Origin of the sequence: uncultured Marivirga sp., assembly GCF_963974845.1 — a bacterium.
In the GTDB taxonomy this organism is placed as follows: Bacteria; Bacteroidota; Bacteroidia; order Cytophagales; family Cyclobacteriaceae; genus Marivirga; species Marivirga harenae.
Genome location: NZ_CAXBEQ010000003.1, coordinates 403,700 through 519,042, shown reverse-complemented (window position 1 = coordinate 519,042; position 115,343 = coordinate 403,700). Strand labels below are relative to the sequence as shown.

The window sequence follows — 115,343 nt, the reverse complement described above, 5'->3', positions numbered from 1 at the left end:
TATTAGGGAAGATTTGAATAAAAGAGCTACTCGAGCGATGGCAGTAATTGATCCTGTCAAATTGATCATAACTAATTATCCAGAAGGTAAAACAGAAATGCTTGAGGCTGAGAATAATCCGGAAATGGAAAATTCCGGTAGTCATCAAGTGCCATTCTCGAGAGAGCTATACATTGAAAAAGAGGATTTTAAAGAAGAAGCAGGAAATAAGTACTTCAGATTGACAATTGGCAAAGAAGTTCGATTGAAAAATGCTTATATCATAAAAGGGGAATCAGTGGTGAAAGATGCCCAAGGCAAAATCACTGAGATTCATTGCACTGCAGATCTAGAGTCCCGTTCTGGAAGTGGAACTGAAGCCAGTATGCGAAAGGTGAAAGGAACTTTGCACTGGGTATCAATGCAACATGCAATTAAAGCAGAAATACGAGAATATGATCGTTTGTTTTTGGATGAGGCTCCGGATAGCCATGGAGATAAAAGCTTTATGGAATATATCAATCCTGAGTCTTTGAAGATTACCAAGGAGGCTTTCTTAGAACCCTTTTTACAAAATGCCAAATTAGAGGATAAATTTCAATTTCAAAGAGTTGGCTATTTCACATTAGATCAAGATGCCACAGCTCAGCATTTAATTTTCAATAAAACGGTAGGTTTGAAAGATTCCTGGGCAAAAGCACAAACCAAAGAGCAGCCTCAAGCAATTGAACAGAAAGCAATTCAAGGACAAGGTCGAAGCCCTATCAATGAAATTCAAAAGATTAGTAAGAAATACACAAATCTTTCTGGGACTAAATTAGAAACTGCTAGAGCCAACATCGCTAAATTAGCAAAAGATGTAACTTATGATGAATTGGAACCACTATTTGGTACTGCTAAAAAGAAGGTTGGAACTAGAATTGGAGTTACAATTGCCTTAGGAGTTTTGTTAGAAAATGGCTTAGCAAGAAACGAAGCTATAGAAGCTTTTATTCAAGCAGGATTGGAAGATGACCATGAATTATTGGTAGAAGAGGCTAAGGCAGTTGACGGCCAAAGGCAGTAAGGCCATGAGCCAAACGCTCGCACCCAATGTCGTTAAGTTAGTGATTTCTCTATCCTTTGTCGCCCGCATTTGTATCTTCACAAATGCTTCGAAATATACTTATATATACATAGGTACCGACTACTTTATAGGGTTGTGGAGACACAACCAGAAGCGTTGAATTATATGGTTGTGGAGACACAACGATAAACGTTTATGAATCCAGCAAAGTAAAAGTCATTTTCTTTTGGAATTTTTATGGAATTTGACTTTCTAAAAAAGCTTAACTTACCGGCACTGCGCTCGCACCAGCACGGGGTTAACTACGAAGATGCACTAGGATTTTACGGAGGACGCAATGAAGCAAACCAATCTGACCTAAGGTATGACTTAGGTCAGACTATGGTCATACCAAAGTTTTCTATAAATCAACAGCCTGTAACAGATTTGCTCTATTCCTCAACCCAAGCAATTTTGACTATATCCTCAATATCCACTCTATAATTTCCTTGTCGGATGTGCCCATTGACCAATAAAGCAGGAGGTAATTTTGGTACCGTAATATTTTCGTAATGCTTCTCTGACGTTTCATTTACCTTATTACTAGATAAACGGACGTCCATAATAGTACCGGATTTCTGAATTACTTGAATTTTAGCCCCGATCGGAATGTTTTTAATGATATCTTCAACTTCTTCTAATTTCATAACCTTAAGTTTTCTTTAGTAACACGAAAAAAGATTAGGTTGTTTTCCGGAATAGAATCAAAGAGCAGGTCTGACCAGTTGGACTACTACGTATGTCAGACGATAGTCAGACCGGAAAGTCCAAAGAGTGAAAATTCTTCCCTAATTAAACAAGACCATTCAAATCTTTCACACCCAAATATCTCTCCACGGTGAATGCTTCAGCATAATCAACGCCAATAATCTGCCCGAAATCCATAGCCCTTGCTTCAATCATTTTCAAAAATCTTGGGTTAGAGATATAGGTCTCTGGCTCCTGGGAATCTGCTTTGTAAAATTGAGAATCGAATGCTTTGATGGCATTCATTTTTTTCTCCCAATGACTGCTAACATCTACCACAAAATCAGGCGTAATGGGTAGGCTCTGAATATAATGGTAAACTTTACTTGGTCTGTATGCTTTTTGAGGGACTCCATTTTCATCAGAGGTTTCAAATTTTTGCAGCCCTGCTAAAAAAACCGATTCAGAAATTAGTTCAGATGCTCTTCCATGATCTGGATGACGATCTGATATAGCATTTGCTAAAACAATATCAGGCTGATATTGCCTTATTTTTTTTACAATTTCAGTCTGATGTTTTAAATCATTTTTGAAGAAAGCATCTTTAAAACCTAAATTTTCACGAAGCTTCAGTCCTAAAATTTCTGCACTTTTCGCAGCCTCTTTCAATCTTTGCTGAGGAGTTCCTCTAGTCCCCATTTCACCTTCTGTGAGGTCAATCACACCAACATTTTCGCCCATGGACGTATGTTTGGCAATCGTTCCCGCACACGCTAATTCGATATCATCAGGATGAGCTGCAAAAGCTAATATGTTTAATTTGATCATAATTTAGTCGCAATAATAAACTTACAAATACAATTAGTGTACTTACATTTAAAAATTCATATAAAAAGGAGGGCAAAACCCTCCTTCAATACTTTAAGCTTTTTCGGCTACTTCTTGCTCTTCTAATTCATCTTCTTTCTCTGCCAAGAACCTTTCGGCATCCAAAGCGGCCATGCAACCAGTACCTGCAGCTGTTACAGCTTGTCTGTATACAAAATCTTGAGCATCCCCTGAAGCAAAAACTCCTTCTACTTTTGTTTTCGTGCTTCCTGATTTAGTCTCAATATAACCAGCCTCATTCAGATCAAGATACTCTTTAAATACTTCCGTATTGGGTTTATGTCCAATAGCTACGAAGAAGCCTGTTGCTTTAATCTCAGATTTCTCTCCAGTAATGTTATTTACTACCCTCACTCCTTCTACCTCATCCTTTCCTAAAACTTCTTCAGTCTCTGTATTCCAAAGCACTTCAATATTTTTAGCTTTCATTACACGCCTCTGCATGATTTGAGAAGCTCTCATTTCATCCCTTCTAACCAAGATGGTTACTTTATTACAAATATTTGATAAGTAAGTAGCTTCTTCAGCAGCTGTATCTCCAGCGCCAACAACAACTACATCTTGTCCTTTGTAAAAGAAACCATCACAAACAGCGCAGGCAGAAACGCCCATCCCATTCAGTCTTTGCTCTGACTCCAAACCTAACCACTTAGCAGAAGCACCGGTAGAGATTATAACCGCATTGGCTGTGATTTCATGTTTATCATCCACAATAGCTTTATGAGGATATCCGCTAAAATCTACTTTTGTTACCATACCAAATCGAACATCCGTTCCGAATCGTTCGGCCTGCTTTTGGAAGTCCACCATCATCTGCGGACCGTTAATTCCATCTGGATATCCAGGATAATTTTCCACGTCATTGGTGATAGTTAATTGACCACCAGGTTGTCCACCTTGGTACATCACTGGGTTGAGACCAGCTCTAGCTGCATAAATTGCGGCAGTATATCCAGCAGGCCCTGAACCTATTATTAATACATTTACTTTTTCTTCTGTCATAACGCTCAATAATTTCTTAAATACTGTTACGGTCTTCTGCTAAAACAGATGTGAATTTAATTAATTAAATAAAAAAAGGTCTTATTCAAGACCTTTTTATGTATCATTTGTTACGAAAATCTTATCCTAAGTAAGGCTTCAGAGCTTTACTTCTGGAAGTATGTCTAAGCCTTCTGATGGCTTTCTCTTTGATTTGTCGCACTCTTTCTCTCGTTAAGTTGAATTTCTCCCCTATTTCTTCAAGAGTCATCGAATGCTCACCATTCAATCCAAAGTAAAGCGTGATTACATCAGCTTCCCTTTGAGTTAAAGTAGATAAAGCTCTTTGCACCTCTCTTCTCAACGAATCATTCATTAATTCATCATCAGGAGATTCTTCACCATCGTTTTCCAATACGTCTAAAAGGCTATTTTCTTCACCTTGTACGAATGGCGCATCCATTGATACGTGACGGCCAGAAATTTTCATTGTATCAACTACTTCGTTTGAAGTAACCTCTAAAACTTCTGCTAGCTCATCCGGAGATGGCTCTCTTTCAAACTTTTGCTCCAAAGTAGAGAAGGTTTTAGATATCTTATTCAAAGACCCTACTCTGTTCAATGGAAGACGAACAATACGCGATTGCTCCGCCAATGCTTGCAATATGGATTGTCTGATCCACCATACTGCATAAGAAATGAATTTAAAACCACGTGTTTCGTCAAATCTTTGTGCTGCTTTGATCAAACCTAAGTTTCCTTCATTAATCAAGTCTCCTAAGGATAAACCTTGATTCTGATATTGTTTGGCCACAGACACTACGAAACGCAAATTGGCTTTTGTCAATTTTTCAAGTGCAAGTTGATCACCTTGTTTAATCCTAACGGCTAAATCTACTTCCTCGTCAGGAGTCAACAAATCTACTTTCCCTATTTCTTGTAAGTATTTATCGAGGGATTGACTCTCCCGATTGGTGATTTGCTTGCTAATCTTGAGCTGTCTCATTAATTATTATTAAGTTTAAATTTTAACGAACTCTTAACATAGAGAAGGAACCAAACAGTTCCTTCCTTATATCAAAAATGTAAATATTTCTCTAAAAATGAAATTATTTCTCTTCTTTTTCTGGCTTCGGTAATAAAACCTTTCTTGATAGTCTTAATTTACCAGTCTTTTTATCGATGTCGATCAATTTCACTTTCACTTCCTCTCCGATCTCTAAAATACCGTCCAGGTTTTCAATTTTCTCATGCTTTATTTCAGAAATATGAAGTAAACCATCTTTTCCAGGCATAATTTCAACGAATGCACCATAAGGTTGAATTGCTTTCACAATTCCATCATAGACCTCACCAATTTCCGGTTTAGCTACGATGCCTTTGATCCATTTCACTGCTTGATCCAAAGAATCTTTGTTTACAGCGAAAACATTAATTTTACCACCTTTTTCCGTTTCTTCAATTACTACAGTAGCACCAGTAGTCTTCTGAATTTCTTGAACTACTTTACCGCCAGGGCCAATTACAGCACCAATCATTTCTCTTTCGATTTCGATATTCACGACTCTAGGAGCATTTGGTTTGTAATCTTCTCTTGGAGCAGCAATAGTCTTCAGCATCTCATTTCTGATATGATCACGACCAGCTTTTGCCTGGTTTAAGGCTTCCATCATCAATTCTGAAGAAAGACCGTCCACTTTGATATCCATTTGACAAGCAGTAATACCTTTTTCAGTACCAGTTACTTTAAAGTCCATATCCCCGATATGATCTTCATCTCCTAAAATATCAGAAAGAATAGCGTATTTACCTGTCTCTGCATCGGAGATCAATCCCATTGCGATACCTGAAACTGGGGCCTTGATAGGTATTCCAGCATCCATTAATGCTAATGAACCAGCACAAACAGTAGCCATAGAAGATGATCCATTCGATTCCAAAATATCAGAAACAACACGGATTGTGTACGGCAATTCGTCTGGAGTAGGCAATATTTGCTTTAAAGCTCTTAAAGCAAGGTTACCGTGTCCTACTTCTCTTCTACCAGGACCTCTATTAGGTCTTGCTTCACCTGTTGAAAATGCAGGGAAGTTGTAATGTAATATAAATTTATTATAGCCAGAATGAACGGCACCATCCACCATTTGCTCATCAAGTTTGGTACCTAATGTAACTGTGGTTAATGATTGCGTTTCTCCTCTAGTGAATACAGCAGAACCGTGAGCAGATGGAAGGTAATCGATCTCACTCCAGATAGGTCTGATTTCGTCTAGCTTTCTGCCATCAAGTCTATTGCGAGTTTCTAAAGTTGCGTTTCTAACCGCTTTTTTCTGTGTAGCGCTTAAATAACTTTTTGCTACTGATAAGCTGATTTCGGTATCCTCAGGCAAAGAGTCAATATAACCATCTTTTATTTCCGAAAATAATCGAGCTCTTTCGGCTTTATCAGCAAGTCCTTTTGCTGCAATGTCAAAAAATTGTTGATAATATTTATCGTAGATTTCTTTTTCTAGTTCAGCATCCGGCTCTTCTTCGTGATTATATTCACGTTTTTCCGTTTTGCCGGCATCTTTTGCCAAGTCTAGTTGAGCTTGACATTGAAGCTTTATTGATTCATGAGCGAAATTGATAGCTTCTACCATCTCTTGCTCTGAAATTTCTTTTAATTCGCCTTCTACCATCATGATATTATCAATGGTGGCGGCCACGATCATATCAATATCAGATTCTTCTAACTGCTTTGAATTTGGGTTGATGATCATTTTACCATCTACTCTACCTACTCGCACTTCTGAAATAGGTCCAGCAAAAGGAATATCGGATGCAGTTAAGGCTGCAGATGCTGCTAAAGCCGCTAATGCATCTGGCAAATCGTTTTCCTCTAATGAAAATAGCTGGATCATCACTTGTGTCTCAGCATGGTAATCAGAAGGAAATAATGGACGTAAAGCTCTATCCACTAAACGCGAAGTCAACACCTCATAATCAGAAAGTTTTCCTTCTCGCTTTAAAAAACCACCAGGTATCTTACCAGATGAAGCAAATTTTTCTTGGTAATCTACTGACATTGGAAGGAAATCAACTCCTTCTCTAGCTTCTTTATTGGAAACAACTGTAGCTAATAAAATGGTGTTTCCCATTCTTACTTCTACAGATCCATCAGCTTGTTTAGCTAATTTACCTGTTTCTATGCTTATTTCCCTGCCATCAGGTAGGTTGAATGTTTTTTTAATCGCTTTTGGTATAGCCATAAATAATATTTTTTACTGTTTTCTCGTCTTGTTGTTAAATTTCCGCATTTGCTATACACGTCCTGTATAAGATGTGGTATTCGTAATGAGGTGATTATAATGGAAAAAGGGAACCAATATGATTCCCTTTTTATAAATGAAAAGTGATTTATTTTCTTAAACCAAGTTCAGCAATAATTGCTCTGTATCTCTCAATCTCGTTTTTGTAAAGATAATCCAACAATCTTCTTCTTTTACCTACTAATTTCAAAAGACCTGTTCTTGATGAGTGATCTTTCTTGTTAACTTTAAGGTGCTGGGTCAAATGACCAATTCGGTAAGTAAAAAGCGCGATTTGAGATTCAGCCGAACCCGTATCATTTTCTGCTTTTGACCGACCATGATTTTTGAACAGCTCTTTTTTCTTTTCTGTGTCTAAATACATAGTTAGCGTTTATTAAATTATTTTAAAACAGCCGCAAATATACGTATATTTTTTTATGAACAAAAAACCAATTTATTTTTCCTTTTTAAAAAGTCTGAAAAATTTATTAATCTTTACTGCATAATAGTCTGTCTCAAATAATCTGGAATCATTTCTTGCTTGTCTTAGAAAAAATAGACCAAAGGGAAGCAACATAAAATTAGAGGACCAAACTGCCCAGAAAGTGCTGATATCTCCTGCCCTTCCCAACTTAATTCCTGTAGTATTGATCACATAAGAAATAATAAAAAACACTATGGAAACAATTACGGGAAAGCCAAGCCCTCCCTTCTTAATAATAGCCCCAAGCGGAGCGCCAATTAAAAACATGACTATGCAAGCCACGGCATCAGAAAGTTTCTTGTTGGCCTCAATGTCATAAACATTACTCTCAAATTGCCGATTCTCAATTCTTTTATTTTCGCCTTTCAATCTGTTTTTTGCAAATCTGGGTTTATCTACTATATTATTATTGCCTCGGTTTCTACTTTCAAAAGCACTGTCTGCTCTCGCTATGAGGGTTGAATCATAAGTGGTAATTTTTTCAAGTTCAAGAGATTTTTTTTCTTGTTCAAATTTTATACCACTCTTCAACTTCTTTTCATTTAGATTCTTACCTGCACCTTTTACAGGAACCACATCTGAACTTGTTAATTGCTCATTTTCAAGAACAGTTGAATCCGAATTACTTGAGACCGTATCCTCTTTCATTTGTTCCCATATAGCAACTGTCTGAGGTTTTATATCATCGACATCTTGCATATGCATATTAAAAAATCTAGGAGTGTATCTGTATATAGTTCTCTTTGATTTGATGATATCGGTATTCATTGAATCCACATCATATCTCAACTCCCTTTCACTCTTCATCAAACGGTTAGATGAAAACAATTCTTTATCGGTTCTTTCCATTTCAAATGAAGCCAAGCTAAAAACCACTTTGTTATGCTGAAAAATATTACGTATATAATTGGAAGGTTCATTTGGTTTATCAGCATCTTCCTCCGTATAGCTTTTACCATCAAACAACTCCATTACGAGGTATTTATCACCTAAAATGGTATACATTAAAGCAGAATCGGCCAGAATTATTTCCGTATTCCCCTTTTTATCAGAATGATTGTAAATAATAAGATCTCCAAGCGACTTATCATCGTCATACTTTTTATTGGCCTTAATACTGTAGCCTGGGATTCCTCCATAAAATGCTCCCTCCTTAATGTCAATAGATGGTTTCTTTTGTTTGATATCATAAAGTAAACTATAGGCTTCCAAATTAGCTTTGGGCACAATAAAATTATTAGAATAATACACCAAAGCACTCAAACAAACAACAAATACGAAAAGCGGTCTAAGCACGCGGACCAAGGAAATGCCAGCACTTTTAATAGCGGTAAGCTCAAAATGCTCCCCCAGATTACCAAATGTCATCAGGGAAGAAAGTAACACCGCCAATGGAAAAGCAATCGGGGTCATATTAATACTGAAATAGGCAATCAATTCGGCAAAAACAGTAAAGCCTAAATCTTTTCCCACAAAGTCATCAAAGTACTTGAGCATATACTGAGTCAACAGTATGAAAACCACCACAAAAAAGGTGATTAGGAAGGGACCTATAAATGACCTCAGGATTAATTTATCTATTTTTCTCATTCAAAAAACTATGAATTGCAATGTTCAAACAATATCTATTTAAAATCGAATTGCAAAGAAACAAGAATTATGCTAAAGTTTACAAAAATAGAGGTATTGTAAAAATATTATTCTAATACACTCTTCAAAAACACCCAGCTACTGTCTCTGACACCCACCCAGTCATAAGAACGTAGATCAGAAGCGATCACATGATTAGCAGCTTTAGGAAAAGCTAGCGCCTTTTTCTGTTCCGAAGGGAGCTGTTCAAACATTGCCTTCATAGCTGGAACTGAAACCACATCATCTTGATTCTCCTCATCCTTGTAATAGTAAGCCATAAAAACTGGACACTCTACTGCCTGGAAAATTTCAGTTGTCATACTTTCGTGAATCATACTAAAAAGAGAAAAATATGAGTCTAAATGATAGTATTCAGACCAAAAAGCAGCAACGGAATCGGGTCTAATTTCACGGTTCACTTCTCCTCCCATCACCCATTTTGTTAATGTAGTACCCCATGGGCCTAAAACCAATTTTTCATCTGACGGATTTTTCAAGGAAATATAAGGGGAGTATAACACTAATGCTTCCACGGTTTCTGGAAACTTAGCAGCCAGCCAGATCGCTTGGGCCGCACCTGTAGATGTTCCTATTAATACCACCTTTTCGCCTAGAAGTCGACCAATCGATAAGGCCTCCATAGCTGACATCATATAAGATTCTGGAGTTATCCCTTTAAATGAGTTTTCTGAAGATAATCCGTGACCGATTTGGCGGGCTAAGAATAAATTGGCTTGTAAACTATCGGCTAAATTTCTATGTACGGGATTTCCTTCTTGATGACTTGCACCAAAACCATGAAGATATACTATAGAATATTCAGTCTGGCTTAATTTTTCGTCAAACCAAACCACCTGAGCTTGATTATCTGATTTTATGTTTTTATTCTTGACTTCCCTATCATTAATCCATCTTTCCAAAGTAATAATATCAGCGGGAATTTCAGGTAGGTCCTGAGCGAACTTTGGTCTCTCAAGTTTGGGACCTGCGAAATAAAGCACAACTACGGCTACAATCAGTAAAATCACTCCAATAATAATCCTTTTGAAAACTTTCATTCCTATGTTCTTACTTGTCTTTAAAATAATTTCCTAAAATAAATGCCCCACCGGCTAGGGCAACATCCTTTAATAAAGAGCTTGCTGCTAACTGATCTCCGTCCATAGCCAACGGTAAGTGCACGAATACTGCAAAAATTAGCAACATAATGGCAAGAAGATTAGACACCAATTGAATTTGTTTTTTGATTAGAATACTAATTCCTGCTGCAATTAAAGCTGCACCAGTTAAATAGACCCAAAATGTCTGTCCAGGAATAAAAGAGGGTACCACATTTTGAAACGACCTTGTGTTTACAAAATGAAATACCCCAAAAATTACCATTGGAATGGCAAAAAGAAATCTTCCAATATTTGCTATCAGGTTCATTTTAATAAAATTTGATTAAAACAACCCAATATATAAAATATTATCCTCTTATTTGATCTAATGCTTTATTAACTGCTGCTGCGTCTGCTTCAGACAAAACCATTTCTTCATTATGAAAACCTGAAAGTTCAGGTTCAATCTCCTGCAACAATTTCTGCCCAGTGGTAGTAATAACAACATCAACCTGTCTCCTGTCATACATGCAGGTAGAACGCTCAGCCCATCCCTTTTCAACTAATTTATCAACTAATCGAGAAGCATTGGACATCTTGTCAAGCATTCTTTCTTGGATAGACGAAACCGTAAGTGGATCTGGGAATTTTCCTCTTAAAATTCTTAAGACATTGTACTGGGGAGAGGTTAGTTTATGCTTTTTGAATATTTTGTGCTGTACCGAACCAATCCAATTAGCTGTATAAATCACATTCAAAATGGCCTTTTGTCTTTCATTTTCAAACTTCGACTGCTTAATTTCTTCTTCTAACTTCATTTCTATTCTTATTTTAATTCAATCTGCATTAACAAAAAATTACTTTACTATGTATTGTCAATACATTAAACACGAATGTATACTTTTTGTTTACATGTTTGCACATTTAATCGACCAAGTGCACATATTTTTTGATAAACGGATATATAAATTAAGGATTTAGCCTCGGAGCTAATAAGTTAGCTAGTAATCTGTAAGCTCCTGGCACTCCTGCAGGAAGCTCTCTGAAAAAACTTAAGCCTGTGTACACAAATTTTCCTTTTCCATGATCCGCTATTAATAAAGCACCTTTTTTGGGGGTTTCATTTGGATCATTCCCAATTAAAAGTGGCGTATAAGCTTTATCCCAATCATCTGGAAAATAAAGACCTCTTTCTTGTACCCATCCAGTAAAATCCTGCTCTGTAATTTTATTGGGATAATTTAAAGCAGCATGATCAGGATCAAGGAAACTCATCGGGGACTCTTCAACTGTAATTCTGTCTCTTGAAAGATTCAAGGGATAAGGCCAAAAATCAGTATCTGGTAAACTATAAGTAGTATTGTATTGCACCATATAAACTCCCCCTGCATCCATATATTCATTCATTTTCTTATAATGGATTTGTAGCGCCTCGTTAACATTATAAGCTCTAATTCCTGCTATTACAGCATCATACTGTTTTAATTCATCAATTGAAATATTCTCTATATCAATAATTTCAACTTTGTAGCCCATAGCCTCTAAAGCCTCGTCAACAGCATCTCCTGCTCCTTCTATATAGCCGATTTTTTTTCCTTTGATTTCCACATCGGCTAAAACCAACTGCTGTTGAGCTTTCCTTAAAATTACTTGGTTCGGAATATGGTCGTATTGTATTTCCTGAACTTTGTAGGCTGAGAATAAATCATCACCCATCCTGACAGAAGCATTTAAATCAAACTTCCCGTATTCTTGACTGGATTCTACAGTAAATCTAAATTCCTGTGTACTACTCTTGGGTAGATCTTTAAATTCCAATTTATTTTCAGATTCCAATAATTTCCAGCCCTGAGGTAAATCTAATTCAAGTTTGGCTGAAAGCTTATCTTTTAAAGCCTTCACTTTCACCGTCAATTCCTTTTGTTGGCCATTGGAGGTGAAAATAGAAACCTCTTCACCAAATTCTACTGAGACTGGAGGCACTATATACAATGGCTGTATGATTTCGCCATTAATTCGATCCGAAGTTTTATATTTTAAAGGACTTTTAAAACTAAAATCATTGCCGTTAATTTTGAGCCTTATCTCTACTTCAATGGCCGCAGGATTCTCTGCTTGTCCAATTAACTTTTGATTGTCAACTTCATACAATCCATTTGCAGACGGCTTATCTAGCCAATAGGGGTTTGAATAAGAGAATGTCTCTGGAATATTTATTACAAACTTCTCTAGCATTACTTGGTTATTCTTCAATGCCCCTGAAATAGATAGATTCTCCTCTAAATCTTTAATAGCTGCAGCTACAAGATTAATTTCGGCATCTGACCGATTCACCAACTCTAAATTCACACTAATTTCATCACCTGGTGCTGCATAAGGATTGTCATGATAGAGCAAGTGATAGAGTCCAGCACAATCAAGAATCAGCTTTTCAATAGCTCTCAATTTGTCATTTCTGACCGCTGATTCCTCTAGTTTTTCAATTAAATCTTTTATTACGAATAGTTGATCTATGGATTTTCCAGGTGCTGTAGGTTGAAAATCGTTAACCAATTTGTCAACAGCTTTTTGAATAGACTTCCCATTTTTAAAGTTAGTCCATGAGTGATCGATGCCAGCAAATAGCGCTTTGTCATTCGCGGGTCCACTCCAATATTCAAAATACTCTATTTCATCTCCCCTATTGCCGGCAGTCCCAAAAGCTTGAGATTTATGCCTGCTTCTGCTAAGCGCTGCCATTTCAGTATAAGAAATGCCCAACAACGGAGCATAACCCCCAGCATTATCAGTGACGTATTTTGATTTATCGAAGTCTCCACTTCTACTAAAAAACCATGAAGAAGTATTCCAATAGATTTTCTTGGGTTGCCAGGTGTTAGTCAGCTTCAACTGCTCAGGAAAAGCATTTTTATCACCAGCCAATTTGAATGCCTCATGGGCTAAAATTGCTGAAGCGGTATGGTGACCATGTGTGATTCCAGGGGTCTTATTAAAACGAGTCACTATAACATCCGGCTGAAAATTACGAATTGTCCAAACCACATCAGATAACACTTCTTCTTTCCCCCATTTATTAAAAGTCTCATCCGGATTCTTCGAATACCCAAAATCGTTGGCTCTAGTAAAAAATTGCTCTCCACCATCAATATTTCTAGCTGCCAATAGTTCCTGAGTACGAATTAAACCGAGCCCTTCTCTTAATTCAGGACCTATTACATTTTGTCCTCCATCCCCTCTAGTGAGAGAAAGATAAGCTGCTTCAAATTTTTTACCATTTTCTACATAGGCAATAAATCGGGTATTCTCATCATCTGGATGAGCCGCCACGTACAAAACTCTTGTGGTATATTGCAACTTTTGCATTTGATGCAATATTTCTGAAGAGGGTGCAGGTTCTTTTAATTGCGCTTTTGAAGTAGCTAAAAAACAAGTAAGAAGGAAAATTGATAAAATAAATTTCATGTGTATATCATTGTTTTTTAACTGTCACACGGAATTCGCGACAAATATTCATCAGGGGGTTAGTATAAATTCACCCTCGATTATTTGTGCTCATTTCATTGAATTAATTTTTAATGCGATTTAAAGAAAATACAGTCGAAGACCAAATCATTATAGTTTAACGGCTTTTTTCTGATTTGAATGCCGCCAAAACGATAGCAAGTAAAGGAAGCAACCAAACCAAGTCATTCATTAACAAATGAAACATGAATTTCTTGGTAAACGCTGATTCCATGATTAATAGATAGACCGCGATACCTCCCATTAATTTTGCCAGAAAGGAAAGTAATATGAACCATTTGAATTTCAGCGGCTTTAAAAACCCCATAAAAAGCATCACTGCGACTACTAAAATGCCAATTGCCTGATATGAAACCCATTGATTTTCAGTTTGTGCTCCATCAGTCATCCATTTAATATAACTATTAGGACTCCAGAAAAGAAACACTGACCACGCAACATTATATACCGAGGCTATTAGCAAAACTCCTCGCATCCAGGCTTGTATCATATTCTTATATTGTTAATTTGATTCAAAATTAATATTTCACTTTATCAATCCCTATATTCTTATTTCTTAATGTAAATTTAATCCAACTTAATTCATCTAAAGCAGTAATAAGAAAGAGCTAACCTATCATTGTTAAAATAGTTAAAGTGAAATGTTAAAAATACAAGCTATAAAATTACCTATCATCACATTTTCAAATATTCTCCTGTTTTTACTCTTTTTCTCCTTCGGTTGCAAAGTGACCAAATCAAAAGACATCAATTATATGGAGGAAGGTTTCAATCAAAATTTTCCTGAAAAGCAATTAAATATCTTCTCTCCCAAGAAGGCCGCAGAAGCAAAAGCTGTTTTCATTTTTGTTCATGGCGGTAGCTGGAATTCTGGTAAAAAGGATTTGTACGATTTTTTTGGGAAGAGATTAGCGCGTAAAGGAATTGTAGCCGTAAACATCGATTATCCATTGAGTCCAGAATATATAATTTCGGATATGACTATGGCAGTTGCAAAATCTGTAAAATGGGTAAAGGAAAATATAGAGGACTACGGTGGAGACCCTAATCAAATCTATATTTCTGGTCATTCTGCAGGTGGACATTTGGCAGCGCTCATCAGCGTGAAAGATGAATATTTTCAAGAATTAGCAATAGAAAACCCTATAAAAGGCGCCATCTTAATTGATGCAGCAGGCTTAGATATGTATAACTTCTTAAAGAAGAAGAATTATCCCGCAGGCACCTCATATTTAAAAACTTTCACCAACGATTCTGAAATCTGGAAGCATTACTCTCCTATTTACTATATAGATGAAAATGACCCGCGTCTGCTGATTATGATGGGAGAAAAAACGTTACCGGGTATCATCTCCAGTACTGATCGATTCTTGACTGAATATAGAAAGATAGAACCGAATCCTAATTATCACTTACAATCAGGGAAAAAGCATGTACCCATGATATTGCAATTTTTCAATAGAAATAATGAAGCCTATGATTGGATTGATTCTTTTATCTCAGAAAACCAAAAATAAAGGTGAAATCCAATATTTGACAAACCCAAGAGTCTTTCATTAGTTAAAACTTATATAGTTTTGTGATCATTCTATTTCTCTAAAATAATTTTTATGGAAGATATTAACATACTCTTAGAAACTGCCTCATCCTATTGCCAGAAAGGTGATTTTAAACAGGGGATTCATTTGTATTCTCAATACATTACCCAAAACAATCAAAACCCTATGGCTTATTATCAAAGAGGGAAAGCTTATTTTAAAATAAAGGATTATCAGGCGGCCCAATCAGATATGAGCAAAGCCATAAAACTCAAACCATACAGTGCTGAGCTTTATGCCGAGAGAGGTCTGATTTATTATATGGCTAAGCAGCAGGAAACTGCCATGAATGATTTTAATACTGCTGTGGAAATGGAACCAGAAAACCCTTTCAGATATGCTAGTAGAGCTTTCATAAAAGATCATTTGAATGACTTAGAAGGTGCCAAAAAAGACTATCAAAAAGCATTGGATTTAGATCCCGAAGATGCTATTTCCCATAACAATCTTGGATTAGTATTAGGAAAAATGGGCAATCATAAAAAAGCAGAAATGCATTACGAAGATGCTGAAAAACTTGACCCAAAAAATTTCGGAATGAGCAAGTCTAAGGAGAAAAAAGCCGATGTCACTCCTCAGCCAAAACCAGAACCTGCACCATTGCCTAGCATTAAGTCAGATCAAAAAGAAAAAACAAAACCTAATTTTGGAAATACAGTGAAGGCCCTATTAACGTCCTCAGAGGAGAGAAAAGAGTTTTGGGATTTTGTGAAAGGGAAAGTGTTTGGTGGTTAGAAGTTGGAAAGCAAAAGGTGGATGATGGATGTTGGATATGGGGTGAGATCTTGAAATTTCAGGTTCTAGGATCTATACTCTAGATTCTAGACTCTAGAATCTAGATCCTAGCTAGTCAATCGTTAACACTACCTTACCCATGGTTTTTCCTGACTGAAATAGTTTTAAAGCTTCATGCATTTGCTCAAACTTGAATCGATGGCCGATAAAGGGTGCTTCCATATCGAGTGCTTCCAGTTCTTTCAGAATCTGTTGCATTAACTCCTTCTTCTCATACAACCAGATCAAATTGAAACCTAGAATCCCCTTATTAGTCTCAATCATTTTCTGCGGATCTATTTTGGGCCTTGTAAGATATAACCAAGCCAATCGTGGCCAATTGGGTGAGTTACTAGTACCTCCGTAGCGTGCTGAACCATAATTCACTACCCTTCCCTGCGGTGCCAGCATTTCATAACCAATCTCAAAAATCTTCCCTCCTATACATTCCATAATTAAATCTAGTTCTCTGCCGCGTAAGGCTTCCTCCAAATCCTTTTTAAAGTGTTTCGAACGGACTATATATTTTTGATAGCCCTCCTTTTTCAAAAGATCAATTTTTGATGCAGAACCAATACTACCAATAGTAAAAGCACCTATTTTTTGTGCCATCCTATTTGCTAGTAAACCAACTCCGCCAGCTGCAGAATGAATTAACACTGTACCCCCCTTTTGCAAATTTCCCAAATAAAACAATCCGTAGTAAGCGGTTAGTGCCTGGACCAAAAAAGAAGCACCTTCCTCGTAAGACCAACTTGCCGGTATTTTATTGACGTAAGCACTGTCAATATTAATATGAGAAGTATAAGCACCGAAACGCGTAACGCCCATTACACGATCTCCAACTTCAAAGTCTTTTACTTCTGAACCTTTGGCAATAATCTCGCCTGCATATTCTAAGCCTGGAATAAAAGATCCTTCCGGAGTCGCACTGTATAAGCCTAGAATGGCAAAAACATCAGCAAAATTCAGTCCCACAGCCTTTACCTTGACCTGTACTTCATCTGCTTCTGGACTAGCCAATTCTTCTTCAACTAGTTTTAGTCTATTAAAAGACCCTGCTTTATGTGTTCTGTAGGATATTCTCTGGGGCATTGGAGAGTAATTTTAAACAAAAATACGGAATGAAGATGATTATTGAATGATGAAATCAGGGAATTTTGCGCTAAAAAAAGAGAAATCATTATAATTGGTCAGACCTTAAAATAGGGGAATACCACAGAGATAAATTAACTTAGATCCGAATTAATAATCCAGAATTACTATATATTACTTAACGAGCCAACGACCAAACTTCTTTCTTACCACAATAGAGTCAAAAGAAAACAATAGAGTTTTAGTTACAGCTAAAAACAAAAAGGTGTTATGCTCAAAGCTAATTTTTCAATTCTAAAATTCGTGATCCGTAATTAATCAAATATTGCTATTAATTCCTTGCTAAGCCTTTTATATTTGCAGGCATTATACAATCATCAGACTTTCAATATTCAATAATATGCAGAAGAACTTTATAGAAGAACTACAATGGAGAGGCATGATCCACGATATGATGCCAGGGGTTGAAAAACAACTGGCTGAAGAAATGAGCAGTGCTTATGTGGGAATTGACCCGACTGCTGACTCCCTTCACATCGGTCATCTAGTGGGTGTTATGATGTTAAAGCATTTTCAAGATGCAGGACACAGGCCCATCGTATTGTTAGGCGGAGCAACGGGTATGATTGGTGACCCTTCCGGAAAATCAAAAGAACGCAACCTTTTGGATGAGCCTACTTTACGCCATAACGAAGCTTCTATAAAAGCGCAAATTCAAAACTTCTTAGATTTTGATGCTAAAGGAGAAAATAGTGCGCAGCTAGTCAATAACTACGACTGGATGAAGGATTTTAGCTTCCTGGGCTTTATCCGAGATGTTGGAAAGCATATTACGGTCAATTATATGATGGCTAAAGACTCCGTTAAGACACGATTGTCATCAGAATCAAGTGAAGGCATGAGTTTCACAGAATTTACTTATCAATTAGTGCAAGGATATGATTTCTTGCATTTATTTCGAGAGAAAAACTGTAAGCTACAGATGGGTGGTTCAGATCAGTGGGGAAATATTACCACGGGAACTGAAATGATCAGAAAAATAGATCAGGGAGAAGCCTTTGCGGTGACTTGTCCTTTGATAAAGAAAGCTGATGGTACCAAATTTGGAAAAACGGAAAGCGGAAACATCTGGCTTGACCCGAAGAAAACATCCCCTTACAAATTCTACCAATTTTGGTTGAATGCTTCTGATGAAGACATGAGTAATTTCATCAGGATTTTTAGCACTAAAGGAAAAGAAGAAATTGAAGCATTGGAAAAAGAACATAATGAAGCGCTTCATCTTAGAGTGCTGCAAAAGGCTTTAGCAGAAGAATTAACCATTAGAGTTCATTCACAAGAAGCTTTGGATATGGCCTTAAAAGCTTCCTCTATCCTATTTGGTAAATCAACTACTGAAGAATTACAGAGCATCGATGAGGATACACTTTTGAGTGTGTTTGAAGGAGTGCCACAAGTAACAGTTAATAAATCAGACTTAGACAATACCGAAAACATCACGGATTTCCTTTCAGAATTGACTCAGGAGGTGATTTTCCCATCAAAAGGAGAAGCCAGAAAAATGATTAAAGGTGGTGGAGTTAGCATCAATAAAGAAAAGGTAATGGATGCTAATGCTGCTGTTGAACTCAGCTTGCTACAAGGGAAGTATATATTAGTGCAAAGAGGTAAGAAAAATTATTATTTGGTGACAGTGGCCTCTTAAATCCCAGCCCCCTAAATCCCCCAAAGGGGGACTTTGGTGTAGTGTCTCTATCTGAAATTTAAAACGGGCCGGTCTGACTGTCATCTGAACTAAGTGGTACTTTGGTCCGAGGAACTCCATTTGGTCAGTACAGAAGGTGAGACCGGATTTAATGAAATACTTACTTGTAACTAGTTTTTTTTCCAAAGTTGTCTAAAGGCTCATAAACTCAAACAAATGTTGGTTTACTTTATGAACATCATATTTCTCCACGGCCAAGCGGTAGCTCTCCTCTCCTTTTTGTTCAATTAAAGCAGGATTATCGATAAAGGATATCATGGCTTTGACCAAGGCATCTGCATCTTTCACTGGAATCAAATAGCCATTTTTATCTCCATCAATCGTTTCCCTGCATCCTGGATTATCAGTGGTGATAATGGGTTTCCCCATGGCCAAAGATTCTAATATCGTGCGCGGAGTACCTTCTCTGTAATAAGACGGTAGGACAAACACTGAGCATTGGGACAAATACTTACGGACGTCAGACTGAAAGCCTAAATATTCTATAATGCTCCTTTCATGCAACTCATTTAATTCATTTTCTTCTAATGAATCGGGATTGCCTTCATCTGTCATACCGATGAGTTGAAAAATAACTTCAGGATAATCTTTCTTGATAATTTTTGCTGCCGCTAAGTATTCATTTACTCCCTTAGCCCCTATCAAGCGGGCTATTAATAGAAATTTAATAGGACTAACTTGTGGAGCAGCTTTGGGGTAATGTTTTAAATCTACTCCCGAACCCGAAGTGATAGTTTGAGCAGTATGTAACCTAAGTAAACTATGCTGTTTAAAAAACTGCTGATCGTCAGGATTTTGAAAAGCGATAAAAGGCAGCTTGGAAAAGGCTTTTTTATAAAGCCTGAAAATAACCGAGCGGACTAACTTTCTTTTAAAAGTATCGGCTTCCATGCCTACATAACCCAGACCGGTAATCCAGGCCAATACTTTGGCATTTTTAAGGTTTTTGGCAGCCCAACTACCGTATATATTGGGTTTTATAGTGTAAGTAATGACCACCTCCGGCTCCAGCTCTTGAAAAAGTCTTTGAAGAAATTGAAGGGTTTTGTAATCTTGGAGGGGATTGAAGCCTGTTCTACCTAAAGGAACTTGAATAAATTCTACATCCAGTTCAGCTAAGATTTTTTCGGTGGTTTCATCATTGCCTGGGGCTAAAGCAATAACTTTATAGCCTTTATCTTGAAGGGCAGTTAATAAGGGTTTTCTGAAATTGATTACGGAAGGTAGGTAGCTACCGAAGACAATGGCGGTGGGTTTTTGCATGTTGTAAAATTAACCGCAAAGACGGAAAGACGCAAAGAAAATTAACCACAACTTGTCCCGACATAAGTGGGTACGATTCATAGGGAATAGATCAGCTAAAGCTGACTATTTATGTGAACCACAAAAGGGATAAAAGAAAAGAAAACTGTTGAAGCTAAAGCTGAACTGGGTTAACCACAGAGTTGCACTGACATTTACGAGGAGATCACGAATCTAAGCCAACTTGTCCCAAATTCATCGGGAAGGCTTTTAAATTTTCTCGCTAAGACGCTAAGTTTACGCAAAGAAATTTATCAGCTAAAGCTAATTATCTAACTACAACATTTAACCCTTATAAGGGTACGAGAGGTAATGGAAGAAAACAATAGGATTTCAGCTAAAACTTAAGGGAAATATTCATTACTAACTGCAGTCGATATTTCTATTCAGTTGTTCCTAATTATTTTTGTCGGGTTTTGTCTAGTGTCAAAAACATCAACTACCTCAATTCTTTTTTGATTGACATTTAACCAATAAATGATTTTGTGATGTTTGCATAGGATATACCTGAATTCTTGATCACGATCTATCAGTAGCTCTTCAATTTGTCCAAGTTCAGGTAAATCCTTTAGAACGGCAGGTGCTTTATAAATAACATTGACAACCCTTTTTGCAACTGCTTTACCAGCAATTTTATTATAGTAATCATAAACATTTTCTAATTGATTAATTGCAAAACCAGTCCAAATTAACTTTAATCCCATTTATCAATGATAGATTTTAAATCTTTATCTTCAACAAAATCTCCATTTTTAGAATCTTCCATTGATTTGTCAATTCTTTCATTAAAGGATTTTAAACTCATCGGTTTTAAATCTTCCTCAACTGATTCTGCTTTTCGTTTCTTCAAAAGCTTCTCCAAACTGTTAATAACATCTTCATTTTGCAACTTCAAAAATTCCTGGACAAATGTGATTTTTCGAGCTTCTAAGTTCATAATATTTAGGTTTACCAATATTTAAACAAATCTACAAAATTTTAAATTCATGCAAAGCTGAAGTTCTTTTAAACCTATACTTATTCAGAGCAATGACAGAAAAGAGAGAGGAAAGGAAGTGGTTTCAGCTAAAGCTAAAAGAACTTTAACCGCAAAGGAGCCTACCTGTCCGGCACCATAAGTCGGGAGCAGTTGAGATGCAAACTTTACGCAAAGAAAATTAACCACAACTTGTCCCGACATAAGTGGGTACGATTCATAGGGAATAGATCAGCTAAAGCTGACTATTTATGTGAACCACAAAAGGGATAAAAGAAAACAAAAGTGTTGAAGCTAAAGCTGAAAGAAGATCCACGCTAAGTTACGAACCTGCCTGGCGGGAGACAGGGACACTAAGTTTTACGCAAAGAATATTACAAAGAATTACCAAACCAAATTAACAATTATCCAATTATTAATTATTAATTATTAATTTGGGCCTCTTTGCGCCTTAGCGTCTCAGCGGTTAGTTTTTCAACAGCTTGCTTTCTTTTTCTCCACATAAACTGCTGATAGGCTCTTTTGACTTTATCATCATAAGCAAAAGCCATAAGGAACAGGAAAGGAAAAATAATGGAGCGATGTCGGGCGATAAGGCCAATATTATTTTCAAAAAGGCCTACAGTAACCACATAAATAAACACAAAAGCTAGCACAAAGGTCGATAACCTATGACTTAAACTATCTTTTACAAATCGCATAAACGATTTTCTCTTTATAATTAACAACAATAAAACCGCATTGATTTCTATTGCAGCTGCGGCCGTCAGTACATTTCTTATTTCCCACAAAAACGGACGTGCCAATACATCTACTATCCCTTGAGGAATAGACCCAATACCACCAGCTTTTTCGTCTAATACTCCTGTACCGTACTCATTATTTCTTAAAGTTCCACTTTGCAGTTCTGTTAATTCTTGATTTGAAAACTCTTCTACTCCCCATTGATCGGATAAATAATTGGCTAATAAAATAATGACTACGATACCGGCTGTAATTTTAAAAATACGAATCAACCAATTGTCCTTTATATTTAAAATAAAAAATGAACTTAAGGCTAAAACCGCCACATAAGCTGTGGGTGGTCGGAAAGCATATAAAATAGCGAGACCAACAATTATATAAATATAGTTCAAACGTTTATTGTGAATCCCCATGCAAACTACTCCCATACCTAAAAACATAAAGGCATCCTTCCCAATAGTAGAAGTCCAAAACCATAGAGCGGGGAAAAGCAACACCCAAAATAAGAGGTTAGCTTGATCGAGGAAGAAATAGTTCTTTCGAAATGCTTTAAATAAAAGCACCAATCCGGCAAAACAAACGGCACTGAAAAGCAGATATATCCCAAACTCATTATCGAAAGTAAAAATCATAAAGAATGCTGCAGGGTAGGCTACAAAATTGGTATAAAACAATTGACCATTTCGCCACATACTTTCTACATAAAAAGGAGAAAAATCAAAAGCTCTAAAATATTCCGCAAAATTGGCTGCCCAGTTATCATAAATCCAGGCATCTACACCGCCCCCACTGAAAAAACGAGCATAGACTATATAGCCTACAGTTCCCAGAATTCGAAAAAAAACACCCCAGTTGTACCTCCTATTTAACTGTGGCTGATTCTTAATATAAGAGGATTTTAGCCATTGCGCTAAACCAATCAACAGCAATATGGCTATTATGGCGCCCATTAAATCAATGCTGATTCATAAAAGTCAATGGTTTCTTTGGTCATACGCTCTAAATTATAATAATTTTTAAGCTCTTGATGTGCCTCTAAACCCACTTTTTGTGCCTCTTCAGGATGATTTACAATATAGGCCATCTTATCAGCTAAAGCTTGAGTATCATAAGGCGCTACCAAATATCCGGTCTCTCCATCCTTCATCAACTCATTTCCGGCTGGTACATCCCAACTTACAACAGGTTTTTTACAATTAAAAGCTTCCAAAAAAACCACTCCAAAACCCTCTGAAATAGACGGGACAGCGACAACATCAGAATTGTACATCCACTTAGTGATCTCTTTACTATAACCAGCAAAATGTACTTGCTCATTTATGCCCAAGTCCTGTACTAGCTTTTTTAAAGACCCCTCTTCTTTACCTGAACCCGCAATGACCAATCCAGTATCAGGGTATTCATCTTTCATTTTGGCTAAACTTTCTAATAAGTAACGATGCCCTTTAAAACTCACAAGTCGACCAGCGATAATTATTTGCTTTTGGAAAACATTAAAGGCGGGATCTTCAAAATCAGTCGTAATTTCAGGTAAATCAAAACCATAATGGATCAAGTCCATCTTTTCTGCCGTAGTGGCTTTAGTAGCTATAAAAAAATTCCGCAATCCATGAGAGATCGTATAAGAACGGTCACAAAGTCTTTCGGACAATTTTACCAATAAGAAATAGGGTGTAAGCCCTTGCTTCTTCGGGTTAAAGCCATACTTAGCGGTAAAATCGTTATCATAACCATGCTTGGTACTGACCCAGGGACAGCTAATTCCTCTCAAGAAGAGTTTTATTAAGCTCAAATGTAAATCTGCATGAATAAGGTGAGAATGCACTAAATCGTATTCTTTCTCCTCTATTAGACGTTTAATAACCTTCAGAGCACTTAGCTTAGGGTACTTCCCAATATTTATTTGATGCGTTTTTACACCCATACTGTTGAGCCGATCAATAAAATCACCATTAATACCACCTTGATAATTTGTATACAGTCGTAAAAATTCAATCTCAATTCCTTTGTCAATCAAAGCTGGAATAAGGTTCAACTGAAAATTTTCGGCTCCAAAAATTCCGCCTTCTTTTTGTATAAAGAGTATCTTCATTCAATTCTGTTAAATTTATTTTTATATTTTAATAGAGGCTTTTCCATGAAATGATAACTAAGTGAAGAAACCATAATTGTTAATGCCAAAACTGATAAATGAAATAAAACTTGATTGATGAACACATTCGAAAATAGACGGCCATCCGGATAAAAAAAGTTTATTAAAATGTATATTGGTATTAGATGATACATGTAAAGACCATAACTTATTTTACCTAAATATTTAAATGGCTTTGCTTCCAAAAACCCTTTAGAGGATGAATTTATGATTGTGAACAAAATTAAATTAACAAATAATAAAGGGTATATTATGGTTTCCAAATTAAGCGGTAATTCAATTTCAAAAATTAAAAAAAATATTAAGATCACGATTCCAAATGCCATCAACTTCTTTTTATTTGCAACCCAATTCTTATAAAAAAGTAAGGCAGCAAGACCTCCAAGAGCCATGTTTTCGAATCTAGCTCTCACAAAAAAATTTTTTAGTGTTGATAAGAATTCATAATCTAGAAATTTGGGAGAAATTTTAATTATTGGGAGTGCTAAATAAATTATAATTAAAATTACAAACCTATACCTTTTGGATAAAATAAAATAAAAAATTACAGGCCAGAACAAATAAAATTGCTCTTCTACTCCGATCGACCAGGATTGGAAACCTACAGGATTAGAAACTGTGGAGACATTCGGTAAAAAAAATAAGTAATACAAAAAAGCGGAAGAAAAATTATTGTCAGAAATTTCTTGAGGCCAAAAATTAAAAAAGTCCCAGCTATAAGGAAATACAAAAAAACCAATGAAAAGCATTAAGTAGTAGACCGGCCAGATTCTTAATAATCTCCTAAGGTAAAACTTGCGAACGTTTAATCTCCCGGTTTTATTCTCCTCTTCTAAGATTAAATAGGTAATAAGAAATCCACTCAAAACGAAAAAGAAGGTAACTGCAATTTCACCCAAATGAAAAATAAAAGGGCCTTCCTCAAAAAAATTTTTCAGAGAATTAAAATTTTTAATTAACTCTGTATGACCAATGATTACCAAAATGGCAGCTAAACCACGATAAGCATCTAAACCATAAAAATATACTCCCTTTTTACTCATTCCTTAAAATCTCAAATAAACTTTTTGAATTGTTATAGTTTTTGTACTGCCTCATCGCTGAATATCTAGCCTTAGTACCGAAGTCTTCCGTTTTTGATTCTATATTAGCCATATGCCTAACTTTGAGTTCTAAATCCTCTGTTTTGTTCTCAAATAAAATCCCCCCAGTTTCTTCTGAAATCACATTATTAATTCCCTCTACATCAGAAGCTAAAATAGGTAATCCGCACGCCTGAGCTTCCATAATGGAATAACAGATGGTTTCTCCTTCTGAAGCATGAATATAAGCATCTAAAGATTGATAAAAAGAAAGCAATTGATTTCGGGTTAATAAGCCCGTGAATTCAATTTGATCATCTAAATTTAATTTATTCACCAAGTCTTTTATTTCGTTTGTTTTAGGACCAGTACCCGCAATTTTCAATTTAACTTTTATCCCTATATCCCTAAGCTTTGCAAGAGCTTCTATTACTAAATCGTGTCTCTTGCCTTGAATAAGCCTAGCTGTAATACCCAAAGTAAAAACATCATTTCTTATCTTTTCATTTGGAGGCTTAAAGTAATTAATATCGACCGTTTTAGGAATAATGTGCGAGTTTTTACCAAACTTTAAAAAAGGAAAAATACTTTTGATTTGCTCAAAATGTCCTTTATAAAAATAAATCATTTTGTGCGTAAACAAATGATTGAGTAAAGTGAAAATTTTTTCAATTGTGGTTTTATAGGCTAAGTTAGTATGGTCGAAAGCTATTAATTTCCATTTCTTAAATAGACCTAATAAAGTCAATAGACTTAAACTAAAGGTATGTAAAAGCAAATATTGTATTTGATGCTTTTTCTGAAAAGCCATTACGGTTTTCAAAGCTCTAAAATCAATTTTTGATCGTTTTTGCAGATATTGGTATTGAATTTTGTTATCAATACAAAACTCTTCTAACTCTTTGTTCAAGACCTCTATTCCATAAAAAAAAGCAAAATGTTCAAATTGCTTTTCTTGATCACTCTTGACAAAGTTCATGAAATAAGTTCCCAATCCACCATGTCCTGAGTAGAGTATATGTAAGATTTTCATTGGTATTTTAGAATTTAAAAATCTCCTAACTATTTAAATTTCGAATTAGCTTTTCTTCAAAATATTCATTCTCAAAATAGCCATTCTGTTTCAAAAAAGACGAGGTTTCTGAAGAGGATGGATTAGGAGGAAGTGTATTTAAATTTTCTAAACCTTTCATATCATTAATAATTTGAACATTTGAATATTTCGACATATTTTTATACCAAGAAATATCAAAGATCTTATATAACAAAGTAGGTTTAAATGCAATGCAACATAATAATAAACTAGAATAAAAGCCAGAACAAATTTTAGCTCCTTTGATTAAGGACGCTAAACTACCGACTTCCTTTAACCAAATAATATTATTATCTATTGGTAGATTCTGATTAGCAAAGCTCCCTGGGTGTAATTTCACATAAAGCTTGCAGTTATGCTGAGCTGCCTTTTTTGATAAAGCTAAATAAATATCATGATGTTCTTTGTGTGAGATAAAATCCTCTCCTAAATCACCACCTGATAGCGGTTGATCTATATGAAGCCAATAATCTGAATCCAGACTCTGATTTGCTAACTTTTCATACTCCGTTACGATTTTCTCAAGCTCTGGAAAACCCACAATATGTATCTTATTTTCAATATCTCCATCTAATTCAATGTTAAGCTGCGCATTTTCTTTACTAAAACAAAGGTATTTGTCAGGGATTCTTATTTTGTCTTTAATTAAATATGCTGCTGTGCGTTCACCATATTTTTTAGCTACAAATAAATAAAGAAATATTTTTGGATTAAAAAATCTGGATCCTAAGGAATTTCTGAAAAAAGAAAGGGTACTGAAACCAGCATTTGCTTTGAGTTCACTTAATTTCTCAATTCTATTTTTATCTATTTTCTTAAGATTACCCTCTAGAATTTTATAATCTTTAAAACTGGCTAAAACTCCATGTTGTAAATAATAGACAGGAATTTTGGATTTTTTTGCAGCATAGATCAAAGCAATTGATAATGGAGATTTGTTATCCATTATTATAATAACATCAGGATTAATAGCACATAGAATTCCCTGAGCATTAAAATATTCAGACCAATAATGATAATGATGGTTAACTAAATGAGCATTTTGGTCTTCGGCTTTAGAAATATAACGAAGCCAATGAATCTCATTAGACGGAAATAGTGGCTTCAATAATTCTAGCCATTGATTTCTATCATAATTAAAATTAAGTAAAATCCTCATCCAGTAATTTTTCTGCTATTAACCAATCCAATAAATCGTCTATATCATGTGAAGATTTTTGACTCATTTCAAATTTCAATATCTTATCGAACTGATGGATTTGACTTTTCTTTAAGGAATTAACATTTATCACATAAACAGCTCCATTATATTCCCATACCTTAGGGATATCTTGTCTCCGAGTAAAATCCCCTTGTTTAGACTTCCTTAAAAATCCTTCTTCATTTTCTTCAAACAACACATAATATGGATTTGATTTGGTTTCCTTAACAGAGACTACCATATCCAACGTATTATCGAACAATCCCAGAGCATCTTGAATTTGTTTGGTTGTACGAAAAGGCGATGTTGGTTGCAATAAAATTAGCGTATCAGGATCATAACCATTTTCTTGCGAATAATTAATTGCATGTAGTAATACATCTTGCGAACCGGCTTCATCTGTAGCTAATTCGGGAGGCCTCAAAAATGGAACTTTTAGACCTGTCTCTTCCACAATTTTTTTAATCTCATCATCATCTGTACTCACGATAATGTGTTTATCATCAAAGAGCTCTCTGGCAGCTTCAATGGTATAATAAATCAAAGGCTTTCCTCCTAGCTCCTTAATATTTTTACGTGGCACTCCTTTTGAGCCACCTCTTGCCGGTATAACTACTAAAGGCTTCATTAAAACTTGATATGTTTAAAATCTTCCTGTGCTTTCTTAAAATCTTCGTGCTTTCCAATATCTAACCAATAGCCTCTTAAAGGGTAAGATTTCACTTTTCTTTCTTGTTTAATCAATTCTGCCATTAAATCTGTCGCATTATAAAATTCATTCTCAGGGATCAAATTCAATAATTCTTTTTTAACCAGATAAATACCACCGTTTGAATAGTATGTGTAAGTAGGCTTTTCCTTAAAAGATTTAACCCTTTCCTCTTGTGTTTCTAAAACAGCATAAGGAATTAAGACTTCGTACGGTATAGTAACTACACTTAAATCTGCTTCTGATTGAAGAAAATCCTGATAAAAATCCTCATAATCAAGATTTGTTAAGATATCAGAATTGGTAATTAAAACTGTGTCATGTTGCAAGTTTTCTATAGATCGAACAGCCCCTACAGTTCCCAAAGGTTTATCTTCTGTAACATAATTAATTTGAACTCCTTTACTTTCCCCATTTTTAAAGTAATTCTGCAACTGTTCACCTAGATAATTTATAGAAAGCCAAAAGTCATCTATTCCATAGCTAATCAATCGATCTATATTATGCTCAATGATGGGTTTTTCCGCTACTTTTAATAAAGGTTTAGGCGTATTGTCTGTCAAAGGCTTTAACCTTGTACCTCTTCCTCCTGCCATAATAATTGCATCAATTGGTAAGTAGGATTTTAAAAATCGAAAATTGATTACATTTATAACTTGGTGAGTATCATTTAAAACAGGAATAACTTTTAAATTGGCTTTCCTAAACTTATCTAAATCCTCAACCTTATAATTTGATTTAATAATGTACTTGGGATTGGGCTGAATAAAATCAACAACTTTTTGATTAATTGACATATCCTTTAATAAACCCCTTCTTACATCTCCATCTGTAAGTGACCCCACTAATTTCTGATCCTCATCTACCACAAATAAAATGGCATCCGCTGCTAGTAGATCAAGCTTTGCCAAAGCCTCTTTTACCGTGCAATTTTGTTTTATTAAATGTTTTTTAAAGGTCATAACTTTTCAATTATTTGCGCAATTTTTTCAGAAGCATTACCTTTAAAATAAATATTCTCACCTTTAAATTGATTATCTCCTATTTGTTCTACTACTTTTAATATTGCTTCTGCCTTAAAATCAGTATGTATTACATTCTCTCCTGCTACTCTCCCTTTCTGCCTATCACCAATATTAATTACGAATTTATTAAAGCTTGCCGCTTCTATGATACCACTTGAGGTATTACCCAGCAAAAATTTGGCGTATTTCATAGCTGTAAAATAGGATTGTGTTCCAAAATTTTCAATTAAGGTTACCTTCTCAGGGAACTTTTGCTTTAACAGTTTATATTTGGCTCTGTATAATGACCCCAAAGTGTCAGCATTGGGCATGGTTATGACTAATTGATTATCAAGAGCTAGAAATAATAGACATTTCAACAGTTCATCAGAATATAACTGATTTTTATCAGCAGAAACAGTCTCCGGGTGAACAGTGATCAGAATAAAAGGAATTGATGCATCTATGTTCCATTTTTTCTGAAAATCTATTTTATTTAAAAGTTTAACATTCTTTAAATTATCTAAACTTAAAGCACCCACTACATGGCTATGAGATGAAGCCCCAGTTAATGACTCTACTCTCTTCTTATAATCAATAAGGGAGACAAGATGAATTTTTGATGCTAAGGTAATGCTGTGCCTATAAATATTATCAATGGCCCCCGTTGTTGTTTCTCCTCCATGGATATGAGCAAACTCGACATTAAACGGGATACCGGCTGCCACTGCAGCGGCCATTTCAAATCGGTCGCCCAACACAAAAACAAGATCAAAATCATTTGAATGATTAGACCAAAAATCTGCAAATTTCTGCGCTGTTAGGGCATAGGAATTTGAAATATCGCCTTTTGTATCACCCAAAACAAGGCTGCTAATAGTATAATTTACCTCAAATCCATCTTCGATGATACCTTCAATTGAATACCCATGAAATTTGGATAAATGAGTGCCAAAGGCAAGAATTTGAAGGTCAATTTCCTTTGAATCTTTTAACTGTTTTAAAAGTGGAAGATAAATTCCATAATCCGCTCTTGAACTAGTAAGTACTAAAATTCTCTTCATTCTAAATATTCCCATTTTAATTTAGAATCCGCACTTAATGATGTTATTAACTTTTTACCTAAAACATCATCTACTTGCATTGGTGAAATTCCATCTCCAGGGCGCTTCATTATTAAGTGTTCTTTTTTTAAAATTAACCCACCATCGGCATCATCACGAATATGAATGGATTTTCTTGCAATTACCTTATTTGGAGTCTCACTTTTGCTTGGCTCCTTAATTCCTGTTCCTGACATGGCCAATTCAATATTTCTTATGGATTGTATCATATGTTTTAGTTCTTCAGGCTCCAAAGAAGCTTTATGATCCGGCCCCGGCATCTCCCTGTCCAAAGTAAAATGTTTTTCAATTAGAGTAGCTCCTAAAGCAACTGCCGCAATTGGCACTTCGATACCTAAGGTATGATCAGAATACCCTATATCAACGCCTAATTCTTTCCTGATGTGTAACATGGCTTTCAAATTCACATCAGACATAGGTGTGGGATACTCTGTGTTGCAATGCAAAACCTTTAATTTCGATTTATCCAACCCAGCTTCAATTAGGACTTTTACTGCATCATTAATTTCCTGAATATCCGCCATTCCAGTTGATAAAACTACTGGTTTGTTTTTACTGGCGATGTGCTGCAAATAAGGTTTGTTGGTAATCTCACCTGAGGGTATTTTATATAAGGATATTAAATCATTCAAAAAATCAATACTAGGTTCATCAAAAGCAGTTGACAAGAACTCAATACCCAATTCGTTTGAATATTGAATTAATTCAGAATACCAAAATTCTGGCATTTCAAGGCGTTTAAGCATAGCATACTGTTTATTATCCTCATCTCCCATGTTTTCGGACTGATAAACAGCCTTCAACGCTTCCTTACTAACAATATTATTTGCTTTGAAAGTTTGAAACTTAACAAAATCAGCACCTGCCTCAGCAGCAACTCTTATCAATTCTTTTGCTTTTTCAAAGTCCCCATTATGATTTACTCCTGCCTCTGCTATAATTACAACTTTGTTCATATTACTTTATTCTTTTTGCAGGGTTACCTACCCATGTTTGATTGTTAGGAATATCATTAATAACGACAGCTCCAGCACCAATTACACTGTTACTACCAATAGTAACCCCGTTAATTATTATGGCTCCTGCACCTATAAAAGTCATTGCTCCAACCTTTACACCTCCAGCCAATATAGCCCCTGGGGCAACATGTACGTAATCAGAAATAATACATGCATGCTCTATTGTAGCACCTGTATTAATAATAACTCCCTCTCCTATTTTTGTGCAACTATTGATGATAGCATTAGTTCCAATTAAAGTAGAGTACCCAATACTTGTAGTCGATGAAATATTTGAAGTAGAATCCGCAATAACCGTTTCCTTCCAGTTATTTCGCTTTATTAACTTAGTTAATTTTGATCTAATTAAGTTATCACCAACAGCAGGAAAAACAAATTTGTTTTGAAGCGCATTTCCCTCCGTGTATTCATTTTCCTTGCCTAAATACTTAATGTTATAAGGATTTTTCAAGGCTTCTTTAAATTCAAAATACGCAATAGGTATTAATCCCATAGATTTGGCTATGTCGATTACAACATATGAATGGCCGGAATAACCCATTAATATTAAATCTTTATCCTCTGACACTACTTGGAATATTCACTAACCTATCAGCTAAAAACTTACTATTCTCTAAATCATCATGCATACAATGAGCAAACATGGGCAATTCATTCATTAATATCCACGCTGGGCGGGTCATTATCTTATGCTCATTGGTAGCAGTTAAAAAAGCATCTCGCTCTTCTTTATCTTTACAAATAATTGTATTGAGCCAATAGTTACTTCGGCTGTTAGCTGGTTCTTCTACAAACAGCATATCAGAAGAAGCAAAATACTCTTTGTATAAATTTGCCGTCTCTCTTTTGTTCTCAATAATTTTTTCAAGCTGCTCCATTTGGGCACAAGCCAAAGCTGCATTTAAATTAGGGCACCTATAATTATAGCCTATATGATCATGATTAAAATCCCATTTATGCGGTACTTTAGCCTGTGTTGTTAGATGCTTGCCTTTTTTACCTAATGACTCATCGTTGGTTATAATCATACCCCCTCCACCACAAGTAATTGTTTTGTTCCCATTAAAACTGAAAACACCCAGTTTGCCAAAGGTGCCGGTATGTTGCTCCTTATAAAAAGTACCTATAGATTCAGCCGAATCTTCCACCACAGGAATATTATATTCAGCACATAGTTCACAAATTAGATCAATCTCCAAAGGAAATCCAAAAGTATGCATAGGAACACAGGCCCCGATCTTGCGGCCTGTCTGTTTATGAATGGGTACATTGTCTACTAACTTTACATTTTTTAAAAATGCTTTGAGCGCCTCTACAGATAATCCCATTCTTCGCTTATCTACATCAAGAAAAACAGGTTCAGCTCCTATATAACTTATGGCATTGCATGTTGCCACAAAAGATAATCCTTGCGTAATAACCAAGTCATCTCTCTCCACACATGCTAATATTAATGCCATATGAAGAGCAGAAGTACCGTTGACAATAGCAATGGCAAATTTTGCTCCAGTATAATCTTTCACCATCTCTTCGAACTTATCGACATAAGCACCTACCGAGGAAACAAATGTGGAGTCTATAGTATCAGACACATATTTCTTCTCATTCCCTTGAAAAACAGGGGCGTGCAGAGGAATAAATTCCTCTGTACTATACATTTCCCTTACAAACTTTATAAAATGATCGTATTTCATTTAATACTCAATTTCATAGTTTCCGTACTTACTTTTATTTTCTAAGGAATCTTTATATATACCCACTTTTAAAGCATCAGTTAATTCTTTAATGCCATCTTCTACCAAAAAGCGAGGTTCAAAATCAAGCACTTCTTTTACTTTATTAAAAGATACTTTATAATTTCTTGGGTCACTTCCCTTCTCTCCAAATTTAATTTTAGCATTGGGAATATGTTTCTGAATGGTATCCACAATCATTTTTTTTGTAAAGTTATTTACATCACCCCCCGCATTGAAGACCTCAAAATTCACTTTTTCATTAGAAGCAGAAATAACTAAATCTATTAAGCGAGCGAAGTCCCTTACATGGCAGTAAGGTCGCCAGGTATGCTCATCAAAGACTAAGAGTTCTTCACCAAAAAATAGGTCTCTTACAAATTCGCTCACACTTAAATCAAACCTCATACGTGGCGATAAACCAAAAGCAGTTGCAAACCTTAAAACCACTCCTGTATAATTTGCTTTACCTTTTTTACCAAGTAGGTGTTTCTCTGCTCCTACCTTTGCTTTGGCATATAATGAAAGTGGGTTCAATTCGAAGTTTTCATCTGCCAACTCGTCTTCTTTAATTAAACCATAATTAGAGCAGGTCGAAATGAAGATCAACTTATTGATGGGTTGATTATCAAAAAAGTTGATACAAGTTTTTATACCTTCATCGTTTATCTTCTCTGAGGCTTCAGGATACTTTTTAGTAATAGGGTCGCCTACTAAGCCTCCCAAGATTACCACATCATCTACGCCCTGCGATACTTTCTCCAAATCTGCTGTTTTTGCAAAATCCCCATAAGTGAAAGAATAATCAGGATCTCCTAAATAGGCTTGAATAGAATTTTGATTATCATAAACAAAATTATCCAAAACTCTTACTTTATAACCTAATTTCAGAAAATGTGATGTAATCACAGTTCCAACATAACCTGCTCCACCTATTAATAATACTGTTTTTTTCATTGTTTTACTTTAAAATTTACACCAAAAATCAAGATATTTTTGCGCTATAACCACATGACCGTGGTACTTCTCCACATACGTTCTACCACGTATACTTAAATCTTCTAAATTATTTCTATTATCTAATAATTTCAACACTTCTTGTTTAATTTGTTTTTTATCAGGTCTTATATTAATTACAGGACTACTTTCAATCCCCAAGGCTTCTAGTGCTTCAGGTTCAGCACCACTCATAACAATTTTGCCAGACCCTAATGCGTACAAGGCATTCATTCCATAAGAATAACTATTCACCTGATCAACAACTACATGAGTTTTTTGCAATAAAGTCATATACTCCTGAAATGGCATTCTCTTATTTAATACAAACTCAATATCGTTCGGGTATTTTTTTTTTAGGTCACTAAAAGCTTCTTCAATATACTTTGTGCCTTTGAAGCCATAGCTATTTAAGCTATGAAAAAAAGTGAGTTTTTTAGCAGGTTTCAAAGGTTCATATTTTACCTTGTCAAGGTTGATTGCTAAGGGTATTGTCTTTGTCTTATTTTTATACATTTCCATATAAGCTATCTCATAATCATACATTACTGGAATAATACCGTCCACTTGATCTGCAACAAATTTATTAAAATTAAATGCTTTTTCTGACTGTTTGAAATCAAGGTATGGTGTCCAATCATACTTCTTCATATCATTATAAGGTGTATAGGCAAAATGTTGCTCCACATTTTTCCAATACATTGCATCCATAGCTGCAGAAACCAAAAAAGTCTTTCTATTTCCCCTAAAAAGCTTCTCATAAAAATATTTACGAGGAAAGTAATTAATATAAAAAGGATAAGGATCAATAAATTGAACAATATCGAAACCAGTGATTTTGGATAGTAACCGAAAAGGAAAAAATCTATCGTTCACATATCTAAGAACGTTACTTGATTTCGGCTTGATGTTTAAATCAAAAGGGAAATTTTTCCAGCCTGCATCACCGGACGCAATCATTACGTCATGACCTAATTCGTTTAAACCATCTTTTAAGTTTACACCGTATCCACTATAATCACCTAAAAGTAAAATCCTCATTAATTATAATATTAATATTTTTGCTTACTAACAATCGCAGTGACGGACTTCTTTTATTTTTTTTACTTTTTGATCTTAAAATATCAAACTATATCTTTTAATCAAACTACATGTATTATTAAATAAAATTTAGAATCGCTTCATTTCTTAAACTTATAAATCAGCGTTTTTAGTTCTTTTAATTCCTCCATCTTTAGTAAGTAACTTAAAATACCATAAACCATAAAGGCTACCGTGCAACCTAGCGCAATTTGCACATAATAATTATCAAAAACTTGAATAACCATAAATGTCGGTATCGCCATCACTATAGTCATGAAAAAAATGGGTAGCATATCTTTCAATTGTTCAATAGCTCCATACCCAAAATATTTGCCCGGAAGGTAGGCATTAATAAAAAAGGCTATAGTGGCAACTACTACATGTCCTATTACTACTGCTTTCACCCCTAATGGAATGGTAATGACTAAAGCTATAATAATAAGAGGCGCTTTACTTAAGTCGACTTTTAAAAATAGATCTGACCTGCCCACAGCATTCAAAATATTCATATTAATGCCGCTTATAGGATAAAACAATCTTGCAAATGCCATCCATTGTAAAAGCGGTATAACTGTAGCCCATTTTTTTGTTAACAGCAGCATTACAATAGGTTCCGCTAAAATAGCAAGTAAAACCATTACCGGAAACACAAAAAAAGAAGTCATCCTGATAAGTTTCCTATAAATCGAGACCATTCTTTCTTTATCATCCTGCAAGCCTGCAAGGATGGGGAAGGTAACTTGTTTAAGTATATTAGCAATAGTTCCGGAGGTCATGTCAGCAAAATTTTTGGTTCGGGTATAATATCCCAATTCAGCTGCAGGATAAGATTTACCTATACTGATATTATAAATATTATGGAAAGCCTGTGCATAAAGACCCGCCAATAATAGTTTGGAGCCATATCCAAACAATCTTTTGAAAGAATCTTTTGAAAATGTCAAAGAAGGTGTCCATTTACTCATATACCACAGAGTAATTGTACTGGCCAATGCCCCAAGTAGTGTTTGTATAACCAGAGACCAAACTCCAAAACCATAGAAAGCTACTATCAAACCAACTCCACCTCCAACGAAAACCCCTACAATTTGTACAATGGCCAATGACTTAAAATCAATAGCTATGGTCAATTTACTTCTTTGGACTATGGCAACTGCATTTATAATTAAATTCAATCCAAGAACTCTTGTCAAAGGTACAAGAGTCGGTTGATTAAAGAAGCTGGCTATAAGAGGAGCTGAAATAAATAATAAAAGATAAAAGGCTGCGCTTATTACCAGGTTAAATACAAAAACGGTAGAGAAATCAACATCAGTTCTTTGCTGCTTTTGTATTAAGCCAGAGTTCATCCCACTATCGATAAAAGTGGAGGAAATCGCAATAAATATGGAAAGCATCCCTATTAAGCCAAAATCAGATGGCAATAACAGTCTGGCTAAGACAATGCCAATTCCAAACTGCATAAATTGAGTAGCAAATTTATTTACAGCGCTCCAAAGTACTCCTCTTGTGGCTGTAGCTTTTAAAGACTCACCCAATTAATTATCGATTGAAAGTAAAGCCACATGTTTTAGCAGAGGATGTATGACATAATATTCCTGATCCTCCTCATCCTGTGCTGGGTGATGAATTTCTTTTGCTTTGTTAAGTTGACTCAAAGCTTTCTTCATGCTGTCAGCTCGTAATGCATTGTCAATGTAATTATCTATATCAACAAGATGGGTTGGTTGAGGATAATTAATTCTGTTCACATAACCCCCCTTATCAATTTCGGCTGACATGAAAAATGTAGTAACACTTAAGGGTTTGTTTTTTAATAAACTATAGTATAAGGTAGTGCTACCTCTTTCTTCAGGAAGCCAGCCCGGATGGGCGTGTAAATAATCAATTTCTAAGTCAAAATGTGCAGGACTTAGAATTTGACCTCCATATCCAGCATAAACTACATAGTCGGGCTTTACATCTTTAATTTTGTTAAGTATAAATGGTGCATTTACATTATACTCTTCAACCGAATCATAATCTAACTTTAAAGCTGAAAGTTTCTCTACTAATGATTCTGAAAGATTAGGAGTGATTACATTTAAATGATTCAAATAAGAAGAGGAAGCCTCATCAATTTGTATTTGGTTATTTTTCTCAAAACTTTCCTTATTATAGTAATATAAGCACGAAAGCTCTACAAAATCCAATTTGCTCAATACATCAACATAAGATTTAGCTCTGTTCGTATTACCACATAACAATAAAATTTTCATCTCAGGACTCGTTTTGATAATTCATGCTGAACGATTTAGAACTCATATAAGGCCTTAATAATGATACTGTTTTTGTGCCTTTTCAAGATTGAAAGTAGTTTTTACTGGTGAGCCTGGTTTGTCTAGCTTTTCAAATACAGCAAATAATTTATCAATATCTTGAGGAAAGAATGCTTTTACCATTTTAAATTTAACAAGCTTAAAATATTTACTAGCAATTTCAAACTTTAAATCCAAATCTTTGTCATCACCATATATATTATGACTTTCAAAAAACAAAATCCCTCCATTATTGAGAACATTAAATATTTTACTGATATATGATTCAAATCCAATATTCAAATTTCCATCTATGGTAAAGTGATTGGATAATGAAAACACAATATCGTATTTATTTTCAAATTCAAATTTAGTGAAATCTCCCTCAATAAAATTGACATTAGATATATTTAAGAATTTGGCTGTTGCTTCTCCCATTTTTACTAAATAAGGATTTAATTCAATACCTTCAACCTCTTTGGAATATTCGGCAAGATAACAAGCCAACCAACCAGCATTACTACCAATATCAAGAACAGTTTTATCTTTAGATAGGTAATTGGCGATATCGTAGTTTTCCATTCTAGGCTCTGTTGGTTTTATACCATGAATGCCTATTCGTTTATAGCCCTGATAGTAATATCCTTCACAATACACAAAAGAATTCCAACTTTGTAATTGAGCTACTTTTAATTCATCTAATTGTTCATGTAATTTTTTAAGTGAACTGTCATTAGCTACACTTTTCCGATCCTTTTCTTCCAATTTATATTTAAGATCCAAATAGGTTTGTTTTTTCTTGCCTGAGATATTTCTCAGCTTTCTGTATAATGCAACAAGAGGTTTAATCTTTTTTAATTCTTTTCTAATTCTATTCATATTTCAATAATTGTCTGTAATAAATTTTTAAATATATTATCCGAAAAGTGGATTGGTGTTAATAGCTCAGTTTGTATAGCCACATAACAACAAAATTTCAATCTAATGAACGCTTGGTTAATTCATCCCTAACAATTTCATACTCAGCACTTACAGATAATTTACATAATTTCATTTCATTTTGATTCAACCTCTCTTTATTTGAAATGATTATATCATTTATCTTTAATAGTGCATTCAAATACTGATATCTATTTAGTTCAATGAAAAGTTGAGCCATCAGTTGACCAAATTTAGCATACAATGAAAAGTCCATGAAATTATTTCTATTGGAAGGCCTCATCAATTCATTATAATCTGAATATATCTTCTTGGTTACTTCAAATCTCTTCACCCACAAATTGATCTTATTTAAATATGATTTAAAATTCACTTCTTCTTCAAGCAAAAAATCCAATAAATCATTAGTGGGAGTAAATTCCTTATTAAAAATCTCTTTCTTCCGAGGCTCATCATTTTCTGTATTTATTTGACCTTCGGTCAGGAACTCTTTTCTACTTATTGCCCATTCATCCAAAAAGGCTTTTCCCTTATACTGGGAATATGAATAATTGATTTTATCAGAGGGTGAACCCTTGTCAAGGTATTTATATTTATCGCCAATCATGTTTCCAATTTGGGTTCTTTTTTAACTCCGTTTCGTAAGCCATCAGATCCTCCATGGAATCGGCTTCACACCACTTACCCTGAATAAAAACAGTTTCTACTGATTGATTTGTTTTCAGTACTAAATTTAACATAGAAGTCATATCCAGTGAATCACTTTTATCTTGAGGCAATTCATGAAAGATATCCTTTAGCAGATGCCACCCTTTTTTACTCAACTTTATTAAGCCCATGAATTGGGCTTCAATATCATCAAAGCTCTCAGTTTTCTTACCGATTTCAATTAGCTCGCCATTTTTAGTTTTAAAAGTTTCAGCGTCATCAAGTGGTTTTTCAAATCTTAAACTCCATAAATCCAGCCAGTCCTTATCAGCGGTAATCACAAGATCACCTGAAGCCTCTTTAAGTTTTTCAATATGATCGGAATGGTAAACAATATCTGAATATGATATAATGGTATCACCATCAAAATCAGGAGCACAAAATAAGGAATATACCATATTAGTTTCACTCCATCTATTATTATTGAATTCATTAAAATCCCCAGTAATCATTTCCGGCTTATAACCTTTTACTATATTGATTTCAGAAAGCCCTGCCGTTCTGATAGCATCGAGTTGCCATGATAATAATGTTCTATTATTTAATACAGTTAAGCATTTTGGTTTATCCGAAGTAGCTTGCCCCATTCTAGAACCTCTTCCAGCTGCCAATATTATTACTCTTGTTTTACTCATGTTCGTTTAATAAAAAGTTACTGATCAATTTTGTTTCCCAATCTGGTGCCGTTAAATTTCTCTCAGGATGCCACATCAGGCCTAAAATATTATCTCCTGTAACCCCTTCTATCCCTTGGCCATTAGGAGCTTCACAAAGTATGTTAAGTGCTTTTGCTAAATCTGGTTTATAAATAACATTATTATGATAGGAATTAACCATTTTTTCATGATCTCTAAAAATCACTTTATGAGAAGTGGCCACATGCTCTTTTGATTCACTCTTGCTCAATTGAGAGATTTCACCACCTAGCCATTTATTTACTAATTGCATTCCTCGACATATCCCTAATACAGGTAATTTATTTTGCCTGGCATATTGAAATACGTTATATTCAGTTTCATCTCTTTTGCTAAAAACTCCATAATCATCACCACCTGTGAGAATAATCCTGTTAACCCTCCATTTTTGCATATAAGGAATAATATCCTTTTCCAAATTGGGTAAATACAGCCATTTCGCTTCTGGAAAGTTATTTTGCAGGTAGAGCCCCCAATCACATGCGATAGTATCCCGTAATTCATCATATCCAGCGGCATTAGTCATTCGCATACTGATTCCTATTACTATCTCTTTCATTATTCTTTTATTTGGCAGCAAAGGGAACCAATTTTTCCTTTTCTGTATCAAGAATACAAGCTCCAGCTTTTATGATCCTTTCAAAGGGTTGCTCTCCACAACCTATAGCAGCAGGTATTCCAAGTTCTGCACACCTTATCGCCATATGTGAATTAACCCCGCCATATTTTGTAATCAGTCCGGAAATCTCTCTTGAAAAAATCCAGTCATAACCTGGATCAGCTCCCTCTATACATATTATTTTATTCTTAAGATTGGGGATTTGTTCATCGTAAGGATTTAAGAAAATGATTCCCCCATCCACTACTTTATTTCCAACAAAATTTGCCTGATTTCTTTGCATTGGAACCACATTAACGTCTCTTGAACTCCGAATTAAGTAGTTTAATTTAAAGGAAGTTGCTACAGCATAATTCTCACGTGCTTTAATCACTTTTTGTCGAAAAAAGGATTTTTTCTCACTATTTAATGGGGAAAATGATGACTCTTGAATGTCATGTAATGTAAGCATACTCAAATCGTCTAAATCGAAACCAATTAGCTTGCCCCATTTCTTAATTAATTCCAAAATTTCTGATAAATGTCGAGTAAATATAAATTTCGCATATTCTCTTCCCGCCACCGCCTTAGCAAAATATTGAAAGAGGGCATCAACGGAAATATCCTTAAATTTATGTTCCGTCAATAAATTTTCGAATCCTAATTTTTCTTCCGGAGAAAGTTCAAAGTGATGATCAGCTACCGGTTTTTCAGGATTACCTTCAAATAAATTAGATCGATCTCTATAACTTGGTGATAAAATATCATAAGAACTAGGACGTAAATGTCCATATTTCTGTAAAAACTCTGTTTTAGGCAATTGACTTTTACAAACTTTATAAAAATCACTGCTCATTTCTCCTGCGATGGTCCTTATGCTTTTTCGAAATTCACTGACGCGCTCTTTGGTAATAACTCCCTTTTTTATAGCAGATCTCAATAACACCTCTGTTATAAAACCATGTCTTGCTGTAATTGAAAAAGGGATGGTACCGTAAGTTTTACATTCTTCTACCAATGTATTTATTCGATCTACGACTTCAAGTGGCTCATTAAACATTTGATGTTCAAAAAGTTGAAGCGATTTTAAATATTCAATATCGTTTAATGCTATATCCAATGAATTATTAGCAGATGGTCGGATTGCATCAACAGTTAATTCCTTCAAGCTATCTTGATAATGAGTAAATTCTTTTTCCGAAAGCAACTTCGGATAACGATTTTCAAAAGTCTCAGAAAAAGTAAAATCATAGGCTGTAAAAACCACTTCAAACTCTATCTTATCGTGTAAATGAGGATCATTTTCTAGTCGCACTAAATACGCATCAGTCAACTTCTTCGCAATTTCTCCTTCTAGTTTAGCTGGTAAAAAAGAATTCAAACTGTTTCTTACATCAATATATGCTCTACCGTATAAGGAAACCATTAGTTCTATTGGGGGTAGATCTCGGTACCCCATTTTAGTCCTTGCAATTCTCCATACATCATTCGTTATCAATGTTCTGTAAAGAGAAAGTGCCATGGGATGTGGAATTACACCAATCATTTCTGCTGGATTCCAGTCAGGCATTATACCAAATAATGTTTTGAAACCAAATAAACCACTTCTTGGCCTCATTAACGAATCTATATACTCCCTTAAAAAACTAATTCTTTCTGATACCAGTTGATTAGCAGAATGATTCCATTTACCACTAGTAGTTATTTGTCTCACCTGAAGCAAGTGAACATGGTTATCTCCATCTACTGCAAATTCTATATCTAGTGGGATATTGTCAAAATAATCCTCTAGCGACCTAACCAATCTTAAAACTTCCAGCAATTGATTAGAATCAAAATCAGATTCTTTAACACCATTGTAAAGATATACAGTTTTATTAATGCTATTACCGCTTGTAACTGTGTCAGTCTTACCGGTTACATCATCATAATTGATAACATAGTAAGGCGAACCATCTTTCAAGGATTTGGTCATTACAACACCACTCATTACAACTCCCTCAACCATTGGTTGCACAAGCACTTGATTATCAATATTTTCATCAAAGGAATAAATAACCTCAGTGATATTCTTGATCAAAGATTCGGATGAAGAAATATCAACATTTAATTCGCTATGAAAAGCTCCAGCCATAGAATCTGAGACTGAATCTTCAGCCATGGCACTACTTCTTACTGCTAATAAAGTAACCCCTTCAAATTTCTCTTTTATTTCATTTAGGATTACATCTTGCTCTGTTTTCCAAGATTTGACAGTAAAAAAATATACTGCAGGCACAGGAAACCCTTCATTTAAAAGTTCAATTAATGTTTCAGCCTTTGTACCTTTCAATTTTTTCATACTACTCCCTTAAATTGCTTTTCTAATTCTTCGTAAATATTAATTGTTGCCAGTTTCCCATTTGAAGGCTTAAGGGTCTTTTCAACAAAAAGATCTCTTTCACTTTTTCTATTATCATTCCCTTTAAGTATCACGTCTTGGATAAATTCAGTTATCTCTGATTCTGAGGAAGAATGATAATGTAAATCATACAATTTTTGCCCAAAGCTATTTATTCGGTCTCTTATATCATCACTGCGTTTTAAAAATAGCACAGGGTGTCCAGTACACATATATTCAGCCATGAACGAAGCTGAATCATGTATTAATGCATTTGATTCAATAAATAAATCTACGTAATCAGACTCTTCTAATTGAGTGTTAGGATTTATTGCCCAATAATTATAATACTCATCCGTCCTTTCTTTACCCCAATCTGACCTTTGGTATAATGCATTTTTTAAAATGGGATGTGGTTTGAAGGCAATCTGAATATGTCTGTTTTGCTCGGCAAATTTTTGAAAATAATCATAATAGTCCAAAAATGTAGAATACATAAGGCTTCCTTCCTTGTCGGCAATTGAATGATGGGGAGCCCAAATAATCTTTTTCGCAGGGTACTCTACTGAACTATTTTTTTTCCACACTGCTTTGGGCACATACTCTTTATCGAAAAAGCTATCTAAAGCAGGATATCCCGTAACTTTTGCATTGCCGTAATCAAAATCTTGAAATGATTTGTAAATGCTCAAATGTTCATCCGTTTCCAAAAAGTACTTCCAAAGTAGGGAATGAAATCTTTGACCATAGTGCATGCGAGTAAGACCGATCACTACAAAGGCATAGGGGACATAACAAGTAATATAATCTCGGAAATTATGAATATAATATTCGGCTTTAGTTAAATTATGTGGATTAGTAAAAAAGATTATGTCCGGTTTAACCTCTTTCTTAATATCAATCCATTTCGCTACTTCATCATGGTATGAGTTCACAACGTTATAGCCTTTATTTTTGAAATGATTGTAAATATCATCCATCTCAGAAATCATATAATTAAATTCCAATTGTGTATACGGACAAACCACGATTTGAGGAAGGAATCTACTATCATTTTCTAAGAGTTTATATAGTCTATCATACTTCCACACCGCTTTATGAATCAAGATAAAAATTACTTTTATTTGTTCTTTATCTTTTAACCTCTCAATTCTTTTCTTTTGTTTGTTCCTAATTTTTGTAAGAAGTAGCCTAAATCTCAGTTTCTTAAGAAATAATAAAAGGTCACTAGGTAAAAAGAATGAAAGAGTTTTTTTTAACGAATCAGTCATTAAAAAATGTTTTTACTTTCTTCGTAATATAGTCAATCTCAGAATCCCGAAGTCCAGGCCACAGAGGCAAACTTAAACATGTATCAGCTAAGTTTTCTGCAATAGGAAAATCTCCTTTTTTGTAGCCAAGAAATTGGTAACATTCTTGCAAATGCGGAGGAACAGGATAATGGATTAAAGTTCCTATACCTGCATCATTCAAATGCTTTTGTAATGCTTCTCGTTTATTGGTTCTAATTACATACAAATGATATACATGTGTAGCTTCTTCTATAGTTTTTGGTAAAATTAAATCTCCTATTCCTTTAAGCTTTTCTGAATACCATTTTGCAATTTGCTGCCTCTGTTTTGTCCAGTTATTTAATTGTTTGAGTTTAATAGATAAGAAAGCTGCCTGTAATTCATCCATTCGCATATTATGGCCTATGAACTGATGATGGTATTTTACTTTACTTCCATAATTTCGTAATGAGCTTATTTTATCTGCCAGAGATGCATCATTTGTGGTAACTGCCCCCGCGTCACCTAATGCTCCTAAGTTTTTACCCGGATAGAAACTGGTTCCATTTGCATGCCCCCAAGAACCTGTTAATTTACCTTTAAAACTAGCTCCATGTGCTTGGGCATTGTCTTCTATTACATAAAGATCTTTTTCTTTGGCTAATTCCATAATTGCTTCCATCTCACATGCCTGCCCATAAAGATGCACAGGCATAATGGCCTTTGTTCTATTGGTAATAACAGACCTTATTCCCTTAGCATTTATATTATAACTGTTAATATCAGGTTCAGCAAAAACAGGTTTTGCACCCAAATAGCTAACAGCTAAAGCAGTTGCAATGTATGTGTTAGAAGGTAAAATTACTTCATCATGAGGCTGTAGATTTAAAGCTTTAAGCGATAGGAAAAGTGCATCTAAACCATTGCTTACTCCTATAGCATGCTCTACATTATTAAAAGAAGCATATTCTTTTTCAAACTGCTTTATTTCCTCACCCATTAAAAACCAGTTACGATCATAAATCCGAGTAAAAGCACTTTGCATTTCATCTCTTAAAGCCTCATGCATTGGAGCAAGATTTAAAAACGGTATATTCATATTTTACTTATTTGCCCGTTATTAATTTCCCATTTTTGACCTTTATTATCCAAAAAATGATTTGCACTTTTCACCATTGGAGTTCCATCAAGATTCATACAACCGACACATTTAGCTGGACTTCCTTTCATTAATGCTCTCTCAGGAACATCCTTAGTAACTAAAGCACCAGCTGCTATTAAAGAATGAGCCCCTATTACCAATCCACCTAAAATGGTGGCATTTGCCCCAATAGATGCATTCCTCTTTATAATTAGATGTTGCATTTGGTAATTTGTATTTTTCGATTTTGGAAACTTATCATTTGTAAATGTGGCATTAGGCCCTATCATCACGTCATCTTCTATAGTCATACCATCCCATATAAATACGCCAGGCTTTATGGTTACCCTGTTTCCTATTTTTACCAAGGATTCAATCAAAGTATAACAATTGATATTGCAATCTTCACCTATTGTGGCACCTTCCAATATTATACTATACTGCCAAATCTTAGTGTTTTTACCTATATGCTTGCTTTTTACATCTGAAAGTGGGTGAATCATTTAGATTTATATTTTACAAATTCATTATAATCTCTAATATAGTCAGTTTCTGAATATTCATGTGAAGCCAAAACCAAACAAACTGACCCACTTGAGAAATTGATTAGTTCTCTCCAAAGTCCTGGAGGCATCAAGACAGCTTCATACGGTCTGTTTAAATGAAAAGACTTTATCTCTTCACCATCATCAATTTTTAATTCGAAGCTGCCGCTAGCAGATATTATCAGTTGTTGCAATTCTTTATGTGCATGGCCACCACGTTCTTCCCCTCCGGGAACATCATATAAATAATAGATTCTTTTGATACCAAAAGGGATTTCTTTCGAATTATTTATAGCCGTAATATTACCTTTTTTGGTGTGATTTTTTGGAAGAGATATAACTCGGCAATCTTTAATCGTTGAGCTTTTCATGCATGAATTAATTTATATTCTTCGAAATCACGAATATAATCAGATTCATCATATTCTTTGCTTGACATATGCAAGCTTAATGAATTTGTTGAAAAGTTCTCCATGTGGCGCCAGGTTTTAGCTGGAATGTAAATACCATAATATGACCGGTTTAAAGTTTGTTTAATTTGTTTTCCATTAGGTAATGAAATCACAACATCAAAACTACCGCTCAATGAAACAATAATTTCATCTTGTTCATGATACGCATGTCCACCGCGTTGCTCCCCTCCTGGTACATCATACGTCCAAAATACGCGCTTTATTTCAAAAGGTATTTGATCAGGATATTGAACAAATGTTAAATTACCTCTAGGATCTTCAATTTTTGGAAATTCTATAATCTTATGGCTATTCATCATTTACTACTATAATATCCCTCAAACCACTCCACAAACTCACCTATGCCCTTTTCCAAAGGTGTATTGGGCTTGTAATCAAAATCATCAATCAAGTCTTGTACATCTGCGTAAGTTTTTTGCACGTCACCAGCTTGCATAGGTAAAAATTCTTTTTCAGCAGTTTTCCCCATAGCTTTTTCTAAAGCTTCAATATAGTCCATTAGCTTTACCGGTTGGTTATTTCCAATATTATAAAGTCTATAAGGAGCATGAGAACTGCCCGCATCGGGTTGTAGATTATCAAAACTTGGATTTGATTGGGCTGGATGATCCAAAGCGGCCATAACACCATTTACAATATCACCCACATAGGTAAAATCCCTTTCCATTTCTCCATGGTTGAAAACCTTAATTTTTTCTCCTTTTCGGATGGCTTCGGCAAAGAGGAAAAGCGCCATATCAGGTCTACCCCAGCTGCCGTAAACTGTAAAAAAGCGTATGCCTGTAGTGGCTATATTAAATAAATGGCTGTAAGTATGAGCCATCATTTCATTGCTCTTTTTGGTGGCAGCATAAAGTGATAAGGGGTGGTCGGTATGGTGGTGCACTGAAAAAGGCATTTGCGTATTGCTTCCGTAAACGGAGCTGGAAGAGGCATAAACTAAATGTTTTACTGGGTAATGTCTGCAAGCTTCCAAAATATTCAAAAAGCCTTGTACGTTGGCATCGATATAAGCTTGTGGGTTTTCTACTGAATAGCGAACCCCTGCTTGTGCTGCCAGGTTAATTACATGGTCAAATTGTTCTTCTTCAAATAATTGGTAGAGGTATTCTCGGTCGCAAAGGTCGGCTTTCACAAATCGGAAATTCGGGTATTCCTCGCTGAAGACTAATTGATGGTCTTGAACGAGTTCTCTTTTTATGCCGAGTTCGTTGAGGCGGCCGTATTTGAGGTTCACATCATAGTAATCGTTGATGTTGTCGTAGCCGATAACGGTATCGCCTCGTTCAAGAAGGGCTTTGGTTAAATGGAAGCCAATAAAGCCAGCGGCTCCTGTAACAAGTATCTTTTTCAAATTTATATTTTTTATTAACAGCTAAAGCTGTTTTAATTTTACCACAAAAGGGACAAAAGAGAACAATAGACAGCCTAAGGCTGTAAATAAACACACGAAAAAGCACGGAACCTGTCCCGTACTGAAACTCGGGTGGCACAAAGTTTACGCTAAGGAAATGATTAGATTCCCTAATTTCTTTTTCTAAATTGAAGAACTACTATCAAATTGTTCAGTGCAACGAACGATTTTAATTGATTTTGTTCAGTATGACTAAGATTATTAAATCTTTAATTATTAATTATTAGTAAAAACTTTATTCGTAATTCCGAAATTCGTAATTATTAACTTTCCCAAAGAAGCAATCCAGCTTCAGCAGTGGGTACCTGACCAATAAACTCATTAGGGCTCATGAACAAAAAACGAATTTTTCGATCTATTTTCTTCTCCGCTATGCTGGTCATATTAGCAATATAACCATGATTAAACTGCCTCCCTACCAAAAGGAAATCAATAATACCACTATCAACCCCCTTAGCGTACTCTCCGATCAAATAGACTTTGTCCAACTGACCAACATTGCCGATGATCTGCTCTATAACTCGGTCAATGCCAATATATTTTCTGATAATACTATGTATGTCTTCAAATAAGGGATGCTGTGTATTAGCCTGATATAATTTTTTATTGCCTTCAACATCTGCCTTCAACATCCCCGCTTCCTCAAATTTGTTGAGCTCTAAACGTATAGCATTGGTGCTTTCTCCAAACTCTCCTTCTAATGAACGCAAATAGCTTTTGGTCTGCGCATTCAAGAAGAACTTGAGCAGGAGTTTAATCCGGGTTTTAGAGGTGACTAGTGTTTCGAGCATTTATTTTAATAACGGAAGCTAATTCCTAACGAACAGATGGAATCTATCTCTATTGTTGTAACGCTTGAATATGGATGTTTGAAGATCGAAGTTTGTTCGTAGATAAATCAAACTTATTTATTTTTGATCGATCGGACTTCAAAATTAAAAACCTTCTCCAATACTTACTGTTAATTTTCTGCTTTTAACTGGTCGATTTGACTATTGATGTCGACTTGTTAATGTAAAACGCAGCCTGCAAAGTCCCCCTTTGGGGGATTTAGGGGGCCACAGCTTCGCCCTTTCAGTCCCAGTTGGGGCTTACTAAATAACTATTTCAGTATTAGCATATATTAAACTATCAATCAGACCAACACCCCTATAATCCCCTCAAGGGGATAGTGCTCACAGATTGGGTTTCGTAGAATACGATCGATATTAAACTCAAACTTAACAAAATTGAACTTTTCTTTGATAAGATAAAGTTTAAGTGAACACATAACGAGTAGAATAACTACTCAATTATAAATTTATGGGATTAATTTCTTATTTGCAATAGTGATGGTAAATAGTAGAAGAAAAGAACTAACTCCCTTTTTTTCTAATTTTGAAAGCTAATATTAATTTAGAAGCAAGGCGTTTTGAGGTCAACAAAATAAATACAGGTGACAGGCCGTAAATGATTTGTATCTTTATACACTCTCCCCACAAGCCAAGCAAAAAAATTTAATTCTTAATTAATTAACTTTCATGATAATAACCATGACCATCATTACGCTTGCCGTAGCCATAACCATAACCATAGCCGTAACCATAGCCGTAGCCATAACCATAACCAGGTCCAGCTTTCTTTATATCATTGAATAGGATGCTAATATTTTTGATTTTTCCCTTACTATACAATTCATTAGCTGCCACCACTGCTTCTTTAGGCGTATAATCTTGCCTTACCATAAAGATGGTATGATCCGCAAATTTAGAAAGTACGAAAGCATCTGTTACTAAGGCTATAGGAGGAGAATCGATAATGATAAAGTCGTAGCTGTGAAAAGCTTTGTCAAGGTTTTCTTTCATCACTGGTTTCATCAATAGCTCACTCGGATTCGGTGGAATAGGACCACCACTCAAAAGATCTAGATTTTCAATCTCTGTTTTTTGCACTACCTCCTTCAACTCTGCCTGACCAGATAGCAAATTACTTAAACCAAATTCATTATGAAGATTGAAATCATCATAGATTTTCGGCCTTCTCATATCAGCTCCTATCAGTAGTGTCGGTCGTCCCGAAAGGGCTAAAACGGTAGCAAGATTAATCGTAGTAAACGTTTTACCCTCACCAGAAATAGAAGAAGTTACCAAAAAGATCTTTTTTTCTTTTCCCTCCGTATAAAAATTCAGATTAGAACGCAGTGCTCGAAAAGACTCAGATACGGCCGACCTTGGCTTTCGGTAGACCACAAGGTTATCTTCCAGTTTTTTGTGGCCAATCCCCCCTATCACTTGTATGCCAGTTGCTCGCTCAATGTCCTCTTTTGATTGAATTTTATTATTAAAGAGTTCCAATACTATGAAAAAACCAATAGGAATGACTAATCCCACTATTAAGAAAATCATGTAATTCTGGGTGGTTTTAGGTGTGATTGGTCCACCTGCCAATTTTGGTGGATTTACCATTCTTATATCACTAGTCGTAGAAGCTTGGGATATAGCCGCTTCCGCTCTTTTTTGCATTAAAAATGTATATAAACCTTCTCTAAAGGAATAGTCTCTTTTAATATTAATAAAGTCTTGCTGCAAATTGGGTAAAAGCCTTAATTGGTCTTCCAGGGTCTTCTGTTGGCGCCTTACCGACTTTTGCATAATCGCTCTAGTTTCCTCCAGCGTTTTTATACTACTCAAGATATTCGTCTTCAAGGCCCTAATTTGTTGCTTTTTGTCTTCTAATACAGGATTTACAGCCTTGTCCTTTTGTTGAAAGCGTTTAATTTCGATATCCAATTGCAATAGTCTGCTTAGCATTTCAGCAATGACTTGATCTTCAATGCCGACACTTTGTGGCGTTACCACTTGATCCATTCTATTGTCAGACTCCTGCAGAAATTTTCTAAGGTAATTGTAGTACTGCTCCTGAACAGTGTATTGCACTGCAGCTTGTTCTATCTCTCTTAAATTCTCATAAATACGGACTGCTTCACCATCCATATTGGTCACCACATTTTGTTTTTTAAACTCCATCAGCTTTTGCTCATAGAATTCTAGTGTATCTGAGATCTCGTTTAACTGCTCATCAATAAATTGAATAGTCTGGTTGGCTGTCTGGTTTTTCCGATCAATATCCAGCTTTTGATATTTTTCAATAAAAGTATTTAGAAAATCAATTTCTTTTCTTGGCTCAGGTCCATTTAAACTCAAGTTCAAAACCGAGGAGCCTTGCTCTGCCCACTTTGCAATTAGTTTAGACTGGTATTGACCAGTAATACTTTCAGGATCATTAAATCTTAACACATAGTATTTATTTAAATCTCCATCCGCAATTACTCCTTCATTTCGCAATATCACTTTATGGCCATTAATGGGCACTAACTCACCAAATTGATAAATATTTTCTCCTTTTTGAGTTTCCCCATCTCCAGTGAAAACAAGATTAGAAAGCTTAAACTGCTTTTGATTGATAAAAGTAATCCCCGCTGACTTGCCATAAGGATACTCGGTTCCGGTTTCTGCCTCAATTTTGACTGGAAAATCAGGGTTGTAATATTCTGAACTTTTTATTTCCCCTTCGCGGTAATATGCTACCTGAAAGTTCAGTTCTTCAATAGCAGAACGGATTAGTGGAAATGATTTGATTACATACATTTCATTGTAAAAATTCCTGTATGGATCAGAAATGGCATTATTGTATAAAAATTTAGCGCCCACTTCTTCCTGATTTTCTTTAATCATGATAGAAGCGCTGACAGGATAAATCCTGGTCGTATACCGGTTGATAATATAAGCTGCAGCTAAGGATAATAAGGAGGTAATCACTATGATGTACCAAAACTTAATAACCTTATACAATACGCGTTTAAAGTCAATTAATTGATTGCCATCATTGGAAGAGGTTCCCATACTGGGATCGGCAAAATCAGAACTATATGGGTTAAATTGATTATCCAATATCTTTTATCTTGTAGCGCTTAAACCAAAAAAACTTCCAATAAATAATACAGCAGAAACTGATGAAAGCAATAAACTTAGATTTTGACTGTAGTAACGTCTAATAGGTCTTTGTTGCAATGGTGGAACTATTATAATATCATTTTGATAGACATAAAATTTTTCTGACTCTAAAAACTCTTCATCTAGCAAATTGATATAAAAAACTTCCGCCTTATCACCTTTTTGCCGTATAACTTTTACATTATCACGGCTGGCTAATTCTGTAAGCCCTCCCGCCATGCCTATCGCTTCCATAAAAGTCACCCTTGTATTTTGTGTGGTCACCACACTTTCACCGTTTACTTCACCTAAAACTGTAAATCTATAGTTTAACAATCTAACTTTCACTACTGGATCCTCAACGTATTGTTCCGCAATACTTTGCAAAGTATCCTGAACCTCAAAAACGGTCATGCCTTGCACTTTAATTTTCCCTACAATCGGAAATCCGATTTGTCCTTCAGGGTCTACTAACTCCCCTCTTAATCCAATCAAACCTCCGCCACCACCGCCAAGGTTTCCACTGCCCATTCCAAAGTCACTGAAAATATCGAAATCTTCTTCTGTAATGCTTTTGAATTGTACTGATAATATATCCTGAGGTTGGATTTTATAATCGTGATAGGTCAGTTCATATTCCCTTAAAACGGTATCTTTTGGTTGATTCTCGTGTAAATCATCTTTTTGTAGATATACTAATCGTTTATTTCCTACACAAGAGACAAAAAATATGGCAACTGTAACAAATAATATTAAATTTCTAATCAACATTTTTCTTTTTCAAATGACAAAACTAAGGAATTTTAATTAAGAAATAATAATTCAGGAATTAATAATGTCACTGCATTTCTTTTGATTTTAATGAAGCTCTAATATTTTAATCTTCTCATAAACGTTGTTTTATAGACTTTTGGATGTGCTCGAAAAGCTTATCTAGTTAAGGACAAGACATTTCAATGACTCAAAATTTTTCTTTACAAGATATAAACTTCAAAAGTCTTGGCATATTCAAACTTCTTGTGGTTATTTTTGTGGTCTAAAGTTGAAAAGAGAAAGCGTACATATTGGAAACTCCACTAAAACGAATCAATAAATACTTAAGCGAAGCGGGATATTGCTCTAGACGGGAAGCAGACCGACTCATTGAAGAACGCGCAGTAACCATCAATGGAAAAATACCTGAAATGGGGACTAAAGTGGCTCCAAGTGATGAGGTAAGGGTGAAAGGCAAATTGGTAACAGAACCAAAATCAGACTTCGTATACTTGGCATTCCACAAACCCAGAGGAATAGTTTGCACTACTGATACGCGAAGAGAGAAAGATAATATTATTGATTACATCAATTATCCGGAAAGAATATTTCCAATTGGGAGATTAGATAAGTATAGTGAAGGCCTTATTTTCTTGACCAATGATGGGGATATAGTCAATAAGATATTAAGAGCTAGAAATAATCACGAGAAAGAATATATCGTTCGACTCAACAAACCTATTAAAGGAGACTTTATTCAGAAAATGGCAAACGGAGTTCCTATTTTGGATACTGTGACCAAAAAATGCTATGTTGAACAATTGGGCAAAGAGACGTTTAAAATAATTTTGACTCAGGGGCTAAACCGGCAAATTAGGCGGATGTGTGAATATTTTGACTATAAAGTAGCCAGTTTAAAGCGCATCAGAATAATGAACGTTAAATTAGATATCGAAAAAGGAAAATGGCGATACCTCAGTGAGTCGGAACTAAAAGAAATTAATCAATTGGTGAGCAACTCTTCTAAAACCTATGATAATTAGACTGTTCATATTATTCCTACTAATCAGCCTGAATTCACCAAGTCCTATTTTTTCGCAACAGAAAACCACTATTTATCTTTTTCCTGGTCAAGGTTCTGACGAGCGAATATTCGATAGTCTAAAATTTGATGAGAAATTCGAAATTGTTCACATCGAGTATCCTATTCCCATGAAGGGCTGTTCCATGAGGGAATTTGCCAGAGTAGTTTCCCATCAAATAGATACTACTCAAAAAAATGTTTTGATTGGAGTTTCATTGGGCGGTATGATTATCTCAGAATTGAATGAATTCTTAAATCCCGAACAATCGATTATTATTTCCTCAGCAAAATTCCGAAAAGAACTTCCCTTAAGATATCGCTTCCAACGGCTGATTCCCATTTATAAATTAGTACCACCCAAACTGATGTTAGGTGGTGCCAAATTTTTACAGCCCATTATAGAACCAGACAGAAACACTAATAATGCTACTTTCAAAAGTATGCTGTCTGCCAAAGATCCGGTTTATATGAAACGCAGCGTCTCTATGATTATAAATTGGGACAGGGAAAAAGTACAGGAGGAATTAATTCACATTCATGGGACTAAAGACCATACTATACCTATCCGAAATGTAAAAGCAGATCATATTATTGAGAATGGTTCACATATGATGACTTTAACGCAGCACGCATCTATCCAAAAGATTTTATCTAGTTATTTGGGGCAGTAAATACTCGGAAAGTCCTACATTATACCGCCCCTTCAGGGCTTTGGGAAAGGCTTCTACTAATAACACGGGGCTTTACCCCTTGTTAGTGAAATACGTCCTTTCAGGACTTAGAGGCTCTATAACCAAGGTATTATTATGAAAAGAACCAAAGTCCCAAAGGGACGAAATATCTGAATATGGGGTGAAGCCCCATACTAAAAGACCAAAACTAAACCTAGCCCTGAAGGGGCGAAATATATGGAGAAATGATAACTCTTCTGGGATCTGTTAATAACGCCCTTTCAGGGCATTGGGAACAGCTACTACCTTTCATACAGGGCATCACCCCGTCTTAGAGAAATACGTCCTTTCAGGACTGAATATCCCTAGTGACCCTATTTTCATCTTGATCAACCCTAGAGTCCCGAAGGGACGACATATCTGAATATGGAGTGAAGCCCCATGCTAAAAGACCAAAACTCAACTTAGCTCTGAAGGGGCGAAATATATGGAGAACTGATAATTCTTCTGGAATCTGTTAATGCCGCCCTTTCAGGGCTTTGGGAACGGCTACTGCCTTTCACACAGAGCTGAACCCCGTGTTATTGAAATTCGTCCTTTCAGGACTGAATATCACTAATGACCCTATTTTCATCTTGATCAACCCTAGAGTCCCGAAGGGACGACATATCTGAATGTGGGGTGAAGCCCCATGCAAAAAGACCAAAACTAAACCTAGCCCTGAAGGGGCGAAATATATGAAGAAATGATAGCTCTTCTGGGATCTGTTAATGATACCCTTTCAGGGCTTCACATCTTCTTCATCAAGCTTCAAGGACAAATAAAAATAATGCTCAGGGGACAACCTATTATCAAGGTGGGTAAAGTCCTTGGCCTCAAAATCCAATATTCCATATAGGGTAATGGGACAAAATCAAAAAGATTCAAAAAATAATAATACTCAATCGCCATCATTTGCTAAATAAATATCAAATCAATTACTTTGAGTTTGAAAATGATCCGATATTGTAATCGGACAAAGGAAAGTCCCGAAGGGACTATATATCTTAATATGGGGTGTAACCCCATGCTAAAAAAAGCCAAAACTCAACCCAGCCCTGAAGGGGCGAAATATTTGAACCATGGGACAATCACTTGTACAAAATTATCTTCACATAATATTCAGTACCAAAAATAGACAACCACTTATTACTAAAAGTATAGAGCCAGAATTGCATGGCTATATAGGAGGGATTTGCAATAGATTAGGATGTCAAGTCATTAAAGTAGGCGGATACACAGACCACATTCACCTACTTTGCAGACTATCTAAAAATATCACTTTGACTAAACTCATGCAGGAAATAAAGTCTCACTCTTCTAAATGGATCAAAACTAAAGGAGAAGAATTTGATGATTTCTATTGGCAAAATGGATATGGCGCCTTTTCTGTAAATTGTTCTCAAGTAAATCCAGTGATTGAATATATTGCTGGGCAACACGAACATCATCGGAAGAAAACATTTCAAGAAGAATACATAGCGTTTTTAAAGAAGTATGATGTTGATTATGATGAACGCTACGTCTGGGACTGATCATGTCATGCCGCCCTTTCAGGGTTTTGGGAACGGCTACTACCTTTCGCACAGGGCTTCACCCCGTGTTAGAGAAATACGTCCTTTCAGGACTGAATATCCCTAGTGACCCTATTTTCATCTTGATCAACCCTAGAGTCCCGAAGGGACGAAATATCTGAATATGGGGTGAAGCCCACCCTTAAAAATCAAAACTCAACTTAGCCCTGAAGGGGTGAAATATGCCAAATACTGTTAGTTGAAACCGAAACAGAGGATCTACCTAGAAATGCTTTAATCTAGCCTGCTCCTATTACAAATTATATTCATCTAATTTGAATCGATAATTGCTCGGCACTCCGATAAAAATGACCTATTTTTGGATTCAAATAAAAATGTACTTCATCCATGAAATACCTAATAGCAGGTTTGGGCAATATTGGCCCTGAATATGAAATCACTCGTCATAACATCGGTTTTTTAACTTTAGACAGATTGGCCGACCAGCAAAAAGTGGAGTTTGAAACCCTGAAATTGGCTATGAAAAGTGAATTTAAATATAAAGGAAGGCAAATCCACCTCATTAAGCCGACAACTTATATGAATCTCTCAGGCAAAGCCATCAACTATTGGATGCAGGAACTAAAAATCCCTAAAGAAAACTTATTAGTCATAACAGATGATATTGCCTTGCCTTTTGGAAAGCTGAGATTGAGAGCAAAAGGTTCAGCAGCTGGTCATAATGGTCTGAAAAATATTGAGGATTTAACAGGCGGTCAGAATTATGCTCGATTAAAGTTCGGCATTGGAGACAACTTTCACAAAGGCCAGCAAGTGGATTATGTTTTAAGCCCTTTCAGTCAGCAGGAGTTTGATGAATTACCCTTCATGATGGACAAGGCCTGTGATATGGTTTTAGGCTTTTCTACCATTGGAGTCAATAGAACCATGAGCGAGTTTAATGATTGAGGATGTTGTGCATTTTTCTACGCATTCAATTTCTACAATAAAAAAGTCAGCAAAAAGTTAAAAGAAGCTAGCGGATACTATTAGAATTGGATTACTACTTTGAGGTTTTTTTGTATTTACATCAATTAACTACTTCTCAACTCCAAAATTGTAATTTCAGGTGGTATCCCAATCCTTCCGGGATAGCCTAAATAGCCATATCCCCTATTTACATATAAATTTTGATTGCCTTCTTGGTAAAGTCCTGCCCATTGTTTGTATACATATTGAGACGGACTCCACTTAAAGCCAGGGACTTCTATCCCAAATTGAAATCCATGGGTATGTCCGGCCAGCATTAAATCAATATCAGGATAGTCTTTTCTAATTTGTGCATCCCAATGACTTGGGTCATGGGAAAGCAATATTTTAGTGGGTATATCTTCAGTGCCCGCATAAGCTTTGCTGATATCACCATATTTAGCAAATCTTCCAGCTCCCCAGTTTTCCACTCCGAGTACTGACAAGGGCTCATTATCTACTTTCAAAATCCTGTTTTCATTGGTTAGTAAATCCCATCCCATAATACCATGAGCATCTTTTAAGTCTGCAAGGTTTTTTGCTTTTGCTTTTTCGCTACTCCAGTTCTTATAGTCTCCGTAATCATGATTCCCTAAAGTAGAATACACTCCTAGATCAGCTTTCAATTTCGAAAAAATTGGAATATATTTCTCGACTTCTTTAGCTTCATTATTGACCAGATCACCAGTAAAGAAGATAAGATCTGGCTTTTCCGCCAAAAGCATATCTACTCCTCCCTCTACAGCTATTCTATTCCAAAAACTACCACTGTGGATATCGGAAAGCTGTGCCACTTTAACTCCATGCCAAGCCTTAGGTAAATTGGGTATCACAATGGATTTTCTCCGAATTCGATAATCATGTGCTCCTGAAATAATACCGAAACTCATGGCCGCTAAGGGTAAGCTTCCAGCGACCAAGGCTGACTTCGCAAAAAATTCTGATCTACTGATTTTTTCACCTCCATCAGGACTGCTAGAATTATTTATTAGATCTGAAATCTTATAAAAACTCCATTGTCCGAATCTGATAATATCTCCAATGAACAAGACCAGTAACGCAATCGTTTTGGAAATGTAATTCATGAATACAATCACCAACATAAACTGTCTAGCAACTCTTGAAAACAAGTCAGGATTGGTGAAGTGATACAGAAAAAAGCCCACCAAAGTAATAGCCGTAAATCCCCAATAGATCCCAAAAGCAATGTTCTTTCCAAGTGGGGCAAAATTTTGAACAGCAATCTTAACCGCCTGAAAGACATATAGGTCAATCAAAATGAAAACTACTGCTACCAGCGGTATGAGTATGATTTTGGACATGAGTTAAGTTGGATGAATGAGATTGGATGTAGGCTGGAAGGGTAAAAGATAATGGAGTGTTAACATCCATCATCCTTCACCCTGCATCCATCATCTACCTATCCCAAATTTAGCATTTAATTGATTTGCAATAAGATACATTACTGGTACAATAACTAACGTTAAGAAAGTTGCAAATGACAATCCAAATATAATTGTCCAACAAATCGGCTCCCAGAACATAACAGAATCTCCACCAAGGTAAAAGTCTGGATCGTAGCTTGTAAATAATTGAATGAAATCGAAATTGAAACCTATAGCCAAAGGAATTAAACCTATAATGGTCGTTATAGCAGTTAGCAATACGGGTCTCAAACGTGTTTTCCCTGCCAGCATTACTGCCTCTTTTACCATCTCATAAGTTAAACTTTCGCCTTCTTCAAGGTTTAATTTCTTATTGGATTTACTAATTTCAATGAAATCTATCAGTACTATGGCATTATTTACCACAATACCTGCTAAAGATATAATTCCAATCATGGTCATTACAATCACGAAATCCATTTGAAAAACTACAAGCCCCAAGAAAACTCCAATGGTACTGAAAACCACAGAACTCATGATGATAAATGGTGCTGTTAATCTATTAAATTGAGCAACAATGATCAAAAAGATTAAAAATACTGCCAATAATAATGCAATACTTAAAAATTCCAATTCCTCTGCTTGTTCCTCTTGCTCACCTGTGAATTTCACCTCATAACCAGCCGGAACCTCAAATTCTTTCATAGCGGCTTTTAATTGGTTATTTACATTTGTGGCATTATAACCATCCAATATATTGGAATAAACGGTTACTACCCTATCCAATTCTTTTCGATTGATTGAACCATAAGTACTGGTATAACTAACATCCGCCACAGCGCTGATTGGCACTTGATTCACTTTTCCGGAGGATTGATCTCTGTAAGTGATCTTTTTATTAATTAAGGCGTCAACATCATAACGATATTCATCTGTATAGCGTAATTGAATCTCGTAATCATCTTCACCTTCCTTGTATTTAGAAATCTCCTTTCCAAAAAGTCCAGTCCTGATTTCAGTGGCAATGGTGGCGGTACTCAAGCCAAATCTCCTTGCACTTTCCCGATCAATATTTACTGTCAATTCAGGCTTACCAACTTCCAAGTCATTCTTTAAGTCTTCAATTCCGCCAATACTTTGTTTATTGATAAATACGGTCAGATCTTCGGTGATTTGAATCAATTTATCATAATCCTCACCACTAATTTCAATATTTAATGGTTTACCCGTAGGTGGACCTGCTTGATCTTTATCTACCGTGATGGAAACTCCCGCATACTTATCAGAAACCGCTTCTCGAATCTCATTCATAACTTTTGTAGTGGAAACTCCTTCTCTATATTTGAATTCCACAAAATTGACGGTTATCCTTCCCTTGTTGGGCGTATCGGATTGGCCCATAGCAGTCGGATCACTAGGATCACTAGCTCCTCTCCCCACATTAGCTACAACCGACTCTACTATATCAGAGTAGGGAGTAATAACGTCTTTAACTTCATTCTCTATTTTCTTGGAAAACTCATTGGTATATTCAACATCTGTTCCTACCGGGAATTCTACAAAAACATTCACATACTTGGGCTCATTTTCCGGAAAAAACAAGACATTCGGAGTAAATGCACCTAGCAACATCACTGAACCCACTAAAGCTACAACAGTCCCACCTAGAAAGAAGTAAGGATTCCATCCTTGTACTGCAAAGCCTAAAGTCCGAGAATACAACCTTTCTACGGCTGGCAACAATCCTCTTTGGAATTTTCGCGAAAGTGGGGTTAGAATGTATGTGTTTAAAAGGCCAAGTGCTCCAAATAAAATAGCTAGATTACCTATGGCATAAACTTTCAATAGGATAAATATTGCGCCTATGGCAAATGAAATACCAGCTATTCTCCAAATTCTTTTATAGTTGAGCTTTCCTCCTTCGTCTAATCGCATAAATGAGGCGATGAAGACCGGATTGATTACCAAAGCCACAAATAAAGAAGACCCTAAAGTGATTATTAACGTAATAGGTAAATATTTCATGAATTCACCGATTAGCCCCGGCCAAAATGCCAAGGGTAAAAAGGCAGCTAGCGTGGTAGCAGTGGATGAAATAATTGGCATAGCTACTTCCCCTACTCCTATTTTGGTGGCTTTGATCGGGGAATAGCCTTCCTCCATTAATCGATACACATTTTCCACGACCACAATACCATTGTCCACCAGCATTCCTAATGCCATAATCAGTGAAAAAAGTACAATCATGTTAATGGTAATACCCAGAGCTCCCAATATCATGAACGCCATAAACATCGACATTGGAATGGCGATACCAACAAAAAGCGCATTTCTAGTTCCTAAAAAGAATAAAAGCACTAAGACCACCAAGATAACACCAGAGATAATATTGTTTTCCAAACTACTAACCTGGTCTCTAGTTTGCTGTGATTGATCATTTGTTATCGTAACCACTAAGTCTTCAGGAAAAACCTCTGCTTTAGCGTTCTCCACCACTTCATAGATTTTATCTGTCAAAATCAAGAGGTTTTCACCACTTCTTTTTACAGCATCAACCATCACTACTGCTTCATTATTCAAGCGAGCATAACTCTGTTTCTCCTTGTAATCAAATTCAATAGTGGCTATATCTTTAAGGTAAACGATATTGGCATTTTCATTTTTAATAATCAAATTTTCCAAATCCTTGGGATCATTATATTCACCGGATATTGATACAGTTCTTCTAATCTTCCCTAATTTGATATTACCCCCAGACATGGTCATATTTTCCTGCTGCACTGCTGTTTCAATATCATTAAAACTGATTTTTCGTGCTTCCATTTCTAAAGGATCCACCATGATGCGAACTTCCTTGTCATCAACACCTCTAATTTCTGCTTTAGACATTTCAGGGAATTTCTCCATTTCTTCCTCTAAGTATTCAGCGTACGAATTCAAAGTTTCGACACTGTAATTACCAGAAAGATTTATATTCATAATAGGGAATTCCGCTACATTAAGCTCAAATACATTGGGGTCATCCTGCAAATCGGATGGAAGTTCAGACTTGGCTTGGTCTACTGCATCCTTTACCTCTTGAAGCGCTTCGTCCACATCGGTTTCTGTTGTAAATTCAATGATGATGGTAGAAAAATCCTGCACAGAAGTGGATTTTATATTGTCCACAGAGGAAATCGTATTGATTTCCTTTTCCAAAGGACGGGTAATCAATTTTTCCATATCCGCTGGAGAATTTCCAGGATGAGGTGTTCCAACGTAAATCGTAGGCTGCGAGATTTCCGGGAAGTTTTCTTTTGGTAAGTTGATATAAGAAAACACACCTAAAACCACTATCAATAAAGCCAATACATAAACTGTTGTTCTGTTATTGACCGATAAAGTCGTCAGCCCAAACTCCTTTTCTACTTTCTTTTTATTTTGATCACTCATAAATATCCTATTTCGAAATTATTGTGCTAAACGAACCGCTATTCCATTCACTGCCTCACGATATCCTTCAGAGATAATAACATCTCCAGATTTAATTCCTTTCAGGATTTCAGTATTGCCATTATAGGTTTTTCCTCTTTCGACCCTGACTTTTTCAGCTTTCTTCTGATTCTTTTCTGATTTCACCACATAAACGAAATTCCCAATATTGTCTTGTTGCACAACATCAGAAGGAACTACGATTGCACTCTCATTTTCGTAATCTACTAGGGTCAGACGAGCAAACTGATTAGGTTTCAGCTTGTCCACGAATTCATTAACTTTTACTTCCAATTGAAAAGTACGGTTATTGGGATTGATGACGTAACTTACTGCGCTTACAATTGTGGAAAATGACTTTTTAATGGAGGGCAAATAAACTTCTACAGAATCACCCTGATCAAAATCATTAATATAATCCTCTGAAACGGCTGCTTGCAAATACATTTCCTCTTGACTTACCATATTTAAAATAGGCATTCCTGGCTGCACCAATTCTCCAGTATTGACGCTAACATCATTAATTCTTCCATTGAATGGAGCTCTTATGAAGGCCATGTCTAATTGCGATTGAGCTGTGGCCAATTGCCGCTCCAATGTTTCCTTTCTATTTTTTGCTTCTAGATACTGAACTTCAGTTCCAATCTTTTGCTCCCACAGGTTCTTTTGTTTTTCAAAAATAGTGCCCGCTAAATCTAGAGCTGTTTTCAATTCCTTAATACTATTCTCTGTAGTAGGCGCATCCAATTTCACCAAAAGTTGGTTGCGTTTCACCATATCTCCGGGCGATACATTTACTTGGGTAACTCTACCCATTGTTTCAGCTCCCATAGTAATATTTTTACGCGAGGCAACCTCTCCCTGAACCTGAATTTTATGTTTAAAATCCATTGGTTTTACTGTTTCAGATTTAATTAAAACAGATTGATCAGTAACTTTAGCAAACTCAGGATCCAGTTCAGCAATTTGCTCTTTCAATTCAGCTGCTTCAATAGTTTGGGACTGAATGTCCTTTTCTATTTTCTCCAGTTTTGCTTTCAGCTTCTCTGATTCAGAACCCTCGTTGCAGGCTCCCATTAAAACAGCAAGTGCAAGTATTAAAATTGAATTTTTCATTATTATAGTTGGTCTCATTTTTTTCAAATCAATAAAGTATTCCTAATGCTTTTTCTAATTCTATTTTGGCAATTACAGCATCATATAAAGAGCCATAATAATTGGTTTCTGCCTCTTTTTTAGCAGTTTCAGCATCCAATAACTCTCGGCTGCTAGCCATTCCATTTTTGTATTTGGTTTCTACCTGTTTGTAAACCGAAAGTGCTAATTCCATATTTTGCTTTTGAACGTCCAGGCTTTCCTTAGCAGATTTTAGATCATTTTCAGCTTGTGTAATTTCCATATTAATAGAGCTTTGTAATTGCTCCTTTTGGATTTCAATTTGCTCTATTTGGATTCGGTTTTTCTCCATTTTGCTCGAGCGATTTAAGCCAGTAAACAAATCCCACTGAAAACTTAAACCAATAGCACCGAAACTTAACCATCTGTCGTTAAATTGAAATAGCTCTGAAGTCCGGTTTGTACCCGTGTTCCAGCCGTAATTAGCATTTGCATATAATTTAGGCAATAAAGTGGCCTTATTGTTTCTAAGATCTAAATTGGCCAAATCCTGGTTAGTTTGTAAAACGGAATATTCAACTCTTTCCCTATAGTCAAAATTTTCTGTCTTGTTTAAGTATTCACCAACTTCCAAATTCAAAGTTGAAATATTCCCTGAGAGTTCAAGTGGTGAATTCAAAGCCATTCCCATTTGGAACTTAAGCATGTTCATGGAAACATTAAAATTTCTTTTTGCTTTGCTGTTTTCAGTCTGAATGTTGTTGTAATTTACTGTAATCCTATCAACATCTATTTTTTCAGCAAAACCGTTTTCATATAAAGCACTTGTTTCATTCAAAACCCTTTGCAGTTGCTCTTGGTTTGCATCTAACAATTCAAGACGCTCCTGAGAAATTAAAACCAAATAATAGGCTTTGGTAATAGCTTCCACGGTTTCCACTTCCGATTGATTAGATTCTTTTTGCCTTAATTCTCTTAATGTTTTGGCGGCTTGTAATCCAACAAAATACGATCCGTCAAAAAGAAGTTGCGAAACTGAAAAATTGGCATTTCCATCGTAATCTACTCCAAAAGGTGCTGCCACTGAATTTTCAGGATCGCCTTGCGGATTCACAAAAGTTTCCGGAAGGAAAGCCTTTTGAACTTCATAATTATAATTCACCCCAGTCTGAAACTTGACTTGTGGCAATCCCATTGATCTGGTTTCCCCAACTTGAGTTTCTGCTATCGCCTCTTCCAATCTGGTGGTTTTTAGATTACGATTATTTTCTAATGCGTAATTCACGCATTCCTCCAAACTCATTGGATTGGCACTCTCCTCTTGGCCCAATAAACTCAATGGCATTAATAAAGCCATGGCACAAAAAAATCTGATTTTGTTAAGCATGCTGCTCTTCATTTAAATATTGATTATATTTCTCTTTTCCTTTTTCTGTTAAAATACCATGTAAAAAATGGTCAAATAGCTGTTCATGTATTTCCTTAAAATCAAATTTATCTCTTGGATAAATGTCATTATTAAAGGCCAATTGAACTTGCTCAATTCTTTGAATAATAAGGATTTCAGGGTTGATTTCCTTTCTAAAATATCCCGACTTGACGCCATCTTCTAGAATACCTATCATACGTTCTTTAATAAATGTATTTTTAAATTCCAAAAACCTTTTGTGAGCTCTCGGAAAATAACGTTGTAAATCATAAAGTACGGTAGGATTAATGGCCTCTACTTGTCCTTTCATACATTTTGAAATACGATACATCGCTTCAATCGAATTCTTGCTATTGTCCAAAACATTTTCAATTTCCTGACGGTGATCAGAAAAATGCTCATGAACCGACTTAAATACAATGCTGTTCTTATCACTAAAGAATTGATAGATTGTTTTTTTGCTTACACCAACCTTTCTGGCAATGTCGTCCATGGTGATGGATTTCAAGCCGAATTGCATAAATAAGCTTTTTGCGCCCTCTAATATGTTTTTCTCTGTACTCAAATGATTATATTGCGATTTAAACTTGAGAAACTATAATTGGTTTAAAAGTTTCCTGCGTTTCCAACGGGCAAATGTAGCATTTGTTTACATAATTTTATAATTATTGAAAAATATATATAAATTATTGAATAATAGATACTTATAAAAGTAATGGATTTCACGCCATACTAAATTTTAATACTGTTTAATAATTTGAATTATTACAATTATTTTTTATAAATGAAGAATAGCCATATAAACTTTGGTAAAAATACTTTACATTATTCTGTAGCCGGAAATGGCAAAACTCCACTCTTAGCCTTTCATGGCTTTGGACAGTCTAAGGAGATTTACTTACCCTTTTCTAATTTCTTGGGAGAAAAATATACTGTATATGCTTTTGATATATTCTATCATGGTAATAGTGAGTGGAAAGACCGAAATCAAGCTTTAGAAAAGCACGATTGGGAATCAATTTTAAAATCTTTTTTGGAAAAGCATCAGATCGAGAATTTTGCAGTTGTGGGCTACAGCATGGGCGGGAAATTTGCATTGGCGAGCTTGGAGCTATTTCCCAGAAAAATTAATGAGTTTATTTTAATAGCACCTGATGGTATTAAAACTTCATTTTGGTACAGTCTGGCTACTTACCCTAATTCTTTTAGAAGATTCTTCCGGGCAATGATTGTGAAGCCTAAATACTTTTATCAAATATTAACGTTCACCAAAAGCTTAGGTATAGTGGATAAAAGCTTATTGAAATTCGCCAATACTCAAATGAACACTAGAGAGAAACGTAGAAGAGTTTATTTGACTTGGGTTGTTTTCAGACATCTTAAATTTGACTTAAAATTAATTGCCTTCCTCATCAATCAAAATAAAATCCCAATGATGATGTTCACGGGAAAATACGATAAAATCATTACAGCAGACAATATGATGGATTTATTAAAGCATGTTAAAGAATACGAACATGTTATTTTGGAGGCGGGACATAATACCTTGATAGCTGATACAGCAAAGCATTTGGCCCCAGCCCCTTAATCCCCAAAGAGGAAATTTGAGGTACTTTATTCTGTGGCGAGAAAGTATGTATCAAATTAGTAATATTAATTTTCATCAAAGCATTAACAAACTTGCCAACTTGAAAACATGTCAACTTATTTAAGCATTCTCTATTCAAAATAATGGATAATTTCTAACTTTGCGACTTTAATAATTCCACCTACATAAAATTCATTATGCTTAGCTTTTTTCAGGGTAAAAATCACCAAATCTACGCTTTAGGACATCACAATCCATTTTCAGAAACTGACTCAGAAAAACTTTTATGGTTACTGGATGCAGAAAAAGTAATTCCTCCTTCTGCATTAAATGGCATTTATGTGGGGCCTAGAAAAGAAATGGTAAGCCCATGGAGTACAAATGCGGTGGAAATAACTCAAACCATGGGACTAACAGGCATCTTCAGAATTGAAGTGTTTGAAAGCATTGATAAGCTAAGTGACATAATTGACCCGATGCTTCAGGCAAAGTATCAAGGCTTGAATAAAGATATTTTCACTATCGATAAACAGCCTGATGCTGTTGAATTAATTGAGGATATTGCAAGCTATAATGAAAAAGAAGGCTTAGCGCTTAGTATAGAGGAAATTGAATACCTTGAACAGGTTAGCAAAGATTTAGCACGTCCTTTGACCGATAGTGAAGTCTTCGGCTTTTCACAGGTCAATTCTGAGCATTGTAGACATAAAATATTCAATGGAACTTTTGTGATCGATGGAAAAGAAATGCCTCACACACTTTTTCAAATGATTAAAAGGACTTCCAAAGAAAACCCGAACAGAATTGTTTCGGCTTATAAAGATAATGTGGCTTATGTTGAAGGACCTGAAGTAGAACAATTTTCCTCTCCTAATCCTGAAAAAGCAGATTATTTTCAAAAAAAGAAGTTTAAATCTGTTATTTCACTGAAAGCTGAAACCCATAACTTCCCAACTACTGTAGAACCATTCTATGGTGCGGCTACAGGTTCTGGTGGCGAAATCAGAGATAGAATGGCAGGCGGAAAAGCGGGAATCCCATTAGCAGGTACTGCCGTCTATATGACTTCATATTCGCGATTAAAAGATAACAGACCATGGGAAAACCAAATGGAAGAGCGACCTTGGTTGTATCAAAGTCCTGTAGATATTTTGATCAAAGCTTCTAATGGTGCTTCAGATTTTGGAAATAAATTTGGACAACCTCTTATTTCAGGTTCTGTATTAACATTTGAACATGAACATGCCGGGAAAAAGTATGGCTATGATAAAGTAATCATGCAAGCTGGTGGAATTGGTTACGGAGTAGCAGAGCAAAGTAAAAAAGATGTTCCACAAAAAGGCGATAAAATTGTCGTAATGGGTGGTGATAACTATAGAATTGGAATGGGCGGAAGCGCGGTTTCTTCTGTTGATACAGGCTCATTTGCCAATCAAATAGAATTAAATGCCGTTCAGCGTGCAAATCCAGAGATGCAAAAAAGAGTGGCTAATGCGATCCGTGCTATGGCTGAATCTTCAGAAAACCCAATTGTTTCTATACACGACCATGGTGCTGGTGGACATTTAAATTGCCTTTCAGAATTGGTGGAAGACACCGGTGGAAAAATTGATTTAAGGAAACTTCCGGTTGGTGACACTACTTTATCAGCAAAAGAGATAGTTGGAAACGAATCCCAGGAACGAATGGGGCTGGTTATAAAAGCAAAAGATATTGCCAAACTAGAAAAAGTATCCCAACGTGAAAGAGCTCCTTTTTATGTAGTTGGTGAAATTACCGGAGACCACCATTTTAGTTTCGAAGATAAAGAAACTGGAAAAAACCCAGTGGATTGGCCTTTGGCTTCCATGTTCGGGAGTGCTCCAAAGACCATTTTAGCAGATCAAAAACAAACTACTCATTTCACTTCCTTGCAATATGACCCTAAAGAAATTGAAGGCTACATTAAGAATGTTTTGAAATTGGAATCCGTAGCTTGTAAAGACTGGCTGACCAATAAAGTGGATAGATGTGTAACAGGAAAAGTAGCTAAACAACAAACTTCAGGACCAATCCAATTACCTTTGAATAATGTTGCCGTAATGGCATTGGACTTCAAGGGAGAAAAGGGAATTGCCACTTCTATAGGACATGCACCAGTCAGCGCCTTGATTGATCCAAAAGCGGGTTCTGAACTTTCGATTGCAGAAGCCTTGACTAATATCGTTTTCGCCCCAATTCAAGATGGCTTAAAAGGGATTTCCTTAAGTGCCAACTGGATGTGGCCAGCAAAAAATGAAGGTGAGAATGCCAGGTTATATGAAGCGGTGGAAGCCATTAGTGATTTTGCAATAGATCTAGGCATTAACATCCCAACAGGTAAGGATTCTCTTTCCATGGTTCAGAAATATCCTTCAGGGGATAAAGTTTATGCCCCAGGAACTGTAATTATTTCAGCAGCAGGTGAAGTTTCTGATATACGGAAAACATTGGAAACTGCTTTGATCCCAAATGAGGACAGCCACTTGATCTATATCAATATGGGAAAAGGGAGTTTTGAATTGGGCGGTTCAGCATTCGCGCAAACTAGAGCTTCTTTAGGAGAAAAAACTGTTGAAATAAATTCAGCTTCACATTTCAAGGAAGCTTTTGAAGCTGTTCAGAAATTAATTCATGATAAAAAGATTTTATCTGGGCATGACGTTGGCTCTGGGGGTTTGATTACAAGCATTCTCGAAACAGTATTCCCTCATCAAACCCTCGGACTGGATCTGAATTTCAATGATTTTTCTGAGAAAGATTTAGCAAAATTACTATTTAGCGAACAGGCTGGGCTATTACTACAAATTGATGACAAAACTATTTTTGATGAGCTAAAAAATAATGGAATTGATGTAGTTTCATTGGGCACAGTAAACCATTCAGCCAAAGTAAATATCATCAAAGACACTCAAAAATTAATTTTGGACGTAAAAGCACTAAGAGACGAATGGTATGAAACTTCTTATTTGCTAGATGAAAAACAAAGCGGAAAGGACTTAGCTAAAGCTCGCTTTGACAATTATAAGAACCAAAGCTTATCGTTTAACTTCCCTGAGCATTTCAAAGGAACTTTCGAGTCTTTAGGATTAGATTCAAACAGAACTACAGAAAGTGGAATAAAAGCAGCCATTATTAGAGAAAAAGGCGTGAATAGTGAAAGAGAAATGGCTTATATGATGTACATGGCCGGCTTTGATGTGAAAGATATTCACATGACCGATTTAATGAGCGGGGCCGAGGATTTATCAGATGTCAATTTCATTGTTTTTACAGGTGGTTTCTCCAATTCAGATGTATTAGGGTCAGCAAAGGGTTGGGCTGGTGCATTTAAATATAATGATCATGCCAAAACTGCCTTAGAGAAATTCTATGCTAGGAAAGATACGATAAGTATGGGCGTTTGCAACGGCTGCCAATTAATGGTAGCATTAGACTTAATTTACCCAGAGCAGAAAGAGAAAATCACTATGGCCCATAATGATTCTAATAAATTTGAATGTTCATTCGTCAATGTGGAAGTACAAGATAATAATTCGGTGATGCTGAGGAGCTTGAAAAACACCAAGTTTGGAATTTGGGTAGCGCACGGAGAGGGTAAATTTGAAATGCCTTTAAACGAATCTGAGTATAATATACCAGTAAAATACAGCTACGAGCAATACCCTGGCAATCCTAATGGGTCAGATTTCAATTCAGCAGCCATCTGCTCCAAGGACGGCAGACATTTGGCCATTATGCCACATTTAGAACGAAGCATCTTTCCGTGGAACTGGGCTCATTACCCTAATGAAAGAAAATCGGATGATATTTCTCCCTGGGTAGAAGCTTTGGTAAATGCCAGGAAATGGGTTGAGAAAGTGTCGTGAAAATGATAAATTTCAAAATCTTCTGTAAATTCAAAACAGAATAGGAATATTATTGTTAAATTGAGACTATGAAAAAATTTTACATACCTCTGCTATTATTATTTTTGATTATAAATGGTTGCTTTGTTTCTAAAGAATATCCAGTAGAATATGATTACAATTTTCTAGGTGATTTTGATAGCTATAAGTCCTTTGACTTCTTCATGACTGAAACTTATATGCCTGAAGCACCACAAAAATTAGTGAAATCAACGATAAAGAGCCATTTAGAACTTTTAGGATATGAATACAATCCAGATAACCCAAGTTTCTATGTTAGCTATTTTTTCATTGAAGATTCCTTGAAATATAAAGGTTATGAACAGCCAAAGATGGAAAGTTTTATCAGGTACCGCAGCGACACTGAAAAAGAGAAAGAAAAGTATCAGAAGAAGAAGTTTCAAATAGATCAAGGAACGCTAGTCATTAATTTCACTGAAAGCAACGATTATTCAATGATTTGGCAAGGATATACCACCGATTTGTATTCAGAGAACATTTTTGATGATCCTAGAAAGATAAGAGTAGCGGTATTAAGCATATTGAATAATTACTCGCACGTGCCAAACAGAAAAAATAATTAATTTTTTTCAACACTTTATTTGCAAATAAAAAATCCATTTCTACCTTTGTATTCCCTTTGCAAGAGGGGCACAGAAAATGCCCGATGGTGTAACTGGCAACACGTCTGTTTTTGGTACAGAAGAGTCTAGGTTCGAGCCCTAGTCGGGCAACAAAATCCCGTCCTTATTAATATAGGATGGGATATTTTATTTTAAGCGCAAAAAAATAAAACCATGTCCTCTGTCAAAATTTTTTCCGGTTCAACGTCAAAATATCTTTCTGAAAGAATAGCAATGAGCTATGGAAAACCACTTGGGGATGTGGAGTTACAAAAATTCAGTGATGGTGAGCTTTCACCTTACTTTACGGAGTCAATTAGAGGTCATCACGTTTTCCTAATTCAATCAACCTTCCCTCCTGCTGACAATATCATGGAATTGCTTTTGATGATAGATGCAGCTAGAAGAGCAAGTGCATATAAAGTAACATTGGTAGTTCCTTATTTTGGCTATGCACGACAAGACCGGAAGGACAAACCTAGAGTAGCAATTGGGGCTAAAATGTTAGCAAATATTTTTGAAGCAGCAGGTGCAGACAGAATTGTAACGTGCGATTTGCATGCAGGTCAAATCCAAGGCTTCTTTAATATTCCGGTAGATCATATGGATGCTTCTGCTATCTTTGTTCCTTACTTACAGGAAAGCATTACTCCCGACACCATTTTTGCATCACCTGATGTAGGAGGTACAGCGAGAGCACGAAAGTATGCTAAGCACTTCCAACTAGATATGGTAGTTTGTGATAAGCAAAGAAAGAAAGCCAATGAAGTGGCCTCGATGCAGGTAATCGGAGATGTTCAAGATAAAGATGTAATCATTTTTGATGACTTAGTCGATACAGCCGGCACATTATGCAAGGCGGCAGATATGTTGAAGGAGAAAGGCGCAAAATCTGTTAGAGCAATTATTACTCACCCAGTCCTATCTGGAAATGCATATGAAAATATTGCTAATTCGCAGTTGGACGAGTTAATCACGACTGATACTTTACCATTAAAGCAAAAGTCTGACAAAATAAAAGTGCTTTCGGTAGCCGATATGTTTGCCAAAGCCATAAGAAAGATTCATGACAATGAATCTATTAGTTCATTGTTTATTTAAGATTTTAGAAATAGTAATTATTCACTTTTAACAAATATATATTATGAAAACTGTTGAGATTATAGGGTATAAAAGAGCAAATCTTGGCAAAAAAGAGGCGAAAAGATTAAGAGCGGAAGCAATGGTTCCTGCCGTACTATACGGTGGTGACGAACAAATCCACTTTTATGCGCCAATGATTCTTTTTCGCCCGATAGTATTTACTGCAGATGCTCACTTCATTAACATTAACATTGAAGGCGATGAGTACCAAGCAATACTACAAGATGTATCTTTCCACCCAGTAAGCGAAATCATTTTACATGCTGATTTCTTACAATTACATAAAGGTAAGAAAATCAAAATGAACATTCCTGTTCATTTGGAAGGAACTGCACCTGGTGTAACTAAGGGGGGAACTTTGATTCACAAAAGAAGAAATCTTTTGGTAAAAGCTTTACCGAAAGATATGCCTGAGCATATTACTTTAAATATTAGTGCACTTGACTTTGGTAAGTCAATCAAAGTTGAAACAGTATCTGTTGAAAACTGTGAGATTTTAGATACTCCACAGGCATCGATTGCAGTTGTTGAAATTCCAAGAGCACTAAGAGGAAAATCTACGGATGATGAAGAAGATGTTGAAGAGTTAGAAGAAGGAGCTGAAGCACCAGCTGAGGGTGGTGATGCACCGGCAGAAGGAGCTGAAAGCTAATTCACTTTTATACAATTCATTATATTACAAAAAAATCCTGTCTAATTTTTTTTTAGACAGGATTTTTTTTGTTCGTATGCAGAGTAAAATTTCTAAATTTTGTTTTATCACACCTGCTACTCTTTTGCCCTCCCAGGTTCTGAGCGAATAAATTGAAATTCATCTTTAAAATTAAGATCAACTACATTTAGTAACAGATTCTGGAAAGAACACTATTGGCAGTTAATACAAATTTTACCTGAATTAATTACTTGGATGTTCACCTCCTCCTGAAGGATGCTCCTCTTTGGTAGAATCCGACTCCTCATCACTGCTTGGATGTTCTGAACCACTAACATCTGTAGGATGCTCACTTTTTTCTACTTCCTCCATAACTTCTTCCGTTGATCCTTCTTCAGAAGAAGCCTCTTTCTTTCCATCTCCACAAGATGATAACGCAACTGACATAAAGAATATAGCTGCTAAAGCCACTATGCCTTTCGATTTGATTTTCTCTAAAATTTCCATAATTCCTAAATTTATTGTGATTAGTTGAATTGAAAGTTATGAAAATATGTACTCAATTCAATTTTAATGCCTAATAAAAACTCTAATCAATTGAATCGTCTCTAATTATTGTATACAAATTCGTTAATTGATTGTACTGCTGCTGATTCCAGTATTTAATGTTCATTAAGCTATGGTTTTGCTCCTGTAATGATTCCTTAATCACTTTGAAGTTATTCTGAACAGCTTTTTGAACCTCCTTTTGATACTGTTCATGACTTTCAAATCGCTCAGAAAGTAAACCTATTTTTAGTTTTTGCTCCTTTAAATCTGCTCGTATATCTTCTTGTTTCAATCTCATACTGTTATTATCAAGATAAGACTGATACCCAATTGCTCCTATAAATAAGAATAAAAGAAGTAGTATAATACTTGGGATAATAAGGTTTATATTTGACTGCTTTGCTTTTTGGTAAAATTGGTCGGAGGCATTAGGAGCAATGACATACTTTTTAGCTGAATATGAAAATAATTGAATTAATAAGTCCCCATCCGCAATGGTATGTTGTTGATATTCCTCAAAATCATTATTTCCAATTTGCACCGAATTGTCTTCCAGAGGTGTATATGGGATTGAATAACAAAAACCTTCTTCCAACTTTTTTATAAATACAATCAATTGAAAATACTCCGATAATGCGGCTTGCATATTATCTCCCACTTGAATAAATGCAGTTTGGGTATAAGTAGAAATCTGTAAACAGCTTTTAAAAATAAAAAACGGAGCTATATCTTTCAAATACAAAACATCACCTGCTCTTTTTTCAAGCTCTTTAATTACAGTATGTTCGTAATTTGTAAAGTTCATATTCTCAAAATTAACGTACGATCGTTCTTGGTATAGCTGAAGGCAATCTACTGAGCATTTCGTTGTTCAATAATTGGGTGCTATTGGTAAAGCTACTTACATTAATAACATTATTCTTCTGTCTTCCAATTAATACCACTTCATCTCCTACTTTTGCTTGAGGAATATGGGTAATATCGACCATAAACAAGTTCATATTGATTAAGCCAACAATCGGGGCTTTCTTTCCTCCGATTAAAACATATCCTCTATTAGACAATGCACGCGGATATCCATTAGAATAACCCAAGGGCATTACTGCTATTTTCATTTTATGGCTTGCTTGAAAAGCGGTACCATATCCAATAAAATCTCCTTCTGGTACTTCCCGAATATCCATTATATCCGTCTTCCAACTAAATATTCTTTTCAAGGCACCATCTGACTTCTTATCAGTTTCCTGTAAATGATGATAATAAATATCAGGACTAGGCCAAAATCCATATTGTGCAACTCCCACTCTTACCAAATCATAAACGGTATCGGGCATAGCTAATGCGGCCGCTGAGCATGCAATATGTCTAATATTGGGCTCATATTTTTTATCCTTACACTGTTTTAAAAACTCTTTATATTTAGATTTTTGTCTGTCAATTTTGAACTGATTACTAAGACTTTCTGCTCCTCCAAAGTGCGTACAAAGACCCTGAAATACAATATGCTCCTTATTCTTTTTCAGAAAATTTATAGCTTTGGGAAATTCATCTGCAGGCATGCCCGTTCTGTTAGCTCCAGTCTCTACCTCAATGTGAACCTTCGCAGCCTTCCCTATTTTTTTCGCAGCTGCCAGTGCTATAGGGAGTCTGTCATAATTGTAAACAAAGAATTCAATATTGTTTTCAATAGCCCACGGAATATCCTCTTCGTAGATAATACCCATAATCATAATAGTACTTTTCTCATGGCAAGCATTTAACACCTCTTCTGCTTCAAATGAGGAAGCCACTGAAAAATGATGAACTCCAGCTTTCTCTGCCATTGGAACAAAAGATTCTATACCATGACCATAGGCATTGGCCTTTACAACAGAGGACAGAATTGCTTTCTTCCCTATCTTCTTTTTTATAAAATTAACATTTGCTTTTAAGGCTGATTGCTTCAGCTCTATCCGTGAAGAGTGTTTTACCATTTTTTCTTTGTTTCCAACCAAGTATAAGATTTACCCCAGCTCTCTTTTGCCAAGGATTTTACTTTTTCTATTTCGGTATTTGGGACATTTTCCATTTTATCTGATGCCTCTAAATCATTAAAATGAAATGCATAAGTCCTTGCAGCAAACTCATGCAAAGGCAGTGATGATTCTCCATGATTTTCACCATTCCCATAGACTGATGGCTTCACATTTTGTCCCCAATCTTGTCTCCCTTCATTATTTGGATTTAAAAAGTAAGCGCGCATAGCTCCAGAGGGATCTTTATCAACCCGAAGCAATGAAACAGCATGAAAACCTAACATTTCACCTTTAGAGCTGGTAATAAAAATACCTACAGGATTCGGATAAATCAATTTATGGTTTCCATTATAATCAGGATGACACATTGCATAAAATACCTGCACGAAGCCATTAAAATCTACAATAGCATTAGAGAGGTAGTCGTAAGCAGATGCAAAACCAATTTGAATCCATTGTCCGTAAAGGGCAGGATTTACCCATTTATGCGGATCTTCTCCTCGGCCTGAAGCTCTCAACATCATTTCATTATAGACTCTATCCAGCATCGGAACCAAGGTCACTGAAACTGCATCTAAATTGTAATCTAAATTCTGTACCAGACCTTTTCCAGTCACGGAGGCTTTTATTTCCTGACCTTCAAAACGGAATGTGATATCATCTGTCACTGCAGCAGTTTGCACCATATTTATCAATTTTGCTGGCGCATGTTGGCTCCACATACTTATTCCTCTAGCACTTTGACAGGTTGGATTATTCCCCTGACCAACACCCAATGGCTGACCTAAAATCCTAAATAAGGCGCCAATTAAATATTGCCTAGCGCTGACGGCTTGATGAGGATTTCTGGTAGATTTCAGGATCCTTTCTTCCACTTTTGGGTGAATCTGAATCTCTCCTAAATTTGATAATCCTGATCGTACAGATTCTCTAGCAATCATTCCATTTTCCAACATCTTGGCCAAGCCATAAATGCATTGAGCATTATAGATATGTACTGTTTTTAAAATCAGTTTGGATAAATAGTCAGTAAACTCAAACCATCTACTCTCTCCAGCAGGCGATAATCCTAAACAAACTGGAATGGTTTGTTTGAATTCCTTATGAATCAAAAACTTCAACAAGTTCGCCTGATATTGACTCACCAATCCATATCGCAACATAGATGCTCCCATCTCTTGCGCTTCAACATAAATTTCAGAATTGTTTAAACCCTCTAGAACAGATTGGTAATCATCAATACTCACGTTTTCAGTTCGCTGTGTAGGTCTGTAGATGCTTCTCTGAAAACTTAATAATTTTTGGTCGCCTTCCTTATTTGGGTCTAACTCTATCTTCTCCTTAACTAAAGCAATTATTTTTCTTTGCTTTTCAGTTACGACAGGCCTTTGTTCACATATAAGTGTTAATTCTTCGGCTAATGTCTCTTTTACATCATCTAAATGAACGTGCTCTGAAAGAAACTTGAATAAATTATGAACTTTATTCAATTCATGCTCGCTCATAATTAATCGCGTTTCCTCAACCGGTTCGTTGAAGACAAACTCTAAATTCGAAACAATTACCTCTTGAATATAGGCTTCAGCATCTTCCTTTTGGACAATATTTGATTTATAATCACTTTTAGCTATTGCTAATAATCTTAATTCACTTAAAAGCTCTATGGTAGAATTAGGGTGACCACTTTTTAGAGTTCCATTTACTAATCCTGAGACTAATTTGGATGGGTCTGCCCAAGGAGATTCATTAAAGATTCCTCCTTCTGAAATTTCCCCTATAGCACTATAGACTAACGATAGACCTTCTACAGAATCACTCAAGATGTCTATCTGCCCCATCAATCGGTTGGCTTTTTCAGACCTAGTTAGGGATGTTGCGGAAGTGAATTCCTCTAATAGTTCTCTAAGTTTTTGATTGCTATTATCAATAATTGTTTGATTCCCCATGGAATACTAAAAATTTTAAAGATTCATTGTCAAAAGTAAAATATGACAAGCATTAATGGTATTGAACAAGATTCAATATAGTATATATGAAATAATTTAAAGCATGAAAGGCGCAAGATCAAACTTGCGCCAGTTAAACTTCTCTCTTGGTTTATATTTAATGATAGAAATCTACATTTTCATAATGCAATAGTAATTCCGTCATTCGATCAGGATCTTCCCCCTTAAAGTTTACGGTACCAAAATGATTCCCGAATCCATCTCTGTCACTTATTTTTTGAGTGCTCAAAGGGGGTACCAAATTATGATCTAAGAAATACGGTTCCTCTTTCAATTCCTCCGGAATTTCTAAATTAGAAATTTGATTTTTATGAGGATATATCATAACATTTCCATAGAAATTTTTTGGCCTTGCGTCAGGAGCAGGTAATATCTCATTTAACTCCTCTTCTGACAGATTAGGATCATGACATAATACAAAAGCACCTAAGGCATCAAAGTCGTAAGCCTTTCCTGCCAATTCTAGGATATGTCCCCCTGGAATTCTACAAGCGACTTCACCGAAACTGAGTGTGTCATCTTCAGTCAAGAACCATTCTGGATGAATCATACCATACTCTATCCCGAACAAGTCAACCAGCTTTTGCATTTCCTTCATTATTTTATCACGCTTAGTATGCAAGTGGTTTCCTTCGGGAATGAAATTCGAATAGCCTAACTTTACATATTCCGTGATATTTAGAAACCTAATTTTACCTTTGTGTACAAAGGCCTCGCAAGAGAATTCAGTTCCTGGTAAATGACTTTCAGCTAGACAAGGGAAGTCATCTTCTTCACATTTTTCCTCGATATCAGACATTGAACGCAATAACCTATGTCCAACAGTCCCGGCAGAGGCAAAAGGTTTAATATGTACCCAGCTATCTTCTTCTCCATCCACTTGCAGATTAGCTTGATTTAATCTTTTCATGAATGCCTTTACTCCTTCTTTATTATAAACCTCTTCAAATAAACCTACACGTAACCCCCCAATCAAAGCTTTTCGTTTCATCATGGCTTTATTTCTAAATAAAAAAGCGCGATTCAAAACTCTTGGATCATCTCTATAAATTGAGTTTAGTGCCCCAGCCCACTCCACTGTTTCTTCAAACAGGGGAACTGCAACATCAACATTAAAGGGTTTTAATTTCTCATGTAAATCTAAGGAGTTTGAGGTATCACTCCATTCATCAAATTGATAAGAAACAAATGGGATATCATGCTCTTTAGCATATTCCTCAAAATCGGGAAATGATACCACCACATAAGGTTTATTGAGTTTTTGCATACTCTCGATTACGGGTAAACTCCAACCCATTAGTGCAAAGCAATTCGCCATAGTTCTTATAGTTTAGTTTAAATTTTAGTAATTCACTAATATAAACTATAAAATTACCAAGTCCGATATATTACTATGATATCTGTAAATATGAACAAGTGGGAAGTCAATGATCGATTGGCTCTTTAAATTTTAAGATTGCCAGAAAATATTAGGATAAAAAATGATTGGAGACTAAATCAATTATTGTAATTTTGATGACTAATTTATTAGCGGCAAACAAATCTCTCAGACAAGTAATTTTACTTTTCAATTACAATCAAATGCAGGATATCATCATAATTGGCGGTGGAATAGTAGGATTAGCTACAGCACTTAAAATAAAGCAGAAAAATAGGAAACGCTCCGTTTTATTATTAGAGAAAGAAGAGAAATTGGCTCTTCATCAAACAGGTAATAATAGTGGTGTTATTCATTCTGGTGTTTACTACAAGCCGGGAAGTTTGAAAGCAAAAAACTGCATTGATGGCTACGACCAATTGATCAAATTCTGTGATCAGGAAGGTGTTCCTTATGAATTATGTGGTAAAGTAATTGTTGCCACTGACAAAAGTGAGCTTCCTACTCTATCTATGATTGAAGAAAGAGGCGCACAAAACGGTCTGAAAAATCTCAAAACACTTACGAAAGAAGAAGTTAAGGAGCATGAACCCTATGTCAATGGAATCGCTGGAATCCATGTACCGCAAACGGGGATCATTGATTACACTGCCGTTTCCTTGAAATATGCTGAAAAATTTCAAGAATTGGGAGGTGAAATCGCTCTAGGCCAAAAAGTAATTGATATTCAAGAAAAGAATGGAAATACGATCATAATTACAAATAAAGATAGTTTTGATACAAAATTAGTGGTGAATTGTGCTGGATTGTACTCTGATAAAATTGCCAAGCTTACATCGGAAAAACTTGATTTAAAAATCATTCCTTTCCGTGGCGAATATTTCATGATAAAACCAGAAAAGCAATATTTAATCAAGAACCTGGTGTACCCTGTTCCTGATCCAAATTTCCCATTTTTAGGGGTTCATTTTACACGAATGATCAATGGTGGAATTGAAGCAGGTCCTAATGCCGTATTGGCTTTCAAACGAGAAGGCTATCGAAAATCATTATTTAATTTAGTGGAATTGGGAGAATCATTGGCATGGCCGGGCTTTCAAAAAGTTGCGGCTAAATATTGGAAAACCGGCTTCGGAGAAATGTACCGTTCTTTTTCAAAATCAGCTTTTACCACAGCTCTTCAAAAACTATTACCTGATATTACTGAAAGCGATTTGACTCCAGGTGGCGCTGGAGTGAGAGCTCAAGCCTGTGATAGAAATGGAGGATTAATAGATGACTTTTTGATAATTGAGGAGCAGAACGCTATTAATGTTTGTAATGCGCCCTCTCCTGCTGCTACATCTTCTTTATCCATTGGAGATCATGTAAGTGATTTGGCATTGAAAAGGTTTTAAGTTCATTGTACTGTAATTGCACTGAATTACTGAACTTATAATTAATAGCAAAAAAATCTTATAGAAAAGTTCAACTTACAGTATAGTAAGTACTTATAGTTCAAATTCTCAGACTATAAATGAAAAAGTCAGTATTACCTTTTTAATTCTAAGTTTATCCCTAAACTAATTTTAGAATTCTTCCATTTTCCCCAATTACCGTTAACGTAGGAGTAAATTATGCTTGAGTCCTTACTTTCATACAAATTAAATATTGGGTAGTACTCACTAATAATTACTTCTTGATTGGTATTATAATCAGTCTCATTTAACATTATTTTATTTTGATCAATAATCAATTTTTCATACCCAATAAAAATACCGTTTTCAGGAATTCTAATACCTAAATCCTTTAAACTAATTCTGTAAACCTCTTTCCCAGCACTTATTTTCTTGATAAGGTCTTCTAAATATAGAAGATCACCTGGTATTTTGTGTTCAGTCGCCTCATATATTCTAATATTTATCAAACTTCTAACTCTATTTTTTAAGCCTAGATTTATTCTCACTAATTTATACAAAAGAAAATTGTCAGCAGGAAAATATTGCACATGAATGCTAGGTTTAGATTCAGTGGTACTTAGTGAACCCATTGAAGTCAAATTTTCAAAATCAATGCCTTTTTTTACTCTTCTTGGTCCTTCAACTTCTTCAGACAAATTCAATCTTGTCTTCTTAATTGGGGTTAAGAAAACATCATATTTACTAGAATCTGGTTTTACTTTAAGTACTTCATAACCAACCTTATTAAAATTTAAAAACCGACTAGTATCCAGTTCATCAAATTTGAAGCTGCCTGACTCATTTGCGGTGGTTCCTACACTTATTTCATCATTAAAGTACCAGATATTTACATATGACAAGCTTTCACCAGTAGCTTTGTCATACACAGAACCAGATAATTGTCCTTTTAAATTATTGGAGAAGATCAGAAAAATCAAAATTGCAATTACTCGCATATTTAGTTAAGAATTATTTAAATTGAATTTTAAAACTTAAACATAGTTACTAAATAATGGCCAAAGAAATAATATCATATTTTCAAGAAAACTGGCAATTGCCTCCGGAGCTCCAATACAAAATCTTTTACACAGTTGTTGCTGTTCTCATTTTAGTTTTGCTGAAAGTAGTGGCCTTAAAAATTGTTTTCAATAGATCTCAAGAGGTTAAAGAGCGTTACTTTTGGAAAAATAGTGTAAATAATACCTATTATTTTCTGCTACTTGTTTTTCTATTCAATATCTGGGTCGAACAGGTTGAATCACTTGCCACTCTAGTAGGTTTAGTGGGTGCTGGTTTGGTGATAGCCCTTCAAGCTCCTGTGATGAATATAGCTGGCTGGATTTTCATCGTTATCCGAAAACCATTTGATGTAGGCGATAGAATTGAGATTAATGGAGTAGCTGGTGACGTGATCGATATACGGTTTTTCCAATTTACGATCAATGAAATCGGTAATTGGGTAGCAGCTGATCAAAGTACGGGAAGAATCATCCATATACCCAATGGAGAAATTTTCAAATCAACTCAGGCCAATTACGACCAAGGTTTTAGCCATGTGTGGGATGAGCTCAGCCTCCGGGTCACCTTTGATAGTGATTGGAAAAAAGCAAAACAACTTTGCGAGAAAATAGTGAATGAGCATGCTGAGGAATTATCTTTCTCTGCCAAAAGAAAATTATTGGAAGCCTCTAAAAAGTTTATGATCTTTTACAGTAACCTTACTCCTTATGTGTACACATCTGTGGAAGATTATGGTATTAAACTTACGATGCGTTATTTAACTTTACCTAAAAAAAGAAGAGTAGCACAGCACGAAATTTGGGAGGACATTTTAGAAACTTTTCAAAAATATGATAATATCCATTATGCATATCCTTCACAAAGAATCTATTTTGATTCTCAAACCGAATTAGGAAAGCATGATGGTAATAAGAAAAACTAATCTGAATTAAGACGCTAAATGATGATTGCATCGGTATTTTCAGATTAATCCTTCGTTAGTGGAGATAAATTTATATTTTTGCCTAAACACAATTCAGAAAACTATGTCGAATAACTTATTAGCAGGAAAAAAAGGAATTATTACCGGTGCTTTAGATGAGAACTCTATTGCTTGGAAAGCGGCACTAAAAGCAAAGGAACAAGGTGCTCAATTTGTGTTAACCAATGCACCTGTTGCCATGAGAATGGGTGGAATACAAGAATTGGCTAAAGAATGTAATACCGAAGTTATCCCAGCTGATGCTACCTCAATTGAAGATATCACTAAATTATATACTGAATCGAAAGAAATATTAGGTGGAAACTTTGATTTCATTTTGCACTCAATTGGTATGAGCCCGAATGTGAGAAAAGGAAAACAATACCATGACCTTAATTATGATTGGTTGCAAAAAACCTACGATATCTCTGCCGTCTCATTTCACAAAATGATGCAAACAGCTGATAAAATGGATATAATGAATGAGTGGGGCTCCATTTTAGGTCTGTCTTATATTGCAGCTCAACGAACTTATCCATTCTACAACGATATGGCCGATGCAAAAGCGCTTTTAGAGTCAATTGCTAGAAGTTACGGCTACAGATTTGGGAAAACTAAAAAAGTGAGGGTAAATACCATTTCACAATCTCCAACTCCTACTACAGCTGGTTCAGGTATAAGTGGATTTAGCTCATTCTACAACTTTGCAGAGAAAATGTCTCCATTAGGAAACGCTACTGCAGAAGAATGTGCTGACTATATTATCATGATGTTCTCAGACTTCACGAAAAAAGTAACGATGCAGAATCTTTTCCATGATGGTGGTTATTCATTTACTGGTATTTCAGAAGAGTTGATTGAGGAAATGAAGTAAAAACTTTAAATCACCAAACCTGTCAGGTTGACCTTAAGAGATTGTTGCTGTGAATAATAAACTACTGCGCTATTTTCTAAAAAAACCTGACGGGTTTTTAAAATCTATTGATGCTCACATTTCCCAATGCCAAAATTAATTTAGGACTTAATATCAATTCGAAAAGAGCGGATGGTTATCATAATATTGAATCCTGTTTCTACCCTATTCCTTTAAAGGATTCATTGGAGATTATTCCTTCTAAAGCATTAAAATTCAGTTCAACGGGTCTTCCAATCCCCGGTAATTCAAATGATAATTTAGTACTAAAAGCTTATCATTTAATTCAATCTGATCACGATATTCCACCTGTAGAAATTATTCTACATAAAAATATTCCTATGGGAGCTGGAATGGGTGGTGGCTCAGCAGATGGGGCGTTTATGTTGACATTGCTTAATAAGTATTTCAATCTCAGTATTTCAAATGAAAAGCTAGAAGATTATGCTTTGAAATTAGGGAGTGACTGTCCCTTTTTTATTGCAAACAAACCCAAATTTGTAAGTGGAAGAGGTGAGGTTTTTGAAAGCACTAAAATCGATCTATCTGGATACTATTTAGGCATGATGTTTCCAAGTATTCATATTGGAACTGCAGAAGCCTACAGTGGTGTGAAACCACAGCAATTAGCAATTTCTGTAAAAGATATTATAGAAAAATATCCAATTGAAGAATGGAACGAAATATTGAAAAATGATTTTGAAGATGGCATATTCTTAAAACACCCATCTCTACTGGATCTAAAAAATAGATGCTACCATAACGGGGCGATTTATGCAAGTATGACGGGGAGTGGTTCTACAATCTTTGGGATATACAGCAAAGATACTGATCCAAGCTCTATAATAGCAGACAAAATAATTCTATTGTAGAATGAAAATAAAAAACCTCGATAGAAATATTCGAGGTTTTCAGTTCGTAGACATAAAGTCTTATTTCATTGATGGTGGTAAAATTACTTTATCAATTACATGAACAACGCCATTTGATGCTTCAACATCAGCCATTGCTACTTTAGCCCCATTCACAGAAGCTCCGCCTTTAAGACTAATATTTACTTCTTCTCCCTGAACTGTTTTGGCTTTTTGTCCCTCCTTTAGGCTTGAAGACATCACTTTTGCTCCCACCACATGATAAGTCAAAACAGCAATTAACTGATCCTTATTTTCTGGTTTTAGCAAAGATTCTAATGTTCCAGAGGGCAAAGCTTCAAATGCTTTATTGGTCGGTGCAAAAACCGTAAAAGGACCTTTCCCACTGAGGGTTTCTACAAGGCCTGCAGCCTTTACTGCTGTTACTAAAGTAGAAAGTGATTCAGTACCTACTGCTAATTCAACAATGTTTTTGTCTTGAGCTTTTACTGAAAAGGACAGACCCAAAACTACAACGCTTAATACAATTGATTTTAATAACTTTTTCATACTGGTGTTTTTTTTAGTGAAGTATGGAAACAGTATGTTACTGATAATGTTTAAGTTATATCTATAATAATAGTTTAATTAGAATGTGTTGCAAGTATACAGCTTGAGCAATTGTATTATTTTCTTTTCTTATAAACTAGTTGATGTCCATTTAGATCTTATCGATAAAGTTCCACCTAATTTTATCAGAATTCCCTTTTCTATTAAATCTTCTAACTTTTCGCTGCACGTAATTCAATTCCCTGTACTGGTCTTCTAATCTCCTTAATTCAATTCTTTGCTCAATAAGAGCTTGGCGGTAAGACTGTACTCGATTGACTAATTCATTATTTCTTAGCTCATCATCTGTTTCATCTTCAATGGAATAAGTAGCAAGATAGCTCTTATTTCGAACTATGGATTTCTCGACATCTTCTAGCCGTCCTTTCAAATTAATTACTTTATTTTCCTGATTAAAAGCTAATGCATTAACACTACTAGTGATAGCCAAAAGTGCCCCAGCATAGGGTATTGCCTCATTAGCAATGGTATGATCTTCAAAGAAAGCTCCTGTCGCACTAAAACTACCCAAGAAAAATGTTGTGAAAAGCAAACCTTTTTTTAGCCGTTGGTTTCTTTGTATTCTATGATCTAATTCTCTGATTTGCTTTCTTAAGCCTACCAGCAAAGCATCTGTGGACTTCTGATAATCTGTCAATTGATTATACAATCTATCGGTATTTACACCCTCATTTACAGTTACATTAAAGAACTTACTATCTGTTGCCCCTTCTGGATCAGTCACAGTAAACAATACATCGTACTGCACAGAAATTCCATCAGCTTTTACAATATCAAACCCTAAGGTATCACTCATTAAAAATAACCTATCCCCTTCTTGCTGAACATAAAGCCAATCCGGTTCATTTTCTAGTGAATATTTTAGTTCTGCAATAGGATGATTGTTATCACGAACAAACACTCTTCTCTTAATATCATAACCTTCTCGAATGCTTAAATTGCTTAATTTGGTTATTAATGGCGGGTCATTTTTTTCACTTTTCAAAATTGTGATTTCCTTTTCCACAAAATGTTTAGAATCTTCGGCTTCTTCGGCCTTTAATTTAATCTTTAAGGGAAAAATAGAACTGATATTGCTCATTTCCATTGCACTTAAACTCCATGTGAAAATGCCTCTCTCATCAATTGTTGGTGCACCAACGGTTACTGGAATATCTACTGAATAAACAATAGGATCATTATTTGGATCATTTACTGAGAAATCTATATCCAATTCCTGATCAGCAGTAATAATATAGGTATCGTTTACATTGTTTCTCAATTCTGGAGGCAATTCCTGGCCTATCACCTGAAATCTAAATTTTCTTCTATTCACAGCATTTGTATTGTCAATGGCTATTAAATCCAAATCGAAATATTTTTTTGCTGCTTGGCTTTGGCTTGGTTTCCAATCTAAAAGCAGCCGATTTCCTACTACATGTGTTTCTGCTTGCTCAATAGTGCTCAGATCAGTATCGTTGTTCCAAATGTAGGTTAAAACCACATCGTCAGCATTTCTACTGTTTCTAGTTGACGCAATAAATTCTAGATTATAATCCTCCCCTTGCAATAGTTTAATAAATGCCCTACTGTCCAGAGAATCAGGTTCCATTTTTATTGAAGGCACCGATGTTATGGAATTTACTTTTATTAATGTTTTTGAAGTGGAAACAATTTGATCAAGGGAATCCTTTAAATAAAAATATACGGAATGAAGTCCAATATCATCGTTTGATGTTTCCCAGAAGAACTCCCCTTCTTGATCATCAAAATTGGCATCCAAAATATCACTTTTCCATGTAAGTTTATAGTTTAGATTCTCTTCTTTATTGTACTTCACTAAGAAAACAACCCCGTCCCCGACCATTGTTTCCACTAATTCAGGGGATTCAAGAGCATCGTTTTCCTGAGCGAAACCGCCAAAAGAAATAAAAAATATAAAGAAGGTCAGTACTGGAAATTTCAACATTATTAATTGAATTATCTTAATATATCACTTTGCAATGCTCTCCTTTTCATTACTCTATTCACAATAGGATAGCAAAGCACAGAAAGCAAAATAATGGATGTTCCTACATAAAATCCGAAACTCATTTTCTCTTCCTCACCAAAAATAAGAAAAGCTAAGATAATTCCATAGATTGGTTCTAAGTTTACTGTAAGATTTACTACAAAAGCACTTAATACTTTTTGCACCTTAACAGACATTGAAAATGCCAATACTGTACAAATTACTGCTAAAATTATAAGGTAAAACCAATCCCATTGATTAGGAATAAAATCTACAATTTCTGAATTGAAATAACTTAAATAAAGGGGTATTAGAATAATAGAACCTATTAAGGCGCCCATCATTTCATAAAAAGTAATAACATAATGATTATGGTGATGTGTAAGCTTACCATTCAAGACCGTAAATACACTCGCTAAAATAGCAGAGATTATGGCCATTATAAGCCCTTCCAAATATTGAAATTCTACACTAAAGATAATGTATAGACCCATTACGACTAGAATACCCAAGGCTAATTCATAAATTTTAATTTTTCGACTACTCATTAATGGTTCTATTAAGCTAGTCCAAAAAGAACAAGTAGCAATCCCTACGAGACAAACTGAAGCAGAAGATACTCGAGCAGCAGCAAAAAACAAAATCCAATGAAGTCCTATAATCAGTCCCACCCCAAGTATTTTCAAAAACTCTTTGAATCCCACCTTAAAACTTAGCTTCCAGAAATACAGGATAAATAGAAGTGTGACCGTGGCAAATAAAGTCCGGTAAAAAACAACAGCAACTGCAGATATATTAATAAGAAGACCCAAAATTGCTGTCAGTCCCCAAATCAAAACTATAAAATGCAATTGCAGATAGTTTTTAGCCTCTATTGTCATCGTGGTACAAATTTGTATAGAATTAAGCCCACTAAACTAAAAGTAATATTAGGTAACCAAACTGCTAAAATAGGATTCATCGTAGAGTTTTCAGCTATAGCTTTACTTAAAATAAAGAAAATAATGAATACAAATGCTATTACAAAGCCCAAAGCAATTTGAAATCCTGTACCGCCTCTTTTCTTTTTTGACGAGACCACCACTCCTATAAAGGTCAAGATTATAGCTGCAAAAGGTGCCATAAAACGAATATAACGTTCAATTAGATATACTTTCACATTATCTGCACCTCTTTCTTTAAGTAAATCGATATAATTATTTAGCTCGGTTAAAGTAAGGGTTTCTTGCAATCCATAAGTATTTCCAAAATCTTTGGGAGTGATATTTAAAACTGTATCCAATTCCTTTCCTTCCTCAAAGGTTTCTTCCAAACCATTAAATTTCCTCAAGGTCCAATCTTTAACTTTCCAATTGCTTTGAGCCGAGTCCCATTCAATTCTTCTAGCACTCAACTTTTCCTTCAAGTTTTTATCTTCAATCAGTTCTAAGGTAAACCGATACCCAACATCCCTTTGATTATTGTAACTTTCCATATAAACATATGTCTCTGGAGCAATTTTCAAATGGATATCTCTATCGGTAAAATAAAATGGCTTTTTAATATAGGTGGTTTCAAAGGCAATTCTGGTTTTATTGGCATCAGGAATTACATATGCATTTAGATAGAAGCTTAATATGGCTACCAATCCTGCACCCATCATATAAGGAACCAATAGTCTTCTAAAACTCATACCACTTGACAGCATAGCAACAATTTCTGTGTGCCCTGCCATTTTACTAGTCACAAAAACAGCGGCTATAAAAATGGTAATTGGTGTAATTAAATTGCCAATCCAAGGAATAAAAGCTCCGTAATAAGGTAAAATCTCCAAGAAACTCAAATTATGTTCCATGAAGTCATCATTTTTCTCAGTATAGTCAATAACCGTTACTATTGCCAGAATAATGAGGACCACGAAAATAAAAGTGGATAAGAACTTCTTGAGAATATATTTGTCGAGTAGCTTCATATTAAATTATAAACGGGTCATTAATTTTTTGACCATTTTTTCTTTCCATTCATAAAATGTGCCAGATATTATTTGTTCCCTTGCCTTTTCCACTAACCAAAGGTAAAAAGTTAAATTATGAATACTTGCAATTTGTGCTCCAAGAATTTCTTTCGAATGAACCAAATGTCTTAAATAGGCTTTTGTATAAAATGTATCAACATAGCTCCCTAAGGCTGGGTCGATTGCAGAAAAATCATCTTCCCACTTTTTGTTTCTTATATTAATTATTCCTTCGGTCGTGAATAACATGCCATTCCTCGCATTACGTGTTGGCATTACACAATCAAACATATCGACTCCCAAAGCAATACATTCCAAAATATTTGCTGGCGTCCCTACGCCCATCAAGTATCGTGGCTTGTCCTGAGGTAGAATATCACAAACAAGTTCGGTCATTTCATACATCTCCTCTGCTGGCTCGCCTACTGACAAACCTCCGATCGCATTACCTGCTCTATCCTTTGAAGCTATTTCTTCTGCAGAGCGTTTTCTTAAGTCTTTATAGGTGCTACCTTGTACAATAGGAAAAAGTGTTTGTTCATAACCATAATGACCTTCCGTATTGTCAAATTGCTGAATGCATCTATCCAACCAACGATGAGTCATGTCCATAGATTTTCTTGCGTACTCGTAATCGCAAGGGTATGGAGTGCATTCATCAAAAGCCATGATTATATCCGCTCCTATTTTACGTTGAATATCCATTACGCCTTCAGGACTAAAAATATGAGAAGACCCGTCAATATGTGACTTGAAAGTAACTCCATGCTCCTTGATTTTTCTAGTACCGGATAAACTGTAGACCTGATAACCTCCGCTATCTGTCAATATCGGTCTCTCCCATCCATTGAATTTATGTAGTCCACCAGCTTTCTGGAGAATCTCTAATCCGGGACGGAGGTACAAATGATAGGTATTGCCTAAAATAATCTGGGCTTGTATATCATCTTTCAACTCTCTTTGATGAACAGCTTTAACTGAACCTGCAGTACCAACAGGCATGAAAATAGGGGTTTTAATATTACCATGGGCTGTGGTCATTTCCCCTGCTCTAGCACTGGAATTTTTATCTTTATTAGAAATCGTAAATTGCATAAGAATGCAAAAATATAGCTTCTATAGAATTTATAGTTTTTATTTTCCAATATCTTTGTCAAAAAGCGGAATCATTTTTCTAGTATGGAGCAAATCCAAGTAATTTTCATAATTTTTATTGTTGTAATACTGATTCAAGCTTATTTCAATATCTATTACTTTTTTACTTTTGTCTATTCAAAAAATGATGAAGAAGAATTCTGTGATGAATTAAAACCCACTTCTGTCATTATCTGTGCACATAATGAACTAAAAAATCTTAAAAATCACCTTCCAAAATTTTTAAATCAAACACATGATAATTATGAAGTCATCTTGGTTAATGACCGTTCGAATGATGGAAGTCAAGAGTGGTTAGAAGACCTGGAAACAAGCCATTCTCATCTAAAGGTTCTCCATATATCCGAAACACCTGTTGAATTCAATGCAAAAAAATACGCACTAACAAAAGGAATTGAACTGGCGAAAAATGAAATAATTCTTTTGAGCGATGCTGATTGTGAGCCAAACTCCCGTCACTGGGTTGACATAATGTCACGTTCTTTCAAAGAATCAACATCAATCGTTTTAGGAGTTTCTCTATACAAGAAAAGATTAGGCATACTTAACCAATTCATAAGATTCGAAACTTTGCAAACTGCACTGCTCTATTTATCATTTGCCCAAAGAGGATCGCCATACATGGGTGTGGGAAGGAATATGGCTTATAGAAAATCATTTTTTGAACAAAAAAATGGATTCCAGAATTTCAAATCAGTAATGGGAGGAGATGACGATCTCTGGGTTAATCAACATTCAACAAAAGAAAATACTAGAATTTGCACTCATTTTACAAGTCTCACGTTGTCAAATCCTAAGGAAAATTGGAGCGCATTTTTTCAACAGAAGAAACGACACCTATCGGTTGGAAAGCATTACAAAACAGACGATAAGCTTAGACTAGGACTTTTTCATTTGACTCAAAGTATTGCATGGATTTTATTTATATTAGGATGTATGCTGGGAAATCCGACTGATTGTTTAATTTTAAGTTTCCTATTCTTAACGCATGTAGCAGGACAATATGTCGTGTTTTATAAGCTTAGCATTAAGTTTGGGATAAAATTTGTGTATTATAATTTACCCATAATGGAATTATTTTTTAATTGTTATTATTGGACATGGGGAATTTATGCATCACTAACAAAGCATCTTAAATGGAAATAAATAAAAATAGAAGTTTTTCAGAAAAGGCACTAAAGGATTTTAGATTGATCGATCAAGCCGTGATTGCCAAAGACCAAATGGCTTATGCTGAGTTGATGAAAAGATATAAAAAGCCTGTTTATCACATGGTTTTAAAGATGGTCCGAAATGTAGATGATGCAGAAGATCTAACTATAGAAGCATTTTCAAAGGCTTTTAAGAGTCTTCACCGATTCAAGAAAGATTATACTTTCAGTACTTGGTTATTCAGGATTGCCACCAATAATGCAATTGATTTTATTCGTAAAAAGAAACTGAGAACGATCAGCATTCATACTTCATACAAAGATGATAATGGTGATGCAGTGGAAATAGATGTAGAGGATAAAGGAAACTTAACACCTCAAGATTTGGCTATAAAAGAACAAAGAATTGAATTAATGCGCATGTTTGTTGATAAACTTCCAGCAAAATATCAGCGCTTGGTCAAACTTCGATATTTTCAAGAATTGTCCTACGAGGAAATTGCAACTGAATTAGAAGCACCATTAGGAACTATTAAAGCTCAATTGCACCGTTCAAGAGAATTAATGCGAGAATTGATTGAAGGTAAAGAAACTCGGTTTTAATGGATAGCAGCTCAATTGTTGAAAAGTACTTCCCTACTCTTACAACTCAGCAAAAGGCCCAATTTCAAGACTTGGGAACGCTATATGCTGAGTGGAATGAGAAAATCAATGTAATTTCTAGAAAAGACATTGATAACATTTACGAAAAGCATATTTTACATGCCTTATCAATCGCCAAATTTCAAGATTTGTCTGGTAAGAAAATCCTAGATGTAGGAACTGGAGGTGGTTTTCCTGGCATTCCATTGGCAATTTTGTTTCCAGATGCCCATTTCACTTTGGTCGATTCCATTGGAAAAAAAATTAAGGTGGTGCAGGCAATTTCTGATGCTCTCGGTTTAGAAAATGTTGAAGCCTATCATCAAAGAGCGGAAAAGACCAAAGGTAAATTTGATTTTGTGGTTAGCAGAGCCGTAACCAGAATGAAATCTTTCGTAAACTGGGTAAATCAAAAAATCCAGTCAGATAATCCCAACGATAATTGTGGAATAATTGCATTAAAAGGTGGAGATCTGGAAGATGAAATGGCGGAAATCAAAAGAATGTATCAAGAAGTTGCAATCTCAGACTACTTCTCTGAGCCTTTTTATACCACTAAAAAAATTGTATTTATACCTTTCTAAAGTTTAAAAGCATGAAAATTTTAAAATGGATATTCATTGTTTTAGTAGCAATTGGGTTATTAGGATTTTTAGGTTATTTAATTGTGGATGAAGATTTACCCCAAGGTCAAAATAGCGAGAAAGCAGAGCAATTAGCTGATAAAATGTTAGAGGCAGTTAATGATTCCGCTTGGCAGGAAATTGCAATCGTGGAGTGGGTTTTTGCTGGCCAACATCATTTGGTTTGGGATAAAGACCGACATTGGGCTAAAGTTAGCTGGGAAAATTATGATGTATTCATTAAGCTAGATTCTAAAAAAGGGATTGCTTTCGCTAAAGGTAAAAAAATTGAAAGAGATGAGCTTTTGAATTCTCTGCTTGAAGAAGCTTATGCAATTTGGGCAAATGATTCCTTTTGGCTAAATCCGATTACAAAAATCAAAGATGACGGGACCGATAGAAGCTATATTCCTCAGGAAAATAATAGTTTGGAGGGCTTGTTAGTCACTTATAAAAGTGGAGGAGTAACTCCGGGAGACTCTTATTTATGGCTAGTTAATGAAGAAACAGGGATACCCGAATATGTAAAAATGTGGGTAGCCGTAATTCCAGTAGGTGGAGTTAAGTTTAGCTGGGAAAACTGGCATACAACCATTGGAGGGGCTAAAATTGCTCAAACCCACGAAAGTATTTTTACAATAGAGATTTCCGAGCTTGCCACTTGGAATACGTTAGAAGCGTATCCCAACATCCAAGAATTTAAGGTACTAGAAAATTAAGAATTCGCAAGTAGATTATCACAATTAAAATTTAATTTATCATTAATTGACTAATAGCGAAAGCATTCAAGATTATGAACAGAAAAATATTGATTTATATTCAAAATAGATAAAGATTTTAAAATGCTTATACTACCTTTGTATCCCATAAGTACAGCAGGCAATTCAAAATAACTTATGGCATCTCGAAAAAATACTAAATTCATCTTTGTTACCGGTGGAGTAACTTCTTCTTTAGGAAAAGGGATTATAGCTGCTTCTCTTGCAAAACTTTTGCAATCAAGGGGTTTCTCAGTTACAATTCAAAAACTTGATCCATACATAAATGTAGATCCCGGAACGCTTAACCCCTATGAGCATGGTGAATGTTTTGTTACTGAAGACGGAGCCGAAACTGATTTGGATCTAGGCCATTATGAAAGATTCCTAAATATAAATACCTCGCAGGAAAATAACGTAACCACGGGAAGAATCTATTATAATGTAATTACTAAAGAAAGAGAGGGTGCTTACTTAGGGAAAACTGTTCAAGTCATACCACATATCACAGATGAAATCAAGCGTAATATCTATGCGGTTGCAGATAAAAATGATTATGATATTGTCATTACCGAGATAGGTGGTTGCGTTGGCGATATTGAATCCTTGCCATTTATAGAGGCCGTAAGACAAGTAAAATGGGATGTTGGTCCCAATAACTTTCTCGTAATCAATCTAACGCTTATCCCTTATCTAAAAGCAGCAGGTGAATTAAAAACAAAGCCGACACAGCATGCAGTAAAACAATTGCTGGAATCTGGTATCCAGCCAGATATTTTGGTATGTCGTACAGAGCATAAATTACCACAGGAGATAAGAAAGAAATTAGCACTTTTCTGTAATGTAAATATCAATTCGGTTATTGAAGCGATGGATGCAGACTCCATTTACGATGTACCGTTGCTAATGCGTAAAGAAAAACTGGACGAAAGAGTATTGGCAAAGCTTAAACTCTCTCATAAAGTGGAACCAGAATTGACACAATGGAAGAACTTTTTGGGGAAACTAAAGAATCCAATTTCTGAAATTAACATTGCTTTAGTAGGGAAATATATCGAATTACCTGACGCCTACAAATCTATAACAGAGTCTTTTATACATGCTGGAGCTGAAAATGAAACCAAGGTAAACGTAAAGTGGATTCATTCTGAAGAAATAAATGCAGAGAATGTAGAAAGCTTGTTAAGTAGTGTACATGGGGTCTTAGTAGCACCGGGATTTGGCGAAAGAGGAATTGAAGGAAAAATTGCTACTATTAAATATTGTCGAGAAGAAAAGCTTCCATTTTTTGGAATTTGTTTAGGGATGCAGTGTTCAGTTGTGGAATTTGCTAGAAACGTACTGGGTTTAAAAGATGCTTCATCAACTGAAATTGATGAAAATACTAAAAATCCGATTATAGATTTAATGCTGGAACAACAAGGGATCACACAAAAAGGAGGAACCATGCGTTTAGGTTCCTACGAGTGTGAGCTAAAAAAGAATACAAAAGCATACCAAGCTTATGGAAAAGCCAAAATTAATGAGCGCCATAGGCATAGATACGAATTTAATAACAGATATTTGCAGGATATTGAAGCTGCGGGTATGAAGGCTACAGGAATCAATCCTAAAACAGGATTAGTTGAAATAGTAGAAATTCCAGATCATCCATGGTTTGTAGGAACTCAATTTCATCCTGAGCTAAAAAGTACCGTTTTGAATCCACATCCATTATTTGTGAGATTTGTTAAAGCTAGTTTAGAACATAAAATATTATCAGAATCGAATTAATTACAATTTAGATGGACAAAAATCAAGCAACAGGACTTATCCTGATTTCTATTTTAATGATTGCATACTTTTGGTTTTTCGCGGATGCACCGCAGCAGCCAGAAAATATTGAAAGCAATCAAGTAGAACAAATTGACCCAAGTCAAGCGGAAACAACAACTAACCAAAAAGAAGAAGTTGTTGAATATGAAAATGATTCTACATTAAACCAAGCACTTGTCAACCAATATGGGGCATTTGCACAAGTTGCGAAAGGTGAATCTAATATTTCAACTTTTAATACAGAAACTATTGCCATTGCATTTGATTCAAAAGGTGGTAGAATTAAAAGTGTTGAATTAAAAGATTTTGAGACTTTCGATGGGCAACCACTTGTCATTACTAATCAGGAAGATGAGGAAAAGGAATTGTTGTTCAATACAGCTTCTGGAGAGGTCAACCTATATGATCTTTACTTTGAACTGGAAGGATCTCCTCAAAGAGAATTAACCAATGGAGATACGGTCAAAATCAAATTTGTAGCGAAAATTGCTCCAAATAAAAGTATTGAGCAAGTTTATTCCTTATCTGGAAACCAATATCAGGTAGGATACACTTTAGCTTTTAATGGTTTTACCAATGAAATATTGGGAGATCAATTGACTCTTAGGTGGAATAAAAAAATGCGCAAGTTCGAAAAAGACCTTCAGCAAAGCAGAACTAAGGTCACTATGAACTACTATTCTGAAGAAGAAGGTATGGATGGTCTAAGCGAACGTTCTGATGATGACAGCGAGGAAGTAGCTGCCCCTGTAAAGTGGTTTTCCTTTAAGCAAAACTTCTTCATGGAAGCCTTCATCACGGATGTACCAATGAAAAGAGCTGAATTCTCTACAGATATTGAAGATTTATCCGCTGAATACGTTAAAAGAGGAAAAGCCAAAGTGGAAATTCCATTAGCAGAAGTAACCAATAAGGCTGGTGAATTCAAATATTACTTTGGACCGAACAACTATAAAACGCTACAAAAAGTAGCTCCTGACTTTGAGGAAAATGTCTATTTAGGCTGGTTTCCAATTAGTTTAGTCAATAAATACATTATTATCAATGTGTTTTATATTTTAGAAAAATACATCAGCAGTTACGGATGGATTATTATCATACTAGTATTATTGATTAAATTAGCACTCTCCCCTCTTTCTTATAAATCTTATGTTTCGATGGCTAAAACGAAAGTTTTAAAGCCACAACTGGATGAAATTAAGGAAAAGCACGGTGGAGATATGCAGAAGGCTCAGGCCGATCAAATGGAGCTATATCGAAAAGTGGGAGTTAACCCTCTATCTGGATGTATTCCCTTATTGCTCCAAATGCCTATACTATTTGCCATGTTCTATTTCTTCCCTAGTTCGATTGAGCTAAGACAGGAATCTTTCTTATGGGCAACCGATTTATCGACTTACGATAGTGTTTTGAGCCTACCATTTGAAATCCCATTTTATGGTGACCACGTTAGTTTGTTCACTATTTTAATGACCTTATCTACCCTTTTAATTACTTGGTCACAAGGACAGGTTAGTTCGGTACAAGGACCGATGAAAAACATACAGTATTTAATGCCTGTAATTTTCATGTTCGTATTGAACAGCTTCCCGGCTGCTCTAAGTTTCTACTATTTAATTGCCAACCTTATCACATTTGGACAGCAAACTTTAATCAGAAGAATGATTGATGAGGATAAAATCCTAAAAATACTAGAAGAGAATAAGAAGAAAAACGTAAATAAAAAGACTTCCAAGTTTCAGCAACGATTACAAGAAGCAATGAAGGCAAGTGAAGAAGCCAAAAAAGAGAAAGAGAAAGGCAAAAAGAAAAAGAAAAAATAAATTATCCTGAACACAAAATATAAAAAGGTGAGTCAAAAACGGCTCACCTTTTTTATTGCTGTCGCTTTCTAATGCAATGCATCTGAAAAATTAAATTAATCCGAAAATATACAGCTTTATAGGTATTGTTTTCTAATTTAAATATTCAAATAATTGTTGTATGAAAAAGTACTTCTGCTTAGGCTTAATTATTCTTCTTTCTTTTCAGATCCTGAATGGACAAAATTTCCCAATTGAATTCAGACATCTTGATAGGAATATGGGCCTAGATCAGCCCTTCCCTTATAGTATCATACAAGATCAAGATGGATTTATTTGGATAGGTGGTGAAAATGGACTTTGGAAATATAGCGGAAGTGAATTCAAACACTATTACCATAATGTCCAAGACTCGAATTCACTTACTTATGATTTTGTTTGGACTCTTTTCGCTGATTCCAAAGGTAATATTTGGGCTGGCACCTATGGCGGTGGACTCTCAAAATTTAACCCGCAACTTGATCAGTTTACAAATTATGTTCATAGTAATGACAATGATAATAGCATAAGTGATAATAAAGTAAGAGGAATAGCCGAAGATAGTCACGGCAACATTTGGATAGGAACTAATAATGGACTTACTAAATTAGATCCTGCCTCAGGACAATTCAAGCATTATGGTATCGATGAAGGACTGGCTGATTTAACGGTAAGGACTATAAAACAATCCTTAGATAAAAAAAAGCTCTTCATAGCCACTGCGCGAGGTGTAAATATTTTTGATATTGAAAATGAAGATTTTTCTTTAATTGGTAAAGAATCAAATACAAAAAAAGGACTCAGGCACCCTTACATTTATGACTTACTTGAAACTGATGATGGAAAGCTATGGGTAGCTACAGGAAATGGTGTGGACGTTGTCAATTTGGAAACCATGAGAATTGACCAGATTCCAAACAATGTAAAAAATCGCAATGGACTAAGTCATGAAGTATGTTTTTCAATTTATGAAAACCCTCAAAAGCCCGGAAAAATTTGGTTCGGCACCATGAATGGAATCAATTTCTATGACCGGGAAAATCAAACATTTCACTGGGTAAATGCTAAGCAGAAGAATGAGGGTAATATCGGAGGAAATAACATTTATAATATTTTTGAAGATAATATGGGGGGACTATGGAGCGCTGTTAATAATGGTGGTGTTTACTATTCACATCCATTATTCAATAAATTTCAGCTCATTTCCTTTTTACCAAAAGTCACTGATAAATTTTTAAATCGCTACACTAGTTTTATAAGGCATGATGAAAACGAACTACTGATTACAACTTATTCCGGTTTAATAGTGAAAAATGAAAAAACAAAAGATTATAATATATATAAATTAAAAAATGGAGATCCATCAACCGACAATAGATTAACCCAAATAACGAGATGGAAGGAAAACGAATACCTTATTTCTGTTTGGGGCAATTCTGTTTACCATTGGGATCACAAAAACAAAAAGTTAAGCCGATTTAAAAAGTACAGTCAAGATTCAAACTTAAATTTTAATCTTAGAATTTTTGTCGACCATAAAAAGAGAATTTGGTTAGGCAATAGTTTAAAAGGGCTTTTTAGATACAATTTACAAAAGGAGGAATTAAAGCCGTTTCCTGTAAGTGATTTAAGCCTAGTTGAAAATAGCGGAGATGAGTATGTAAAATTCATTTTTGAGGATCAAAATAACAGACTATGGGTAGGGACTGCAGGGGGATTGCATCTATATGATGAGAAAACTAGTACTTTTATCAAATTTGAATCTTCACCCAGGGAAGGTTTTTTAAGTAATGGAAACATTAATCATATCTCACAGAGCAATAAAAATGGACTTTGGATCAGTACAGAACTTGGCTTAAATTTTTTCAATTTTACCGACAGCAGCTTTACTCGCTACTTTAAAAATGACGGCCTACCATCTAATGTAATTAGTAGCACATTGGAAGATGAGAACGGTGATGTATGGATTGCAACTGCCTCTGGTCTGTCAAAAATGAGTTCCGATGGAAAGTTTTCCAATTACAACCAAAATGATGGTTTAAAGGAAGAATACTTCATATTCGGGTCAGCTTTTAAAGATCCTGATGGTACACTAAAGTTTGGATCTTCACGAGAAATGGTCCAGTTCAATCCTAGTCAAATTCAATACAATAAAGTCCCACCAAAAGTATATTTCAGCCAACTAAAAATCAATAATAAGTTGATAAATTCAAAAGTCAGACCCGATATATTAACTAAATCAATATCGCATACTAAATCAATTATTCTCAAGCCAGAGGATATTCTCATCAACATCAATTTCGATGCATTAAATCTAATAAATGGACATAAAAATATGTATGCTTTATTTATGGAGGGATTAGATGAATCGTGGAGACCGGCATCAACAAAAAAATCTGTAACCTTCAGCAATTTAAAACCAGGTGAGTATATCCTAAGATTAAAAGCCCTCAATGATGAGAATATTTGGAGCAAAGAAGAAGCTACTCTAGCCATTACTGTTTTACCGTTTTGGTACAAGTCCGTATGGTTTAGAACCTTATTAAGCATATCAATTTTATTATTTGTAGGATTGATCCTGCGGTGGCGCTTTAATCAAATCAAAAATAGAAATAAAATATTAGAGGATTTGGTGCGGAATCGAACAGAAGAAGTCCGCTCTCAGAAAGAGGAAATTGAAAGTCAGAATGAAAAACTTCACTTTAGAAATGAACGAATAGAATTACTATTAAGAGAACTCAATCACAGAATAAAAAACAACTTGCAGCTTATTTCTAGTATTTTAAACCTTCACAGTAGAAGTACAAGTAATTTGGATGCAAAAATGGCACTCACAGAAGGCAAGTTAAGGATGCAGTCACTCTCACTCTTACACCAAAAATTGTATATGACAGAAAAATATACTGAGGTAGATTGCAAAGAATATATAAAAGAGCTAATTGACTACTTATCGATGGCTTTTAAAAGCAATTATTCCGATGTTCATTTCAACTTGGATATAGATGAATTCAAATTAAACTTAGATCAAGCAGTTCCATTGGGATTAATCCTTAATGAAATAGTCACGAACTCTTTAAAACATAGTGGGGAAGATCAGTTAGTCATAGATTTTACTGCAAAAAAACATCACGATAGAATAATCATCAATTTGAAAGACAATGGGACAGGTATTTCTAAATCGCAATTTGAGAATAGTAATTCATTTGGCTTAAGTATAATCAAATCATTAATTGACCAATTAGACGGAGAAATTACCGTAGGATGTGAGGATGGAAATCATTTCAAAATTTCATTTACAAGTAAATAAACTAAATGATATCATGGATGGATATAGAAACATTTTGATAATAGAAGATGAATTATTGATAGCGCAGGATCTATCTTTCTTGTTAGAAGATTTAGGATTTAGATGTGTAGGAATAGCCAAAAACTATGAAAGAGCCATGTTTTTATTCAATACCAATACTGTACATTTAGTACTCTGCGATATAAATATTGAAGGTGATAAGGACGGTATCGAGACGGCATATGAACTTAATAAAATAAGAAAGATCCCCATAATTTATCTTTCTGCCTATTCCGATCATGAATTAATTTCTAGAACCTCCGATGAATCTACTTTTGGATATTTAGTCAAACCATATAATGAAAGAAATTTAGATGTAGCCATTAAATTAGCCTTGAATAAATTTTATCAAAATGAAACCGTCCTTGTTAATGACGATTTCTTATCAAATTTCACCTCAAGAGAAGTAGAGATCATCAAATTATTGGCCGCAGGAAAAACCAGTTCTGATATAGCTGAAATCCTATTTATCAGTCCGCAAACGGTATCTAAGCACAGAAGCAACATCCTAAAAAAGTCTGGCTGTAAAAGTTCTAGCGAATTAATCCACCAGTATTATAGGTAACTAAACATGGCTTAAGTATTTAGATTTACTACGCATTTATCGAAAAAAAAGTAAAGAAATAATTGAATAGTACCATTCCTAAAATTTTTTCTTTAACTTATTGCTTTAAGCATAGTATTAAATCATGTGAGAATGAGATTATACACTGACCCAAAATTAAGAATCACTGTTGAAGAGATTAATAATATTCCATATATCAAGGAAGTTTGGAGAGGTATTTTGAATCCAGTGGTATTTCGAGCTCTTATTGACACATCATTGAATTTATATAAAAAAGAGATCCCGAAGCATAAAATTACAGGTCAGGAAAAATTCCTTTTATTGGCAGATGTGACAGAATTAGAAATGATTAGGCAAGAAGAAATCACCTGGTTAGAAACAGATGTGAATCCACAATACGAACAACTCGGTTTTACTCATCAAGCTGTTTTATCACCGATCACGCAAATTGCTTCCAATAAAGTGGATGAATATCACTCTAATGAAGATAGCGCTCCGTTTATCACCAAAGTATTTAAAGACAATAAAAAGGCTTTGAAATGGTTTCTAGATGACTACAAATAAGCCTATTCCAAAATAACCTCTTCATCTTTTGGGTATTTTACCTCGTAAACAAATTCCTTGCTTATTGATTTACCATCCTCGATACTTAAATCCCATCTTAGTTCCCCCGTCTTTTTGTTGTGTTGGGCTTGACTCCATTTTTCAACCGTAACTTCAATATCATCTCTTAGCGAAACTGGTACCTGATCATATAAAATCAAATCAATTTTTTGAGGTTTTGAATTCCTAATCATAATCTCATAACCCAACTTTTTATTCTTATTGAGTCCAATAAAACTTCGCTGATTAAAGTCATCTATTTTTTCCCTCTCAATGATTATCCCTTTATCATTGCCCAAGGAAATTTTTAATGTGTCTATGGTGGCATTGGCATTAAGAATACTTGTGCCGACAAATGAGCCTTCAAAGAATAATTTAGCCTCTCCTTCCATTAAATTGTATTGATCCCAATTAGCAATTCCCGCCACCAAATAGGCATTCTTATCAAGCTTTGGAATGGCTACATAATGATAGTCCGCATTCATCTCATATTCTTTCAAATCTATATAAGTTTGAGGGCTTCCCGATTTAATAGTATAACGTTCATCCACTTCAAATTCTATATTGGTTTGTCTTTTGATCGTGGTAGATTTAGTTTTTTCTGCTCTCTTGTCATTTGTAATTGAAGCAGTACCTCTTATTTTTACTCGGTTTGGGGATCGTTCTATTCCTGCTGCATAGCCCGTTACAACAACTTCTGAAAGCTGTTGTACATCTGGGCTTAAACTCACATTTAATCTTGATGAATTCACATTGAGCGTTTTGGATTTCATTCCTATATAAGCGAATCGTAATTGGTCTGCACCCCTTGGCATCGTTATAGAATAATTTCCCTGTAAATCAGTAGTGGTACCAATGGCAGTACCTTTGACCAATACATTCACACCTGGTAAGGGTTCCCCAGTTTCTCCGTCCGTTACTTTCCCTTTTACAGCATTGCTTACCCTAAGATTTGCAGGATCATTTTCTTCGAAACTCGTAAAACGGGCATAATCCAAATACCAAGTTTCCAATTCAGGGGCTTCCTTATTTTGATTTGGTTCAGCATTTGAAAATCGTAATTTAACATCATTCCAATCCTCCCCGGTTTGCTGAAAAACCTCTGCCTGGTATTCCAAATCAATGGGCTTGGTGATATCTGTGACATTAAGTCTATACTTTGGATACCAACCTGCACCTCCGACAAAGTAACTAATTTCAAAAGAAGCTATTGTAGTTTGATTCGCCTCCAGTTTTATGAGAATATTACTCTTTGTTTCAGTTTTAGCACCTTCAATTGCATGCAATTGATTGTTTAATTTCGATAATCGCGATTTTAAATCACTAATCTCTAAGCTGATATTAGACTGTTCTACTTTTATTGCTGTTAATTCATTTTCATACAGGCTGAGCATCTGAAGCAATTGAGTAGAAGTGATATTTTCATTACCAAGATTTTTATTAGCTGAAATTAGGCTTTCCTTTTGAATCAAAACATTCATTCTATTATTCTTACTTCTTATTTCAGAATCTATGTTTTCAATTATTTTATGGAGACTATCAACAGACTTAGTATTAATTTCCTTCTCCAAAAAATCGAATTGATGTTGAACAGAGAGTATTTTAATATCACCTATCCCTTTTACATTTATGCTATTAGGGTCTAAAAGGGCTGAAAGTGATTTTATTATTAGTGTATGACTACCTTTTTTAAGATTGCTCTCTCCTACTCTAAAAATTTGGGCTCCTTCTAAATAAACAGTCACCTCTCTAGAGTCTGTCATTAAAGTTTTCTTTATGTTTTCACTTTGAGCAAATACATTAAAGGAGATTGCTATAAGAAATATTAATTGAAATAACTGTTTCATAAAATTAAAGCTAAACTTTTTAGGATCACTCAAACAATTTCACGTCCTCAATCAACTCAGGAGTCACATTAAAAAACTCTTGATGGATATTAAAAGCAGGTTCTCCATTGCGTTCTACCTCTTTATAATAACTATCTTCATTCATTTCGTAAGAGTTAATATTATCCATTAAATTAAACCTCAGGATGTTCATCACCTGCTTCTTCAGAGTTTCATCGACAATCAAAAACAATGACTCTAATCTTCTTTCAAAGGAGCGAACCATCATATCAGCACTTCCACCATAGACTTTAGGCTCGCCATTATTATGGAAGTAATAGATACGCGAATGTTCCAGAAAATTTCCCACTATGGATCGAACCGTAATATTTTCGCTTAAACCTTTTCTTCCTGGTCTCAAACAGCAAATCCCTCTAACAATTAACTTGATCCTTACCCCAGCTTGAGAGGCAGCATATAACTCCTCAATGGTTTCTTTATCCTCCAAAGAGTTGATCTTGATACAAATCCCAGATGGCAGTCCCGCTTTTGCATCTTCAGCTTCTTGCTGTATCAAATTAATCAAGCGCGTTCGCATATCCTTTGGTGCTGTAATTAATCTTTCATACTCGTGAGGCAGGCTATGGCCTGTGATTACATTAAAAAACTCGGATATATCTTGGGCATAGATTTCATCAGTAGTCATTAAACCAATATCTGTATATAATCTAGCCGTTTCTTCATTGTAATTTCCACTGGCCATATGTAAATATCGAGTTACTTTTTCCTTCTCCTTTCGGACAATCATCAAAAGCTTAGTATGTGTTTTATAACGACTGATACCATAGATTACAAAACAACCTGCTTTCTGTAGTCTTTTAGCTTCTCGAATATTGTTTTCTTCATCGAAACGTGCCTTTACCTCAAAAAGAACTGAAACATGTATTCCATTTTCAGCAGCTTTTAACAATGCGTTTGTAATTCTCGAATCCTCTGCCAGTCTGTAAATAGTGAGCTTAATTGATAGCACTTTTGGGTCTTCTGCTGCTTTCTCCAGCATATCAATTACCGGCTCAATATTATTATACGGGTGATGCAATAGGATATCTCGATCTTTCAAAATTTCAAAAATATTGTCAGAATCGGATTTATGCTCCGGAAATGCCAATGGCGGTACAGGATCAAAAGCAGCAGGAATTTTATCCTTGAACTCTGTATGTTTAATAATCTGCCATAAAGCACTGTAATCCACTAAGTCCCCTTTCTTGAATTTGAAGATATTGTCTTTGTCGATTTCCCATCGATCACAGAGGATTTTCATCATCCATTTATCATAATCCTTATCAATTTCGATGCGTACTACCCTACCCGTTTTTCGAGTTTTAAGCTTTTTACGCATCTCTTCTAGGAAATTGGCTTCAATATCATCACTTTCTTCTAAAGTGAAATCTCCATTTCTGGTAATTCGAAATAAATTAACTGACAGGATTTCTATATTCCTGAACAACTTCTCAATGTTAGCTTTTACCAATTCTTCAATAGGAATAAAAAACATTTTATCATCCCGCTCTACTTCATAAAATCTCTGAATATTTTGCGGGATTTGAATAAAAGAAAGCTTTTTATTATCCTTTTTTTCTCCAAAGGAACGTGTAACCACTGAGAAAATTAGTAGTTTATTCATCAGGATAGGAAAAGTGTGATAATTATCATAAACCATTGGCGTTAGCATTGGAAATATGATTTTATCAAAGAAGCTGTTGGCTTTTTTGAGCTCGCTTGGGCTTAAATCAGCAAGTTCAGCAATCTTAAAGTTATTCTCCTCAAAAATCGGTTCCAGCTCATCTTCAAACAGTTTGTTTTGAGATTTTACAAAATTTTGACATTCAGTCAAAAGCTTCTTCCGGAAAGGTAATTCTCTCAAACCGGAATAATCTATTCTCTCTCTTCCATAATCAATATAATTATAAAGAGAGCCAACTCTAATCATAAAAAACTCATCAAGATTGGAAGCGGTAATTGCTAGAAACTTAAGCCTTTCGAAAATGGTACGATTCGGCTTTCGAGCCAGATCCAAGACCCTATAGTTGAACTGTAGCCAGCTTAAATCTCTACTGACTAAATTACTTTTATTTATTAATGATGTTATTCTATCTACTGCCATGGGTAATGATTCAATTGCTAAATTTAAGAAAGCTTTTGGCTTATTTATTCATTAAAGAAGAAAAATCTAGTTCGAGACAGGAACTAAATCTTAAACAACAAATTAAATAAAATGCGTCTAATTGTAAGCCTTATTTGTATTAATCTATTGTAAATCTTCCAAGTTCAAAATAAAGCGACCATTGATTTTTAGCAAATGAATTTTATAATATGTAGTAGAATTTTGAAATGAGAAAGCTGGAACTTTAAAGAATATTTATTCATTCGATACATAAGGAAATAGCATTCCTGAAATAAAATCAAAGCTGAATTCAGCAATCAACAAACCTAGAACGATCCGTACTATTAATTTTAAATATTTTTTCATCATTGATGGTTGGTGATTTTTTCAATCGAATCTATACCATTTTACTAAAATTCATAAGATACTTGATAATACTTCGTAGTCATTCTTAAAGGTCATCTATTAAAATTTATGATCATTTTATTTTGATACATCGTATTATGATGTATATTTGTTCTATGTATTCAAAAGAACTATTAAAAGGCACATTAGGAGTAATCATTTTAAAACTCCTTGAGGACAACGGGAAAATGTATGGCTATGAAATATGCCAAAAAGTGAAAGAAATCTCTGATGGGAAAATCCTAATCAAAGATGGTAGTCTCTATCCTACTCTACATAAATTACTAAAAGATGGTATTCTTACTACAGAGGAAGTGAAGATTGGAAAAAGAGTCAGAAAATATTACACGCTAACCACCAAGGGAAAAACAGAGAAAAAGGAAGTGGTAAAAGAACTGGAAGACTTCATGCAAACACTGAATAAGATTGTATTTCCAAGTAACCAAATTTCTCCTGCCCTATGATAACCGATCAGCAATTTGACTTTATCAGCCAAAAAATAAAGAAAAGTGGCATTTCATCTCCTGAGGTGCAAGAGGACCTTATTGATCATTTTTGTTGTCTGATAGAAATTGAAATGCAAAAAGGGGAAGCTTTTGATGATGCGTATTTAAAGGCCTTTGAACAAACCACTCCAAATGGTTTTGAAGAAATACAAAACGAAACTATTTATTTACTAAACCACAAAAAAATAATTCTTATGAAACAAATCACGTATATCATGGGCTACCTCTTCGCCCTTTCGATCACATTTGGTGCATTTTTCAAAATTTTGCACCTGCCAGGAGCAACCGTCCTGCTTTTTTCAGGATTGATGGGACTTTCCTTCATTTTCCTTCCTCTGATACTTATTAACAAGTTTAAAGACAAGGTACTTAAAGTAATGTCAGAAAAGCTTAAATGGATTTTTGGCACCCTAAGCTTGATGTTACTTTTTGTTGGAGGAACCTTTAAGATTTTACATTTACAAGGAGCTGCAGTTATCTTCGGGCTAGGAATGCTGTCTTTTGGCTTACTATTCCTCCCATTCCTATTCTTTAGAATGTATAAATCAAGTCAAGTAGAAGCTATTAATCACAAGGAAGCATGAAAAAGATAGTTTATATTTTCGCTTGGTTCTTTAGTTTTATATTTGTTGTAGGTTTCCTTTTTAAAATTTTACAACTCCCCTACTCTTTCATTATGCTTTACTTGGGAGGTACCAGTGCGGGTTTGATATGTTTCCCACTTTTATTTTTCTATAAATGGAAAGAAGGAAAATTGACCGAGAAAAGATTCTTAATGCAGTGGATATTTGGTCTAGCTGCTGTGATATTTTTTGTAATTTCTACATGGCTTAGGTTTAGCAGCGATTTTTATGCGAATATCGTAATGGTTATGACTTTTGTATTCTTAGCTTTTGCCTTTCTCCCTCTACTGTTTTACAATATGTATAAGCAATCCTTGAAGGAGGTATAACATTTAAGATATGAGGGACATTTTTTATTCGATTCTGCTTGTTGCAATTTTGCTAGGTTGCAATAGCAGAGAAGAAGAGCTTGACATTAGAAGCCGGTTTGGCAATTTTAACGGAAATAATATCCTACTGAAACCAGTGGATTATTTGAGTGCCCCTATTGCTAAAAAGATTGAACATCATCCCGAATTATTTAATTACCTAAATGATGTGCAAATTTTTTCTATGGCGTACAATAGTGATAGTTTAATGATTTCTGGTTTTATGGTTCAACCTAAAAAACCTGGCAAATATCCTGTCATTATATTTAATAGAGGTGGTAATCAAGAATTAGGTAGACTCTTAATTGCAACAGCAATTGAAATAATGGCTCCCTTTGCATCTGAAGGATTTGTGGTTGTGGCATCAAATTACAGAGGTAATAGCGGTGGTGAAGGTAAAGAGGAATTTGGAGGTATTGATGTTAGAGACAACACAAACCTAATTTCTCATTTGAGTCAAATTGAAAAGGCAGATACAAATCACATTAATTTATTAGGAATAAGCAGAGGCGGAATGATGAATTATCTAACCCTTAAAAATTATAAAGGTGATAAAATAAAATCTGTTGCCACAATAGGAGGAATATCTGATTTAGAAATAACACTCAAACATCATGTTCAAATGGAAGCAGTATATCAGGAATTAATTCCCAACTATAAGTATAAACCAAAGGCGGCTCTACAATCAAGGTCGGCAAATTACTGGGTAGATAAATTACCCGATATCCCTTTCCTTATTTTTCATAGTAAAACTGACGAACATGTTCATTATTCTCAAGCTCTTGCATTAGCTGATAGTTTGCAAAAGCAAGGTAAAAAGGTAAGTCTTCATCTATTTGAAAATGATAGTCATGGTTTAGAAAAAAACCGTGCTGAAGTAATAGACAAAATTAAGAAAATTTTCGTTGAGGCTTCAGAAATGTAAAACCGATCGAAATATTGATTACAATTCACGATGAAGATTATTGCCGAATAAAAACCATACAATGCTGCCACGGGAGATTATCAATGTTTTTCTTTAATATAAATCCGGCTGCCTTAAATTCCTTCACCGCTTGTTTTTCGCTCATTTTATGTAGTCGCTTAATTGGTACGCTATCATCTTCCGACCTATATTCTATAAGGTATATTTTGCCTTTTGGTTTTAATGATTTCTTAATGGAAGCTATCATCTCGATCGGGAAACTAAATTCATGATAGACATCTACCATTAAAACTTTGTCAACAGTATTGCTAGGCAGATTAACACTCTTTTCTGTTCCCTTTATTAATTCAATATTGTCTATTCCCATTTCTTCCTTCTTCTCATTGATTGCCGCTAACATTTCTGGCTGAATATCAACTGCATATATTGTTTTCGCTACAGGAGCCATTTTGAAAACATGATAACCCGATCCCGCACCAATATCAGCAATGACTTCTTGCTCTTGAATGTCCATGTTCTTTAGAAGTCTGCTTGTATTTTCCTCTTTCTCTCTTTCATCTCGCTCCAACCAGTTTATCCCTTGATAACCCATCACATGAGCTATTTCCCTGCCCATATACCATTTTCCAGTCCCAAATCGATCACCAGATTTAAAAGTATAGTTTTTACGATCTCGATCACTTTGAGCATGACAACTAATTGTAAATGTTAATAGCAAGAGAAACAGAGACAGGCTTTTCATAGACAGAATATTTATGTTTATTTAAAAACTACCTTTCATTCAAAAATGTTATGGCACAAAAAAAGGGACCGTACATAGTCCCTTTTTTCCTTTAATAACTTTTAAATTCTATAAATCTTTTTTGGCATCCCACTTTTCAAGATAGTCAGCTACTCTTCTCACTACCATTCCGCCAAGAGAACCGTCCACTACACGGTGGTCATAGGAATGCGATAAGAACATTTTATGTCTAATTGCTATCACATCTCCCTCAGGTGTTTCCAGAACAGCAGGCTTTTTAACAATTGCACCTAAAGCTAAGATACCCACTTGTGGCTGCATGATGATTGGCGTACCCATCACGTTTCCGAAAGAACCAACATTGGAGATGGTAAATGTTCCACCTTCCAATTCTTCAGCTTTCAATTTGCCATCACGGGCCCTTCTAGCTAAATCATTGACTTTATTAGCCAAACCTCTAATGTTCAATTGATCCGCATCTTTAATCACCGGAACAATCAAATTACCACTTGGAAGCGCTACTGCCATTCCAATATTGATATGCTTCTTTTTGATTATTCTATCTCCATCAACCTGAACATTAATCATTGGATAGTCTTTTATCGCCTTTACGACTGCTTCAATAAAAATTGGAGTGAAAGTCAAGTTCCCATTTTCCTGCTCTTTGAATGAATTCTTATGTTTATTTCTCCATTGCACAACGCTAGTCATATCTGCTTCAACAAATGATGTCACATGTGGAGAAATACGCTTAGAATCCACCATTCTACCGGCAATCATCTTACGCATTCTGTCCATTTCGATGATTTCATCATCGCTAGAAATACTAACTGGAACCCCTTTAGGAGCAGGTTGTGCAGCAGGCTGCGCACTTGAAGCTGCTGGTGCAGGGCTTGGTTGACTTGCTGCTTTTGCAGGAGCCTCTTCTCGATTTTCTAAATAAGACAAAATGTCTTTTTTAGTCACTCTACCATCTTTTCCAGTTCCGGAAATAGACTCCAGTTCAGCCATTTCAATATTTTCTTCTTTGGCAATATTCCTTACCAAAGGAGAATAGAATCTACCTGACTCTGATCGAGCTGCAATATCATGTCCATTATTGCCCGAAGATGAAGAAAGACTAGTGTCGGCAGTTGCAGTAGCAGGAGCCGGGCTTTCAAGATTTGCTGAATCTACTCCAGAAACATCTTTATCGGAAGCACCTCCACCTTCAGTTTCGATGATCGCTATTGGTTTACCTACTCCCACAACATCTCCTTCTTGAACTAGTATTTGTTTAAGAACACCTGCTTCTAGGGCAGGAACTTCAGTATCTACCTTATCAGTAGCCACTTCTAATACTGATTCATCTTCTTCAATAGTCTCACCCTCTTTTTTCAACCAGGTAAGCACTGTTGCTTCCATTATACTTTCACCCATCTTGGGCATTACCATTTCTACAGTTGCCATGAAATAATTAGTCGTTTATTGAAATCAAAAACTTTTTTAATATCACTGATTTTTAGAAGGAACGATTTCCTTCCATTATATGACGTTTTTTATTTAATTGGTTCAATTTCCATAGTTTAACCAAATCAAATTTGTACAAAATTAACATTTATAAACTTTTTCTCAATTATTTTAAGCTTAAAGTTTGTCGAACCAAATTTAATAATGAATTAGAAGTCATCTCTATATTACCTGCTCTATCAAACTGAAAATGATACAATTTAGTTTGGGTATTCTGTCCATCTGCCAAAGCAACCCATACAGTACCTACTGGTTTCTCTTCTGAGCCCCCTCCTGGCCCTGCAACTCCACTGGTTGAAATCCCTATATCGGCACCAAAAATTTCACGTACTCTTTCCGCCATTTCTATCACGGTTTGTTCGCTTACTGCACCATGCTTCTCAATAGTTTCTGTTTTAATGCCTAGGACATTAATCTTCAAATCATTATGATACGGATTTATACCTCCTCTGTAATAAGTGGAACTTCCAGCATTAGCTGTTATCAAGTGCGCAATCTGCCCACCGGTACAACTTTCTGCTACCGCAATAGTCTTATTTTGCTGTAATAATAATTCTCCAACTTTACCCGCTAAATTACTGTCATCGGTTCCGTAAATATATTTACCTACCAATTGATATAATTTATTGACTTCTTCTTCAATGAGATCTTGCAGATGCTGCTCATCTTGACCTGAAGCAGTTAATCGCATCTTGACCTGTTTTAAACCAGGCAGATACGCCAATTTTATTTCTTTAGGAAGATTATTCTCCCAATCCTCCAATTTCTCCGCTAATATGCTTTCAGGGATACCAACCGTCTTTACCATTTTATGAATTAAAACAGGTGTCTGATACATATCCTTGAACCGTGGCAAGATAGTATCCTCCATCATATACTTCATTTCACTTGGGACACCAGGCATAGATATAAATACCTTACCATCTTTTTCAAACCACATCCCTGGAGCAGTGCCATACTTATTTTCAATCGGTTTACATTTTTCAGGTAATTCTGCTTGTCCTTTATTTAATTCATTGAGTTCTCTGCCCCTTTTAACAAATCGCTCCCTTAAGTCTTCTAAAATGTCTTCATGAAGCTTCATTCCAGAATCAAAATACTCGGCTAAAAGTGGTTTTGTTAAATCGTCTTTTGTAGGACCTAGCCCACCCGTAATAATAATAATGTCAGCATTTACTTCAGCTTCTTTAAATGCTTTCATGATGGCTTCCCTGCTGTCAGCTACAGTTACTTTTCTATGAACTCGAATTCCCAACTTATCTAATTCAGCACTAATATAATGGGAGTTAGTATCTAAGGTTTGACCGTAGAGTATTTCATCTCCTATAGAAATAAGTTCAGCGTATATATCTTTCATAAATTACAATATCCTATTTAACGATTTATAACAAATAAAAACGAGGCTTCTTGTTTACCTCTTCTAATAATCAAATAATAGGGGCCTTGTTTTAATTCCGACACATCAATTATTTCAGTTTGTAGAAGTGGTAACTCATTTTTTGACCTCATCACTTCTTTTCCTTTGGCATCGACTACACTATACGAATCAAATTTGAATTGATCTTTTCCACTTAAGTGAACCAATTTGTCGGCTGGATTGGGGTAAATTGAAAAGTATGACTTCAACTCATTTTTATTTCCTAGTAACGGATCATTGAAAACCACTAGCTGCTTTTTGTTAGATTGTTCACATCCTAATGTATCGGTTACCGATAATTGAATATCGAAGACACCTGCAGCTGAGAATTGATGGCTAACTTCCGAACTCTGACTGACCAACTGATTGTCTATTTTCCAATTCCACGATGCCGCAGATTCTGACAGAGCTTCTAATTCAATCTCATTTTCAAAAGCCAAATTGATAGTATCACTTGATAAATTGAATTCAGCGGTTAATTCGCTAACGAAAATAGGGACCTCAACCATTTCAGAAGGATGGATATTTTTAACATTAATTGCAAACACAGTCATATTTTCATTTACGGACTCTAAATTGACTTCTGGCCCCTTGCCAATAAAATTAGACATTGCCTCATCTTCAAAATAATAAACTTCGTCAGTATTTAAGGCGGATAAAATCACGCTTTCACTTTGGCATAAAAAGTAGTTTTCAAATTCAGGATTTGAACTAGCCGAAGTTTGAAATGAAACAGAATCTACACACATAGATTCAGAAATTGCAAATAACTTTAACGGACCCTCTTTTAACTTAAGCAAATCAAAATATATTTCACTGTTTGTACCCAAAGTATCTTCATTTATCATCCAAACCAACTGATCTGCTAATTCACTGTTACTTTTAGCAATTCCAAGCAGCTTTTCATTTTCTGAAGACATATCTAAGCTAACTTCCATTTGCGCATTGATGGAAATTACTGATACCTCAAGCTTCACTACCTTTGAAGGATAGTCACCTAGCTCATTACGTAAATATAAAATCTGGTCATTTACAATATTCTCAAGCACCAATTCGGGTCCTTTATAGATTTGATTTTGCAAGAGGCTATCAGTATAAACCGTTATTTCATCAATATTTGGGTCATGAACTGTAAGATCATCGTTCATACATATATCTAAATTGCTAATCTGTGGCTTTAATGCCCTTTGAAAAACTTCAAAAGATTTCATTAATGTATCCTTACAACCAATACTATTAGTAATGATTAATTCCGCTGTATACATCCCTACGGAATCAAACACTATATTCGGATTTTGCTTGCTAGAACTGAAACCATTACTAAAGCTCCATTGCCAGTTAATGGCATCTTCACTTTGATCGGTAAATTTAAAGCTATTAGTTTCTTCAGCCTCCATCAATATCGGTTCGCTTGGTAAAGAAAAAGAAGCCGAAGGTCTGTTGATGGATACAACTATCCGTTTTCTTGTACTCGGAATTCCCATGGAGTCTCTCTCTACTACAAAAAAAGTAGTATCATTTGATATGGAGCCTATTTCAAATTCAGTTCCTGAATAAAGTACGGTGTCAATAGTGGCAGAAGCATAAACATCATATTCCTTATTCTCAGCTGCACTTAAAATAGGACTATCATCTTCACATATGAGTATCTGTTGACCAAAAGGAGGTAATGTGTAGCTTAATGAATCCTTTTCTTTTGCTTTTTGTACCAACGCTTTTAAGGCATTCAAATTCTCCGCTCTCATAATAGCAAAAGAAACCATTTGGGAGCTACCAGCACTGAATCCCGCAAGACAAATTCCGTGCAAACTACCAATGTTATTCCCACCTGATAAACTACCAGCACTTTGTTTTGAAAACGAATTCAATAATGCGTTTCTCACAACATCTTGTGTAAGACTATCATTTTGTAAATCACTGTCATGACCGTTTTCATTTCCCAAATCAAAAGCGTAAAAAACAGAATCTTGGCCTGTCAATAAGCTTAGTCCAACATACTCGTTTTCCGAATCGTCAAATGCATAAGATAGTTGTAATGCGCTATCATATTTTATGGAATTATTTAGTTTCTCTCCGATGGCATAGTCATTGAACAAGGCAAAGTATAAAGAATCATAGTTGCTTCCGCTCCTATTTTCTAATTTATATTGTTGAATTAAAAATTCATCTTCATCATTCCAGGCCAAAAGTCTTTGTTCAATGTAAATATCTAACGGATTAGTATTTTCATTATCTTCTGTAAAAATGCTTCTAACATCAAAATCAGCTGTCACATCATCATAGCGCTTTAATGATTGAAAACTTTCGAAATCATCAAGGTACTGAAATGAATTAGAGTTAAAAAGAGTATTTCTCCTTAGACTATCCTCACCTGCATAAATGATAAGTCCCATGTGATCAATAATTCTTTTTCCATTATAACTCACAGCATAGTTTTCAAACGGGGTTTCTTTGCTTCTGCCTAGGTTTCCCGTTGCGGTAAATCCAAAGTTCCATTTTTGAAACTGAAACAGACGAATTGTAGGACTGCTTTGTATTTGAAAAGATTGATAGTCTTCGTAAAATTGACCATTAAATAAAACCCGAAAATTTAATGCTGTATTTTCAGGTAAATCTTCTGCAAGCACAACCCTAAATCTATTTTCTTGATTTGCAATCTTTTCAGAAGTATTCAATTCGGTAATGGTATATTTGTCTTGTAATAAAGTGACATAGGGACTAGAAGTAGTTATTGACACTTCTACATTCTCCGTTGACGATAAAAAATTGGTAAATTCCAATGTTATATCTAAAGTATCACCAAAATAAGCCGCTTCCTCTAAACCATTGGTATAAGTAACATCACTAATCCTAATTGATGGTTGATCAAAATCAGCTAAAGACTTGAATATATTTAACCGTCCTTTTCCAAATTTATACTGGAAATCGCTATTATTTCCAACATTATAAATATCATCACTATTTACCCTCAATTGCTCCATTACTTGCTGCGCACTCCATTCAGGAAATACTGCTCTTAGCAATGCTGCAGCGCCTGCAACCATGGGAGCTGCATAGGAAGATCCACTATCATTATCGTAGGTATCATTATTTTCTGTGGTATAGATTCCTACACCAGGAGCGACCAAATCAATAAAGTCACTATAAGTTGCATTAGCATTTCGACTATCATCGGAATTAACATATCCAACGGAAAGCACATTATCGTAAGAAGCAGGAAAAAAATCTAGCTCAGCATTAGTATTTCCTGCTGCCGCAACCACTACCACATCTTTTTCTAAAACAGCGTAATTAATGATATCTTGAGCAAATTGAGAATATCTTCCAGTATTCCCCCATGAAAGATTAATAATATCACATCCCTGATCAGCTGCATAGATAATAGCTTCATAACTATTCCGAGAAAAATTATCCTCCGTCTTAAATATCTTGATTGGCATATACTTTGTATTAAAGCCGATTCCTGCAATTCCTGTGTTATTGTCAGTAGCGGCTGCAGCGATTCCAGCTACGCCTGTTCCATGAGTACTGCCATCAGCTTCTGGAGCATTATCATTATCTGCGAAATCCCAACCGAAATAATTATCAACATACCCATCACCATCGTTATCTAGCCCGTCAATTGGGTCTGCTGAATTTAAAAATAAATTAGCTTCCAAATCTTCATGGTCCAGGTCCGTTCCAGTATCTATTATTCCAATTACTACTTCATCATCACCTTGAGTAACATTCCACGCATCGTACACATTTATTTGATCTAAGTGAAACTGCAGCTTTCCGAATTGCGCCTCTGGGTCATTAGGTACGTAGAGTGGTTTTACATTTGGATATTGCTCAACATACTCGATATTGTCAAAACTCTTCAAATAATTGATATATATTTCTTCTGGTATATTTTCGCCTATCTCTATCTTGTATAAATTATTCAAGCGACTGGTATTTACAGATCTTTGACTGCTAGTAGTTGGAGCATCAAAGCCTGTAATTTTTAATACCTTTTCATCTCTTCTTAAATTTTCAAGGCTTAATAATTTTGATGCCTGAGTTCTAGCAATTGCTCCTTCTTCCTTCAATTTCACTACCAAAAGCCCAGGCACAAATTCCTGAGAGAAACTTTGATGAAAAATGAAAAAACTCATTAGTAGCGATAAAATGTACTTCATAGGCTGATTTTTGGTTCTGATTTTCTAAAAAACTTTTCCGTCTGAAGAAAAGCATTTTCTTGCTTCAAATCTTAAATGTATATTTAGGCTTCGAGAATTAAACACAAATTTAAAAATATTATCCATGAGTTTATACGAAAAGCACAAAGACACTTTAAAAAAGGCTATAGATGCTGTTCATGACCGATCTTTTTATGCTCAATATCCAGAGCATCCTTCTCCCAAGATATACGGGGAAACGGCTGATAAAGATGGTCAAGATAAATTTAAAGCAAGTTTGGACAAAAAATTTGAAGACTTACTGCAAACTGATCCTGAGGCCTGGATTGGGCAAGAAGAATCTCCATATTTACAAAAGCCTTTAGGGATTTTGTATCCATCTTTCAGTGCCGATACTTTGATAAACAGAAGTAAAAAAGCATGGACGCAATGGAGAAATACTTCTATTGATGACAGGGCAGCGATTTTAGTTGAG

General features: G+C 35.3%; 97 protein-coding genes and 1 tRNA gene (2 of these 98 running past the window's edge). 32 read left to right on the top strand and 66 right to left on the bottom strand.

Annotated elements, in window-relative coordinates:
- On the top strand, positions 1 to 1,045 hold the 3' portion of the coding sequence (locus tag AAC601_RS09760; protein WP_340153128.1) for a glutamine--tRNA ligase/YqeY domain fusion protein. Its footprint begins 995 nt before the window's first position; 1,045 of the gene's 2,040 nt are visible here — the last part of the coding sequence; its start codon lies off the left edge, out of view; it ends in the stop codon at positions 1,043 to 1,045.
- A 431-nt stretch (positions 1,046 to 1,476) separates the two neighbouring features.
- Here AAC601_RS09760 and AAC601_RS09755 read toward each other — a convergent pair whose 3' ends face one another.
- The 12 genes from AAC601_RS09755 to AAC601_RS09700 form a co-directional block, all read right to left on the bottom strand.
- Positions 1,477 to 1,731, bottom strand: coding sequence for a hypothetical protein (locus tag AAC601_RS09755; protein ID WP_340153127.1), 255 nt, complete (start codon positions 1,729 to 1,731; stop codon positions 1,477 to 1,479).
- 145 nt (positions 1,732 to 1,876) lie between these two features.
- Positions 1,877 to 2,596 carry a bacillithiol biosynthesis deacetylase BshB1 gene (bshB1, locus tag AAC601_RS09750; protein ID WP_340153156.1) on the bottom strand — a complete coding sequence of 240 codons (720 nt, stop codon included), beginning with the start codon at positions 2,594 to 2,596 and terminating at the stop codon, positions 1,877 to 1,879.
- 96 nt (positions 2,597 to 2,692) lie between these two features.
- Entirely contained in the window at positions 2,693 to 3,661 is a 969-nt protein-coding gene (gene trxB / locus AAC601_RS09745; RefSeq protein ID WP_340153126.1) for a thioredoxin-disulfide reductase, read from the bottom strand.
- Between the two features lie 121 nt (positions 3,662 to 3,782).
- Positions 3,783 to 4,646 (bottom strand): RNA polymerase sigma factor RpoD/SigA, encoded by an 864-nt coding sequence (locus AAC601_RS09740; RefSeq protein ID WP_013452378.1) that lies wholly within the window; start codon positions 4,644 to 4,646, stop codon positions 3,783 to 3,785.
- 103 nt (positions 4,647 to 4,749) lie between these two features.
- Positions 4,750 to 6,891: a polyribonucleotide nucleotidyltransferase gene (pnp, locus tag AAC601_RS09735; RefSeq protein ID WP_340153125.1), complete on the bottom strand. Its 2,142-nt coding sequence runs from the start codon at positions 6,889 to 6,891 to the stop codon at positions 4,750 to 4,752.
- Between the two features lie 148 nt (positions 6,892 to 7,039).
- A complete protein-coding gene (rpsO, locus tag AAC601_RS09730) occupies positions 7,040 to 7,315 on the bottom strand; it encodes a 30S ribosomal protein S15 (RefSeq protein ID WP_303269084.1) in 276 nt (91 codons plus the stop codon).
- A gap of 72 nt (positions 7,316 to 7,387) precedes the next feature.
- Complete coding sequence (locus AAC601_RS09725) at positions 7,388 to 9,007, bottom strand: LptF/LptG family permease (protein ID WP_340153124.1); 1,620 nt, start codon at positions 9,005 to 9,007, stop codon at positions 7,388 to 7,390.
- Positions 9,008 to 9,114: 107 nt separating this feature from the next.
- Positions 9,115 to 10,107, bottom strand: a complete 993-nt coding sequence (locus tag AAC601_RS09720; protein ID WP_340153123.1) for an alpha/beta hydrolase — start codon at positions 10,105 to 10,107, stop codon at positions 9,115 to 9,117.
- Positions 10,108 to 10,117: 10 nt separating this feature from the next.
- A complete protein-coding gene (locus AAC601_RS09715) occupies positions 10,118 to 10,477 on the bottom strand; it encodes a DoxX family protein (RefSeq protein ID WP_340153122.1) in 360 nt (119 codons plus the stop codon).
- Between the two features lie 40 nt (positions 10,478 to 10,517).
- Positions 10,518 to 10,967, bottom strand: a complete 450-nt coding sequence (locus AAC601_RS09710) for a MarR family transcriptional regulator (protein ID WP_303269079.1) — start codon at positions 10,965 to 10,967, stop codon at positions 10,518 to 10,520.
- Positions 10,968 to 11,118: 151 nt separating this feature from the next.
- Positions 11,119 to 13,611 carry a PIG-L family deacetylase gene (locus tag AAC601_RS09705; RefSeq protein ID WP_340153121.1) on the bottom strand — a complete coding sequence of 831 codons (2,493 nt, stop codon included), beginning with the start codon at positions 13,609 to 13,611 and terminating at the stop codon, positions 11,119 to 11,121.
- 157 nt (positions 13,612 to 13,768) lie between these two features.
- On the bottom strand, positions 13,769 to 14,161 hold the full coding sequence (locus AAC601_RS09700) for a hypothetical protein (protein ID WP_340153120.1): 393 nt from the start codon (positions 14,159 to 14,161) through the stop codon (positions 13,769 to 13,771).
- A gap of 151 nt (positions 14,162 to 14,312) precedes the next feature.
- Here AAC601_RS09700 and AAC601_RS09695 point away from each other — a divergent pair, with 151 nt between their 5' ends.
- Together AAC601_RS09695 and AAC601_RS09690 are read left to right on the top strand one after the other, a co-directional pair.
- Positions 14,313 to 15,188, top strand: a complete 876-nt coding sequence (locus AAC601_RS09695; RefSeq protein WP_340153119.1) for an alpha/beta hydrolase — start codon at positions 14,313 to 14,315, stop codon at positions 15,186 to 15,188.
- 93 nt (positions 15,189 to 15,281) lie between these two features.
- The gene (locus tag AAC601_RS09690; RefSeq protein ID WP_340153118.1) at positions 15,282 to 16,004 is read left to right on the top strand and encodes a tetratricopeptide repeat protein; all 723 of its coding nucleotides are present in this window, start codon (positions 15,282 to 15,284) and stop codon (positions 16,002 to 16,004) included.
- Between the two features lie 111 nt (positions 16,005 to 16,115).
- Here the strand turns inward: AAC601_RS09690 and AAC601_RS09685 are convergent, their stop codons facing one another.
- Positions 16,116 to 17,138 (bottom strand): medium chain dehydrogenase/reductase family protein, encoded by a 1,023-nt coding sequence (locus AAC601_RS09685; RefSeq protein ID WP_340153117.1) that lies wholly within the window; start codon positions 17,136 to 17,138, stop codon positions 16,116 to 16,118.
- A 400-nt stretch (positions 17,139 to 17,538) separates the two neighbouring features.
- Between AAC601_RS09685 and tyrS the strand changes: the two genes are divergently transcribed.
- Positions 17,539 to 18,843: a tyrosine--tRNA ligase gene (gene tyrS, locus AAC601_RS09680; protein WP_340153116.1), complete on the top strand. Its 1,305-nt coding sequence runs from the start codon at positions 17,539 to 17,541 to the stop codon at positions 18,841 to 18,843.
- A 192-nt stretch (positions 18,844 to 19,035) separates the two neighbouring features.
- On the opposite strand, the gene AAC601_RS09675 is transcribed toward tyrS, so the two are convergent.
- The 31 genes from AAC601_RS09675 to AAC601_RS09525 form a co-directional block, all read right to left on the bottom strand.
- Complete coding sequence (locus AAC601_RS09675) at positions 19,036 to 20,166, bottom strand: glycosyltransferase family 4 protein (RefSeq protein ID WP_340153115.1); 1,131 nt, start codon at positions 20,164 to 20,166, stop codon at positions 19,036 to 19,038.
- A gap of 425 nt (positions 20,167 to 20,591) precedes the next feature.
- Complete coding sequence (locus AAC601_RS09670; protein WP_340153114.1) at positions 20,592 to 20,909, bottom strand: type II toxin-antitoxin system RelE/ParE family toxin; 318 nt, start codon at positions 20,907 to 20,909, stop codon at positions 20,592 to 20,594.
- On the bottom strand, positions 20,900 to 21,142 hold the full coding sequence (locus AAC601_RS09665) for a hypothetical protein (protein WP_340153113.1): 243 nt from the start codon (positions 21,140 to 21,142) through the stop codon (positions 20,900 to 20,902). The genes AAC601_RS09670 and AAC601_RS09665 overlap by 10 nt, the downstream gene beginning before the upstream one ends.
- A 461-nt stretch (positions 21,143 to 21,603) precedes the next feature.
- Positions 21,604 to 22,875: a hypothetical protein gene (locus AAC601_RS09660; protein WP_340153112.1), complete on the bottom strand. Its 1,272-nt coding sequence runs from the start codon at positions 22,873 to 22,875 to the stop codon at positions 21,604 to 21,606.
- Entirely contained in the window at positions 22,875 to 24,017 is a 1,143-nt protein-coding gene (locus tag AAC601_RS09655; RefSeq protein WP_340153111.1) for a glycosyltransferase family 4 protein, read from the bottom strand. The genes AAC601_RS09660 and AAC601_RS09655 overlap by 1 nt, the downstream gene beginning before the upstream one ends.
- A 1,095-nt stretch (positions 24,018 to 25,112) precedes the next feature.
- Positions 25,113 to 26,192: a glycosyltransferase family 4 protein gene (locus AAC601_RS09650; RefSeq protein WP_340153110.1), complete on the bottom strand. Its 1,080-nt coding sequence runs from the start codon at positions 26,190 to 26,192 to the stop codon at positions 25,113 to 25,115.
- 25 nt (positions 26,193 to 26,217) lie between these two features.
- The gene (locus AAC601_RS09645) at positions 26,218 to 27,360 is read right to left on the bottom strand and encodes a hypothetical protein (protein ID WP_340153109.1); all 1,143 of its coding nucleotides are present in this window, start codon (positions 27,358 to 27,360) and stop codon (positions 26,218 to 26,220) included.
- Between the two features lie 34 nt (positions 27,361 to 27,394).
- Entirely contained in the window at positions 27,395 to 28,081 is a 687-nt protein-coding gene (locus AAC601_RS09640) for an acylneuraminate cytidylyltransferase family protein (RefSeq protein ID WP_340153108.1), read from the bottom strand.
- A complete protein-coding gene (locus AAC601_RS09635; protein ID WP_340153107.1) occupies positions 28,081 to 29,124 on the bottom strand; it encodes a nucleotidyltransferase family protein in 1,044 nt (347 codons plus the stop codon). The genes AAC601_RS09640 and AAC601_RS09635 overlap by 1 nt, the downstream gene beginning before the upstream one ends.
- Complete coding sequence (neuC, locus tag AAC601_RS09630; RefSeq protein WP_340153106.1) at positions 29,121 to 30,230, bottom strand: UDP-N-acetylglucosamine 2-epimerase; 1,110 nt, start codon at positions 30,228 to 30,230, stop codon at positions 29,121 to 29,123. Before neuC ends, AAC601_RS09635 begins: the two co-directional genes overlap by 4 nt.
- The gene (neuB, locus tag AAC601_RS09625; protein ID WP_340153105.1) at positions 30,227 to 31,246 is read right to left on the bottom strand and encodes an N-acetylneuraminate synthase; all 1,020 of its coding nucleotides are present in this window, start codon (positions 31,244 to 31,246) and stop codon (positions 30,227 to 30,229) included. The genes neuC and neuB overlap by 4 nt, the downstream gene beginning before the upstream one ends.
- Position 31,247: 1 nt before the next feature.
- Positions 31,248 to 31,877: a NeuD/PglB/VioB family sugar acetyltransferase gene (locus AAC601_RS09620; RefSeq protein WP_340153104.1), complete on the bottom strand. Its 630-nt coding sequence runs from the start codon at positions 31,875 to 31,877 to the stop codon at positions 31,248 to 31,250.
- Positions 31,864 to 33,003, bottom strand: a complete 1,140-nt coding sequence (locus tag AAC601_RS09615) for a LegC family aminotransferase (RefSeq protein ID WP_340153103.1) — start codon at positions 33,001 to 33,003, stop codon at positions 31,864 to 31,866. Before AAC601_RS09615 ends, AAC601_RS09620 begins: the two co-directional genes overlap by 14 nt.
- On the bottom strand, positions 33,004 to 33,999 hold the full coding sequence (locus tag AAC601_RS09610; protein WP_340153102.1) for an NAD(P)-dependent oxidoreductase: 996 nt from the start codon (positions 33,997 to 33,999) through the stop codon (positions 33,004 to 33,006).
- 9 nt (positions 34,000 to 34,008) lie between these two features.
- A complete protein-coding gene (locus AAC601_RS09605) occupies positions 34,009 to 35,079 on the bottom strand; it encodes a hypothetical protein (RefSeq protein ID WP_340153101.1) in 1,071 nt (356 codons plus the stop codon).
- A 140-nt stretch (positions 35,080 to 35,219) separates the two neighbouring features.
- Positions 35,220 to 36,659 (bottom strand): lipopolysaccharide biosynthesis protein, encoded by a 1,440-nt coding sequence (locus tag AAC601_RS09600; protein WP_340153100.1) that lies wholly within the window; start codon positions 36,657 to 36,659, stop codon positions 35,220 to 35,222.
- The gene (locus tag AAC601_RS09595) at positions 36,660 to 37,379 is read right to left on the bottom strand and encodes a hypothetical protein (protein ID WP_340153099.1); all 720 of its coding nucleotides are present in this window, start codon (positions 37,377 to 37,379) and stop codon (positions 36,660 to 36,662) included.
- A gap of 54 nt (positions 37,380 to 37,433) precedes the next feature.
- A complete protein-coding gene (locus AAC601_RS09590; RefSeq protein ID WP_340153098.1) occupies positions 37,434 to 38,297 on the bottom strand; it encodes a class I SAM-dependent methyltransferase in 864 nt (287 codons plus the stop codon).
- Between the two features lie 97 nt (positions 38,298 to 38,394).
- A complete protein-coding gene (locus AAC601_RS09585) occupies positions 38,395 to 38,964 on the bottom strand; it encodes a hypothetical protein (protein ID WP_340153097.1) in 570 nt (189 codons plus the stop codon).
- The gene (locus tag AAC601_RS09580; protein ID WP_340153096.1) at positions 38,951 to 39,700 is read right to left on the bottom strand and encodes a phosphocholine cytidylyltransferase family protein; all 750 of its coding nucleotides are present in this window, start codon (positions 39,698 to 39,700) and stop codon (positions 38,951 to 38,953) included. The genes AAC601_RS09585 and AAC601_RS09580 overlap by 14 nt, the downstream gene beginning before the upstream one ends.
- A complete protein-coding gene (locus tag AAC601_RS09575) occupies positions 39,693 to 40,319 on the bottom strand; it encodes a gamma-glutamyl-gamma-aminobutyrate hydrolase family protein (RefSeq protein WP_340153095.1) in 627 nt (208 codons plus the stop codon). The genes AAC601_RS09580 and AAC601_RS09575 overlap by 8 nt, the downstream gene beginning before the upstream one ends.
- Before the next feature lie 7 nt (positions 40,320 to 40,326).
- Complete coding sequence (locus AAC601_RS09570) at positions 40,327 to 42,699, bottom strand: PEP/pyruvate-binding domain-containing protein (protein ID WP_340153094.1); 2,373 nt, start codon at positions 42,697 to 42,699, stop codon at positions 40,327 to 40,329.
- The gene (locus AAC601_RS09565; protein ID WP_340153093.1) at positions 42,696 to 43,844 is read right to left on the bottom strand and encodes a CDP-glycerol glycerophosphotransferase family protein; all 1,149 of its coding nucleotides are present in this window, start codon (positions 43,842 to 43,844) and stop codon (positions 42,696 to 42,698) included. The genes AAC601_RS09570 and AAC601_RS09565 overlap by 4 nt, the downstream gene beginning before the upstream one ends.
- 157 nt (positions 43,845 to 44,001) lie before the next feature.
- On the bottom strand, positions 44,002 to 45,108 hold the full coding sequence (locus AAC601_RS09560; RefSeq protein ID WP_340153092.1) for a DegT/DnrJ/EryC1/StrS family aminotransferase: 1,107 nt from the start codon (positions 45,106 to 45,108) through the stop codon (positions 44,002 to 44,004).
- Positions 45,105 to 45,653, bottom strand: coding sequence for an acyltransferase (locus AAC601_RS09555; RefSeq protein ID WP_340153091.1), 549 nt, complete (start codon positions 45,651 to 45,653; stop codon positions 45,105 to 45,107). Before AAC601_RS09555 ends, AAC601_RS09560 begins: the two co-directional genes overlap by 4 nt.
- On the bottom strand, positions 45,650 to 46,066 hold the full coding sequence (locus AAC601_RS09550; RefSeq protein WP_340153090.1) for an FdtA/QdtA family cupin domain-containing protein: 417 nt from the start codon (positions 46,064 to 46,066) through the stop codon (positions 45,650 to 45,652). Before AAC601_RS09550 ends, AAC601_RS09555 begins: the two co-directional genes overlap by 4 nt.
- Positions 46,063 to 46,467: an FdtA/QdtA family cupin domain-containing protein gene (locus AAC601_RS09545; protein WP_340153089.1), complete on the bottom strand. Its 405-nt coding sequence runs from the start codon at positions 46,465 to 46,467 to the stop codon at positions 46,063 to 46,065. The genes AAC601_RS09550 and AAC601_RS09545 overlap by 4 nt, the downstream gene beginning before the upstream one ends.
- On the bottom strand, positions 46,464 to 47,522 hold the full coding sequence (locus tag AAC601_RS09540) for an NAD-dependent epimerase (RefSeq protein ID WP_340153088.1): 1,059 nt from the start codon (positions 47,520 to 47,522) through the stop codon (positions 46,464 to 46,466). Before AAC601_RS09540 ends, AAC601_RS09545 begins: the two co-directional genes overlap by 4 nt.
- A 323-nt stretch (positions 47,523 to 47,845) precedes the next feature.
- Positions 47,846 to 48,373, bottom strand: coding sequence for an ArsR family transcriptional regulator (locus tag AAC601_RS09535; RefSeq protein ID WP_340153087.1), 528 nt, complete (start codon positions 48,371 to 48,373; stop codon positions 47,846 to 47,848).
- A 720-nt stretch (positions 48,374 to 49,093) separates the two neighbouring features.
- A complete protein-coding gene (locus AAC601_RS09530; protein WP_340153086.1) occupies positions 49,094 to 51,511 on the bottom strand; it encodes a polysaccharide biosynthesis tyrosine autokinase in 2,418 nt (805 codons plus the stop codon).
- A gap of 6 nt (positions 51,512 to 51,517) precedes the next feature.
- A complete protein-coding gene (locus AAC601_RS09525; protein WP_340153085.1) occupies positions 51,518 to 52,324 on the bottom strand; it encodes a polysaccharide biosynthesis/export family protein in 807 nt (268 codons plus the stop codon).
- A gap of 293 nt (positions 52,325 to 52,617) precedes the next feature.
- Here AAC601_RS09525 and rluF point away from each other — a divergent pair, with 293 nt between their 5' ends.
- The 4 genes from rluF to pth all read left to right on the top strand — a co-directional run bounded on the left by rluF (position 52,618) and on the right by pth (position 56,583).
- A complete protein-coding gene (rluF, locus tag AAC601_RS09520; protein ID WP_340153084.1) occupies positions 52,618 to 53,349 on the top strand; it encodes a 23S rRNA pseudouridine(2604) synthase RluF in 732 nt (243 codons plus the stop codon).
- Complete coding sequence (locus tag AAC601_RS09515; RefSeq protein WP_340153083.1) at positions 53,339 to 54,061, top strand: alpha/beta hydrolase; 723 nt, start codon at positions 53,339 to 53,341, stop codon at positions 54,059 to 54,061. Before rluF ends, AAC601_RS09515 begins: the two co-directional genes overlap by 11 nt.
- A 1,121-nt stretch (positions 54,062 to 55,182) precedes the next feature.
- Positions 55,183 to 55,635 carry an IS200/IS605 family transposase gene (gene tnpA, locus AAC601_RS09510; protein ID WP_340153082.1) on the top strand — a complete coding sequence of 151 codons (453 nt, stop codon included), beginning with the start codon at positions 55,183 to 55,185 and terminating at the stop codon, positions 55,633 to 55,635.
- A 387-nt stretch (positions 55,636 to 56,022) separates the two neighbouring features.
- On the top strand, positions 56,023 to 56,583 hold the full coding sequence (pth, locus tag AAC601_RS09505) for an aminoacyl-tRNA hydrolase (protein ID WP_340153081.1): 561 nt from the start codon (positions 56,023 to 56,025) through the stop codon (positions 56,581 to 56,583).
- A 125-nt stretch (positions 56,584 to 56,708) separates the two neighbouring features.
- Here the strand turns inward: pth and AAC601_RS09500 are convergent, their stop codons facing one another.
- The 5 genes from AAC601_RS09500 to AAC601_RS09480 form a co-directional block, all read right to left on the bottom strand.
- Entirely contained in the window at positions 56,709 to 57,965 is a 1,257-nt protein-coding gene (locus AAC601_RS09500; protein WP_340153080.1) for a metallophosphoesterase, read from the bottom strand.
- 90 nt (positions 57,966 to 58,055) lie between these two features.
- Complete coding sequence (locus AAC601_RS09495) at positions 58,056 to 61,460, bottom strand: efflux RND transporter permease subunit (protein WP_303269032.1); 3,405 nt, start codon at positions 61,458 to 61,460, stop codon at positions 58,056 to 58,058.
- Positions 61,461 to 61,478: 18 nt separating this feature from the next.
- Positions 61,479 to 62,615 carry an efflux RND transporter periplasmic adaptor subunit gene (locus AAC601_RS09490; protein ID WP_340153079.1) on the bottom strand — a complete coding sequence of 379 codons (1,137 nt, stop codon included), beginning with the start codon at positions 62,613 to 62,615 and terminating at the stop codon, positions 61,479 to 61,481.
- Positions 62,616 to 62,643: 28 nt separating this feature from the next.
- On the bottom strand, positions 62,644 to 64,002 hold the full coding sequence (locus tag AAC601_RS09485) for a TolC family protein (protein WP_340153078.1): 1,359 nt from the start codon (positions 64,000 to 64,002) through the stop codon (positions 62,644 to 62,646).
- Positions 63,995 to 64,609: a TetR/AcrR family transcriptional regulator gene (locus tag AAC601_RS09480; RefSeq protein WP_340153077.1), complete on the bottom strand. Its 615-nt coding sequence runs from the start codon at positions 64,607 to 64,609 to the stop codon at positions 63,995 to 63,997. The genes AAC601_RS09485 and AAC601_RS09480 overlap by 8 nt, the downstream gene beginning before the upstream one ends.
- A 219-nt stretch (positions 64,610 to 64,828) precedes the next feature.
- On the opposite strand from AAC601_RS09480, the gene AAC601_RS09475 reads away from it, so the two are divergent.
- The 6 genes from AAC601_RS09475 (at position 64,829) to AAC601_RS09450 (ending at position 71,976) form a co-directional block, all read left to right on the top strand.
- Positions 64,829 to 65,632, top strand: a complete 804-nt coding sequence (locus AAC601_RS09475) for an alpha/beta hydrolase (RefSeq protein ID WP_340153076.1) — start codon at positions 64,829 to 64,831, stop codon at positions 65,630 to 65,632.
- 197 nt (positions 65,633 to 65,829) lie between these two features.
- Positions 65,830 to 69,519, top strand: coding sequence for a phosphoribosylformylglycinamidine synthase (gene purL, locus AAC601_RS09470; protein ID WP_340153075.1), 3,690 nt, complete (start codon positions 65,830 to 65,832; stop codon positions 69,517 to 69,519).
- Between the two features lie 68 nt (positions 69,520 to 69,587).
- Positions 69,588 to 70,142, top strand: a complete 555-nt coding sequence (locus AAC601_RS09465; RefSeq protein WP_303269026.1) for a DUF4136 domain-containing protein — start codon at positions 69,588 to 69,590, stop codon at positions 70,140 to 70,142.
- A gap of 77 nt (positions 70,143 to 70,219) precedes the next feature.
- Positions 70,220 to 70,292, top strand: a tRNA-Gln gene (locus AAC601_RS09460).
- 63 nt (positions 70,293 to 70,355) lie between these two features.
- Entirely contained in the window at positions 70,356 to 71,282 is a 927-nt protein-coding gene (locus AAC601_RS09455; protein ID WP_303269025.1) for a ribose-phosphate pyrophosphokinase, read from the top strand.
- A 43-nt stretch (positions 71,283 to 71,325) separates the two neighbouring features.
- Positions 71,326 to 71,976, top strand: coding sequence for a 50S ribosomal protein L25/general stress protein Ctc (locus AAC601_RS09450; protein WP_340153074.1), 651 nt, complete (start codon positions 71,326 to 71,328; stop codon positions 71,974 to 71,976).
- Between the two features lie 243 nt (positions 71,977 to 72,219).
- On the opposite strand, the gene AAC601_RS09445 is transcribed toward AAC601_RS09450, so the two are convergent.
- The 5 genes from AAC601_RS09445 to AAC601_RS09425 form a co-directional block, all read right to left on the bottom strand.
- Positions 72,220 to 72,483 carry a hypothetical protein gene (locus AAC601_RS09445; RefSeq protein ID WP_340153073.1) on the bottom strand — a complete coding sequence of 88 codons (264 nt, stop codon included), beginning with the start codon at positions 72,481 to 72,483 and terminating at the stop codon, positions 72,220 to 72,222.
- An 82-nt stretch (positions 72,484 to 72,565) separates the two neighbouring features.
- Positions 72,566 to 73,330, bottom strand: a complete 765-nt coding sequence (locus tag AAC601_RS09440; RefSeq protein WP_340153072.1) for a hypothetical protein — start codon at positions 73,328 to 73,330, stop codon at positions 72,566 to 72,568.
- A gap of 10 nt (positions 73,331 to 73,340) precedes the next feature.
- Positions 73,341 to 74,498, bottom strand: coding sequence for an alanine racemase (alr, locus tag AAC601_RS09435; protein WP_303269019.1), 1,158 nt, complete (start codon positions 74,496 to 74,498; stop codon positions 73,341 to 73,343).
- A complete protein-coding gene (locus AAC601_RS09430; protein WP_340153071.1) occupies positions 74,492 to 76,486 on the bottom strand; it encodes a hypothetical protein in 1,995 nt (664 codons plus the stop codon). Before AAC601_RS09430 ends, alr begins: the two co-directional genes overlap by 7 nt.
- Positions 76,487 to 76,643: 157 nt before the next feature.
- Positions 76,644 to 77,864, bottom strand: coding sequence for a carboxylate--amine ligase (locus tag AAC601_RS09425; RefSeq protein ID WP_340153070.1), 1,221 nt, complete (start codon positions 77,862 to 77,864; stop codon positions 76,644 to 76,646).
- 263 nt (positions 77,865 to 78,127) lie between these two features.
- On the opposite strand from AAC601_RS09425, the gene lhgO reads away from it, so the two are divergent.
- Positions 78,128 to 79,321 carry an L-2-hydroxyglutarate oxidase gene (gene lhgO, locus AAC601_RS09420; protein ID WP_340153155.1) on the top strand — a complete coding sequence of 398 codons (1,194 nt, stop codon included), beginning with the start codon at positions 78,128 to 78,130 and terminating at the stop codon, positions 79,319 to 79,321.
- Between the two features lie 134 nt (positions 79,322 to 79,455).
- On the opposite strand, the gene AAC601_RS09415 is transcribed toward lhgO, so the two are convergent.
- Positions 79,456 to 80,319 (bottom strand): carboxypeptidase-like regulatory domain-containing protein, encoded by an 864-nt coding sequence (locus AAC601_RS09415; protein WP_340153069.1) that lies wholly within the window; start codon positions 80,317 to 80,319, stop codon positions 79,456 to 79,458.
- Between the two features lie 56 nt (positions 80,320 to 80,375).
- Between AAC601_RS09415 and AAC601_RS09410 the strand changes: the two genes are divergently transcribed.
- From AAC601_RS09410 to ispE, 3 genes are all read left to right on the top strand, one after another.
- Positions 80,376 to 81,305, top strand: a complete 930-nt coding sequence (locus AAC601_RS09410) for a mechanosensitive ion channel family protein (protein WP_303269015.1) — start codon at positions 80,376 to 80,378, stop codon at positions 81,303 to 81,305.
- A 103-nt stretch (positions 81,306 to 81,408) separates the two neighbouring features.
- A complete protein-coding gene (locus AAC601_RS09405; protein WP_303269014.1) occupies positions 81,409 to 82,218 on the top strand; it encodes an SDR family oxidoreductase in 810 nt (269 codons plus the stop codon).
- Positions 82,219 to 82,328: 110 nt separating this feature from the next.
- Positions 82,329 to 83,129: a 4-(cytidine 5'-diphospho)-2-C-methyl-D-erythritol kinase gene (gene ispE / locus AAC601_RS09400; RefSeq protein WP_303269013.1), complete on the top strand. Its 801-nt coding sequence runs from the start codon at positions 82,329 to 82,331 to the stop codon at positions 83,127 to 83,129.
- Between the two features lie 60 nt (positions 83,130 to 83,189).
- Here the strand turns inward: ispE and AAC601_RS09395 are convergent, their stop codons facing one another.
- From AAC601_RS09395 to tgt, 5 genes are all read right to left on the bottom strand, one after another.
- The gene (locus tag AAC601_RS09395) at positions 83,190 to 83,678 is read right to left on the bottom strand and encodes a fasciclin domain-containing protein (RefSeq protein WP_303269012.1); all 489 of its coding nucleotides are present in this window, start codon (positions 83,676 to 83,678) and stop codon (positions 83,190 to 83,192) included.
- Between the two features lie 151 nt (positions 83,679 to 83,829).
- Positions 83,830 to 85,686, bottom strand: coding sequence for a hypothetical protein (locus AAC601_RS09390; RefSeq protein WP_340153068.1), 1,857 nt, complete (start codon positions 85,684 to 85,686; stop codon positions 83,830 to 83,832).
- Between the two features lie 11 nt (positions 85,687 to 85,697).
- Complete coding sequence (locus AAC601_RS09385; RefSeq protein ID WP_303269010.1) at positions 85,698 to 86,609, bottom strand: EamA family transporter; 912 nt, start codon at positions 86,607 to 86,609, stop codon at positions 85,698 to 85,700.
- On the bottom strand, positions 86,606 to 87,679 hold the full coding sequence (locus tag AAC601_RS09380; RefSeq protein ID WP_303269009.1) for an LptF/LptG family permease: 1,074 nt from the start codon (positions 87,677 to 87,679) through the stop codon (positions 86,606 to 86,608). Before AAC601_RS09380 ends, AAC601_RS09385 begins: the two co-directional genes overlap by 4 nt.
- 6 nt (positions 87,680 to 87,685) lie before the next feature.
- Entirely contained in the window at positions 87,686 to 88,816 is a 1,131-nt protein-coding gene (gene tgt, locus AAC601_RS09375; RefSeq protein WP_303269008.1) for a tRNA guanosine(34) transglycosylase Tgt, read from the bottom strand.
- Between the two features lie 84 nt (positions 88,817 to 88,900).
- Here tgt and AAC601_RS09370 point away from each other — a divergent pair, with 84 nt between their 5' ends.
- The 9 genes from AAC601_RS09370 to AAC601_RS09330 all read left to right on the top strand — a co-directional run bounded on the left by AAC601_RS09370 (position 88,901) and on the right by AAC601_RS09330 (position 100,181).
- The gene (locus tag AAC601_RS09370; protein ID WP_303269007.1) at positions 88,901 to 90,022 is read left to right on the top strand and encodes a glycosyltransferase; all 1,122 of its coding nucleotides are present in this window, start codon (positions 88,901 to 88,903) and stop codon (positions 90,020 to 90,022) included.
- Positions 90,013 to 90,630 carry a sigma-70 family RNA polymerase sigma factor gene (locus AAC601_RS09365; protein WP_303269006.1) on the top strand — a complete coding sequence of 206 codons (618 nt, stop codon included), beginning with the start codon at positions 90,013 to 90,015 and terminating at the stop codon, positions 90,628 to 90,630. The genes AAC601_RS09370 and AAC601_RS09365 overlap by 10 nt, the downstream gene beginning before the upstream one ends.
- Entirely contained in the window at positions 90,630 to 91,253 is a 624-nt protein-coding gene (gene rsmG, locus AAC601_RS09360) for a 16S rRNA (guanine(527)-N(7))-methyltransferase RsmG (protein ID WP_303269005.1), read from the top strand. The genes AAC601_RS09365 and rsmG overlap by 1 nt, the downstream gene beginning before the upstream one ends.
- 11 nt (positions 91,254 to 91,264) lie before the next feature.
- Complete coding sequence (locus AAC601_RS09355) at positions 91,265 to 92,011, top strand: hypothetical protein (RefSeq protein ID WP_303269004.1); 747 nt, start codon at positions 91,265 to 91,267, stop codon at positions 92,009 to 92,011.
- Between the two features lie 177 nt (positions 92,012 to 92,188).
- Positions 92,189 to 93,823, top strand: coding sequence for a CTP synthase (locus AAC601_RS09350; protein WP_303269003.1), 1,635 nt, complete (start codon positions 92,189 to 92,191; stop codon positions 93,821 to 93,823).
- A gap of 11 nt (positions 93,824 to 93,834) precedes the next feature.
- Positions 93,835 to 95,688 (top strand): membrane protein insertase YidC, encoded by a 1,854-nt coding sequence (yidC, locus tag AAC601_RS09345; protein WP_303269001.1) that lies wholly within the window; start codon positions 93,835 to 93,837, stop codon positions 95,686 to 95,688.
- Between the two features lie 160 nt (positions 95,689 to 95,848).
- Complete coding sequence (locus tag AAC601_RS09340) at positions 95,849 to 99,013, top strand: two-component regulator propeller domain-containing protein (protein ID WP_340153067.1); 3,165 nt, start codon at positions 95,849 to 95,851, stop codon at positions 99,011 to 99,013.
- A gap of 13 nt (positions 99,014 to 99,026) precedes the next feature.
- Positions 99,027 to 99,617 carry a response regulator transcription factor gene (locus AAC601_RS09335; RefSeq protein ID WP_303268997.1) on the top strand — a complete coding sequence of 197 codons (591 nt, stop codon included), beginning with the start codon at positions 99,027 to 99,029 and terminating at the stop codon, positions 99,615 to 99,617.
- A 132-nt stretch (positions 99,618 to 99,749) separates the two neighbouring features.
- Positions 99,750 to 100,181, top strand: a complete 432-nt coding sequence (locus tag AAC601_RS09330; RefSeq protein WP_303268996.1) for a hypothetical protein — start codon at positions 99,750 to 99,752, stop codon at positions 100,179 to 100,181.
- Positions 100,182 to 100,183: 2 nt separating this feature from the next.
- On the opposite strand, the gene AAC601_RS09325 is transcribed toward AAC601_RS09330, so the two are convergent.
- Complete coding sequence (locus tag AAC601_RS09325) at positions 100,184 to 102,067, bottom strand: mucoidy inhibitor MuiA family protein (protein WP_303268994.1); 1,884 nt, start codon at positions 102,065 to 102,067, stop codon at positions 100,184 to 100,186.
- 25 nt (positions 102,068 to 102,092) lie between these two features.
- A complete protein-coding gene (ppk1, locus tag AAC601_RS09320; RefSeq protein WP_303268993.1) occupies positions 102,093 to 104,210 on the bottom strand; it encodes a polyphosphate kinase 1 in 2,118 nt (705 codons plus the stop codon).
- Between the two features lie 506 nt (positions 104,211 to 104,716).
- On the opposite strand from ppk1, the gene AAC601_RS09315 reads away from it, so the two are divergent.
- From AAC601_RS09315 to AAC601_RS09300, 4 genes are read left to right on the top strand one after another with little or no spacing between them, the layout of a single operon-like run.
- Positions 104,717 to 105,079: a PadR family transcriptional regulator gene (locus AAC601_RS09315; RefSeq protein WP_303272111.1), complete on the top strand. Its 363-nt coding sequence runs from the start codon at positions 104,717 to 104,719 to the stop codon at positions 105,077 to 105,079.
- Positions 105,076 to 105,705 carry a hypothetical protein gene (locus AAC601_RS09310; RefSeq protein ID WP_303268992.1) on the top strand — a complete coding sequence of 210 codons (630 nt, stop codon included), beginning with the start codon at positions 105,076 to 105,078 and terminating at the stop codon, positions 105,703 to 105,705. Before AAC601_RS09315 ends, AAC601_RS09310 begins: the two co-directional genes overlap by 4 nt.
- Positions 105,702 to 106,073, top strand: coding sequence for a hypothetical protein (locus AAC601_RS09305; RefSeq protein WP_303268991.1), 372 nt, complete (start codon positions 105,702 to 105,704; stop codon positions 106,071 to 106,073). Before AAC601_RS09310 ends, AAC601_RS09305 begins: the two co-directional genes overlap by 4 nt.
- A 10-nt stretch (positions 106,074 to 106,083) precedes the next feature.
- Positions 106,084 to 107,037, top strand: a complete 954-nt coding sequence (locus AAC601_RS09300; protein WP_303268990.1) for a prolyl oligopeptidase family serine peptidase — start codon at positions 106,084 to 106,086, stop codon at positions 107,035 to 107,037.
- A gap of 37 nt (positions 107,038 to 107,074) precedes the next feature.
- Here the strand turns inward: AAC601_RS09300 and AAC601_RS09295 are convergent, their stop codons facing one another.
- From AAC601_RS09295 to AAC601_RS09280, 4 genes are all read right to left on the bottom strand, one after another.
- Positions 107,075 to 107,779, bottom strand: coding sequence for a class I SAM-dependent methyltransferase (locus AAC601_RS09295; RefSeq protein WP_303268989.1), 705 nt, complete (start codon positions 107,777 to 107,779; stop codon positions 107,075 to 107,077).
- 108 nt (positions 107,780 to 107,887) lie between these two features.
- Positions 107,888 to 109,228, bottom strand: a complete 1,341-nt coding sequence (locus AAC601_RS09290) for a dihydrolipoamide acetyltransferase family protein (protein ID WP_303268988.1) — start codon at positions 109,226 to 109,228, stop codon at positions 107,888 to 107,890.
- Between the two features lie 166 nt (positions 109,229 to 109,394).
- Positions 109,395 to 110,645 carry a competence/damage-inducible protein A gene (locus tag AAC601_RS09285; RefSeq protein ID WP_303268987.1) on the bottom strand — a complete coding sequence of 417 codons (1,251 nt, stop codon included), beginning with the start codon at positions 110,643 to 110,645 and terminating at the stop codon, positions 109,395 to 109,397.
- A gap of 17 nt (positions 110,646 to 110,662) precedes the next feature.
- Positions 110,663 to 114,868 carry a S8 family serine peptidase gene (locus AAC601_RS09280; protein WP_340153066.1) on the bottom strand — a complete coding sequence of 1,402 codons (4,206 nt, stop codon included), beginning with the start codon at positions 114,866 to 114,868 and terminating at the stop codon, positions 110,663 to 110,665.
- 124 nt (positions 114,869 to 114,992) lie between these two features.
- On the opposite strand from AAC601_RS09280, the gene paaN reads away from it, so the two are divergent.
- Positions 114,993 to 115,343 carry the 5' portion of a phenylacetic acid degradation protein PaaN gene (paaN, locus tag AAC601_RS09275; protein ID WP_340153065.1) on the top strand. 1,311 nt of this gene lie beyond the right edge of the window, so the window shows 351 of its 1,662 coding nt (coding positions 1–351); the start codon lies at positions 114,993 to 114,995; the stop codon falls past the right edge of the window.

Bases quoted from the DNA above. Each gene is read 5' to 3' on its own strand.
- AAC601_RS09755 (WP_340153127.1), bottom strand. From the start codon at position 1,731: ATGAAATTAGAAGAAGTTGAAGATATCATTAAAAACATTCCGATCGGG.
- trxB (WP_340153126.1), bottom strand. From the start codon at position 3,661: ATGACAGAAGAAAAAGTAAATGTATTAATAATAGGTTCAGGGCCTGCT.
- AAC601_RS09740 (WP_013452378.1), bottom strand. From the start codon at position 4,646: ATGAGACAGCTCAAGATTAGCAAGCAAATCACCAATCGGGAGAGTCAA.
- pnp (WP_340153125.1), bottom strand. From the start codon at position 6,891: ATGGCTATACCAAAAGCGATTAAAAAAACATTCAACCTACCTGATGGC.
- rpsO (WP_303269084.1), bottom strand. From the start codon at position 7,315: ATGTATTTAGACACAGAAAAGAAAAAAGAGCTGTTCAAAAATCATGGT.
- AAC601_RS09725 (WP_340153124.1), bottom strand. From the start codon at position 9,007: ATGAGAAAAATAGATAAATTAATCCTGAGGTCATTTATAGGTCCCTTC.
- AAC601_RS09720 (WP_340153123.1), bottom strand. From the start codon at position 10,107: ATGAAAGTTTTCAAAAGGATTATTATTGGAGTGATTTTACTGATTGTA.
- AAC601_RS09715 (WP_340153122.1), bottom strand. From the start codon at position 10,477: ATGAACCTGATAGCAAATATTGGAAGATTTCTTTTTGCCATTCCAATG.
- AAC601_RS09710 (WP_303269079.1), bottom strand. From the start codon at position 10,967: ATGAAGTTAGAAGAAGAAATTAAGCAGTCGAAGTTTGAAAATGAAAGA.
- AAC601_RS09705 (WP_340153121.1), bottom strand. From the start codon at position 13,611: ATGAAATTTATTTTATCAATTTTCCTTCTTACTTGTTTTTTAGCTACT.
- AAC601_RS09700 (WP_340153120.1), bottom strand. From the start codon at position 14,161: ATGATACAAGCCTGGATGCGAGGAGTTTTGCTAATAGCCTCGGTATAT.
- AAC601_RS09695 (WP_340153119.1), top strand. From the start codon at position 14,313: ATGTTAAAAATACAAGCTATAAAATTACCTATCATCACATTTTCAAAT.
- AAC601_RS09690 (WP_340153118.1), top strand. From the start codon at position 15,282: ATGGAAGATATTAACATACTCTTAGAAACTGCCTCATCCTATTGCCAG.
- AAC601_RS09685 (WP_340153117.1), bottom strand. From the start codon at position 17,138: ATGCCCCAGAGAATATCCTACAGAACACATAAAGCAGGGTCTTTTAAT.
- tyrS (WP_340153116.1), top strand. From the start codon at position 17,539: ATGCAGAAGAACTTTATAGAAGAACTACAATGGAGAGGCATGATCCAC.
- AAC601_RS09675 (WP_340153115.1), bottom strand. From the start codon at position 20,166: ATGCAAAAACCCACCGCCATTGTCTTCGGTAGCTACCTACCTTCCGTA.
- AAC601_RS09670 (WP_340153114.1), bottom strand. From the start codon at position 20,909: ATGGGATTAAAGTTAATTTGGACTGGTTTTGCAATTAATCAATTAGAA.
- AAC601_RS09665 (WP_340153113.1), bottom strand. From the start codon at position 21,142: ATGAACTTAGAAGCTCGAAAAATCACATTTGTCCAGGAATTTTTGAAG.
- AAC601_RS09660 (WP_340153112.1), bottom strand. From the start codon at position 22,875: ATGGGCGCCATAATAGCCATATTGCTGTTGATTGGTTTAGCGCAATGG.
- AAC601_RS09655 (WP_340153111.1), bottom strand. From the start codon at position 24,017: ATGAAGATACTCTTTATACAAAAAGAAGGCGGAATTTTTGGAGCCGAA.
- AAC601_RS09650 (WP_340153110.1), bottom strand. From the start codon at position 26,192: ATGAAAATCTTACATATACTCTACTCAGGACATGGTGGATTGGGAACT.
- AAC601_RS09640 (WP_340153108.1), bottom strand. From the start codon at position 28,081: ATGAAGCCTTTAGTAGTTATACCGGCAAGAGGTGGCTCAAAAGGAGTG.
- AAC601_RS09635 (WP_340153107.1), bottom strand. From the start codon at position 29,124: ATGACCTTTAAAAAACATTTAATAAAACAAAATTGCACGGTAAAAGAG.
- neuC (WP_340153106.1), bottom strand. From the start codon at position 30,230: ATGAAGAGAATTTTAGTACTTACTAGTTCAAGAGCGGATTATGGAATT.
- neuB (WP_340153105.1), bottom strand. From the start codon at position 31,246: ATGAACAAAGTTGTAATTATAGCAGAGGCAGGAGTAAATCATAATGGG.
- AAC601_RS09615 (WP_340153103.1), bottom strand. From the start codon at position 33,003: ATGAAATACGATCATTTTATAAAGTTTGTAAGGGAAATGTATAGTACA.
- AAC601_RS09610 (WP_340153102.1), bottom strand. From the start codon at position 33,999: ATGAAAAAAACAGTATTATTAATAGGTGGAGCAGGTTATGTTGGAACT.
- AAC601_RS09605 (WP_340153101.1), bottom strand. From the start codon at position 35,079: ATGAGGATTTTACTTTTAGGTGATTATAGTGGATACGGTGTAAACTTA.
- AAC601_RS09595 (WP_340153099.1), bottom strand. From the start codon at position 37,379: ATGAAAATTTTATTGTTATGTGGTAATACGAACAGAGCTAAATCTTAT.
- AAC601_RS09590 (WP_340153098.1), bottom strand. From the start codon at position 38,297: ATGAATAGAATTAGAAAAGAATTAAAAAAGATTAAACCTCTTGTTGCA.
- AAC601_RS09585 (WP_340153097.1), bottom strand. From the start codon at position 38,964: ATGATTGGCGATAAATATAAATACCTTGACAAGGGTTCACCCTCTGAT.
- AAC601_RS09580 (WP_340153096.1), bottom strand. From the start codon at position 39,700: ATGAGTAAAACAAGAGTAATAATATTGGCAGCTGGAAGAGGTTCTAGA.
- AAC601_RS09575 (WP_340153095.1), bottom strand. From the start codon at position 40,319: ATGAAAGAGATAGTAATAGGAATCAGTATGCGAATGACTAATGCCGCT.
- AAC601_RS09570 (WP_340153094.1), bottom strand. From the start codon at position 42,699: ATGAAAAAATTGAAAGGTACAAAGGCTGAAACATTAATTGAACTTTTA.
- AAC601_RS09560 (WP_340153092.1), bottom strand. From the start codon at position 45,108: ATGAATATACCGTTTTTAAATCTTGCTCCAATGCATGAGGCTTTAAGA.
- AAC601_RS09555 (WP_340153091.1), bottom strand. From the start codon at position 45,653: ATGATTCACCCACTTTCAGATGTAAAAAGCAAGCATATAGGTAAAAAC.
- AAC601_RS09550 (WP_340153090.1), bottom strand. From the start codon at position 46,066: ATGAAAAGCTCAACGATTAAAGATTGCCGAGTTATATCTCTTCCAAAA.
- AAC601_RS09545 (WP_340153089.1), bottom strand. From the start codon at position 46,467: ATGATGAATAGCCATAAGATTATAGAATTTCCAAAAATTGAAGATCCT.
- AAC601_RS09535 (WP_340153087.1), bottom strand. From the start codon at position 48,373: ATGCTCGAAACACTAGTCACCTCTAAAACCCGGATTAAACTCCTGCTC.
- AAC601_RS09525 (WP_340153085.1), bottom strand. From the start codon at position 52,324: ATGTTGATTAGAAATTTAATATTATTTGTTACAGTTGCCATATTTTTT.
- AAC601_RS09515 (WP_340153083.1), top strand. From the start codon at position 53,339: ATGATAATTAGACTGTTCATATTATTCCTACTAATCAGCCTGAATTCA.
- tnpA (WP_340153082.1), top strand. From the start codon at position 55,183: ATGGGACAATCACTTGTACAAAATTATCTTCACATAATATTCAGTACC.
- pth (WP_340153081.1), top strand. From the start codon at position 56,023: ATGAAATACCTAATAGCAGGTTTGGGCAATATTGGCCCTGAATATGAA.
- AAC601_RS09500 (WP_340153080.1), bottom strand. From the start codon at position 57,965: ATGTCCAAAATCATACTCATACCGCTGGTAGCAGTAGTTTTCATTTTG.
- AAC601_RS09495 (WP_303269032.1), bottom strand. From the start codon at position 61,460: ATGAGTGATCAAAATAAAAAGAAAGTAGAAAAGGAGTTTGGGCTGACG.
- AAC601_RS09490 (WP_340153079.1), bottom strand. From the start codon at position 62,615: ATGAAAAATTCAATTTTAATACTTGCACTTGCTGTTTTAATGGGAGCC.
- AAC601_RS09485 (WP_340153078.1), bottom strand. From the start codon at position 64,002: ATGCTTAACAAAATCAGATTTTTTTGTGCCATGGCTTTATTAATGCCA.
- AAC601_RS09475 (WP_340153076.1), top strand. From the start codon at position 64,829: ATGAAGAATAGCCATATAAACTTTGGTAAAAATACTTTACATTATTCT.
- purL (WP_340153075.1), top strand. From the start codon at position 65,830: ATGCTTAGCTTTTTTCAGGGTAAAAATCACCAAATCTACGCTTTAGGA.
- AAC601_RS09465 (WP_303269026.1), top strand. From the start codon at position 69,588: ATGAAAAAATTTTACATACCTCTGCTATTATTATTTTTGATTATAAAT.
- AAC601_RS09455 (WP_303269025.1), top strand. From the start codon at position 70,356: ATGTCCTCTGTCAAAATTTTTTCCGGTTCAACGTCAAAATATCTTTCT.
- AAC601_RS09450 (WP_340153074.1), top strand. From the start codon at position 71,326: ATGAAAACTGTTGAGATTATAGGGTATAAAAGAGCAAATCTTGGCAAA.
- AAC601_RS09445 (WP_340153073.1), bottom strand. From the start codon at position 72,483: ATGGAAATTTTAGAGAAAATCAAATCGAAAGGCATAGTGGCTTTAGCA.
- AAC601_RS09440 (WP_340153072.1), bottom strand. From the start codon at position 73,330: ATGAACTTTACAAATTACGAACATACTGTAATTAAAGAGCTTGAAAAA.
- alr (WP_303269019.1), bottom strand. From the start codon at position 74,498: ATGGTAAAACACTCTTCACGGATAGAGCTGAAGCAATCAGCCTTAAAA.
- AAC601_RS09430 (WP_340153071.1), bottom strand. From the start codon at position 76,486: ATGGGGAATCAAACAATTATTGATAATAGCAATCAAAAACTTAGAGAA.
- AAC601_RS09425 (WP_340153070.1), bottom strand. From the start codon at position 77,864: ATGGCGAATTGCTTTGCACTAATGGGTTGGAGTTTACCCGTAATCGAG.
- lhgO (WP_340153155.1), top strand. From the start codon at position 78,128: ATGCAGGATATCATCATAATTGGCGGTGGAATAGTAGGATTAGCTACA.
- AAC601_RS09415 (WP_340153069.1), bottom strand. From the start codon at position 80,319: ATGCGAGTAATTGCAATTTTGATTTTTCTGATCTTCTCCAATAATTTA.
- AAC601_RS09410 (WP_303269015.1), top strand. From the start codon at position 80,376: ATGGCCAAAGAAATAATATCATATTTTCAAGAAAACTGGCAATTGCCT.
- AAC601_RS09405 (WP_303269014.1), top strand. From the start codon at position 81,409: ATGTCGAATAACTTATTAGCAGGAAAAAAAGGAATTATTACCGGTGCT.
- ispE (WP_303269013.1), top strand. From the start codon at position 82,329: ATGCTCACATTTCCCAATGCCAAAATTAATTTAGGACTTAATATCAAT.
- AAC601_RS09395 (WP_303269012.1), bottom strand. From the start codon at position 83,678: ATGAAAAAGTTATTAAAATCAATTGTATTAAGCGTTGTAGTTTTGGGT.
- AAC601_RS09390 (WP_340153068.1), bottom strand. From the start codon at position 85,686: ATGTTGAAATTTCCAGTACTGACCTTCTTTATATTTTTTATTTCTTTT.
- AAC601_RS09385 (WP_303269010.1), bottom strand. From the start codon at position 86,609: ATGACAATAGAGGCTAAAAACTATCTGCAATTGCATTTTATAGTTTTG.
- AAC601_RS09380 (WP_303269009.1), bottom strand. From the start codon at position 87,679: ATGAAGCTACTCGACAAATATATTCTCAAGAAGTTCTTATCCACTTTT.
- tgt (WP_303269008.1), bottom strand. From the start codon at position 88,816: ATGCAATTTACGATTTCTAATAAAGATAAAAATTCCAGTGCTAGAGCA.
- AAC601_RS09370 (WP_303269007.1), top strand. From the start codon at position 88,901: ATGGAGCAAATCCAAGTAATTTTCATAATTTTTATTGTTGTAATACTG.
- AAC601_RS09365 (WP_303269006.1), top strand. From the start codon at position 90,013: ATGGAAATAAATAAAAATAGAAGTTTTTCAGAAAAGGCACTAAAGGAT.
- rsmG (WP_303269005.1), top strand. From the start codon at position 90,630: ATGGATAGCAGCTCAATTGTTGAAAAGTACTTCCCTACTCTTACAACT.
- AAC601_RS09355 (WP_303269004.1), top strand. From the start codon at position 91,265: ATGAAAATTTTAAAATGGATATTCATTGTTTTAGTAGCAATTGGGTTA.
- AAC601_RS09350 (WP_303269003.1), top strand. From the start codon at position 92,189: ATGGCATCTCGAAAAAATACTAAATTCATCTTTGTTACCGGTGGAGTA.
- yidC (WP_303269001.1), top strand. From the start codon at position 93,835: ATGGACAAAAATCAAGCAACAGGACTTATCCTGATTTCTATTTTAATG.
- AAC601_RS09340 (WP_340153067.1), top strand. From the start codon at position 95,849: ATGAAAAAGTACTTCTGCTTAGGCTTAATTATTCTTCTTTCTTTTCAG.
- AAC601_RS09335 (WP_303268997.1), top strand. From the start codon at position 99,027: ATGGATGGATATAGAAACATTTTGATAATAGAAGATGAATTATTGATA.
- AAC601_RS09330 (WP_303268996.1), top strand. From the start codon at position 99,750: ATGAGATTATACACTGACCCAAAATTAAGAATCACTGTTGAAGAGATT.
- AAC601_RS09325 (WP_303268994.1), bottom strand. From the start codon at position 102,067: ATGAAACAGTTATTTCAATTAATATTTCTTATAGCAATCTCCTTTAAT.
- ppk1 (WP_303268993.1), bottom strand. From the start codon at position 104,210: ATGGCAGTAGATAGAATAACATCATTAATAAATAAAAGTAATTTAGTC.
- AAC601_RS09315 (WP_303272111.1), top strand. From the start codon at position 104,717: ATGTATATTTGTTCTATGTATTCAAAAGAACTATTAAAAGGCACATTA.
- AAC601_RS09310 (WP_303268992.1), top strand. From the start codon at position 105,076: ATGATAACCGATCAGCAATTTGACTTTATCAGCCAAAAAATAAAGAAA.
- AAC601_RS09305 (WP_303268991.1), top strand. From the start codon at position 105,702: ATGAAAAAGATAGTTTATATTTTCGCTTGGTTCTTTAGTTTTATATTT.
- AAC601_RS09300 (WP_303268990.1), top strand. From the start codon at position 106,084: ATGAGGGACATTTTTTATTCGATTCTGCTTGTTGCAATTTTGCTAGGT.
- AAC601_RS09295 (WP_303268989.1), bottom strand. From the start codon at position 107,779: ATGAAAAGCCTGTCTCTGTTTCTCTTGCTATTAACATTTACAATTAGT.
- AAC601_RS09290 (WP_303268988.1), bottom strand. From the start codon at position 109,228: ATGGCAACTGTAGAAATGGTAATGCCCAAGATGGGTGAAAGTATAATG.
- AAC601_RS09285 (WP_303268987.1), bottom strand. From the start codon at position 110,645: ATGAAAGATATATACGCTGAACTTATTTCTATAGGAGATGAAATACTC.
- AAC601_RS09280 (WP_340153066.1), bottom strand. From the start codon at position 114,868: ATGAAGTACATTTTATCGCTACTAATGAGTTTTTTCATTTTTCATCAA.